Below are 114,233 nucleotides of genomic sequence, written 5' to 3'. Positions count from 1 at the left end.
GGACTGCACGCGCGATCACCTCGGCGTCGGCGGCGACGTCGAATCCCTGCACGTCGTCGAGGCGTTCGACGCGGTAGCCGTCGCGTCGCAGGGCGTCCTCGAGCGGGCCGTAGGTGGCGTCGAGCAGGGCCGGTTCGGGCAGCAGCTGCTGCCCCGGTAGGACGAATACCACCCGCTCACCGCCGGGTGTGCCATTCGGTGCGGCGCCGGCCGATGTGGCGCCGGACACCGATGCCGCCAGGGCGATGATCAGCCCTGCGATCAGCGCCACACAGTGCGCTGTCCGCATGCCGACGGGCCTGCTGGTGATGGATGATCTCCCCATGACTTCCTCCCCGATGGGCGTTCTCGCCCCTAGATGAGGGCAGGCTAACAAATCATCCTCGAGGGGCCGGACCGCGGTACGTCGGCCGGGCCGCCGGAACACGCGATACGCAGGGCGAGTCACACCGGGGTACGGGGCCCGATGCGTGGTTAGATATTGACGAACCACACCACTGTGATTCGGGCGGGCAGTGGCCGGCGGACAATCCCTGTCGGCGCGTATCCGCCGCCACATTTCGTGGTGTGAGGGCTGCAGAGGCGATCTTGAGGGAGCGTGATGGACAGCGCAGCAGCGCGAAGCCAGAAGCAGGGTGATCTGCCGGCACCGGACACCACTGCGAACGACACCACCGCGAACGCCGATCCACACGAGGTGGGGCCGGACGGACTGTCACGGCGTGAGCACGACATCCTGTCCTTCGAGCGTCAGTGGTGGAAGTACGCCGGCGCCAAGGAAGAGGCGATCAAGGAACTGTTCGGGTTGTCGGCGACCCGGTACTACCAGCTCCTGAATGCACTCGTCGACCGGCCGGAGGCGCTCGCCGCCGACCCCATGTTGGTCAAACGGCTCCGTCGTCTGCGCGCCTCGCGGCAGAAGGCGCGCGCCGCCCGCCGACTCGGGTTCGAGATCACCTAGCCCCGCCGGGGACCACCGCTGTCGAGACCGACGGGGCGCTCCCGCCCAGGAGGTCACACCGATGTGGGCTAAGGTCATCGATGATGAATGCTGATCGCGACACGAATCGACTGCCACTGCGGGCCGGCGCCATGCTGCTGTTCGCCGTGGCCATCGTGTTCATCGGACTCGGCTGGCATTCGGCGGCCACCTCGGGCAACGACCCGGAGGCCGCACTGCAGGCGGCGCAGGCCAGCGCACCGGCCACCACCAGCAGCGCGGCACCGACGACGACCACCACCGCGAGTGATGCCAAGATCTGCGTGATCAACGCCGGCCAGATCTCCGGTCTCGCCGGTGAGGTGGCCGACCAGCTGAAGGAGAAGGGTTTCACCACCCAGAAACCGTCCAACTACACCCGGGGCGGCTTCTCCGAGAACACGATCATCTACTCCGAGGCAGACCAGAAGGACGAGGCGCAGAAGCTCGCCGACGCCCTCAGCGGTGACGCCAGCGTCGAGAGTCGCGACAACCTCGGTAGTTCGTTCACCCCCTGCCAGGGCGGGATCGCCGTGGTCGTGGTGAACCGATGAACACCCCGAAGACTCCCGCGCCGGATTCCGGCCGGATGAACACCAACCCATCACCTCGAGGAGCGAGATGACCGTCAGTTCGAAATCAGGCCGGCAGACCATGCGCGCGCTGGCGGTGCTCGCCTCGGCCGGTGCCATCGGATTGGCCCTGGCCGGCTGCACCCCGGATGAGCCCACCACCACCGAGAAGGGCACCACCCCGGCGGTCATCACCGGCAACCCGGCACCCACCGCCGGGCTCGACGTGGCCGACGGCATCGGCGAGAGCGGCCACGGCGAGACGGCCGCCGCCACGCTGAAGACCACCTCCGGCAAGGAGATCGGCGAGGCCACCTTCAGCCCCACCGGCGAGAGCCTCGCGGTGGTCGTGAAGATCAACTCCGGCAGCGGCCTGGCCGAGGGCCTGCACGGCATGCACATCCACACCGGCACCACCTGCAACCCCGCCGACGACTTCGCGTCGGCCGGCGGTCACCTGCAGGTCGACGGCCACACCGGCACCCCCGAGTCCGGTGATCTGGTGTCGATGAGCATCCTCGCCGACGGCTCCGGCGCCACCACCACCTCGACCAGCTCGGTCACCCTGGCACAGGTCACCGGCCACACCCTGATCATCCACGACGCCGCCCCGGACACCGAGGCCCGCGTGGCGTGCGGTGTGATCGAGGCCGAGGACAACTGATCTGCGACACGCGGTCAGCCCCGACGACGTGAGGACGGGCCGATGCCGGTGATCACCCCCATCGAGTTCCGTGGGTCGCCAGCCCCGACCCTCGGTGTGGAGTGGGAACTCGCCCTCACCGACCGCACCACCGGGGATCTCTCGAATTCGGCGGCCGACCTCTTCGTGGAGTTCGGCCGCCGGCACCCGGCCCTCGCCGGACATGTGCACAAGGAGATGCTGCGCAACACCGTCGAGCTGGTGACCGGGATCTGCCCGGACACCCCGACGGCGATCGCCGACCTCTCCCGCACCCTCGACGCGGTCCGGTCGGTGACCGGCGACCTGGGCGTCGACCTGTTCGGTGCCGGCACCCATCCGTTCGCCGAGTACTCCACGCAGTTGCTCACCGAGGGGCACCGGTACGCCGAACTGATCGAACGCACCCAGTGGTGGGGTCGTCAGATGCTCATCTGGGGTGTTCACGTGCACGTCGGGATCGACGACCGCGCCAAGGTCTTCCCGATCCTGACGTCACTGCTCAACCACTATCCGCATCTGCTCGCGTTGTCGGCGTCGTCGCCGATGTGGACCGGCGACGACACCGGATACGCCAGCAACCGGGCGATGATGTTCCAGCAGCTGCCCACCGCGGGGCTGCCCTTCCACTTCGCCACCTGGGCCGAGTTCGAGGCCTTCGTCGCCGATCAGAAGACCACCGGGATCATCGACCACCTCAACGAGATCCGGTGGGACATCCGGCCGTCACCGCATCTGGGCACCATCGAGGTGCGGGTGTGTGACGGCATGTCGAACCTGGCCGAGCTGTCGGCGATCGTGGCGCTCATCCACTGCCTGGTCGTCGACCTCGATCGTCGGCTGTCGGCGGGGGAGGAACTCCCGCAGATGGCGCCGTGGCTGGTCCAGGAGAACAAGTGGCGGGCCGCCCGCTACGGTCTGGACGCGATCGTGATCCTCGACGCCGAGTGCAACGAGCGGCTGGTCACCGACGACCTCGCCGACCTGCTGCGCAGGCTCGAGCCGATCGCCGCCGGCCTCAACTGTCTCGACGAGCTCGCCCGCGTCGGCGACATCATCGCCCACGGCGGCAGCTACCAGCGGCAACGTGCGGTCTACCAGCGCACCCAGGACCCGCGCGCGGTGGTGGCCGCCGTGGTCGGCGAACTCACCCGGTAGGTTCTGCCGAACGCCCCGACCGGGTGATCGCAACCGCTAGTCGCGGTCGCCGCGTTCCATCTGTTCGCGGTCCATCAATCCGTCGCGGGCCCGCTGTTCCTGATAGACCAGACGGCCCAGGCGGTGTGCCACCACCGGCGCGGTGATCAGTGCGAAGATCCCGGCCAGGACCAGCATGCCGACGTCGACGTGGCCGCCACCGATGCTCAGCATGGCGCCGATCAGCGTGAGCAGCAGGCCCAGTGTCTGTGGTTTGGTGGCCGCGTGCATCCGGCTCAACGTGTCCGGGAAGCGCACGATGCCGATCGCCGCGGTGAATGCCATCAGGGCGCCCAGCAGCAGGAACACGGCGCTGAGGATCTCCGAGATACTCATGTCTGATCGTCCCTGACCCGGAATCGGGCGACCGCCACCGATCCGACGAAGCTGACCAACGAGAGCGCCACGATCCCCGGCACCACCGTGGTGTCGCCACTGTAGGCGGCCCACGCTGCCAGACCGCACATGCAGACCGCGATCAGTGCGTCGAGGGCGACGAGGCGGTCCAGGGTGGTGGGGCCGAGCAGGATTCGGGCGGTCACCAGGATCGCGGCGATCAGCAGGAGGGCACTGACGATGTACCACACGACGGTCATCGCTCACCCCGACTGCGTGCGCTGCGCTCACCGGACACCGCGCCGGTACGGCCGGCCGGCGGGACCTGGTGGTAGTCGTCGTGGATGCCGTGATACGGGCTGGGATGCCATTCGCTGTCGCGCTCGAAGGCCTTGATGAACATGCGCTCGACGAAGGCCACCTGCCGGTAGAACTGCCGCACCTTCTTGTCCGAGCGGACGTCGAAGACATGCACGTACAGCATCCGGCGACGGTGATCGATCTCCAGCACCATGGTGCCCGGCACCAGGTTGAGGTAGTCGACGGCCAGGGTGAGCACCATGTCGGACTTGATCGCCACCCGCACCCGCATCACCGCGCCCAGCGGGGGGCGGCCGGGCCGCACGGCGACCCAGGCCACCTGGGCGCTGGAGACGAAGAAGTCGAACACCAGCCGCGAGATCAGGACCAGCAACGACAGCGGGTGGATGCGGCCCTCGACGGGTACGCGTGGCAGTGGCAGCAGCACCAGGATGGCCACCGCGAGCACCACCCCGGCGATCACGTTGGCCCACGACACGGTGCCCCACAGCAGTACCCACACGAAGGCCAGCCAGGCGATCGTCCACAACCGGACGGCGGCCTCGCGGCCGTCCGAGCCGAGCCAGCTCGGGATACGGACGCGCTCGTGCACCCACACCCAGGCACTGACCGTCGTCCACGCGAAGGTGATCACGGTCAGGCGCCAGGCGTTGACGATGCCCGACTTCACCGGACCCTTGCCGACCGGACGTACCGGTTCCCGACGCGGGGGTCGTGCCTCGCTCATCGATCACCTCCCAGGACCGCGCCGATGTAGTGGTCGCGGTCGATGATCGTGGTGGCGGCCCGGTCGGTGAACCCGAAGATGGGGCCCGCCCAGATGGTCAGGACGATGCCCGCGGCGACCATCAACGCGGTCGGCAGCACCATGGTGGCGGGCATCCGGCCGACGTCCTCGCGGTCGTCGAAGGCGATGTCGTCGCTCTCGTCCATCAGGGCCGACGGCGCGCTGTCGGAGAGATCACCCTCGGGGGCGTCGGCGCGCGGACGCCAGAAGCCCTTGGTCCAGATGCGGGCGACGACGTACAGCGTGAGCAGGCTGGTGACCACCGATCCGCCGACCAGCAGCCACGCCAGGACCGAACCGTTGTCGGTGCCCGCCTGGATCAGCGCCACCTTGCCGAGGAAGCCGGAGAACGGGGGGATGCCGCCCAGGTTGAGGGCGGGGAGCAGGAACAGTGCCGCCAGCACGGGGCTGGCGATCAGGCCGCCGAGGCGGCGTAGCGACGCCGACCCGGCCTGCCGTTCGATCAGTCCCACCACCAGGAACAGGGTGGTCTGCACCAGGATGTGGTGGGCGACGTAGTAGATCGCCGCACTCATCCCGATCTCCGACGACAATGCGATGCCGAAGACCATGTAGCCGATGTGGCTGACCAGGGTGAACGACAGCAGACGTTTGATGTCGGACTGGGCGATCGCACCGAAGATGCCGACCAGCATGGTGAGCAGGCCCGCGATCATCAGGATGCGGTCCATCGACCCGCCCGGGAACAGCAGGGTGTGGGTGCGCATGATCGCGTACACACCGACCTTGGTGAGCAGGCCGGCGAACACCGCGGTGACCGGGGCGGGCGCGGTGGGGTAGGAGTCGGGCAGCCACGTCGACAGCGGGAAGACCGCGGCCTTGATGCCGAAGGCCACCAGGAGCACCGCATACAGCGCATTGCGGGTGCCGTCGGGTACGTGGTCCAGACGCAACGCCATCTCGGCGAGGTTGAGGGTTCCGGTGGTGGCGTAGGCGAAGGCGATGCCGGCCAGGAAGATCAGCGACGACAGCATCGACACCATCACGTACGACGCTCCGGCGCGTACGCGGTCGGCACTGGCGCCGAGGGTCAGCAGCACGAAGCTCGCGGCGAGCAGGACCTCGAACGACACGAACAGGTTGAACAGGTCGCCGGCGACGAAGGAGTTGCAGACTCCCGCACACAGGATCAGATAGGTCGGCAGGAAGATCGACACCGGCTGGTCGTCACTGCCGTCGCGGATACCCTGACCGATCGCGTAGATGACCACGCAGAGCAGCACGAACGACGACACCACCAGCATCAGCGCGGCGAGCGGGTCGACCACAAGGGTGATGCCGAGCGGACCGTTCGGGAAGCCTTTGTCCCCCCAGCCGCCGACGGCCAGTGAATAGGTGCCGTGCTCGTTGGTCAGGTACAGCATCAGACACGACGCGACGAAGGCGATGAGGATGGCGCTGACGGTGACGACCCGTTGCAACAGCGCACTGCGACTGCGGACCAGGGTCAGGGCCGCGCCCAGCAGCGGCGCGAGGGTCGGCAGCGTGATCAGCACCGGCAACCATGAGGTCTGCGGGGTCATGACCGCACCTCCTCGGGGTCATCGGAGCTGCCGTGGCCACCCGTCCCGTCGCCGCCTGTCCCGTCCTCGCCGGTCCCGTCGTCGCCGTCTGCGAGTTCGTCGACGACGTCGGCGTCCTCGGGCATGAGGTCGGTTTCGATCACGTCCTGGTGCAGCTTGCTGTACTCCTCCGGGGTGAGTGGGTTGCCGTCGTCGTCGAACAGGTCGCCCGCGGAGGTGTCGGCACCGGTCAGCGGGTCATCGCTGCGGTCGCGGTCGGGGGCGGTGTGCAGCGAGCCGGTGAGGATCTTGACGTCCTCGAGGTCGTCCTCGACGTCGTCGTCGTCACGGTTGAGCACGAACAGGCGGTAGACCAGCGACAACACGAAGGCCGCGACACCCATCGTGATCACGATCGCGGTGAGCACCATCGCCTGGGCGAGGGGGTCGGCGTCGGTGGCGCGGCCGGCCGAGTCCCGCCCTTTGATCGGCGGATTGCCCATCCCGCCGGAGATCACCAGGATCAGCAGGTTGATGCCGTTGCCGGCGACCAGCAGGCCGAGCAGCATCCGCACCAGGCTGCGTTCCATCAGCAGGTAGGCGCCGGCCGCGATCAGCACGGCGATCACCACGAGCAGTCCGAGGTTGATACTCATCAGCGATCACCTGCCCGTCGTGCGGCCACGGCCTCGGCGACGGTGCTGCCGGCCTCGGGGGCGTCGGGTCCCTCGACGTCCAGGCGTGCGCCGAGGCTGCGCAGGACGTCGAGCACCAGACCGATCACGATCAGGTAGATGCCCAGGTCGAAGAACAGCGCGGTGACCAGCTTGATGTGGCCCAGCACCGGCACGGTGATCTCGAAGACCGCCGACGAGAGAGCGGGGGCGCCGAGGAACATGGAGGCCACGGCGGTGGAGGCGGAGATCAGCAGGCCTGCGCCGAGGAAGGTGCCCGGTTCCACCGGCAGTGCCTCGCCGAGTTCGTAGCGGCCGCCGGCCAGATACCGCAGCACCAGCGCCAGCCCCATCGTCAGGCCGCCGGCGAAACCGCCGCCGGGCGAGTTGTGACCGGCGTAGAAGAAGTACACCGACAACACGACCATGGTCGGGAAGATCAGGCGGGTGGTGGCCTCGAGCACCATCGACCGGTGCCGTGGGTCGCGGAACTCGCTGCCCAGCAGCCAGGTGGTGCGATCCGGCGGGATCGGGTCGTCGTCATCGTCGTGGTTGGGCCCGTAGAGGCGGGTGGCGTCGGCGACCCGTGGGGCGGCGCCGAAGCGCCGGTTGCGGAACACCATGGATGCGACGCCGGTGGCGGCGACGATCAGCACCGACACCTCGCCCAGGGTGTCCCAGGCGCGGATGTCGACGAGCAGGACGTTGACGGCGTTGGCGCCGTGACCGAAGTCGTAGGCCGCGGCGGGCAGGTCGATGCTGACCGGTTGGCCGGTGCGGGCGGCCGCGGCGAACAGTCCGATGAGCACGATCGAGACACCGAAGGCGAGACCGATCAGGGCGCGCAGCGGTTTGAACGCGGTGGCGTGCCGGGGTTCGGGTTCGGCGGGCAGCTTGCGCAGCACCAGCACGAAGATCACCAGGGTCAGGGTCTCCACCAGGAACTGGGTGAGGGCGAGGTCGGGGGCGCCGTACAGCGCGAACAGGGCGCCGCAGCCGTAGCCGGTGATGCCGACGGTGAGGGTGGCGGCCAGCCGGTTGCGCAGGACCACCGTGGCCAGGGCGGCCGCCGCCATGATGCCGGCGATCACGGCCTGGGTGGCCGACTCGAAGCCGCTCGCCTCCAGGCGGTCGCGGGAGCCGAGGAACAGCATCGTCGTCGGCAGGATGATCGCCGTGCACAGGATGATGCCCTGCGTCACCGGCAGCGATCCGCGCTGGGTGTTGCGGGTCATCATCAGCGACAGGGTGTCGGCGCCGCGCAGGGTGGCGTCGTAGATCCGGTCGGCGTTGATCAGCGGCTTGAACGAGAAGATCCGCTCGCGCAGCGCCCGGACCACCAGGAACAGTACGGTGCCGCCGACGATGACGACGATCGAGAAGTAGACCGGCAGACCCCAGCCGTGCCACATGGCCAGGTGCTCGAGCTCGTGCCCGTAGTCGGGCAGGGTCTCGGCGTAGGGCTCGAACCAGTGTCCGATCCATCCGCTGATGAACCCGGACACCACACCGAGGGCGGCCAGCAGGATCGGGGAGAACAGGAACATCGGGGTGGGCGGATGCATCTTGGCGACCGCCCGGCTGGGCAGGGGTCGCAGCTTGCGTCCGAACGCACCCCACAGGAACCGGCAGGTGTAGGCGAAGGTGATGATCGAGCCGATCAGCAGCACGATGTCGACGGTGTCGCGCTGCCACGGCTGCAACGACCCGGTCTCCCACACCGACCCGAAGGCGGTCTCCTTGCCGACGAAACCGAAGGTGAACGGCAGTCCGGCCATACTCGCCCCGGCGACGGCGGCGGTGACCGCCAGCACCGGCAGACGGTGGCCCAGGCGGGCGAGTTTACGGATGTCGCGGGTACCGGTCGCGTGGTCGATGATGCCGACCACCATGAACAGCGACGCCTTGAACAGGGCGTGCGCGACCAGCATGGTCAGGCCGGCCATCGCCACGATGGCATCGCCCATCCCGACCAGCACCGTCATGAAACCGAGCTGCGAGACCGTACCGAACGCGAGGATCAGCTTGAGGTCGAGTTCTCGCAGCGAGCGCCAGCCGCCGAGCACCATGGTCACCGAACCCAGCCCGATCACCAGGACCTGCCAGCTCAGCAGGGGTGCGAACGCCGGGGCGAGGCGGGCGACGAGGTACACACCGGCCTTCACCATCGCTGCGGCGTGCAGGTAGGCGCTGACCGGGGTCGGGGCGGCCATCGCGCCCGGCAGCCAGAAGTGGAAGGGGACGATCGCCGATTTGCTCAGGGCGCCGATCAGCAGCAGCACCACCGCGATGTCGACGTAGACACCGGCCGACGGCGGATTCGCGACCAGGTCGCTGAGCAGGTAACTGCCGGTGCGTTCGCCCAGCATGATGATGCCGACGAGCATCGCCAGACCGCCGAAGGTGGTGACCAGCAGGGCCTGGGTGGCCGAGCGACGGGCGGTGGCACGAATCCGGTAGAAGCCGACGAGCATGAACGACAGGACCGTCGTCAGCTCCCAGAAGATGTAGAGGACCAGCATGTTGTCGCTGGTCACGAGGCCGAACATGGCGGCGGCGAAGGCCACCATCTCGCCGCCGAACACCTGGACGCGGGGGCGGGCGTCGTCGAAGTAGTGCGCGCAGTAGCAGAGCACCAGGGTGCCCACACCGAGGATGAGCACCGACAGGATGGCCGAGAGGGTGTCCATCCGCATGACGATGTCCATGTGCAGGGACGGAACCCAGGTGATGGTCTGCATCGCGGGTGCGCGGTCGGAACCGGGCCAATGCGACAGGACCCAGATCAACCCGCCGAGCGGGGCCAGCGCCAGGACGTAGAACCCGCGCGTCCCGAGGACCTTGATCACTCCCGGCGCGATCAGTGCACACACTGCGAGTGCAGTCAGCACAGCGATCAAGAGGGAGCACTCCGTCTCTACTCGGTTGGGCGGGGTGATGTGGACCCCGGTGTCACTCGGTCGCGTCACCTCTGTGAGATGCCCCGGTGGAGTGTCACTGGTGAGGCCCGGCGCATTTACCTTACCGTTGCTGCCATGACTCGGTTCGTCAGGCTGGGAGCACTGCTCACCGCACTCGTCGTGACGGTCCTGCTGGCAGGCTGTTCGTCCGGTGGCGACGATCGTCGGGCCGGGCTGCCCGCGGACTTTCCGGCCGAACAGGTTCCGCTGGTCGACGGGCAGATCATCGCATCGGCGGGTAGCGGCGATCAGTGGACACTCACCGTGCAGGCACCGGCGAACGCGGGTAACCCGCTCGACGGTGCTGTGCGCAAGCTCACCGACGACGGCTACCAGGAGAACGGGCGTGACACCGCGGGCGGGCAGACCGTCGTCCGGCTGTCGTCGACCAAGGATCAGCGCACCTATTGGGTGACCGTCGGGGTGTCGCCGGTGGCGGCCGGCGGCCCGACGTCGCTGTTCTATCAGGTGAGCACCGGCTGATCGCGCTCCCGGTGGCATGACCGCCGCCCGGTGGCAGGTGATGGCCGCTGCGCACGCGCCGGGCGTTCACAGGGGACTCACAGTGTTCGGGCAGACGGGGCCCAGTGCCGGTGGGCACCGTGGGCGGAGATGATTTCCTCCTCCCGAAAGCGAGAGTGACATGTCGGTGTCCGACACCACGACGCCCGATCCGTCGAACCAGCCCTCCGGGGCGGCCGACGCCGCGACCACGCCACTGCCCGGCGCGCCCGCTCCCGCCCCGATGACCGTCGGCGCAGCCGGGGTTCCCCCGACCGCCCCGATCACCCCGACCGACCCGATCACGCCGAGCGGCCCGACCGGTCAGGTGCCGGTGGCGCCGGCCGAACCGGCGCAGCCGGGCCCGGGTCTGCCGGACAAGACCAAGAACGCGATCATCGCCGGCGGCATCGGACTCGCCGTCGGGTTCGGTCTGCTCGGCTTCGGTGCCGGCTATGTGGTCGGTGACTCCGGGTCGTCGCAGACCACCCAGCAGTCCCCGTTCGGCGGGGGCGGCAACGGCCAGATGCCCGGCGGCGGGATGAACGGTCAGATGCCCGGTGGTGGCATGGGCCAGATGCCGGGGACCGGCAACGGTCAGATGCCCGGCAACGGTCAGATGCCGGGGACCGGCAACGGCCAGATGCCCGGGCAGGGCCAGAACGGGCAGGGCCAGAACGGACAGGCTCCGACCACCACCCCGTCGCAGTCCGACGGTCAGACCCAGACCAGCTGAGTCCGGCACGCTCCGGGTCCCGCGGTGGACCCGGAGCCCGCCGGAGGCAGCTACTGGTCGAGTCGTCGTTCGGCGTAGGCCCGGAGGTTCTCCACCTGGTCGGGATCCAGTGACGGCCGGACCCGGGTGCGGGCGTCGGCGATGTCGTCGGCGGTGACCGTCGCGGCGTCGATGTTGCGGCGCATCGCCGCCAGTGCCGACTCCCGCAGCAACGCCGAGCAGTCCGCGGCGGAGTAGCCGTCGAGATCGGCGGCGAGGTCGTCGAGGTCGATGTCGTCGGCGAGGGGCACCGACTTGCCCGATGTCCGCAGGATGTCGCCGCGCGCTGCCTCGTCCGGCGGCGGCACGAACACCAGACGTTCGAGCCGTCCCGGCCGCAGCAGTGCCGGGTCGATCAGGTCGGGCCGGTTGGTGGCACCGAGCACCACCACGTCCTGCAGGGGTTCCACACCGTCGAGCTCGGTCAGCAATGCCGCGACCACGCGGTCGGTGACCCCGGAGTCGGTGGACTGCCCGCGCCGCGGGGCGAGTGCGTCCACCTCGTCGAGGAAGATCAACGACGGCGCGGATTCCCTTGCGCGAGAGAACAGGTCGCGTACCGCCCGCTCGGAGGCGCCCACCCACTTGTCCATCAGTTCGGCACCCTTGACGGTGTGCACCGACAGCCGGCCCGACGCCGCGAGCGCCCGCACCACGAAGGTCTTCCCGCAGCCGGGCGGACCGAACAACAGCACCCCGCGCGGCGGGTCCACCCCGAGCCGGGCGAAGGTGTCGGGATGCTGCAACGGCCACAGCACCGCCTCGGTGAGTGCCTGCTTGGTCTCGACCATGTCGCCGACGTCGTCGAGGGTGATCGAACCCAGTGCCACCTCGGGGGATTCGGCCCGTGACGCCGGCCGGATCACCTCGAGTGCGCCCTGCAGGTCGGCGTCGGACAGGGTCGGTGCCGGCCGGTCGGGGCTGTCGGTGCGGGTGTACCGGGCCGCGGCCCGCAGCGCCGCCTCTCGGGCCAGCGCCGCGAGATCGCCGGCGACGAAGCCGGGGGTGCGGGCGGCCACCGTCGACAGGTCGAGGTCGCCGTCGGTCGGTACTCCGCGGAGGATCGCCGCGAGCAGTTTGGCGCGGACCGCAGCATCGGGCAGGCCGATCGTCAGCTCGCGGTCACACAGATCCGGATCACGAAGGCGCGCATCGATGTTCGCCGGCTCGGAGCTCGTCGCAACCAGTGCGATCGTCGGCCGCTGGGCGTCGTGCGCGGCCAGTGCGGTACGCAGTGCGTCCAGGATCAGGGTGGACACCGGTTCGGGCTCGTCGGGCAGCAGGGCGTCGATGTCGGTGATCAGCAGGACGCCGCCGCCGGACAGGGTACCGATGGCGTCGGTGACCGCACGCAACCGCGAATTCGCCTCGGTGGCACCGACTGTCGGTCCGTCGACGACGGCGAGTGGGCGACCTGCGACCACCGACCGCACCACCGTCGTCTTGCCGACCCCGGCCGGTCCGGTCAGGATCACACCGAGATGCGGTGTGGCGCCGAGGGTTCGGAGTACCTCGGGCTCGTCGAGGGTGATGGTCAGCCATTCGGTGAGCCGGGCGACCTGTGCGTCGACGCCCACCAGTTCGGCCACCGGGCGCGGTGGTTCGGACCCCTGCGGTGATCCCGGGACCGATTGGGCGGCAGGCGGTGTCGTCTGAGTGGCCGCCGAGGCCGAGGCCGAGGGTGTCGTCAGCGGTGCGCCCGCCGATGCTCCGTCGAACCCGGTGCCGACGGGGTCACCACCCACCGTTGCCCACAGCACCGCGGTGTTGGGTTGCACACTGACCGGGCCGCCCGGCTCGGTGGCCGAGACCGTGAGCAGTTCGTTGGTCCAGGTGATGCCCACCGACCGGGCCAGCGTGCGGGTGGCCTCGGCGGCGGTGAGCTCGGGGCCCAGATCCCGGGGCAGCAGCGACACCGCATCGCCCACCGACAGCACCTTGCCCAGCAGCGCGCGTCGCAGGGTGGCGGGGTCGGCGCCGTGGGTGGCCAGCGCCGAGCCGGTGACGATCACCCGGTTCGCACCGTGCACCGGCACCGGGGCGATCACCACGGTCGCGTTCTCCCGCACACCGGCATTGGAGAAGGTGATGTCGTCGAGCAGGATCGTGCCGGTCGGGGCGTCGTCGGCGGCAGCGGCGGCCACCGCCGCGGTCACCCGTGCACCGGTGATGCTGACCGCGTCCCACTCGCGCAGTCCGAGTGCGGTGAGCACCTCGCGGTGGACACGGACGATGCCGCGGCGGGCGTCGGCGGCGGACGGATTGAGTCGGGCGGTGAGCGTCAGCTGCGCGGTCACGTCGTCGGATCTCCCGGTTTGTCGGTCGGCGCACCGGACGTCGACGGGGGACGTCGGCCGGTGGGCCGGTGCAGTCCCAGCCGGCCATCGGATTTCTTCATCGTCTGCCGCCGGCCCGGGATGATCCGCCGGCCGGGCTGGCTGCGGGCGAGTGCACGCCGCTCGGCGCGGCGTTCGCGCGGCGGGGCATCCCAGTGCTCGGGACGCGAGGCCACCCAGCGGCGGTTGCGCCACGCGAACGGGATGTGCGCGGCGTACAGGCCGATCAGGATCATCATCAGCACATACGGGTAGGTCAGCAGCAGTGCCGCCCCGATCGCGACCAGGATCAGCAGCACCGGCAGCGCCCGCGGCGACACCTTGGATGCCTTGAACGAGTACGTGGGGACCCGGCTGACCGCGAGGAGCGCCACCAGCAGCAGCCACGCCCCGATCGCGGTGTTCGACGTCCACCAGCCGTCGCCGAACTGCTGGTACAGGCCGATCGGGAGCAGCGCACAGATCGCGGCGGCCGGTGCGGGCACCCCGACGAAGAAGTCCCGGGTGTAGCCGGGGGCGTCGTCGTCGTCGAGCAGGGTGTTGAACCGGGCCAGCCGCAGCACGATGGCGCAGCAGTAGATCAGCCCGATGCCCCAGCCGATGTCGGAGCCGTCGAGCAGGGCGAAGTACACGATGCCCGCCGGCACCACGCCGAAGTTGATCGCATCGGCCAGGGAGTCGATCTCGGCGCCCATCTTGGTGGTCGCACCCATCATCCGGGCCACGCGCCCGTCGATGCCGTCGAGCAGTGCGGCGGCCACGAGCAGCGCCATCGCCGCGTTCACGTTGCCGTTGACGGCGAAGCGGATCGCCGTCATCCCCGCGCAGATGGCGAGGATGGTGAGTGCCGACGGGACGAACATCCGCGACGCCGACGCCTGCCGACGGATCCGCGACTGCTGATCGGCGGTGGTACGGCGGCCGGTACGTGAGGCCACCCGGGCGGTGGGGGTACGCGCCGCTCCGGGTTTGCGGTCCGGACGAGCGTTCATGGTCAGCCCTGCGGTTCGAGGCTCGCGAGCAGGGTCTCGGCGCCGACGGTCCGCTGCCCGATCCGGACCTGCTGTGTGGTGCCCGGGGGCAGGTAGACGTCGACGCGTGAACCGAATCGGATCAGTCCGTAGGTCTCGCCGAGGGTCAGGTGGTCGCCGACGACGGGATTGCAGACGATGCGGCGGGCGAGCAGCCCGGCGATCTGGACGACGGCGATGTCCTCGCCGCCGTGATCGGGGCGGATCGTCATGGTGGTGCGTTCGTTGACGTCGCTCGCATCGGGCAGGTCGGCGGAGACGAACCGGCCCGGGGTGTGGGTCACCGAGGTGACCGTCCCGGCCACGGGAACCCGCTGCACGTGCACGTCGAACAGGGACAGGAACACCGACACGCGGGGCCGGGGGTCGGGACCGAGACCCGACTCGGCCGGCGGAACGGCCTCGTCGACCAGGCAGACCTGGCCGTCGGCGGCCGCCACCACGGCGTCGGTCTCGGTGGGCGGTACCCGGTCGGGGTGCCGGAAGAACGCCGCACATGCGCCGGCCGTGAGTGCCGCGGGAACCGAGATCCACCGATGACGACGTCCGGCGACGGCCACCGCCGACGCCGCGGCGACGAACGGAAGACCGGCCGGATGGACCGGTGGGACGGTCTCGCGAACCAGCTCGACCAGGTGTGCGGGTGACAGACCGTCTGGTGCGTCCGGTCGCGGGCGCCTCGCCACGGCTCATCCTCTCGCTGGTGTGACCGCGCCGAGACCGGCGCGGTCCGTCCAGCTTAGAGCGCCCGGTGCGGCGCGCTCCACCGGTCCGCCGGTGGGGTGCCGACAGGTCGGTCGCAGGTGCGGCGTCAGAGCACGATCACGTCGACGGACTCGCCCGCGGCCACCGCGGTGACCTCCACCGGGACGTCGATCAGTGCATTCGCCTCGGCGAGGAACCGCAGGTGGTGGCTGCCCGGCGGGCCGATCGGCACCACCTGGGCCCCGTCGGGGGTCTCGGTGATCACCCCGCGCATGAACTGGCGTTTGTCCGCCGGGGACCGCAGGTCGGCGGTGAGTCGTGCGGTGACGCGTCGTCGGCCGTCGGGCAGGGCCATCGCGGTCCGCAGGGCGGGGCGGATGAACACCTCGAACGACACCAGCGAACTGACCGGATTGCCGGGCAGGGTGATGATCGGTACCCGTCGGCCGACCGGCGTGAGGAGCACCCCGGCGCCCTGCGGCATGCCGGGCTGCATCGCGACCTTGACGAACTCGACGGCGTGACCGGTGTCGGCCGGGTCGGTGAGGGCCTCCTTGACCACCTCGAATGCGCCGGCGCTGACCCCGCCGGAGGTGATGATCAGGTCCGCGTCCCCCGCGGTGGCGTCGAGCTTCGCCAGGAACTGCGGCACGTCGTCGGGCACGAAATGCTCGTGCCGGCCGAGGGCACCGGCCTCGCGTGCGGCCGCGGCCAGCATGGCGCTGTTGGACTCGTAGATCTGCCCGTGCTGCAGCGGGGTGCCGGCCGCCACGAGCTCGGAACCGGTGGACAGCACCACCACCCGCAGCCGGCGCGCGACGTTCACCTCGGCGATCCCGAGGGCGGCGAGCAGACCGATCTGGGGGGCGCCGAGCGTGGCACCCGCGGCGAGTGCCACCTCGCCCGCGGTGATGTCGGAGCCGGCGCGGCGGATGTGTCTGCCCTCGGTGGGGGCCGCGTGGAAGCCGACCGTCCCCGATGACACGGAATCGGCGCCGGGTGCGAACGAGGCGTCGGTGTCCTCCACCGGGACCACCGCGTCGGCGCCGTCGGGCAGCGGGGCACCGGTCATGATCCGGTGGGCGGTACGGGGGGCGAGGGCCACGGCATCGGTCCGGCCGGCCGGGATGTCGGCGGCCACCGGCAGGCGCACCGGGGCGTCGGGGGTGGCACCGGCGAGGTCGGCCGCCCGCACCGCGAACCCGTCCATCGCCGAATTGTCGAAGCCCGGCAACGAGATCGGTGCGACGACGTGGTCGAGGAGTCCCGACCCGTGGGCGTCGGCCACCGCAAGGCGGACGGGGTCGGGTGCGGCGAACAATGCCGCGATGGTCTGCTGATGCTCGGCCACGGAACGCATGACGCCCAGCATGCCATTGCGGTTGGGACTAGATTCGCCCTATGAGCCTGGGACTGCTGCTGGACATCGATGGGGTGATGGTCACCTCGTGGAAGGCGCTGCCGGGTGCCCTCGAGGCGGTGGCGACACTCGCCGAGCGGGGATATCCACGGATGTTCCTCACCAACACCACATCCCGGTCACGTGGAGAGATCGCCGCCGCACTCGTCGAGTGCGGCTTCGACGTCGCACCCGACGAGATCCTCACCGCCGCCAAACTCACCGCCGAATACCTTGCCCGCCACCACGCGGGCAAACGGGTGTGGGTGCTCAACGAGGGGCCGATCGCCGAGGACATGACCGGGGTGCCGCTCACCGACGACCCGGCGCAGGCACAGGTGGTGGTGCTCGGCGGTGCCGGTCCGGTGTTCACCCACAAGGCGCTGTCGGCGGTGCTGGAACTGCAGCTGGCCGGGGTGCCGGTGATCGCCATGCACCGGTCGATGACATGGTCGACGGCGCAGGGGCTCTCGATCGACACCGGCGTCTACCTCGAGGGGCTGGAGAAGGCCACCGGACGCAAGATCCGCGCCATCGGCAAACCGTCCCCGCTGGGGTTCCGGGCCGCGGTGGACCTGATGAACCTCGACCCGACACAGGTCGTGATGGTCGGCGACGACATGCACAACGACGTGCTCGGCGCACAGGCGGCGGCGCTGATCGGCGTGCTGGTGCGGACCGGCAAGTTCCGGCAGGAAGCTCTGACGGCGTTGCAGCGTGACGAGTTCGGGCCGGTGCCCGACCACGTCATCGACTCGATCGCGGATCTGCCCGCACTGCTGGCGAAGATCGACGGCTGATCTCCCACGCGGCTGACACGGCAACGATGTTGTCGCGCAACGGCTGTTGACGAATTCGACCAGGTCACGCAGCCGGCGTCGGGTGGTGAGCGCGTCGGAGGTGGTGGCGGTGTCGAGTTCGGCCGGCGGAGATTTCGACTCGACTTGTCGCTGCGCTCCTCGTCGGCTCAATCATCGTATGTTCTCGACGGCCGATCATCGTGTGTTCACATCGGATCGAGCAGCGTGTGCTCACGTCGGATCGAACGCCGCGTGTTCTCGACGGCCCGATCATCGTGTGTTGCTTGGTGATCGGGCGTTGCCGTCGACGTCGACTCATCTGGACCAGGTCTTCGACGCCGACGGCTTCCTGCGCGCCGATCAGTTGCGCTCGGCGGCCTTCTTGATCTTGTCGAGGGTCTCGGCCATCCCGAGCTTGAGTTCGGCCTCGAAGTTCTCGGTGCCACCCATCATCTTGTCGACCAGCAGGGCCGAGATCTTCGTCGTCGACCCGCCCGGCACCTCGCGGCGTTCGGTCACGGTGACACCCGAGTCGGTGGGGGTGATGGTGTAGCTCCACACCGTGCGGTTCTCCGCGACGCGGAAACCGATCTCCTCGTTGGGGGTGAAGCGCACCACCTTGGAGGTGGTCGGCCACACCAGCGGACCACGCTGGTTGATGTTGATCGTCTTGGTGCCCAAGGTGATCGGGCCGCGGATGATCATCTTCTTGCACTGCGGGCTCCACTCGCCCATGCGCTTGAGATCGGAGATCACCGACCACACCTGTGCCGGTGTTGCGTCGATGTCGATGGATGCCTCGATGAGCGGCGCGGCCACGTCGTTCCCCCTCCGGGTAGGTGCACATACACAACAGGGCCGACTGTGTCGTCGGCCACAGGTGAACCCTAGAGGCTTATTGTCTGTCCGTCAATAAGGCTGGATCGGTCTGCGCTCAGACGAGTACGGCGGCGGCGATGATCGCGCCGATGCCGACGAACACCGTCGCGGTGATCCATCCGGCCGGGTGGGCGTCGTCGTTCTCCTCGAGCAGCAACGTGCCGAGCTTGCCGGGGGTGAGCCAGTCGATCAGCACGAACGACCACATCATCACCGCGATCGCGACGACGACGTAGACGATCGTGTAGACCAGACCCCGCCAGAGTTCCAGTCCCGCACCGTCGATCACGCCGGCCATCGTCACCAGCACCAGACCGATCACCATCGACGCGGTGAGCAGCACGGCATTGCGGTTCTGCTCGGCCCACACCGACTGCCGCAGCCGGCCCGGCGTCACCAGATCCAGTGCCACGAAACCGATCACCAGCAAGGCGATTCCCACCAGCGAGTACGACGCACCGGCCGCCAGGTTGTCGCGCACGATCTCCACTCGAGCCTCCTGTGGTCGTTCGGGCCGGTCGTCCCGTGTGGTCCGAACCGGTCGTTCGGACAAACCCTAGCGAACGAGCCCCCCGACGCGGCTCGCAAAACGCGAGGACGTCGAGGGGCTCGTCACCGATCGGTGCCGGCCGGACCGGTGGCCGGCCGGGCGGGTTCGCCGATTAGGTGAGGTTCACCAGGTCGTAGGTGTCCACATTCGCCGACAGCTTGCTCAGGTGATCGTTGCCGTCACCGAGGGTGTGGCTGATCGCGGTGAGGCGGCTGGTGTAGTGACCCACCGGGTACTCGGCGGTCATACCGATGCCGCCGTGCATCTGGATGGCCTCCTGGCCGACGATGCGACCGGAGCGGCAGATCTGCAGCTTGGCGCGCGAGGCGATGATCGGGTCGGTGATGCCGTCGGCCAGTGCGGTGGTGGCGTACTGGCTCATCGAGCGGGCCAGCTCCACCTGCACGTAGACGTCGGCGGCACGGTGGGTGAGCGCCTGGAACACCGACAGCGTCACGCCGAACTGCTTGCGCGTCTTGAGGTATTCGACGGTCAGGTCCAGGGCCCGCTCCATCGCGCCGACGGCCTCGGCACACAGGGCGGTCTGGATGCCCACCTCGGCGTCGGCGATGACGCCGGCCGCGTCACCGGAGCCCAGGCGGGTGGCCGGGGCGTCGGTGAACTCGATCTGCGCGCCGCGACGACGATCGTGGGTGCGGTAGGCGGTGCGGGTGACACCCTCGGCGTCGGCGTCCACCAGGTACAGGCCCAGCTCGCCGTTCTCGCGGGCGGAGACCACCAGCTTGTCGGCGATGTTGCCCTGCGGCACCAGCGATTTGGTGCCGGTCAGCTTGCCGTCGGCCACACTCGCCTGCACGGCGGCACCCGGCCAGCGGTCGCCGGCCTCGTGGTGGGCGAAGGCCATCAGGAGCTCGCCGGAGGCGAGGCCGCCGAGCAGCTCGGCGCGGGTGGCGTCGTCGGCGGTGGCGGCGATCAGCGAGCCGGGCACGAGCACCGCGTCGAGGTAGGGCTCGGGGGCCAGGGCGCGACCGATCTCGGTCATGACGCTGGCGAACTCCACCGGGCCGGCACCCATGCCGCCGTCTTCCTCGGCGAAGGTCAGGCCCAGGATGCCGATCTCGGCGAGCGAGCGCCACACGTCGGTGCTCCAGCCGCGCTCGGTCTCGGAGACCGCGCGCAGCTTCTCGACGTCGTAGGCCTTGCTGAGCACGTCACGCACGGTGTCGCGCAACATCGTCTGTTCTTCGGACAGTTCGAAATCCATGTTGGTTCCTCGGGTTGGGAGGTCGGAGGGCGGTGGGATCGAGGCGCGCGGCCTACAGACCCAGCACGGCCTTGTCGATGATCTGGCGCTGAACCTCCGACGAACCGCCGTAGATGGTCACCTTCCGGTAGTTCAGGTAGGTGGGTGCGGTCAGCTGCGCCCACTCCGGTGCGGCGATCTCGGCCGAACCGTTCGGGGCGGCCGGGTCGATCCCGGCGACCGGCAGCGAGTCCGGGCCGGCGATGTCGGCGAGCAGCTCCATGGCCTCCTGCTGCAGCTGGCTACCGCGCAGCTTGAGCAGCGACGACGCCGGATTCGGCTTGCCGTCGGCCGACGACGCGACCACGCGCAGCTGGGTGAGTTCGAGGGCCAGCAGCTCGTTCTCCAGCTCGGCCAGACGAGCCGACAGCAGCGGATCGGTGATCAGCGGCTTGCCGTCGGCGCCGGTGATCTCGCGGGCGAGTTCCTTGGCGCGGGCCAGCTTGGTCTTGGTGTAGCCGACGCGGGCGATGCCGTTGCGCTCGTTGCCGAGCAGGAACTTGGCCTGGGTCCAGCCCTCGTTCTCGTTGCCGACCATGTTCTCGGCGGGGACGCGCACGTCCTTGAAGAAGACCTCGTTGACCTCGTAACCGCCGTCGATCAGCTGGATCGGGCGCAGTTCCACACCGGGGGTGTCCATCGGGAACAGGAACATCGAGATGCCGGCCTGCTTCTTGACATCAGGGTTGGTCCGGGCGAGGCAGAAGATCCAGTCGGCGAACTGGCCCAGCGTGGTCCAGGTCTTCTGGCCGTTGATGACGTAGTGGTCACCGTCGCGCACCGCGCGGGTCTTCAGCGACGCCAGGTCGGAGCCGGCCTCGGGCTCGGAGAAGCCCTGGCACCACCAGATGTCGAGGTTGGCGGTCTTCGGCAGGAAGCGTTCCTTCATCTCCTGCGAGCCGAACTGCGCGATCACCGGGCCGATCATGCCGGCGTTGAACGGCAGCAGATCCGGCACGAAGTTCAGTGCCATCTCTTCGCGGTAGATGTGGTGCTGGATGGGGGTCCAGTCCTTGCCGCCCCACTCGACCGGCCAGTGCGGGACCGCATAGCCGGCCTCGTTCAGGATGCGAGTGGTGGTGACGATGTCGTCGGGGTAGTTGAGGTTGCCCGCGGCGCAGCGTTCACGCAGATCCTTGGGAACCTGGGTCGTGAAGAAAGTCCGCAGCTCGTCCCGGAAAGCTTCCTCACTTGAACTGAATTTCAGGTGCATGGTTCCCTTCCTACACTCTGGCGTCCGCCGTCGATACCTGGACCCCTGAATCGGGGCGTATCGAGGCCAATCGTCTCATGCGTGCGGTGATCAGGGCGCCCACCACGGCCAGGGCCAGCACATATGTCACGTATCCGATGACGGTCTCGCGCAGCCCGACATGACCGACGAGGAGTCCGGCGATCACCGCGGGCACGCTGAACGCCACGTAACTGACGATGAACACGGTGGAGAACACCTGACCGCGCTGCCCGGCGGGGGTGCGGTTGCTGACCGAGTCGAGGGCACCGATGTAGGTGCCGGCGAATCCGGAACCGGCGATCAGCGATCCGACGACGTAGGTGGGCAGGTTGCCGGCGAGGACCCCGACGAGCGAGATCACCGCACCGCCGGCGAGGGCGGGGTAGCCGAAGGTGAGTTTGCTCGCCGGTGCCCGGCCGGTGATCAGCAGCGAGGTGATCGCCGCGGAGCAGAAGAAGCCGAACAGCAGCAGGCCCGCCTGGGCGTGGTTGTCGACGTCGAAGACCTTGGCCACCACCGACGACCCGAGCGACAGGAACAGTCCGCCGAGCGACCATGTCGCGATGAAGGCGGGCAGCGCGATCCAGAACTCACGGCGGACCTCGGCGGGCACCGAGGCCCGCGGTGCGAGAGTGGTGGCGACATGCCTGCGTGACGAGAAGCCCACGCGCTCCGAGGTTTCCGGGACGATCAGCAGTGCGATCATCAGTACGGCGTAGAGCGCGAGGGTGATCTCGTAGATCAGGAACCGTGGGGCCGGGGCGTACTGGACGAGGATGCCGGCCACCGCGACCCCGCCGGCCAGGCCGATCGCCGGGGCCGCACCGCTGATCGCCGATCCGGTCTTCGCCGACGGCTGCATATCGACGACGGTCGCGGTGAGCGTGCCGATCGCGGCGCCGGTGGCCAGGCCCTGCAGGGCGCGCGCGGCCATCAGGATTCCCACGCCGTCGGCGGCCAGGAACAGCACCATGCTCACGATCAGCAAGGCCAGTGCGCCGGCGAGCACGGGGCGGCGTCCGATGTGATCGGACAGCGATCCCACCGACAGCAGGCTGATCAGCATCGTCACCACATAGATCGCGAACACCAGGGTCAGGGTGAACGACGAGAATCCCCAGAGCTCCTGGTAGACGGGGTAGAGCGGCGACGGCGCGGCCGAGGCGAACAACACCATCACCAGCGTCGTCGTGATCACCCAGAAGGCGCGATGGGGGTGCAGCCGTGACATCCTGTCCTCCAAAAGCAAATGTGTTTGCGTTAGTTCAGAACGCTAACACGGTGGCGATGCCTTAATGCAACGCAGTTTGCAATAATTGATTCCATGGGTGCATCGGCAGCGGCTTCGGACACCGAGGACTCCGGACCGGGCGGCGCGCGCCGCCCGGGCGGACGCAGTGCGCGGGTGCAGCAGGCGGTGTACTCGGCGGTCGGCGAACTCGTCGGTCGCGGCCACCGCGACACCATGACCATTCCGCAGGTGGCCGAGATCGCCGGGGTGAATCCCACCAGCATCTACCGTCGGTGGGGATCGATCACCGCGCTGCTGGAGGAGGTCGCGGTCGCGGTCCTCACCCGCGGCGAGGACATCCCCGACACCGGAACCCTGCGCGGCGACCTCGACGCCTGGGCGACGATCATCGGCGCCGACATCACCCGGCCCCGGCGCCGCGCCTATCTGCGAGCCCTGGTCAACTCACGCGACGAACCCGTCGAACTGTGCCCGTGCTGGGAGATCCGCCGCGCACAGGCCGAGACCATGGTCGAGCGGGCCCGCGTGCGTGGCGAGGCCGCCCCGACGGTGACCGCCATCCTGTGCCACATCATCGCGCCGCTCTATCACCACGCGGTGTTCGGACTGCCCATCGACGACGAATTCGCGGCCGGACTCGCCGAGGACACCATGCGGATGGCCCTCGACGGCTAGGCTCGGCCCGCATGAAGCATGTGCACTCGTTCACCGAGGATGTGCTGGCCGATCTCGACGCGGTGGGTGTGGCCGCGGCCATCGCCGCCGGTGACTTCTCGGCCACGGAGGCGGTCGACGCCGCCCTCGCCCGGATCGACACGGTCAACCCGCAGCTCAACGCGGTCGCCGTCGACGACCGGGAACGTGCCCGCAAACGCGCCGCCGACGAGGCCTATGCGCCCGGGGTGTTCGCCGGGGTGCCCTCGATCATCAAGAACAACACCCTGTTCGCCGGGCTCCCGACACGGCACGGATCGGCGGCGGTCCCCGAGCGTGCGGCCGCCGCCAGCGAACCGTTCACCGAGCAGTTGCTGGCCACCGGGGTCAACCTGGTCGGCGCGTCCACGCTGCCCGCGTTCGGACTGACCGCCACCACCGAGTTCGTCGACCGCGACCCCACCCGCAACCCGTGGGACACCGACTTCTCGTGCGGGGCGTCCTCGGGTGGGTCGGCGGCTCTCGTCGCGGCCGGCGCGCTGCCGATCGCGCACGCCAACGACGGTGGCGGGTCCATCCGCATCCCGGCCGCCGCCTGCGGGCTCGTCGGTCTCAAACCCACCCGCAACCGGGTGGCGCCGTCGCCTGAGGGGGAGTCGATGCCGATCGACCTGATCTCCAACGGCGTGCTGACCCGCAGCGTCCGCGACACCGCATACTTCCTCGCCGACGCCGAACGGTTCCGGCCCGCACCGGATCTGCCGCCGGTCGGGCTGGTGGAGGGGCCGTCGGAGCGTCGGCTGCGGATCGCGATGCTCACCGAACCGCTCACCGGTCAACTCCTCGACCCGGACACCCAGCGCGGTCTGACCGAGGCCGCCGAACTCCTCGAAAGTCTCGGTCACCGAACCGAATTCGTGCCCATCCCGGTGGAACGTGACTACGTCGACCAGTTCACCGCCTACTGGGCGATGCTGGCATTCGCGCTCGACCGGTTCGGAAAGCGCATGATCGACAAGGACTTCGACCGATCGCAGCTCGACCCGTTCACCCGGGGGCTGTCGCGCCGATTCCTGCGATCGTTCTGGCGGACCCCGTCGGTGCTGCGCGGACTCAAGAAGTCGACGGCGCAGCTGCGCGAGACCTTCACCCAGTTCGACGCCGTCCTGTCGCCGACCCTCGCCCACACCACCCCGGAGATCGGATACCTCGATCCCGGTGGCGATTTCGACGAGATCTTCTCCCGGTTGACCCGCTATGTCGCGTTCACCCCGGCCAACAACACCTCCGGTACCCCGGCGATCAGCCTGCCGCTGGCCCGCACGTCGACGGGACTGCCGCTGGGAATCCACTTCTCGGCCGATCTCGGGGACGAGCGCACCCTGCTCGAGCTGGCCTACGAGCTCGAGGCCGCAGCCCCCTTCGCGCGGATCCAGGACGCGGTGTAGAACCGAACCGACACGCAGACCAGATGGTGGAGGCACAACGATGGGGACGCCCGGTGAGATGAGTGAGCGGTGCCGGTGAGCAGGAATGGCCGGTAACAGCCGCACTCCCGGACAGTCCGTGGCCGGGCGGGTGCTGTCCATCCTGGGTGCCTTCGACCGCAGACACCGCGCGCTCACCCTCACCGAGATCGCCACCAGGACCGAGATACCGGTGCCGACGACCCATCGGCTGGTGGCCGAGATGGTCGAGTGGGGTGCGCTGGTCCGCGGCGACGACGGCCGCTACGTCGTCGGCAAACGCATGTGGGATCTGGGATTGCTCGCCCCGGTGGAATCGGGTCTGCGGGACGCGGCCACCCCGTTCATGCACGATCTGCACGCCACGACCCGTGCCACGGTCCATCTCGCCGTGCGCGAGGGGACCCGGGTCCTCTACCTCGACACGCTGTCGGGCAGCACCTCGGTGCCGGTGGTCAGCCGCCTCGGCAGCCGGCTCCCGATGCATGCGACGGGCGTGGGAAAGGTGTTGCTGGCCTACGCTCCCGGCGAGATCCGCCATCAGGCGCTGGCCGATCTGCCCCGGATCACCCGGCACACGATCGCGGTACCCGGTGTTCTCGACCGCCAGCTCCGGCAGGTTCGCCAGCTCGGGTATGCCACCACCACCGAGGAGATGACGCTGGGGGCGTGTTCGGTGGGTGTGCCCATCGTGGTCGACGGCGAGGTCGTCGGGGCACTCGGTGTGGTGGTGCCCACGCTCGGCCGGACCAGGGCGTCACTGGTGGCCGCACTCCGCGTCGCCGCCGCGGGAATCGCACGGACACTGGGTGATTCGGCAACCCCGGGCGTCGTCGATCGCTGATCGCTGCTCGCCGGTCGGGTGGTCGGTCCACGACACCAGGGCCGCATCACCTGAGAGGTGATGCGGCCCTGGCGCGTCGGTGCTCGGTGCCCGCTGTCCCGGTGGGGAGCGGGCGTCCGGTCAGTGGTTCACGACCTCCTTCTCGGCGCCCACACCGGTGATCGAACGGACCTCCATCTCCGCATTGCGTTCGGGGGTACCGCGATCCGACGGTGCGGTCAGGGTGCCGATGATGCCGAGCGCGAAGGCCAGCGGGATCGAGACGATGCCGGGGTTCTCCAGCGGGAACCAGGCGAAGTCGGAGCCGGGGATCATCGAGGTGGCCTTGCCGGAGACCGCGGGGGAGAAGATGATCAGGAGCAGCGTCGACCCCAGACCGCCGTAGATGCTCCACAGGGCACCGCGGGTGTTGAAGCGCTTCCAGTACAGCGAGTAGATGATGGTCGGCAGGTTGGCGGCGGCGGCGATCGCGAAGGCCAGGGCCACCAGGAAGGCCACATTCTGACCGTTGGCCAGGATGCCCAGGACGATACCGACCACACCGAGAGTGATTGCGGCGTAGCGCGAGACCCGCACCTGATCGTCCTCGGAGCACTTACCGCGCTTGATCACGCTGGCGTAGATGTCGTGGGCGAACGATGCCGATGCGGTGATCGTCAGACCGGCGACGACGGCGAGGATGGTCGCGAAGGCGACCGCGGCGATGATGCCGAGCAGTACCGTGCCACCGAGTTCGAAGGCCAGCAGCGGGGCTGCGGCGTTCTCCTTGCCGGCGGCGGCGAGGATGCGGTCGGGGCCGACGATCGCGGCGGCACCGTAGCCCAGGATCAGGGTGAACAGGTAGAACGCACCGATCAGGGCGATGGCCCAGACCACCGAGCGGCGGGCCTCCTTCGCGGTGGGGACGGTGTAGAAGCGCATCAGCACGTGGGGCAGACCCGCGGTGCCGAGCACCAGGGCGATGGCCAGCGAGATGAAGTTGATCTGCGACTCCAGCGAGCCGCCGTACTTGGCGCCGGGGGCGAGAACGTCACGGGCGGCGACGGCCTCGTTGCTGGACCCGCTGATCGCATGCTGTGCGCTGCCGAGGATCTCGGACACGTTCAGCCCGAACTTGGCGAGCACCATCAGGGTCATCGCGGCGGCACCGGCGATCAGCAGGACGGCCTTGATGATCTGCACCCAGGTAGTGCCCTTCATACCGCCGACCAGCACGTAGACGATCATCAGCGCGCCGACCACGGCGATCACGATGGACTGTCCGGTACGCGATTCCACGTCGAGCAGCAGGGCCACCAGGCCACCGGCGCCGGCCATCTGGGCGAGCAGGTAGAACACGCTCACCGCGAGGGTCGAGATCGCCGCGGCCAGGCGCACCGGGCGCTGCTTGAGGCGGAAGCTCAGCACGTCGGCCATGGTGAACTTGCCGGTGTTGCGCAGCAATTCGGCCACCAGGAGCAATGCCACCAGCCAGGCGACGAGGAAGCCGATCGAATAGAGGAAGCCGTCGTATCCGTAGACGGCGATGGCGCCGGCGATACCGAGGAAGCTGGCCGCCGAGAGGTAGTCGCCGGCGATGGCGATCCCGTTCTGAGGGCCGGAGAAGCCGCGGCCCCCGGTGAAATAGTCGGCGGCGGAGGAGTTGTTGCGGCTGGCCCGGATCACCACGAACATCGTGAACGCCACGAAGGCGACGAAGATCGCGATGTTGGTCACGGGGTTGCCGACGGCGCCGGCGGCGAGTGCGGTCATCAGACTGCCTCACTTTCCATCTCGGCGCGGATCGCGGCGGCCTTCGGGTCGAGGTCGCGATTGGCGAAGCGTACGTAGGCGAAGGTGATCGCGAAGGTCGTCACGAACTGCAACAGACCCAGGATCAGACCGAGGTTGATGTTGCCCCAGACCGGCGTCGCCATGAAGTCGTGGGCGAAGGCGCCCAGCAGGACGTAGACGGCATACCAGAGCAGGAAGAACGCGGTCATCGGGATCACGAAGCGCAGCAAGGAGCGCTTGAGATCCCGGAACTGCGGACTCGCCTGCATGGCGATGAACTGCTCGCCTGTCGGCGTCGGCGGTGGCGGCGTCACCGTCGTGTCATGTTCGGCAGTGGACACGAGTTCCTCCAAAGCTGTGATGGTTGTTGGAGACAGATTCCACTGAGTCCCAGATCACACACAATGGGGTGGCCTGCGTCACACGACGAAGCCGATGATCTGTGCGCCGGACGGTCGGTGCCGACCGACGAACGGTCGGCGGCCGGCGGTGATACAACTGGGCGATGCGCCTGCTCTGGGATCAGCACGCCTGCCTGCCGTTGCAGCCCGACGCCGACGTCGAGCCACTGTCGCGATTCGCCCGGCCCGGCCCCACCTATGTGTCGGTCAACGTCGGCTACGCCCCGCAGACCTGCGCCGACTCCACCGTGCTGCTGCATCGGTTCCGTGCCGGCGTCACCGCCCATCCCGGTCTACGGCTGATCACCGACGTGGCCGAGGTCGACGCCGGTGTCGACCAGATCGCGATCGGCTTCGATCTCGAGGACTCCAACCCGCTCGACGGCGACCTCGACAACGTCGCGGCCTTCGTCGACCTCGGCGTGCGCACCATGCTCCCGTCGTACAACCACGCCAACCGCGCCGGTTGCGGCTGCCTCGACACCGACGACACCGGCCTCACCGCGTGGGGCCGTGACCTGGTGGCGGAGATGAACCGGTCCGGGATGGTCCCCGACGGCTCCCACTGCAGCGCCCGCACCGGTCTGGACATGTGCGAGGTCTCCACCAGGCCCGTCATCTACAGCCATTCCTGCATGCGGTCGGTGTGGGAGCATCCACGCAACATCACCGACGAGCAGGCCCGCGCCTGCGCCGACACCGGCGGCGTCGTCGGGATCACCGGCGTCGGGATCTTCCTGGGGCCCAACACCCCCGACCTCGACGCGATGACCCGGCACCTGGAGTACGCGGTCGAGCTGATCGGCATCGACCACGTCGGCGTGAGCACCGACCATTCCTTCGACGCCGCCGACTTCCTCGACGAGATCCGCAACCACCCGGATTCCTTCGACGACTCCTACACCCGCTGGGGCGACATCCGGTGGATGCCACCGGAGACCTTCATCGGCCTCGACCGCCATCTGGCCGGTCGGGGATGGTCCGACGCCGACATCACCGCCGTCCTCGGCGGCAACTTCCGCAGGGTCGCCGAGCAGTCCTGGTGACGTGACCTCGGTTCCGGTTGCGGCTCAACCATCCAAAGGGGTTGCGGTAGTTGGGTCGTGAGTTGGTTACGGTGATTGAGCCGGTACCGAGCGTAGCGAGGCACCGTGTCGAAATCTTCGTGAGTCGATGTCGGATCTGGTTGCGGCTCGACCATCCAAAGGGGTTGTGGCAAAGTGTTGTTGGTCTTGCCGCGTTGATCTGGTTACGGTGATTGAGCCGGTACCGAGCGTAGCGAGGCACCGTGTCGAAATCTTCTTCGTGAGTCGATGTCGGATCCGGTTGGGGGCATTGTTGTCTCGCCGGGTTTCGACTCGGGTCCGCGCCTGGCGGCTCGGTCCCGGTTCAACCATCCAAAGGGGTTGTGGCAGAGTGTTGTTGGTCTTGCCACCTTGATCGATCCTATTCTGAGACGTCGGTTCTGGTTGTGGCTCAACCATCCAAAGAGGTTGCGGTAGTGCGGTGGTGAGTTTGTTACGGTGATTGAGCCGGTACCGAGCGTAGCGAGGCACCGTGTCGAAATCTCCGCAGCCCGACGTCGGATCCGGTTGCGGAAACCCTACTCCGGCAGTCGTTCCACGCCCATACCCACCCGCTCCGGGACGTGCATCCGGGCAAAAGTGCGGGCCAGATCGCGGGGGACTCCGCGTCGGGTCGCGAGACTCACCGCCACCATCGTCGCGAATGCCAGGGGCACCGTCACCGCGGCGGGATAGCCGATGATGACGGCGGGCCAGCCGCCGAGCGCTTCGTCGTCGATCACCCCGGCGATCGCCAGCGACGTCGCGAGCCCGGACGACACCCCGCCGACGACGAGTCCGGTGATCGCGCCGGCCGGGGTGAGGCCGCGCCACCAGATCCCCAGGATCAGCAGCGGACACAACGTCGACGCGGCGACCGCGAACACCAGACCCACCGTCCGGGACAGTTCCAAGGAGGTGGCGGCCAGCGACAGGATCACCGGGATCACACCGCCGATCACCGCGGCGACCCGGAAGTCGCGGATGCGCCCCGACAACACATCCGTCGACAACGCCCCGGCCACACTCACCAGCAGCCCCGACGACGTCGCCAGGAACGCCGCGATCGCACCGGCGGCGACGAGGGCGCCGAGGAACTGACCGGCGAAACCACTGATCGCCGCCGACGGCAACAGCAGCACCGCGGCGTCGGCGGTACCGGTGATCAGCAGTTGCGGCACATAGAGTCTCGCGAACACCCCGAGGAGCAGCGGAAACAGATAGAACAGGCCGAGCAGGGCGATCACGGTGAGTGCGGTGCGGCGTGCGGTCCGCCCGTCGGGGTTGGTGTAGAACCGCACCAGCACATGCGGCAGGCCCATCGTGCCGAGGAACGTGGCGATGATGATCGAGTACACCTGGTACAGCGGATGGGCGCCACCGAGCCCGCCACCGGTGGAGATCCACGACGACCCGGTCGTCGGGGCGCCGGCGACGACGGGCGTGGCCGCGTCGGCGTCCAGATGGATGACGGTGCCCTCACCCAGCGTGTACGTGCCGGGCCGGGGGATCGCCGCATCGGCGACGGTCTCGCCGTCGAGCACTCCGGTCACCCGCACCCCGTCGGTCTCGGTCACGGTGACCACCGTCGGGGTGGTGACGTCGACGGTGGTGGCCTGGTCGACGCGGGGTGGTGCGGCCTCACCGACCGGTTGCCGGTCACCGAGGAAGACCACCACGAGCGCCAGGGCGGGGACCCCGATCGCGGTCAGTTTGAGCCAGTACTGGAAGGCCTGCACAAAGGTGATCGACCGCATGCCGCCGCCGACCACGTTCACCACGACGATCAGTCCGACGGCCACCGCCCCCACCCAGATCGGCACGCCCAGAAGGATGTTCAGGGTGAGCCCGGCTCCCTGGAACTGCGGGATCAGATACAGCACGCAGACGCACACCACCACGCACATCGCGGTCAGCCGTGCGGGGCGGGAGGACAGCCGGAACTCGGTGAAATCCGGGACCGTGTACGCCCCGGAGCGGCGCAGCGGTGCCGCCACGAACAACAACAGACCCAGATAGCCCGCGGTGAATCCGACCGGATACCACAGCGCATCGGCACCGTACTTGGCGACGAGCCCCGCGACGCCGAGAAACGATGCCGCCGAGAGGTACTCGCCGGAGATGGCGGCGGCATTCCAGCGGGAGCCGACGGCGCGCGAGGCCACCAGGAAGTCCGAGGTGGTGCGCGCGAATCGTCCACCGTAGGCGCCGATCACCAGAGTCACGCCGGCGGCCAGCAGCAAGGCCACCCCGGTGAGCGCATCCGCCCCCGACATCAGCGCGGGCCCTCGTCGTCGACGACACCCATGAAGTCGCGTTCGGCCTGTTCGGCCAGACGCACAAACAACCGGCCCGCCCCGTAGAGCACCGGATAGAGCAGCACACCGAGGACCAGCCAGGACAATCGGATTCCGAAGACCGAGTACTCGACCAGGGTGGGGAACACCAGGCCCGCCACCGGGATCAGCGAGATCAGGACGGTCAGACTCAGCCCGAGTCGCAGGGCCAGACCCAACTGTGCGCGCATCAGCCCCCGCACCAGGGCATCACCCACCTCGGTCTGCTCCTGGACCTCCACGCGGGTGCGCACCATCCGCGCACCGCGACGCCGTGCGAGGACGACGCGTTCGCGGTGCGGCTGCTCGGGTGGTCGGGTCATCCCCGATCGTCCCCGGATCGATAGGAACGCATGGGATCTCGGATCAGCCGGTCCTTGAGTTCGCGGACCTGGCGTCGGCTCACCGGCAGTTCGGTGGCCTCCGAGGCGCCGTTGGCCCGCACACACACCACCGTGCCCGAGCCCGCCGTGCGCAGCCCGGTGACCATCGGCAACGCCACCAGATACGACCGATGCACTCGGGCGAAACCGTGATCCTGCCACCGTGATTCGAGGACCGACAGCGGGATACGTACCAGGTGGGCGCCCTGCACCGAATGCAGTCGGGCGTAGTCGCCGACGGCCTCCACCCAGGAGATGCTGTCGCGGCGCACCAGCGACGTCACGCCGCCGAGCTCGACGGGGATCACGTCGTCGTCGGGACGAGTGGTCTCGGCAGGGGTTTCCGGCGCCGGTGCCGAGCGCGCGGCGGCAACCCGCTCGACGGCCTGCGCGAGGCGTTCGGTGCGCAGCGGTTTGAGCAGATAGTCGAGCGCGCCCACCTCGAAGGCGTCCACCGCACGGTCGTCGTGGGCGGTCACGAACACCACGGCGGGCGGCGCGCTGAGTTTGCCGAGGACGGTGGCCAATTCGATCCCCGACAGCCCGGGCATGTTGATGTCGAGGAACACCGCGTCGATCGCATGGTCGTTGAGTTCGCGCAGGGCATGGGTGGCGTCGCCGGCCTGGTAGACCTGTCCGATCTCCGGGTGCCGGTCGAGCAGGTAGGCGAGCTCGTCGAGGGCAGGTCGCTCGTCGTCGACCGCCAGCACGGTGAGGGTCATCGTCGGTTCACTCCCATCCTCGTCACACCCGCACCCCAGCACGGAACTTCGGTACCCGCATGCCGACCTTGGTACCCGCCCCGATCCCGGTGTCGACCACAAGACCGTAGTCGTTGCCGAATGCCGCCCGCAGCCGATGGTCGACATTGGTCAGGCCGACGTGCGCCCCCGACGACTCGCTGCGCGAGGCCTCCGCAGGCGGGTCGAGCGCGTCGATGTCGCCGGAGCGCAACAGTTCCGGATCCATTCCCACGCCGTCGTCCTCGACGGTGATCACGCAGTCCGATCCCTCGTCGCGGGCGATGATGGTGATGGTCCCGCCGCCCTTGGCGGCCAGGCCGTGGCGCACGGCGTTCTCCACCAGCGGCTGCAATGCCAGGAACGGCAGGACGACGCCGAGTACCTCGGGTGCCACCTGTAGCCGCACCTCCAGGGACGGGCCGAACCGGGCGCGCTCGAGGGTGAGGTAACGGTCGATGTTGCGCAGTTCGTCCGACAGCAGCGTGAACTCGCCGGCCGCACGGAACGAGTAGCGGGTGAAGTCGGCGAAGTCGACGATCAGCTCGCGGGCCCGGTCCGGGTCGGTGCGGACGAACGACGCGATCGTGTTGAGCGCGTTGTAGATGAAGTGCGGGCTGATCTGCGCGCGCAGCGCGAGCACCTCGGCACGGTCGAGCCGGGCCCGGGATGCGTCGAGCTCGGCGAGCTCGATCTGGTTCGACACATACCGCGCGACCTCGGCGATGGCCCCCAGCTTGCCCGGACCGGGACGTCCGGCGGTGGCCACCACCAGCGCCCCGACGCCGGTGTCGTCGGCGATCAGCGGCTGCGCGATCAGCGCCCGCACGGGGGAGTCGGGTCCGCACGGATCGTTGACGAGCACGCGCCGGCCCCGCGTCACGGCATCGGCGGCCGCGTCACCGGCGGCATCGACGACCGGCCCGGCCCAGATCGACGACTCGTCGGGACCGTGGGCCAGCAGCATGCCGGTGGCGTCATACAGCGCCACTCCGTCGGCGGCGGTCAGCGAGCGCAGCGGTCCCAATGCGGCCCGCGCCGACTCCGCCGACAACCCGCCACGCAGCGACGTCGCGGCCTGCGACGCGGTGTGCAGTGCCTCGTGGACGGCACGTTCGGTGGGGGTGGCCACCACACGGCGGGTACGGATGAGCGCCACCAGACCGAGCACCACACCCACGGCGACCACCGCGAGTGTCACCGCCAGACCGCTAGACATCGCAACTCACATCAGTGATTGTCGCCTGCCCGACCCGTTCGATATCAACTCCGATGAGCGAGGACCAGGGCACTCCACCACCTGCCGACGAGGGGCCGCACCGATACTGGGCGCGCGGTGTGATCCATACTACAATGCGACCGTGGTCACAGCTCGAACAGGAACAGGTGCAGGCAGCGTCCTGGACTCTCTGCCTGATCGGCACGTCCGCGCGGTGATGCGGGTGCTGGAACGCTGTGCCGGGATCGACGACCCCGAGCGGTTCCGGTTCACCGTCGTCGACGCGATCAGATCGACCTTCGGGATCCGCGACGTCACCTTCTTCGCCGGGGCCTCCTACGACGCCGCGTTCGCCGACCCGAATCCCGTCCTGACCGGAGCGGCCGCCCCCTTGCTCGACGAGTACCAGGCCCGCTGGCGCGACAAGGACGTGTTCGCGACCGACCGGGCCCGCAGAATCCTCCAGCGTGACGGCTACCTCGAAGTCGCCGATCTGCAGGCGTTGCCGGCGCCGCAGCACTCCTACGTCGTCGACTACCTGGTCCCGAACGGGATGACGGTGGCCTCGGCCATCCACCTGCGGACCCGATCCGGGGATGCGCTGGTGGGGATGTTCGACTCGCGGCGCCAGTTCGACCGCGACGACGTCGTCGCCGTGAGATTCCTCGCGACCCAGCTGCGCGCACATGCCTCCGCGGTGTCGTTCGACACCGGAGATCAACTCAGGGTGCTGCTCTCACCCCGACAACTCGAGGTCGCCAAGCTGGTGGCCCGCGGCCTCAGCAATGCGGAGATCGCCCGGGAGATGACGCTCACCGAACAGTCGGTGAAGAAGTACGTCAGTCGGATCTTCACGGCGACAGGGTGCCCGAATCGGGCTGCGCTGACCGCCCGGGTCCTCACCGAATCCCCGCGCGGCGGGTGAACCGGACGCCGGGGGTCCGCCGCCCTGCGTCCGATCCTCCCGGGTCTGATCCTCCTGCGTTCAATCCTCGTACGTTAAATCCTCGTGCGTTCACCTACCCTGAGGCCGATTCGCCTGGGCGGTGAATTCCTCTGCCGCGGTGACGACATCGGTGGCGAACGTCCCCAGGGTCACCGACGTCGCCCCGCCGTCGACGGGGATGACCACACCGTTGACGTAGTCCGACATGTCCGAGGCCAGAAACGTTGCCACCGAGGCGATGTCCTCGGGATATCCCACACGGCGGCTCGGTTGGGTGGGTCCGAGACGATCGGCGAGGAACTGCAGGAACTCGCCGGATCGTGCGTCCTCCACCCCGAAGGTGCGCGACATGATCGGTGTCATGATGATCCCCGGTGCGATCCCGTTGGACCGGATGCCCAGCGGACCCAACTCGGCCGCGGCCTGCCGGATCAGCCCCACCACAGCATGTTTGGCGATGGTGTAGCCCGTCGTGCTCCAACCGCCTTGCAGGGCGGCCGCACTGCAGGTCGAGATGATCGAACCGCCGCTCTCCTGTTTCACGAACTGGCGGGCCGCATGGCTGTGGCCGAGGAGTACCGAGCGGGTCAGCAAGGCGATGGTGCGATCGAACCCGGCGGCATCCGTCTCCAGGATCGGCGACGGATCACCCTGTGCTCCGGCATTGTTCACCATCACGTCGAGTCGTCCGAAGGTGCTGACGGCGAGATCGACCGCGGCGGCGATGTCGTCCTCCGAGGTCACGTCGGTGTGCACATAGCGTGCCGCTGCACCGAGTTCGTCGGACAATGCGGTGCCGGCGTCGTCGGCGATGTCGCACAGGATCACCTGTCCGCCTTCGGCGATGAACCGTCGGGCCACGCCCTGGCCGATTCCGCTGGCCGCCCCGGTGACCACGGCGACCTTCCCGTTGAGCAGTGATGACATTCGTTCCTCCGTCGTGGTTGTCCGCAGGTGGCGGTGAGTGCAAGCTAGCAGCGGGGTCGACGGTGGTGACAGTCCTCGAAAGAGGACGTCCACATCGACTGCGGGGCAACCGATTGTCCTCTTTCGCGGACTGGTACTCGGCCCGGTGCGCGACCTACCGTGAGGTCATCGCACTGTTACTCACGTCACATCGGAGGTCCTGATGGCCAACCTGAAGTTCGGAACGTTCCTGGCACCCATCCACGAGCCGGGGCAGAATCCGACGCTGTTGATGCACCGGGACATCGAACTCGTCCGGTACCTGGAGGAACTGGGCTACGACGAGGCGTGGTTCGGCGAGCATCATTCGGCGGGTGCCGAGATCTACGCCTCGCCGGAGCTGATGATCGCCCACGCCGGCGCCAAGACCAATCGAATCAAGCTCGGTACCGGTGTCACGTCGGTGTCGTATCACAATCCGTTGTGGGCGGCCGAACGGATGGTGATGCTCGACCACCTCACCCGCGGCCGGGCCATGTTCGGTCTCGGGCCGGGATCGCTGCCCACCGACGCCGCGATGCTGGGCCTGTCGCAGATCGACACCCGAGAACTGTTGGCGGAGAACGCCGACATCATCATGCGACTGCTCCGTGGTGAGACGGTGTCGGCCAAGACCCGCACCCATGAACTCTTCGACGCCAAGATCCAGATGGCGCCCTACTCCGACCCGCTCTTCGACGTGGTGGTCGCCGCCGTCGCCTCCCCGTCGGGTGCGCGTCTGGCCGGCATGCACGGCATCGGCCTGCTGTCCATCGCGGCGACCCTCACTGCCGACGGATTCAGCGCTCTGCAGCATCATTGGGGAATCCTGGAGGAGTACGCCGCACAGTCCGGGCGTACCGCCGACATCGACCGGTCGGCCTGGCGTCTGGTGGGGCCGTTCCACATCGCCGAGACCAAGGAACAGGCTTACCGCGATGTCGCCCACGGCATCGAGTACTGGTTCAACTACCTCCAGCATGTCGCGGCATTCCCGCAGATGAACGTCCTCGGTGAGAACAAGCAGGAGATGATCGACTTCATCAACACCTCCGGGATCGGTGTCATCGGCACCGCCGAGGAAGCGCGCGAACAGGTTCAGCGGCTCATCGATCAGTCGGGTGGCTTCGGGACCCTGCTGATCCAGGGTCATGACTGGGCCAACCCGGCCGCCACCCGACGCTCCTTCGAACTGTTCGCCCAGGACGTCATCCCGTACTTCCAGGGGCAGGCGCAGCCCATGCTGGACGCGGCCGAACGTGCCGCTGCGGTTCGGGAGGGGCAGGCCGCCGATCACGCCCGGGCCCTCGAGCACATGACGAAGAAGTACGAGGCGGAGATGGGACGGGTATGAGCGGCGCGACGACGCAGGCAGGCTGACCGACCCCACTCGATCAGCTACCGGCCGTTGCGCTGACCCCTTGACTCTGCCTAGCGACGAGTCGATTCGAAACCTCTGTCGGCCGAGTTGCCAAGGTGACCACTTCTGGGGTGGTCGCCATCCGACGTCGGCTGCGGAGATTTCGACTCGGGTCCTCGCGATGCTCGGTCCCGGCTCAATCATCGTAGAAGGTGCGGCTCAATCAGCAAGGTAGGCGCGGCTCAATCATGTAAGAGGGCTCAGCTCAATCAGCCACGCCCCGTTGATGGTTGAGCCGATGAGGAGCGTAGCGACGAGGCGTGTCGAAACCTCAGACAGCCGACGTCGCCAACGCGACCACCTCTGAGGTGCTCACCACCCGAGGCGTGCTGCGGAGATTTCGACTCGGGTCCTCGCGATGCTCGGTCCCGGCTCAATCATCGTAGAAGGTGCGGCTCAATCAGCAAGGTAGGCGCGGCTCAATCATGTAAGCGGGAGCAGTTCAATTAGCCACGCCCCGTTGGTGGTTGAGCCGACGAGGAGCGTAGCGACGAGACGTGTCGAAACCTCCGCCGGCCGAACTCGCCAACGCAACCGGCGGAGGTTCCGACACCCAACCCGAATCTCTATGAAGTTCTCAAAGAACACAAGCTTCTACAAAAGGTCAGGCAGCATTCGGTAGTTCGTCGGCAAACCGCCTGTTATATGCCGGGATCGGACGACGACGCCGATCCACCACCTCAGGTGGGATCAACCACGGATGCGCATCCGGACCCATGTAGACGTCCCATCCGTTGTGATGCACGTCGGCATGACACGACGCACACAACAAACACCCGTTGGCCAGGTCGGTGGCACCGCCATCCGACCAATGCTCGATGTGATGAGCCTGAGTGCGCGATGCCGGGGCACCGCACTTGATGCAACACCGATCCCGCTCGAATAACGCTCGCCGCTGACTGGCGGTGAACAAGCGTTTCGAGCGTCCCATGTCCAGGGGCACGTGTTCGCCGTCGACGATGGTCATGACCACCACGCCGTCGCAGCTGGTTTCGAGCAGGGTGTTGTGGGTGATCGATCCGCCGAACGCCAATTCCGACTTGCCGGGTGTATCCGCGGGTACCGACAGGTTGATCAACGCCGACGGTAGAGCGGTCACCGACCGTTCCCCGGCGCCGGCGGCCATATCCAAAACCATCTCCAACGCGTCAGCGCGACGTCGAGGCGCTTCGCGTGGATCTTTCGAACCATCCGGCTGCGGGACCGGCGCCGACAGTTTCTCGATGGCCGTCGCCAACTTCTCTCCGACAACCACGTCCAGACTCCCCGAGACAGCGACCCGCCCGTCATCGGTCCGCCCGATATCGAGAGCATTCAGATTGCGGTCTTCCTTCGCTGGACGTCCACCCTCGGCATCGTCAGCATGATGGTCCCCGAGCTGGTGCGCTCGTGCCATCACCTCAGCCGGTTTCGCGCCGGACAACACCTGCGCCAACAGATCACCCTCGAACTCGGCCCAGGTTTCGGCAGTCGGCGGTTCCCCGGCGCGTAACCCGATCTGGTTCAGCCCGCGCACGATCGCGTCCACATGCTCGCCCGAGATCGCGCCGTCGGCAGCATGTTTCAGCGTGCGTTCCACCACCGCCGACGTCCCGATACGCTGCATCCGCGCCGCGACGGCGGGCGCCAGCCCCATCTCGATCAGCAACGCGATCGGTTTGTGACCATGCCGTTGCGCCACCCCCAGCCGGTCGAGATGACCAGCTCCGGCCGCGGTCAACGCGTCGACGACATTCCTGATGGTGACCAGTGTCCGCATATCCGTGAACACGTCCGGCCCGGTCGGATCGTCGTCGAAACGACAATCGATGAGTGCGTCGAGAATGGTCTCCAGTTCCCCCTTCATGCGTTCCATTATAGCGAACGTATAGGCGATGATCAGATGAATTCGCGCGCACGACAACATTTGTGGATAAGTTGTGAAAGCTGTTCACCCAGGAGGTTCAGGTTCACCCGTGGTGTGTTGAGCGGCCATCGGTCATGCCGAGGTGAAGGTCATGGCGCGGATGTGATCCTGCGTCCGGGCCCGTGGGCTCCTCGACGGACACGGAGGCGCGGTGGGGGATCTGCGGTTGATAGATTTCCGGATTGTCGCGGTTGCGGCGAATCGTGGGCCGGTGGGCCCGGAGATAGAGGGGTAATGATGAGGCGACGCCTGTGGGGCAAGGTCGGGATGGCAGTGCTCGGCGCCACCGCACTTGCAATGACGATGACCGGATGCGGGCAGTTGCCCTTCGGCAATGACGACCCGCCGGTGTCGTCGGTCGCCGCGGGTGAGGACGCCGGCGGTGACGTGGACTTCGACGCCGCGATCGGTGACTGTGTCAAGCTGACCGGCTACAGCTTCAACGCCGAGATCGAGCACGCCACCTGCGGGAAGGCGCCCGCGAACTATGTGGTGATCGCGAAGTCGCCCACCAAGGAGGCGTGTCCGTCGGACGCGGACTCCACCTACTACGTGACCAAGGGCGGGGAGCAGCAGGGAGCGCTGTGTCTGGACCTGGACTGGGTGGAGGGTGAGTGCATGGAGGTGCCGACGTCGAACCTCGGGGACGCCGAGCATGTCGAGTGCACCGAAACCGGTTCGGGGCTGACCACCGTCAGCCGCGTTCTCGCGATCATCCCGGGCACCATCGACGAGAGTCGTTGCCCGGACGACTCGACGCAGTACTACACCTACGACGAGCGCAAGAAGCTGGTCTGCGTCGGTGAGGCCTGATCCCACCGGCAGATGGGGATGTCGTCGCCGGTGACGGCGAGGACTCCACACTGTTCGGGGCGTGTCCACCTTGAACAGCGAAAGGCCCCGTATCGGAACGTCTTCCGGTACGGGGCCTTTGTTTGTGGGGGTCAGTTGGTGTTGTCGCGTAGTTCTCGGCGGAGGATTTTGCCGGTGACGGTTTTGGGGAGTTCGTCGACGATGTCGATGTGGCGGGGGTATTTGTAGGCGGCGAGTTGGGTTTTGCAGTAGGCGATGAGTTCGTCGGGGTTTGCCGATTGTCCGTCACGGAGTGAGACGTAGGCTTTGACGGTTTCGCCGCGGTATTCGTCGGGTACTCCGACGACGGCTGCTTCGCGTACGGCGGGGTGGGTGTAGAGGACGTCTTCGACTTCGCGGGGCCAGACTTTGTAGCCGGAGGCGTTGATCATGTCTTTTTTGCGGTCGACGACGTAGAACCAGCCGTCGGTGTCCATGAATCCGACGTCTCCGGTGTGCAGTGCGCCACCGGGGATGGATTTTGCGGTGGCTTCGGGTTTGTTCCAGTATCCGGGAACCACTTGGGGTCCCGATGTTAGGAACTCGCCGACTTCTCCGACGGGTACGTCGTCGCCGTTCTCGTCGACGACGCGGACGATGGTGTTGAACACGGGTACGCCGACCGAGAGTGCGCCGGAGACGGGGTCGACGGGGGCGCGCATGCCGAGGGGGACGGCGTGTGAGGGGGAGTTGGTTTCGGTGAGGCCGTAGATGTTGTGGATGTAGGCGCCGAAGATGTGTTCGAGGCGGTCTCCGACGGCGGGTGCGATGGGTGCGCCGCCGGAGTAGAGCACGCGCAGGCTGGTGAAGTCGGCGGGGGTGGCGCCGGGTGCGGCTGCGAGGGCGTTGAAGGCGGTGATGGCGCCGATGGTGAATACGGGTTTGTGTTCGCGGATGGCGTCGAGCATGACGGCGGGGTCGAAGCGGTGGGCGAGGATCAGTGGTGCGCGGGTGAGCATTGCGAACATGATGTGGCCGACGAGGCCGGTGATGTGGAACAGGGGTGCGATACCGAGGATGGGTTCGCCGGGTTGGAGTCCGGTCCAGTCTCGGTAGGTTTGGGCGTTGAATGCGAAGTTGCCGTGGGTGTTCATGGCGCCCTTGGGGTTTCCGGTGGTGCCGGAGGTGTAGGCGAGGACGGCCACGTCGTCGGCGGTGAGTGTGACCGGCGGCAGGTCGGCGCCGGTGTAGTCGTCGATGATGGTGCGCAGGTCGAGGGTGTCGTCGGGGTGGGTGCGGGTGAGTCCGGTGAACAGCCGCTCGTCGTTGCGGGTTTGGAAGTCCCGTGCTGAGCAGGTGATGACGGTGTGGACTGAGCCGGCGCCGGAATCGATGACTGGTTTGGCGATGTCGGTGTAGAGGTCGTCGAGGGTGAGCAGTGCGACGGCGCCGGAATCACCGAGTAGGTAGGTGAGTTCGCGGGTTTTGTTCATCGGGTTGATCGCGACGGCGGTGCCGCCGGCTTTCCAGGCGGCGATCATGCCGATGATGAATGCGGGGTTGTTTTGTACGTAGAGGGCGAGGCGGTCGCCGTCGCGGAATCCGTGGTTGCGCAGGGTGTGTGCGACTGCTCGTGCGGCGTGGTCGATGTCGGCGAAGGTGAGGGTGCCGTCGAAGTAGTGGAGGAATGTTTCGTTGGGGTGTGTGGTGGCGGCGGCGTCGAAGATGTCAAGGGCGGTGGCGTGTTCGACGGTGATGTCGGTGGGGGTGTCTTGTGGGTAGCGGGCCAGCCAGGGCCGATCAACATAGACGGAGGTGGCGGTGCTCACTTGATCACCACCGGGTTGACCGGGGAGCCGGTGGCGTTGTGGATCTTGAGCGGGGCGGCGACATAGAAGAATTCGTAGACGCCGTCCTCGGCGCAGTCGGCGGCCAGCTTCTCCAGATCGCAGATCTCGGTGAAGGCGATGCCCAGGTTGCGCATCAGGGCATTGTGCAGAACCAGCGCCACACCGTTGTTGGGGTCGTGGGTGACCTCGTTGGCGATCGTGTCGGTCACCAGGTTCGGGATCTCCTTGCTCTGGAACCACTTCACCAGTTCCTCGGAGTACACCAGGCCCGGCTCACAGAAGTCCCCGTAGAAGCCTTCCTCGTCACGGAAGAACAGCTCGAGATGGTTGGTGCGGATGATCAGGATGTCACGCGGACGGATCTCGATTCCCTGTGCCGCCGCGCACTTCTCGAGATCGGTGTGGTCGAAGGTCTCACGCGGACCGAGGCAGTCGACGCCGCGGTAGCGGGCCATGTCGAGCAGGATCGCGCGACCGGCGACGCCCCGTTCGGCGATCGGCTCGACGCTGGCCTTGTCCAGGCCGCCGATGGTGGTGCGGGCGTCGTAGCCGTTCCAGATCTTGCCGCCGTACCAGACATGACCCAGCGCGTCGTACTGCGTGGAACCCTGCAGGAAGGCGTTGATCTTGTCGTCGGCGTAGTGCAGGCCGCCGGGGAAGGCCGGGCCGTCGCCGCCGTCGTCCCAATGGGACTCGTCGAGGATCATCTCGCGGGTCGCAGGGCTACGGCCCGGCCACACCGGGTCGCCGTTCGGGTCGCCGATGAGGCGCTGCAGCGTGAACAGCGCGCCCTTGCGGATCAGCGATGCGCCGGCGATGACCTGCTCGGCGGTCAGGTAGTTCAGGCTGCCGACCTCGTCGTCGGGGCCCCACTTGCCCCAGTTGCTGGGGGCGCCGGCGAGCAGTTCGGTGAGCTCGGGAACGTCGTGCGAGGTGGTCATGGTGCGTATCCTCCGAGATGCGGTGAATCGGGGTCTGAACAGTCCGAGCGATCGTTCAGCTCGCGTTCAGTGAGATGAGGATCACAGACTTCTGTGGATACGTCAAGTGCCTGCACCGGGGCGGTTCGGCGCAGGTTTCGGCGAGGCGTGTTCAGTCCGGCGTGTTCAGTCTGGCCGAACTCGGTGGTGCATCATCGCGAGTGCGAGATCGGCGTACTCGGCGGCGACGTCGGCCGCGGTCTGCGGTCCGCCGGGGGAGAACCAGTGGGGAATGGCGATACACATGGTGGCCACCGCCCGCGCGGTGCTGTGCGGGGTGCGGGTGGCGAAGTCGCCGGCCGCGACGGCCGCGGACGCCGCCCGATCGAGGCGATGCTGCACCGCACGCCGGGCGTCGGCGACGCGAGAGCGGTCGGGTTCCTCGAGGCTGCGCATCTCGGTGGCCACGATGAAGGCGAGGTCGCGGCGTTGGGCCTGGCACAGTGCCAGCGCCTCCACCATGTTCGCGAAAGCGGTCACCGGATCGTCGGTTTCGGTTGCGGCAGAATCCATTCGCCAACCCAGGTCGTCGAGCATGGTGTCGAAGAGGGCGACCAGTAGATGCTGTTTGCTGCGGTGGTGGTGGTAGATCCCGGCGACGCTGATCCCGGCCGCGGTGGCCACCAGCCGCATCGTCGCGCCGTGATACCCGGTCTCGGTGAACACCTCGACGGCCGCCGCCAGGACCGGGTCCAGGTCGAGGGCGTCGAAGTGTCGCCAGTCGGCGTCGACGGTCTCTGCCCGTAGACGTGGCGAGGGCGTGGCGGCGTCGTAGGTGAGCAGTTCGGGCGCGCCGACACCGAGTGCCTCGGCGATCGCGCTGAGCCGGTCGACGGTGACGGCCACCTTGTCGTTCTCGATGGCGCTCATGGTGCCGACACTCACGCCGAGCTTCCCGGCGAGGTCGCGCAGGGTGATCCCCGCGTTCTCCCGGGATCGGCGCACGGCTGCGCCGACAGCATCGCGTTCAGCCACGCTGAACAACATACGGGACGGTCGGCGGGTCTGTCGGGTTTCCGTGACAGGGGAGCTTCGGACTTCGTACACTCACGCACGCGATGTCGAATCCACCTCATACTCCTGCGCCGCCGTCCATCGGGCACGGTCGCCGTCTGCACCTCGAGGCGGGGACCGCATTGGAGATGTTCGAGCACTCGCTTGCCCGACGGCCCGACGACGTCGCCATCGACTACTTCGATCTGACCCTCACCTGGACCCAGCTCGACCGGGCGTCGACGACCCTGGCCGGGCTGCTGATCGCCCGCGGATTCGTGGCCGGCGACCGACTGGCGTTGCTGCTGCAGAACGACCCGGCATTCGTCATCGGGCTGCTGGCCACCTGGAAGGCCGGTGGGATCGCCGCCCTGATCAGTCCCATGTCGACCACCGAGGAACTGCGGGAGCGGTTCGCCGAGTACACCCCGACCGCACTCGTCGCGCTCGACCACCTCTATCTCGATCGCGCCCGTGCCGCGCTCGCCGACGGCACCACCGGGGTGAACATCGTGCTGACCGTGTCGCCGCTGGACGGTCAGACGGTTCCCGATCGGCGGCTGTTCGCCGACACCGGGCGCCCGTCCGTCCCCGACACCATCGACCTGGTGGCGCTGGTGCGCACCGCCCTCGTCGATCCGACCGGGCTGCCCGAACTGCCCATCCGGCCACTGAGTCCCCTCGACACCGCGGTGCTGTTGTCGACGTCGGGGACCACCGGCCCACCCAAGGCCGCACAGATCACCCACGCCAACCTGGTGTTCAGTGCCCACGTCTACCGCGAGTGGACAGGTGTGTCCGGTACCGACGCCGTGCTCGGGGCGTCGCCGCTGTTCCATGTGACCGGTCTGGTCGGCGGCGTCATGCTGTCGATGCTGGTCGGTGTGCCACTCGTGCTCACCCATCGGTTCCATCCGCAGGTGATCGTGGATGCGATCCGACGACGCCGTCCGGGATTCATGATCGCGGTGATCACCGCCTTCATCGCACTCGCCGACGAGTCGGATGCCACACCCGAGGATCTGGCGTCGCTGCGGTTCCGGCTGTCCGGTGGGGCGCCGATCGACCCGGATACCGAGGAGCGCCTCAGTGAACGCCTCGGCGGATACATCCACAACGTGTACGGACTGACCGAGTCCACGTCGCCGACGCTGCTGGTGCCATTCGGCCAGACCGCGCCGATCGACCCGGAGACCGGTGTGCTGTCGGTGGGGCGGCCCGCATTCGACACCGAGATCCGCATCGTCGACGACGAGGGCATCGAGCTGCCGGTTGGCGGGATCGGCGAGCTGATCATCTCCGGCCCGCAGATCGTTCGGGGATACTGGCGCAATCCGGTCGCGACCGCCGAGGCCTTCACCGGAACCGGATTGCGTACCGGCGACATCGGATTCCGGGACGCCGACGGCTGGTTCTACGTGATCGACCGGAAGAGCGCGTTGATCAACGCCTCCGGCTTCAAGGTGTGGCCACACGAGGTCGAGCGGGTCCTGTGCACGCACCCGGCCGTCGTCGAGGCCGCGGTGGTGGGTATCCCCGACGAGTACCGCGGTGAGTCGGTCAAGGCCGTGGTGGTGATCAGCGAGCCCGGCGCGGTCAGCGAGGCCGAGCTGATGGAGTACTGCCGTCAGAACCTCGCGGCCTACAAGTATCCCCGAGAGGTGGAGCTGGTCGGGGCATTGCCCCGCACCGCAACCGGAAAGCTGTTGCGCCGTAAGTTGATGTGAGTATTCGATGAACTGTGTCGTCTCAACCAGAAATGGTGGCAACCGTATTCGGTGGTTGAGCCGGGACCGAGCGTAGCGAGGACCCGTGTCGAAACCTGGGTGAGGTGCTTCGGGTGGTGACCGCTTTGAGCGGTGGTTGCGTGCCGAGTTCGGCCGTCTGAGGTTTCGACTCGTCTCGTCGCTTCGCTCCTCGTCGGCTCAACCATCCATGGTTGCAGTGTGATCGACTGATGTGTGGGATCAACCATCAATGGTTGCAGCCAGTTTGGGTGGTTGAGCCGGGACCGAGCGTAGCGAGGACCCGTGTCGAAACCTGGGTGAGGTGCTTCGGGTGGTGACCGCTTTGAGCGGTGGTTGGGTTTCGAGTTCGGCCGTCTGAGGTTTCGACTCGTCTCGTCGCTTCGCTCCTCGTCGGCTCAACCATCCATGGTTGCAGTGTGATCGACTGATGGGTGGGATCAACCATCAATGGTTGCAGCCAGTTTGGGTGGTTGAGACATCCCTGGAAGGAACTTGTCAAGCAGCCGGCTGTGTTTGGGCCTGTGACCAGGCAATCGAGGGGTTGTAGAGCTCGTGTCGGGCGAGGCACCCATGAAGGATTCCGATGAGCTTGTTCGCGAGTTGCCGAAGCGCAGCATTGTGCTTGACGTCCCGCTTTCTTTGCTTGTTGTAAAAGGCCCGCGCATGAGAGTCGTATCGGATCGCTTCCCCTGCCTGTTGTATCGCCGCATCCAACAACCACGTATTGGTGAAATGTCGGGCATGGACCACTCTCGATTTCCCCGACTGCTTAGTGATCGGACTGGTCCCAGCGGCATTCCTACGAGCCTTGGCACTGCGATACCGATCGGGCAGATCACCGAACTCGCCGAGGAGCCGAGGACCGATCGTCACGCCCACACCCGGCTGGCTGAGGTAGATCTCGGCCAGCGGGTGCTGGGAAAAATGGCCGGCGAGTTCCTTCTCCAGGACCGTCACCTGACCTGCGATCGCGCGCAGGATCGCGACTTCGGCCAGCACCGTGGTGGCATACGCCTGGAGCATCACCTCGGACTGAGGTAAAGGCTCTTCCCGCAACAACTCCCGAATCCGAGCAGTCTTCAGATCTTGCTCACGCCGCCGATACAACAACGATTTGACCTGTGGCCCAGTGAGTTTACGGGCCTTGACCGGTCGGGCGGCACACTTGTCGAGCAAACCAAGGATCACCGAACTCGAGAACGCCACATCGAGTTCCGAAGCAATCGTCAACACCACCGGAAAATACAGGCGCAACACTGCCCGCATCCGGTTGCTGTGCCGGGCCAGATCCCACACCGCCCGCTGATGGGCACGAGCAACCACCTTGATCGATTCGGCCAGTTCCGAATCCCCACCGGACTCACGCAACTGCAGACGACGGGTACGCACCATATCGGCCAATGCCCGAGCATCGGACTTGTCACTCTTGGCACCCGAGCTCGACACGCTCTCCCGATGACGCTTGGCCTGTTTCGGGTCCACCCCGAACACGCGGTACCCCGCGGCCTGCAGTGCCTGCACCCATGGACCATGGTCGATCTCGATACACACCAACACCTCGGATGGGTCACCGTCGTCGTCGGGCATACACCCGGCAACGGTCTCGGTGAACGCGGTGATCCCGTCGACTCCTTCGGGGACCCGTACCTGCTTGAGGACACGTCCCTCGGGGTCGAGGACCGCCAGGTCGTGGTGATCTTCGGCCCAGTCATCTCCGACGAACAGCATTCGCGATTCCTCCTTTCCCGGTTGTTTCCCCAACACGGCGTGTCAGGGTGGCAGCCGGGCCGGTGGAGGAAATCGCGGGCTAATGGAGGAGAACTCATGCCCCTTTTCACTGCGGCGAAAAAGGGCCGGCGCGACATCCCATCAGCGATCACACTCCGTTGGCGCTACCAATCGGGGGCATGTTCTCAACCAAGGGCTCATCAAAGGCCCGGCCGGGACGAATGCTCACCCGATCAGCGGCTACCAAACACTGAGTGTGCCAACTTTCGTCGTCAACCTCAGCAATTCCCATTAGCCGGGACCGAGCGTAGCGAGGACCCGTGTCGAAACCTGGGTGAGGTGCTTCGGGTGGTGACCGCGTTGAACGGTGGTTGGGTTTCGAGTTCGGCCGTCTGAGGTTTCGACTCGTCTCGTCGCTTCGCTCCTCGTCGGCTCAACCATCCATGGTTGCAGTGTGATCGACCGATGTGTGGGCTCAACCATCCATGGTGGCAAGCCAATTGGGTGGTTGAGCCGGGACCGAGCATCGCGAGGACCCGTGTCGAAACCTGGTGACCTGACGATGTTGGTGACCATCTCGAACGGTGGTTGCGTTCCGAGTTCGGCCGTCTGAGGTTTCGACACGCCTCGTCGCTACGCTCCTCGTCGGCTCAACCATCCATGGTTGCAGTGTTATTCGATGGTTCCTTGGTGTCGAAACCTTGGTGGGTTGCCTTGGGTGGTGACCACTTCGAATGTGGGTTGCGTCGACTCGACCATCAACTCCCGCAATCGACGACGCCGACCGGCTAGCTCACCACTTGTCCGTCGGCGACGGTGATGGAGCCGACGAGTTCGGCGGTTCCGTGTACGCGGGCACGTTCTTCGACCCGCACTCGACCGCTCACCGACGCGGAACCGGAGACGCGGGCATGTCCGGAGATGTGTGCGTCGTCGGAGATCTGTGCGCGCTCGGACACGATGGCGTAGTCGGTGATGTGTGCGCGCCCGGTCACCCGGGACTCGCCGCAGACGCGGGCGTTGTCGGTGGCGGACGCCGCATCGGCGAGGACGGCCTCCTCGTACACCCAGGCGTTTCCGGAAACAGTGGCAGAGTCCTTGATCTCGGATGTTCCGGAGATCCTGGTGTTGCCGGAGACGCGGGCGTCGCCGAACACCGACGAGTCGCCGTCGACGCGGGCGGTTCCGGCCACCTCGGCACGGTCGCCGATGAAGGCGTTCTCGCGGACGGCCGCGTTCTCCCGGACCCGCGCATCCCCGACAACCCATGCCTCTTCGCCCACCCAAGCCTGATCGGCAAGGTTGGCCTGCGATTCGAGCCACCCGCCGATGTCGCCGGCCGCCACCCGGTGCTGCGGCAGATCGCGCCGCGCACGGATACGTCGCAAGCGGACGGTGTGCGACCGGCCGTCCACGCTGTAGGTGAATTCCTGTGCCTCCCCGACGAAGTCGTAGTGATCGGGTGTCGGCGTCGGCGGTTGCAGGGTGGCGGGCGCACGGTGGGCCACCACGGTGTCGGCGTTCTGCGCCGAGATCTCGTGTTGCGCGGTCGGTTCGATGAGGGTCCCGGTGGCCGGACCCAGCACCGCCGACAGCTCGGCTACGAACTCGGTACACGTCGGGTACCTGTCGTCGCGGCGTTTGGCCATCCCGCGGGCGATCACCGCATCGACGCCGACGGGAAGTCCGGGACGCATCGCGGAGATGGACGGCGGGGGATCGGCGAGGTGTTGCTTCATCACGGTGGCGGCGGTGGGGCCGCGGAACGGTTTGCACCCGGTCAGCAGGTGCGCGGCCATGCACGCGAGACTGTACTGGTCGGCGCGACCGTCGAGGTCGTCGTCGGAGAGCTGTTCGGGGGAGCAGTAGTCGAAGGTCCCGATGAAGGTCCCGGCGGCGGTGAGCTCGTCGTCGGCGCCGATCTGGCGGGCGATCCCGAAGTCGCCGAGCAGGATCTGGTCGACCTCGGTGTCGATCAGGATGTTTGCCGGTTTCACATCACGATGGACGACACCGCGGCGGTGACCGAAGTCGAGGGCGCGGGCGATGTCGGTGAGGATCTCCATCGCGACGGGGATGTCCATACCCTGCGGTGCGCGGGCGATGAGCGCCCCGGCCGTGGTGCCACGCACCAGTCGCATGCTCAGCCAGAGGTGGCCGTTGTCCTCACCGCAGTCGTAGATGGGGACGATGTGCGGATGTTCCAGCCCGGCCGCGAGCTGGCCTTCACGTTGGAACCGCAGTCGGAACGTCGGGTCGGCAGAGACCGGTGCGTTGAGCACCTTGAGTGCCACCATGCGCGGCAGGCGGGGATGATGCGCCGCGTAGACGGTGCCCATGCCGCCTTGCCCGAGGATGTCGGCGAGCCGGTGCCCGGCGATCTGTCCTCCGCCGGACGATTGCATGTGGCGAACCTAGCACCTCGGCGCCGCGTCGGCCTCGCTGCTCCATCGCTGGAATGACACACCGGGACTCCGGATCTCAGCGCGGTCCGTCCGGCCCGTACGAGCGGGTCACCGTCGCCACCCGCACCTGGTAGTCGGCGTACCACGTGCTCCGCCCGCGTTGCTGGGCGATCTCGTGCTCGGTGACGTGCTTCCACGCCTGCGCGGCGGCCTCGTCGGCCCAGTACGAGACGGTGATCCCGAGCTCCTCGTGGGCCGACTCGATCCCGAGATAGCCTGGCTGGATGCGTGCCAACTCGTCCATCCGGGACGCCATCACCGCATAGCCGTTGTCGCCGGGTGTGCGAACGGACGTGAAGATCACCGCGACGTAGGGCGGTGTCGGGGTGTGCGCGAACGCGCCGTCGACCATGGGCAAAGCGTAGCGACCATGGGCAAGGCGTAGCGACCATGGGGAACCGAAGAATCCGGCCCCGATACGACGGTCCGGCCCCGATACGACGGTCCGGCCCCGATACGACGATGCCGCCCGCGCACGACTGCGGGGCGGCATCGAAGGAGTGGGGTCGAAGGAGTGGGGGATGGGTCGGGCCGATCAGCTCTCGGTCGCGCCGTCGGCGGGGGTCTCGGTCTCGGTGGTGTTGGCTGTGGCGGCGGTCTCCGTCGAGATCGTGATCTGACGTGCCTGGGCCGGGCCGGCCTTCGGCAGGCCGAGCTTGAGCACACCGTCGGTGAGGGTGGCCTCGACCTTGTCGGCGTCCACCTCACCCGGGAGCGCGAGGCGGTAGTCGAACTTGCCGGTGCGGCGCGTCTGGTGTCGTACCTCGCCGGTGCGCTCGACCGCGGTGGTCTCACCGTGGACGTGCAGGACGTTGTCGTCGAGTTCGACGCTGATGTCCTCGCGCTTGATGCCGGGCAGTTCGGCTTCGACGATGTAGGCCTGCTCGGTCTCCTCGACGGTGACCGCCGGGGTCCAGGCCGCGGTCGCGATGCGGGCCGGCTCGAGCCCGGCGAACGCGGCGTCGAAGAGGTCGATCAGATTGCGGTTGTCGTCGAACACCCGGAACGGTGCGAAGAAGGGTGCGCCGACGCGGCGGGCGGGAACGAGGCGTCCGGTGGTTGCCATGGTGCGTGTCCTTTCTCTGCGAACGCTTGCTCTGGTGAAGCATTCTTATGCCAAGTTGAGCGCAGGACAGTCAACTTTTATTCCGGGGTGATGCGGATCACTTCTGCTCCGACGCCAGATCCTCGTGGGTGGCCGCCCGACTCGCGAGCGATGCCATCCGTCGCCGGAGAACCGGACCATGGAAATATATGCAAAAGGTATATAACTGTGGTATGTTATTTGAGTGTCCTCGTACAGCGATCTCCTCTGCAGCCTCGTCCTCGCAGGCCAACGCCTGACGCGGGTGGCTGTCCGGGAGACCGCCGAGAAGGTCTCGCCGAACGTCTACCTGACGTTGGCGACGCTGACCGATCACGGTCCGCTGCGCACCGGTGAGCTCGCCGTCCACGTTCGGCTCACCCAGCCGGCGATGACGCGGCTACTCGCCACCATGGCCGACGACGGCTGGGTGCGGCGCGTGGCCGATTCGGACGCCCGGGCCGCGCGCTTCGCCATCACCGACGAAGGGGCCGCGCTCCAGGCCGACTGGCATCGCCGCATCGGTGAGGCACTGGAACCGTACTTCCGTGATCTGCCCGACGACGATGTCGCGGCGATCGCACGCACGGTGAAACTCCTCGACGCCGCACCGCTCGACGGTCCGCCGCCGCGCTGACCCGAGGATCTCACTCACACACCAACCACCGCCACGGTTGACGACGGCGGTCGCGGGCTGTTGCCTGCGCCGACGCCACCGCGGGGCCGCCTCGTGCTGCCCGGCGCCGGCCGGTAGTACCCGCACGGAAAGGAATTCATCCGCTCATGACCCGTACCCGAGACGCACAGTCCGCGTCGGCCGGCGTCGTCGATCCCGGTGATCACGTCAGCCAGAAGCCGTCTCTGCTGAGGCAGCCCCCTGCCGTCTGGGCCGTCGCCTTCGCGTCGATGGTCGCCTTCATGGGCATCGGACTCGTCGGTCCGATCCTCCCCACGATCTCCGAGGACCTCGGCGCCACACCGACGCAGACCTCACTGCTGTTCACCAGCTACCTCATACGCCGATCTCCGCCCCGTTCAAGGCACTTCGGATCCGTCCGGTCCTGATCCTGAGCATCGTGGCCTTCTTCTACAACGCCTCGTTCTTCGTCACACTCGCCTACGCGCCCTACCCGTTGGGTCTGTCGGCCATCGGGATCGGCATGGTCATGACCGGCTTCGGCATCGGCATCGCCTTCATGAGTGTGGTCGTGGCTCCCCGTCTGACGCACCGGTTCTCACCGCTGCGCACCCTGTGGGTCGCACTGATCGTGTTCGCGCTGACCATGGTGGTCACCGCCCTGTCGACGAGCAGCCTTCCCGTCCTGATCGTCTGCACCATCCTGCTCGGCTTCGAGATCGGTTTGCTCAACACCGTTCTGACCGAGGCGGTCATGGAATCCGGTGATCTGCCGCGGCCGGTGGCCTCCTCGGCCTACTCCGGTGTGCGGTTCCTCGGTGGCGCCATCGGTGTCCCGGTCGGCACCTCGCTGGCCGACTACACCGACGGTTCCCCCTTCCTGTTCGCAGGAGCAACAGCCTTGGTGGGCGCACTGATCGTGATCGTCTGCCAACGCGTGATCGCCCGCGCCGACCAGCCGGTCCACGAGACCATGGTCGACGAGGCAGAAACGATCACGGTCGCCGACGACTGACGTCCGGCGCGCACAAGGCCCCGGCTCGACGTGAGCGAGCCGGGGCCTTTGTCGTGCTTCGGGGATGGACGGTTCGAGAGCGTGATCAGACGAGCCGACTCATCCCACCCCGACCGGTGTCGCCGTCTCCCGGTCGTGTGCATCGGTCAGCGACTTCACCTCGCCGATCAACGCCCGCAACAGGTCTCGATGCTCCGCGTCGACCAGTTCCGGCTCGCCCGTGTGCGGCTGCAGCTCACCGGCCCCGCCGATGGTGAGGACCCCGATACCCAACTTGTAGTACTCGAGGTAGGCGCGGGCCACCGATTCCGGTGAACCCACCAGCGACGGACCATGATTGGTCAGCGCCCCCAACCTGCCGTAGAACGCGTCCTCCGGAGAGTCGGTGCGGCTGCGCAGATCCAGTTCGCGATCGGCGTCGTCGGCGAGGCCGGTCATCCTGGTCTGGTCGGGCCGGTACCCGGTGCGTTCCTGGTAGTCGAGCACCTCGCGGGTGATGCCCTCGGCCTTCGCCCATGCCTGCTCGACGGTCGGCGCCAGGATCACGTTGAACCCGCCCAGCCAGAAACCGATCTCACGTCCCTTCGCCGCGGCGGCGTCGGCGACGCGGCCGATCAGCGCCGGCGTGTCCGACAGCGGGACAGTGGGCAGGGCGTAGATGTCGGAATGTGTTGCCGCGAGCTCGATCCCGGCATCCGACGCCCCGGCCGACGAGATCAGCGGACGCGGCTTGCGGATCGGCAACGTGGCCGAGCGGGCGCCGGCGATCCGGTAGAACTCACCCGAGTAGTCGAACGGCTCGGTGGCGGTGAGTTCCTGTTTGAAGACGTCGAGGTATTCATGCGACCGGCGGTAGCGTTCCTCCTTCGGCAGCCAGTCGCCCTCGCGTTGCATGTCCTGATCACTGGAACCCTGGATGATGTGGATGGTCGTGCGCCCGCCGGACAACCGGTCGAGGGTGGCGAGCGTACGCGCGGCGACGGTCGGCGACTGCAGTCCCACACGATGTGCCGCGGCGACGGTGATCGTGTCGGTGTGCGCCAGAATCCAGCCGGCCGTGGCCCACACATCCGGCCGGTCGGAGAACTGGTTCACCAGGATGCTGGTGAAACCGTCCTGCTCGGCCTCGCGACCGCCGCGTTCGACGATGGACGCGTCGGTCTCGGGCGGCGACGACTCCGCGACGAAGAACGATGCGGGGCCACCGTACGGGGAGTCGGAGGTCTTGCGTTTCCCGTGGAACGAATTGCGGGTTCGGAGGTCGACAGGCATGGACTTCTCCTTCTGGTCGGCAGGAACGTGCGGGGGCGTCAGGACTTGGGCGGGCCGAAGATGGCCTGCCAGCGGGCGGCGTCCTGGTTCAGCAGTGGAGCGAACTCGGCCGCGGGAACGGTCCGCAGGGTGTAGTCGGCGATACTCGGGAATCCCTCGGGTGCAGGTGATCCCGGAACGGTCCCGTAGTTGTAGGCGTAGGCGGCGATGGCCTGCTGGCCGGGTGCGGTGAACAGCCAGGCCTCGAGCAGTTTGGTGGCGTCGAGTGCGTCGGTGTTCTTGACGATCCCGAAGCCGGGACCGTTGAGCACCCGCGCGTCGGTCAGATTGCCCACCGCGATCGGTGCGCCCTTCTCCCGCTGGACCGCGGCCACCTGGCTCGGTCCCCAGATGGCGATCGAATAGCGGCCTTGCGCAACGTTGTTGACGGCGTCCACCACGCTCGCGTTGCGATCCGACAGCGGGATCTGGGAGTTGATGCGCTGCAGGGTCACATCCGAGATCGCGTCGTTGTAGGCGAGGGTGCTCAACGCGAAGCTCGTCGGCGACGTCCCGACCGGCTGGCCGAAGGTCACCTGACCCTTGTACTTGTCCGACAGCACCTCGTCGAGGGTGGTCGGCGCCTCACCCTCCTTGATCTTGGTCGTGTTGTACACCAGGCCGAACAGACTCTGGAACGGCACGACGTACCGGTTGTCGGGGTCGCGGAGATCTGCCGGGACCTGGGCGGCTGTCGGCGGAGCGTAGGGTTCGAGGGCATTCTTCTCGATGAAGTGGCCGACGTCGCTCGGGCCGCTCAGCACGGCGTCGACATCCTGTTTGCCGCTGGCGATCTCACCGTCGACGCGGGTGAACAGCTGGGCTCCCGAGTAGAGCGACTCCTTCACGGTGATGCCCGGGTAGGCCGCCTCGAACTCGCGCAGGACCTTGCCGAACCCTTCGGTGGGGCTCGATGACGCGTACGCGGTGTAGAGCGTGACGGTGGTGCCGCCGGACTTCTTGGCGGCCTGGTACAACTCGTCGAGACTCGCCTTGGCGGCCGGATCGAGTGCGGCCGACGACGCCGGCGCGGCGTCGCTGCTGTCGGTGTCCGAGCTGCATCCGGTGGCGGCGGCCAGGACGGCGGCGCCGAGCAATGCCATGCCCAGGGGGCGCCACTTGCTGATCTTCACTTCTGCTCCTGTTCAGGGTGTGGTTGCGACGAGCACAGCTGCGTCGGGGTCGACTTCGAGCCAGATGTTCTGGCCGACTTGGGGAACGGTTCGGTCGCGGGTGGCCGCGACATCGGCGCGCAGGGTGCGTCCGTTGACCGACACGAGACACTCGAGCCGATCGGCGAGGCGGACCGCGTCGAGTACGATGCCGGGCAGTGTCGGGCCGTGGGCGAGATCGGGACGATCGTGCAAGGTGACGCTGCTGCTGCGGAAGGCGACGGCCGTCGGATCGCCTCCTGCGACACCGGACGTGCCGGCGAGCGTCCGGAGTTCGAGCGATTCGGCGGTGGCCTCGTCCAGGCGGACGGTGGCGTGGCCGTCGTGTACACGGGACACCGACGCGTGGACGATGTTGTCGTAGCCGACGAACCCGGCGATCTGTTCGTCCTTGGGCGATCCGAACACCTCGGTGGGAGAACCGGATTGGATCACCGCACCGTCGACCATCACCACCACCCGGTCGGCGAGGGTCTGGGCCTCGATCCGGTCGTGGGTGACGTAGACGGTGGTCCGGGGCACCTCTCGTTGGATGCGGCGGAACTCGCTGCGCAGCGTGGTGCGCAGTTCGGCGTCGAGGTTGGACAGCGGCTCGTCGAGCAGTAGCGCCGTCGGATTGCTCACCAGGGCCCGGGCCAGCGCGACCCGCTGTTGCTGCCCACCGGACAGCGACCCCACCGATCGGCTCTCGAAGCCGCCCAGCCCGACCAGTTCCAGTGCGTCGGCGACCGATCCGCGGATCGTGCGGCGCGGGACCCGTTGCGATCGCAGGGGGAACCCGACGTTGCCGCCCACGTTCATGTGTGGCCACAGCGCATAGCTCTGGAACACCATGCCGATGTCGCGTCGGTGCGCGGGGATGTGGAGACCGCGGGCGGGGTCGTCGACCAGGCGGCCGTTGACCAGAACCGTTCCGCTGTCGGGGTTCTCCAGCCCGGCGATCGTCCGCAGCGTGGTGGTCTTGCCGCATCCGGACGGTCCGAGCAGTGCCACGAACTCGCCCTCGGCGATGGAGATCGCGACCTCGTCGAGCACGGTCTTGCCGTTGAACGCCTTGCTGACGTCGATAATGTCGATGCCACTCATTCGATGCCGACACTTTCTGCGGGTGGTGAGGCGGGTGTGGAGGGGGACGCGGCACCGGTGTCGCCGGCCGGTCGTCGCAACCTCCGGACGGTGATCCGGTGCAGCACACCGACGATCAGTCCGGCGATCAGCAGTCCGACGATCAGGAGGGTGAGCAGGGCGGCCGCCTGTCCCTGGTTCTGGTTGCTGAACATCTGGTAGGTGAGGGTCGAGAGGGTCTGGGTGTCCTGGTCGGACAGGATCAGCGGGGCGTCGAGGTTGCCCGAGATCAGGACCGCCGAGATCAACCACGAGCCGATGAGGCTGGGCAGGATGAGCGGGAGGGTGATGGTGACCAGGGTCCGAAGGGGTCCTGCACCCGACATCCGGGCCGCCTCCTCGAGGTCACCGCCGAGCTGGGCGGTCGCTCCGGCGGCGATCTGCACGGTGACCGGTAGTACCGCCACCGTGACGGCGATGATCATCAGCCAGATGGTCCCGTAGAGGGCGCGCAGTCCGGGGACGGCGGCGTATGCCCAGCTCACGGCGATGGCGGCGACGATGCCGGGCATGGCGAGCGGGATGATGGTGACCGCACGGAATCCGCCTGCCGCCCACCGGGATATCCGGGGCACGAGCGTTGCGATGGTGACGGCCAGGACGGTCGCGATCGCACCGCCGACCGCGGAGATGATGACCGTGTTGGTCACCGCGGGCCCCACATTCGGGTTCTCGCCGAGCAGTTCGTAGTTGCGCAGCGAGAGTCCCTGCCAGACGCCGGGAAAGGGTTGGAAGGAGGTCAGGATGAGCGCGAGGAAGGGGAGCGCGACCGCGAAGACGGCGTAGACGCCGATCGCGATGCCGCCGACACCGCGGGCCCCGCGCAGATCCCAGCGCGCACCCTGGAAGTTCTTGCCGGTCACCGAGACAAAGGTCCGGTGCCGCAGGATTCGTGACTGCACCGCGGTGAGGGCCAGCAGGGCGACGAGTACGACGACGGCGATCGCCCCGGCCTGCGCGTAGAGCGGTGGATTGTGGTCGTTGATCAACGACCACATGCGGGTGCCGAGGAAGCTGAGGTCGGCGGGCCCGCCCAGGATCAGCGGTCCGTCGAACGACTGCAGACCCGAGACCAGGCCGACGAGTGTGGCCGACAACAGGATCGGGGTGAGCAGGGGAGCGGTGATGGTACGCAGGGTGCGCCACTGTCCGGCACCGCTCATCGCGGCCGCCTCCTCGTAGGTGGCGTTGAGTTTGCTGACCGGGCCGACCAGGAACAGGTAGACGAATGCCGATGCGTGCAGTGAGTCGACCAGGATGAGCCCGTACCAGGATTCGATGTCGATCACCGGGCCGTGTCCGGTGAGGTCCCGGATCCACACGTTGAGCAGGCCGGTGTAGCCGTTGGCGAGCTGGGAGTAGCCCATCGCGTAGAACATCGCCGAGGTGCTCACGGAGATGAGGACCAGGGGCCGGATCAGGAAGCGTCCCCGCGCATTGGTGCGTTCGAGAAGCGCCAGACCCAGTGCGAGCCCGACGCCGAGGATCGTCGTCGCGACCGCCAGCACGATCGAGTTCAGCAGGGCGTCACCGCGGGTGAGGTTCTCGCTGAGGGCGGCGAATCCGCTGAGGGTCCAGGTCGCGGCCTCGAGCGGGGTACCCGACCGGAATGCGCTGACGAGGAGCATGACCAGCGGCCAGAGGATACCCAGGAACAGTACGACCCCGAGGACGGCTGCCAGCAGAGGGGTTCCGGTCCGGGGTCGGCGGAACCGCCGGGTGGTGGCCGCCGGTGGTGGCGGGGTGGGTGTGCCGGCGAGCTCGCGCCGGGTGTCGTCGGTGATCAGGGTGGTCATGTCACTGCTCGCTGCGGCTTTCGCGTTCGGGGCTCTCGAGCTTCTTCTCGATGTCGTCGAGACGGGCACTGATCCGGGCCAGTTCACGGCTCACCGTGGCAGGGTTCTGCCGGGTGTGGCGACCGTAGGAGTAGCCGATCTCGATCAGGCCGAGCACCCGGTGATCGACGGCGGCGTCGAGCCCCACCGCCGCCAGCACCTCGCGGCTGTCACCCTGTTCGGTGGTCATCAACGCCCACAGGAGGTTTCCGCCGTTGACGATGCCGGTGCGCATGGCCTCGGCGTCGGCGCGGGCGATGGCCAGGACGTCGAGCGCCGACGGTCCCAGTGCCGCGGTGTCGGACCCGAGCGGGGTACCGGCCACCACGATCTTGTCGAGCTGTTCCTGGATGAGTTCGCGGGAGAACCCGAGATGCTCGATTCCCTTGAGTACCAGGCTTTCCTCCTCGTCGAGAAGGCCCTGCAGGAGATCCTCGGAGGCAACCGCGTCCGAGCCGCGCCGGGTGGCGGCGGCATAGGACAGGCTCAGCGTCGACGCCACATGCGGGCTCAGCGGGATCTCGTCGGCGGTGCGGTCGGTCGGTGCGGCGTTGACCTCGTCGAGCGCGGCACGCAGCGCCCGCTGGCACAGCGCCGAGACGGGCAGCGATGCCTGCTTGATCTCGAGGGCGAGATCATCGGGCAGGTACACGTTGATCTTGGGCATTCAGGCCACCACCGTACGGTGGGCGGTGTCGACGGCGTCTCGGACGACGTCGGCGAGCCGCGGGATGAAATACTCTCGTGCCGAGGCCTTTCCGCTGAGCAGACCGGCATCGGCGAACAGTCCGGTGTGCCGGTCCTGCTGACAGATGAAGGCATCGTCGATCGGTGCGACGGCCCACGGCATGCGGCGGAAGATCTGCAGCCACGTGCGGGCGTCACCTCCCCAGGTCGCCGCGTCGTACCGGGTCTCGGCGGCGCGACGACCCGCGGCCTCCTCGGGGTGGTCCAGAACCCAGCGGCACGCCAGTTCCATCGACGTGAGGATCTCGCGCAGTACGGCCCGCTGCTCGGTGGCGAAGACGCGGGTGGTGGTGAACAGATGGCGGTTGCAGACGGCGCTGTCGGTGGGGACCAGCCGGCGGACCAGGCCGGTCTCCTCGGCCTGGATCAGACGCGGGCCGATGATCGTGGCCGCAGAGATGTTCCCGGACAGCAGATCTGCGAGATCCTGATCGCCCCCGGGTTCGACGGCGGTGATGTCGTCGAGCCTCAGACCGTCCTGTGCCAGGGCGCCGGCGACCAGCTGCGCCGTCCACGCCGAGGCGTGGTAGACCACCTTGTGGCCGGCGAGATCGGCCGGGGTGTGGATCGGCCCGTCGGCGCGAACGAGCAACGCGCCCTGGCGAGGACGGTTCGGCGACGACGCGACGTACACCGCATCCACCCCGTCGTCGTGGGCGAACAGCATCGGGGTCTGGCCACACCCGACGAAGTCGAGGGATTCGCCCAGCAGCCACGGTGCCCGCGGACCCGGAGAGTAGGCGACCCAGTCGACCTCCTCGCCGATCGCGGCGAGACGATCCTCGAGGATGCCCAGTGTCGAGAGCAGGTAGAGCACCGGATCGTGGCCGTTGAGCCCGACGCGGATGGCCATGGAGTGTCCCCTTCGGAGTCCGTGAATCCAGACGCCACCGCGGTGCACTCGAGCGGTGCACGGTGAAGCGGTGATCGGATAACCCCATGTAACCCCACGGCCCGGCGGGGATCGAGACGTCGGCCGCGTGCCGACGGCAACGCTGCTGGTCACGGGTTTAACCCGCGTGCGCCAGAAAGATGCGACGGGTTCGGCGGTACGGGGCGCCCAGATCGGCGGCAACCGCGCGCCGCCGCCGCCGACCTGGTAGGTCTGGAACCGATCGCAACCGAGCGAAGGAGCCCACCATGAAACTGTCCATCCGCAATCAGCTCGCCGGCGAGGTCGTCTCGGTGACCCTCGGCGCGGTGAACGCGACGGTGAAGATCCGCATCGACGGCGGTGAGCAGATCATCACCTCGTCGATCACCAAAGAGGCCGCCGAGGAACTCGGTCTCGCCGAGGGCAAGCGCGTCGTCGCACTGGTCAAGGCGTCGGAAGTGAGTGTCGGCGTGCCGGACTGATGGACGGCCGGCACGCTCAGATCACCGGCGACAACCCGCCGTCCACATTCACCGGGACTTCCGACGACGTTCCCGACCGCCCCGTCGGGCTCGGTCCCGGCTCGATCAGCGACGATGGGCAAACTCGATCAGCAACTTGCAGTTGGTGGTTGAGCCGACGAGGAGCGTAGCGACGAGGCGTGTCGAAACCTCTGACGGCCGGGCTCAGGAACGCAACTACCTCAGAGGTGGTCACCACCCAACACGCGCTGCGGAGATTTCGACTCGGGTCCTCGCGATGCTCGGTCCCGGCTCAATCAGCAATGGATGGTTGGGTTGACGGGGGTGTGTCGAAACCTCGTCGGAGGTCGTCGCCGTCCAACGTCGGCTGCGGAGATTTCGACTCGGGTCCTCGCGATGCTCGGTCCCGGCTCAATCAGCGACGATGGGCCAACTCGATCAGCAACTTGCAGTTGGTGGTTGAGCCGACGAGGAGCGTAGCGACGAGGCGTGTCGAAACCTCAGACGGCCGGGCTCAGGAACGCAACTACCTCAGAGGTGGTCACCACCCAACACACGCTGCGGAGATTTCGACACGGGTCCTCGCGATGCTCGGTCCCGGCTCAATCATCAACGGATGTCGAGTTGACGGGCGTCCGAACCTTCCGGCCCGATCACCGACGTCCGGTGAACCCCTGCCGGATTCGGGCCTGCTGATCGTGGGCGAGATGCTCACGCATCAGCTTGTGTGCGAGGTCGGGGTTGCGGTCGGCGATCGCGGCGACCACGGCCTCGTGCTCGTCGAGCCGTTCGGTGACCGGCCGGGACTCCACCGATCCGTCGGGTTTCCATGGTGCTCCGAGCTTCACGTGCGCATCCAGACGGTGCAGCAGGGTGCTGATCGTCGTGTTGTGCGCGGCGGAGCGGACGGCGTCGTGCCAGTCGTTGAGCAGCCGACGCAGCTCGGTGACGTCGGTGATCTCCCGACATCGTGTCGAGACATCCTGCAGCCGAAGGAGGTCGGCCTCGGTACGCCGCTCTGCGGCAGCCGCTGCCGCCGACGAGTCGAGGATCGCGCGGACCTCGAAGATCTCGAGCACCTCCTCCTCCGAACGCACCCACGGCACGAACCCGCGGGAGGTGCTGCGCAGCAAGCCGTCGCGCTCCAGCAGCCCCAACGCCTCCCGGACCGGTGTGCGTGACACCTCGAACTCGGTACTCAGCGTGCCCGGGATGAGCGTGACATCGGCGTCGTAGAACCCGGTGGTCAAACGGGTGCGGATGATTTCGTAGACGTCGTCGCGTGCGCTCATGAGACCGTCTGTGCCAATGGCCGTTCCGGGTTCGACCGCCACTCCGACAGCGACCCGTCGTAGATCCGGACATCGGTGATCCCGATCTCGTGCAGTGCCAGGGCCACCCCGGCCGCGTTCACCGCGCCGCCGCAGTACAGGATGGGTGCCGGTCCGCCGACACCGATGCCTGCCTCAGCGGCCAGCTCGCGGGTGCCGGCCGCGTCGTGGCGACCGGCCGCGTCGAGGGTCTGCGCATACGGCAGGCTCACCGATCCCGGAATATGTCCCGACAGTGGATCGGCGGGATCGCCGTCGAACTCCTCACGCCGCAACCCACACACCAGCAGACCGGTCGCCGCGGCCACCTCGTCGAGACGCGCGACCAGATCCGAATGATCCTGCACCGCAGGTGCGGTCACCGGGGAAACCGGCCGGGACGGTCCCGACTCGGTGGGCAGACCGGCGGAGGTCCACGCGGTCAGTCCACCGTCGAGCACCCGCGCACCGATACCGAACGACCGCAACACCCACCACAGCCGCGCCGCCCATGCGCCGTTCAACCGGTCGTAGACCACCACCTCGGTACCGCCGGTGATGCCATGGCGCGCAAGTGCATCGGCGACCTGCCGGGCCGACGGCCGCATGAACGGCAGCCGATCGTCGGGGTCGGAGAACTCGGTGAACAGATCGGCGAATCGGGCACCCGGGATGTGGTCTGCCTCGAAATCGGTTCGGCCCGAGGAGAACGCGGGCTCCTCCTCGCCGTCACCGCGGCGGATCGATGCATCCAGGATCACCACCGGCGCCGCGTTCTCGGCCAGCCACGCGACGTCGACCAGTGCTGTTGGTGCACTCACGAGCCCACCACCACCACCGGAGCGGTCGACGCGGCGCGGTTGCGCCACTCACCGCGTTCCGGTCGGTGCAGCCCCAGGCGCTCACGCAAGGTGGGACCCGCGGGCTGCTCGGGCAGCAGACCACGGCTGCGCAGTTCCGGGACCACCGCGGAGGCGAAGTCCTCGAACGCTTCCGGGACATGGGTGGCCTGCACCATGAAGCCGTCGGCCGCGCCGGCATCGAGCCAGGTCTCCATGGTGTCGGCGATCTGCGACGCCGAACCCACCATGTCGCCCTCGGTGCGCGCGCCGTACCAGCGGCCGATCTCCCGGATGGTCAGCTTCTCGCGTTCGGCGAATTCCACGATCTCACGATAGTGGCCCTCCACCCCGACCTCCTCCAGCGACGGCAGCGGACCGTCGAGGTCGTAGCGGGTCAGGTCGACGTTGACGTGGTAGGCCATGCGCGACAGTCCGGCCTCCGGGGTGACCAGCTCGACGAAGGCCTCGTGCGTGGCGCGCGCCTCCGCGGCGTCGGCGCCGACCACCGTCGTGGCCGCCGGAAGCACCTTGACGTGCTGCGGATCCCGGCCGCGTGCGGCGACGCGCTGCTTGATGTCGCGGTAGAAGTCGACGGCCGAATCCAGTGATTCGTGGCTGCAGAAGATCACGTCGGCCCAGCGTGCGGCGAAGTCGCGACCGGCCGGGGAGGCGCCGGCCTGGATGATCACCGGATATCCCTGTGGCGGCCGGGGCACACCGAGCGGTCCCTGGACCGCGAGATGACGGCCGCGGAAATCCACCGCCTCCACCTCTTCTGGTCGACCGAAGACGCCGGTCGCCTTGTCCGGGGCGAGGGCGTCGTCGGACCAGCTGTCCCACAGGCGGGTGGTGGCCTCGAGGAACTCCTCGGCGCGCTCGTACCGGGTGGCCCGGTCGGGGAGCTTCTCCTGTCCGTAGTTCTGTGCTTCGGCGTCCTGGAAGCTGGTGACCACGTTCCAGCCGGCGCGGCCGTCGGTGAGGTGATCGAGGGTGCCGAAGGTCCGCGCGACGTTGTAGGGCTCGAGGTAGCCGGTCGACGCGGTGGCCGCGATACCGAGACGGGTGGTGGCCGCGGCCATGATGGTGGCCACCGGGATCGGGTCGAGACGCGGTGTGCCGGTGCCCCAGCGCACCGCCGGGTCGAAGGAGTTGCCCAGGCTGCGGGGCACGGCCAGGGAGTCGGGGATGAAGGCGAGGTCGAACCCGGCGTCCTCCAGGACGCGGGCGATCTTCACATAGTGGGCCGCGGAGAGGAAGCCGTCACCGGCGTGCGGATGACGCCAGCCGACGGTGCCCTGCGGTCCGGCGTTCAGGAAAGCTGCGAGATGCATTGTGGGATAACTCAGTTCGCCAGTGCGTACAGTCCGTCGACCAGGGCCACGGCGAATGAGCCGCTGCCACCGGTGGGCCCGACCTGGGCGGCGGCGAGCTCGGCGGCCCGGGCGTAGGCGGCGTGCGCGGTGACCGCGGCGACGAAGGCGTCGTCGATCACGGCGGCGGCACCGGCGGTCAGGGCGCCCAGGCTGCACCCGGCGCCGGTGACCTTGGTCAGGCGGGCGTCGCCGCCCGGGACGGCAACGGTGCGGGTGCCGTCGGTGATGTAGTCGGTGGCACCGCTGACCGCCACCACGGCACCGGACTGCCGGGCGAGGCGCTCGATGTGCTCGACCGCGTCGTCGGAACCGGCGGTGGTCTCCACACCCTTGCCGGTGGTGGCCCCGCCGGCCAGGGAGATCAGCTCGCTGGCGTTGCCGCGGATCACCGCCGGACGCAGCTCCACCAGGGACTTGACCACGCCGTCGTACTCGGCGGCGCCGGCACCGTGGGCGACCGGGTCGAGCACCCACGGGGTTCCGGCCTCACCCGCCACGGCGGCCACGGTGCGCAGCACCTCGGCCGGGTTGCTCATCACCGCGGCGGTGTTGATCCACACGCCCGCAGCCCCGGCCGGGAACACCGCCGGCCAGTCCGCGCCCGCGCCGATCGCCGGGCCGGCACCGGCGGCGAGCAGGACGTTGGCGCTCAGGTTGGCGGCGATGTAGTTGGTCAGTCCATAGACGAACGGCGCCTTCTCGCCGATGGCCCGGTATGTCTGCTGGATCTGCGGGTCGTCAAAGGTGATCTCGGACAAGGCGTTTCCTTCGCATTGATGTCGTCCCCCGATGTGTCCATTTCTGTATACAGCTGTATGCAGTCGAGGGGAGGGGTTGTTCTCACGCCGATTTCAACCCTGCGCGATTCGCGTCGGTGTGGTCTCGAGACGTCATGACGGGATGAGAGGATTGCCGGTATGCCGATCGCACCGGAGCCACTCGCCGAGCTGCCACCCGCCCAGTGGTCCGGTCGGCCCACCCTCGCCGACGTGCTCCCGTGGACCGCCCGCAGCCTCGGTGAGACCTGGGGTGGGGGAGCCGGGCTGCCCGAGGTGGACGCACGTGACGTGGTGGTGTTCCTGGTCGACGGCCTGGGGGACCGGCTGCTCGAGCGGCATGCCGCCGACGCACCCACGCTGACCACGCTGCGCGCGACCACACTGCGTGCCGGCTTCCCGTCGACGACGGCCGCCAGCATCACCAGCCTGGCCGGTGGCGTGCCGTGCGGCATCCACGGGATCATCGGCTACAGCTTCCGGCCCGACGACGCCTCCCGTGTCGAGGGGCCGCCGCGGCTGCTCAACGCGCTGCGCTGGACCCTGGACCGCTCCGACGGCGAGCCGGCCACGGCGGTCTATCCGCCCGATCGCGTCGCGCCGCTGGCCGGGGCGCTCGGTGATCTCGCCGACGCGGGCGTGGCCGTCACCTATGTGATGCCCGGCGAGTTCGCCGGCACCGGCCTGACACGGTCGGCGTTCCGGGCCGCCGGCACCCACATCCCCGCGGCCGGCAAGGACGAGGTCCGCGCCGGCATCGCCGCAGCCCTGGCCGATCGGTCGGCGGGCCGCCGCTTCGTCTACGCCTACTATCCGAAGCTCGACGGCGCCGGACACCTCGACGGTCCGGGGTCGGCGTCGTGGCGCAAGATGCTGCGCAGCGTCGACGCCCTGGTCGCCGACATCGCCTCGGATCTGCCCGCGGGTGCGATGCTCGCGGTGACCGGCGATCACGGCATGATCGCCGCGGGCCGTCGGATCGACCTCGACACCGAGGGTGAGCTGACCGCCGGGGTTGCCACGATCGGCGGTGAACCCCGCGTCCGTCACCTCTATCTCGCCGACCCGGCCTCGGCGGCCGACGTCGTCGCGACCTGGCAGGCGCGTGTGGGAGGCGACGTGCGCGTGGCCACCCGCGCCCAGACCCTCGACGAACGGTGGTTCGGGCCGGAGGTGGCCCCGGCCGTCGTGCCCCGGATCGGGGACGTGGTGGCCGTCGCCAAGGACCGGACCGTGCTGGTGCGCAGTGTCGGCGAACCGTTCGAGGCGACGATGATCGGACACCACGGCTCGTGGACCGCCGACGAACAACTGGTGCCGTTGGTGCTCGCGCAGGGGTGAGCCTGCCTGCAGGCGTGCCGGTCGTGGGGACGGACGCCACATCCCGACCTTGCACTCGGCATGTCCGAGTGCTAAAACGGAGCTTGGCACTCACGCACTGCGAGTGCCAGGTCGGGACGGTGAGATCGGTACCCACATGACACACCGGTCGTCCGTCGCGGGCACCGAGTCCGGCCGTACACCTGGTGTCACCCCCTACCGGAGGATCACTTACCCATGGCCAAGCAAATCGCGTTCGACGAAGAGGCCCGCCGCGGTCTCGAGCGGGGCCTCAACAGCCTCGCCGACGCCGTCAAGGTGACCTTGGGGCCGAAGGGCCGCAACGTCGTCCTGGAGAAGAAGTGGGGCGCCCCCACCATCACCAATGACGGTGTCTCCATCGCCAAGGAAATCGAGCTCGAGGATCCGTACGAGAAGATCGGCGCCGAGCTCGTCAAGGAAGTTGCCAAGAAGACCGACGACGTTGCTGGCGACGGCACCACCACCGCCACCGTCCTCGCTCAGGCGCTCGTCCGTGAGGGCCTGCGTAACGTTGCTGCCGGCGCCAACCCGCTGGGTCTGAAGCGCGGCATCGAGAAGGCCGTCGAGGCCGTCACCTCCTCCCTGCTGAAGAGCGCCAAGGAGGTCGAGACCAAGGAGCAGATCGCTGCCACCGCTGGTATCTCGGCCGGCGACGCATCGATCGGCGAGCTGATCGCCGAGGCGATGGACAAGGTCGGCAAGGAAGGTGTCATCACCGTCGAGGAGTCCAACACCTTCGGGCTGCAGCTGGAGCTCACCGAGGGCATGCGCTTCGACAAGGGCTACATCTCGGGCTACTTCGTGACCGACGCCGATCGTCAGGAAGCCGTCCTCGAGGACCCCTACATCCTGCTGGTCTCGGGCAAGGTCTCGACCGTCAAGGACCTGCTGCCGCTGCTGGAGAAGGTCATCCAGGCCGGCAAGCCGTTGCTGATCATCGCCGAGGACGTCGAGGGCGAGGCCCTGTCGACCCTGGTCGTCAACAAGATCCGCGGCACCTTCAAGTCCGTCGCCGTCAAGGCCCCGGGCTTCGGTGACCGTCGCAAGGCCATGCTGGCCGACATCGCCATCCTCACCGGTGGCGAGGTCATCAGCGAAGAGGTCGGCCTGTCCCTCGAGGGCGCCGGCGTCGAGCTGCTCGGTACCGCTCGCAAGGTCGTCGTGACCAAGGACGAGACCACCATCGTCGACGGTGCCGGCGATGCCGACGCGATCGCCGGCCGTGTGGCCCAGATCCGTGGCGAGATCGAGAACAGCGACTCCGACTACGACCGCGAGAAGCTGCAGGAGCGCCTGGCCAAGCTGGCCGGCGGCGTCGCCGTCATCAAGGCCGGTGCTGCCACCGAGGTCGAGCTCAAGGAGCGCAAGCACCGCATCGAGGACGCCGTCCGCAACGCGAAGGCTGCCGTCGAAGAGGGCATCGTCGCCGGCGGTGGCGTGGCCCTGCTGCAGTCCGAGCCCGCCATCGACGACCTGTCGCTCGAGGGTGACGAGGCCACCGGCGCCAACATCGTCAAGGTTGCGCTGTCGGCTCCGGCCAAGCAGATCGCCGTCAACGCCGGTCTCGAGCCGGGCGTCGTCGCCGACAAGGTCCTGAACTCGCCGAAGGGCACCGGCCTCAACGCCGCCACCGGCGTGTACGAGGACCTGCTGGCCGCCGGCATCAACGACCCGGTGAAGGTCACCCGCTCGGCGCTGCAGAACGCTGCGTCGATCGCGGCCCTGTTCCTCACCACCGAGGCCGTCGTCGCCGACAAGCCCGAGAAGAACGCTGCTCCGGCCATGCCGGGTGGCGACGAGATGGGCGGCATGGGCTTCTGATCTGATCAGAACCCGACGCGCACTTCGCGTTTCGACCGAAAGCCGGTCACCCTACGGGGTGGCCGGCTTTCGGCGTACCGGGACCAGGGTTGGCGGGTGGGTCAGGCGAAGCGCAGCACGTGCGGATTGAGGATCGAGTCCGGGTCGAAGGCGGCGCGGACCGCGGCCATGATCTGACGGTCCACGGCGTCGCGGCCGAGTCCGATCCACGCCAGCTTGGCGCGTCCGATGCCGTGCTCGGCGCTGATGCTGCCGCCGTGACGGGCCACCGTCTGCAGTACCGCGTCGGTCACCTCGTCGCGTCGGGCGGCCGGCACGTCGAGCAGATTCACGTGCACGTTGCCATCCACGAAGTGCCCGAAGCAGATCGGCCGGACCGTGGGAAAGTCGTCGTGCAGCAGGGCGGAGAGTTCGTCGAGGAAGTTCTGCATCGTCGGCAGTGGCACCGCGACATCGAGTTTGACCACCGGTGTCGACGACGCTGCCGCAGCGGATTCGGTATGGCCCTCCCGGTAGTGCCAGAGCCGGGGCGCGTGACCGTCTTCCAGCACCGCGTCGACGACGATGCCGCCGGAGTCGGCGTCGGACAGCACCTCGACGAGCGCTGTTGCCGGATCGGCCGGGCCGGAGACCTCGAACAGTGCGGTGTAGGCGGTGCGTGTGCCGAGCGGACGGCGCACACCCTGCTGCGCACACACCAGGTCGAGTCCGTCGGCGGTCATCAGTTCGCCGGCCTCGAGGGTCAGTCCCGCGGCCGAGATGGCATCGCGCAGCGTGAGTGCGGCCGAGATGGTGTCGACGCCGGCGAGGACGGTCGCGGTGGTGCGCGCGGGCAGCACCAGCCGGAGCAGGACCCGGGTGATCACCGCGAGGGTGCCCTCGGCTCCGGCGAGCAGGCCGGGCAGGTCGTAGCCGATGTTGTCCTTGGTCAGCGGGGTCCAGCGGGTCACCACCCGGCCGTCGGCGAGAACGGCCTCCACCCCGAGGAGTCGGGAACGGGTGCTGCCGTTCTTGACCATCGCGACACCGCCGGCATTGGTGGACACGATCCCGCCCAGGGTGGCCGACTCCCGAGAGGCCAGGTCGGTGCCGAGTGCGAGACCGTGTTCGGCGGCGGCGCGCTGGGCCGCGGCCACGCGCACGCCGGCACCGGCGGCGAGGGTGCGGCCGACCGGGTCGACCTCCTCGATGCGGTCCAGCCGGGTCGTGGACAAGACCACCTCGCCGTTCATCGGGATCGAACCGCCGACCAGCCCGGTGTTGCCGCCCTGCGGGACCACGGCGATCCCGGCGCGGTGGCAGAGGGCGAGTACCGCCGACACCTCGCCGGTGTCGGCGGGGCGGACCACCGCAGTGGTACGACCGTGCCAGTGGCCGGTCCAATCGGTGACGAATCCGGCGACCATGTCGGCGTCGGTGAGGACGTGGGCTCTCCCGACGATCGCGGCCAGCCCGTCGTGGATCGCCGACCACTCGCCGTCGGCTGCCGGGACCGGTGCGGAGCCGTCGTCGGTGTCGTGGTGAAGGGGCATGGTGGCGGTCTCCTGGATTCGTCGTCGGTGCCATGCTGACCCGTCCAGCGTCGGACGATCTCGGTGTCCCCGTCCAACACAGAGTTCCGATCTGTCGATCGGTTTTGCTTATGATCGCAGGGTGAACCTCCAACGGGCGGCCTATCTCGTGGCCGTCGCCGACCATCTCAGCTTCACCCGCGCCGCCGCCGAGCTCTTCGTCGCGCAGTCGGCACTCAGCCAGCAGATCAAGGTTCTCGAGCGTGAGTTGGGTGTCGAGCTGTTCGATCGGAAGGGGCCCCGGATCGCGCTGACCGCCGCGGGCGAGGTGGCGGTTCGCGAGGCGCGCTACCTGCTGGCCGCCGCGGATCGGGCGACCGAGCGGATTCGGGCGGCCGCCCAGGGCGGGGGCGGGACGCTGACGCTGGCGCTGACGCGTTCGTGGGCCGGCGGGCGGGTGGGCGAGGCGATCGCCGAGTTCCGGCGGCGCCGGCCCGACGTGACGGTGATCGAGCACCGCGGGTTCTCGGCGCTGAATCTGCGGCAGGTCACCGACGGGGCCGCAGACGCCGGGGTGGTGCGGTTGCCGGTGGACGTGGACGCGGGTGTGACGGTCCGCCGGGTGGATACCGAGGGGGTACGGCTCGCCGTGCCCGCCGGGCATCGGTTGGCGGACATGGAGTGGATCGATCCGGATGACCTCGCCGGTCAGCCGATGGTGCTGTGGCCGCGGGAGAACGCGCCGGGCTTCTACGACCGGCTGGCGTCGATCTGGCCCGGCGGAACACCCCCAACGGTGCGCCACGAGGCCGACGACGAGCTGGTCCTGCGGGCCGTCGCCGAGGGGGCCGGCCTGGCACCGGTGCCGGCCGGCCGTGCCGCCACCATCCATGTGCCGGGTGTGGTGCTCCGGCAGATCGGCGGGCCACCGGTGCACCTGGCCGTCGGGATCGCGAGCCTCGACGAGAACCCGAACCCGGTGGCCGCGGCGTTCCTCGGAGTCGTCGACGGGTTGTCGGCCGGGTGATCCGGCCGCCGGAATCCGCGGCGGCCCGCAGGCGTTGAATCCGTCCATGAGCCCGATCTCCGTCGACATCTGGTCCGACATCGCCTGCCCCTGGTGCTACATCGGCAAACGGAAGTTCGAGGCGGGTCTGGCCGAATCCGGCCTCGCCGACGACGTCACCGTGACCTATCACAGCTACGAGCTGGCACCGGATACGCCGATCGACTTCGAGGGATCCGAGGTGGACTTCCTCGCCGCACACAAGGGGATGCCGCCCGCGCAGGTCCACCAGATGCTCGACCAGATGACCGGGATCGCCGCCGAGGTGGGCCTCGACTACGACTTCGACGCGCTGCGTCACACCAAGACCCTCAAAGCCCATGAGTTACTGCACTACGCCAAGGGGCAGGGGCGGCAGATCGAGATGGCCGAACGACTGTTCAAGGCGTACTTCACCGAGGGGCGCCACGTCGGACGGATCGACGAGCTGGCGGAACTGGCCGGCGAGATCGGCCTCGACGCCGGCCGGGTGCGGGCGAGCCTGCAGTCGGGGGAGTACGCCGAGGCCGTGGACGCCGACCTCGACCAGGCCCGCGCCTATGGGATCACCGGCGTGCCGTTCTTCGTCCTCGACGGCCGGTACGGGGTGTCCGGTGCGCAGTCGCCGGAGGTCTTCGCCGGTGCCCTGCGCAAGGTCGCCGAGGAGCGCGCCGATGCCTGAACCCGATACCGCACAGCCTGATCCGGACACCGCACAGCCTGATCCGGACACCGCACAGACGGCGCCGGCGTTCCAGATGCTGGGTGAGCCGGGCGCCGTCTGCGTCGACGGTGTGTGTGCGCAACCCGCGCCCGCCGCGGACCATCCAGAAGTCGAGCTCGAGGTCGTCGTCGGAGTCGGCGGTCCGGTACTGGGCGAAGTCGGTGACACCTTCGGCGGCGAGCACCTCGTCGTCGATGAAGGTCTGACCGGTGACGGCGGCCGGGTCCTTGGACAGGACGGCGAAGGCGGCGTCGGCCATGATCTGCGGACTCCGGCTGCGCGACACCAACTCTGAGCCGAGTACATTGCGCACCGCGGCGGTGCTGATCATGGTGCGCGGCCACAGCGCATTGGATGCGACGCGGTCGGCGGCGAGTTCGCGGGCCAGGCCGAGGGCGACGAGGGTCATCGAGAACTTCGACACCGTGTAGGCGGTACCGATCGAGTCGAACCAGTGCGGCTCCAGGCTGATCGGCGGCGAGAGGGTCAGCACGTGCGCGTGATCGGACTTGCGCAGGTGCGGGATGGCGGCGCGGGCGAGGGAGAATGCGCCGCGCGCGTTGATGTCCTGCATGAGGTCGTACTTCTTCATGCTGAGCTGCTCGGTCGGCGAGATGTCCAGGGCGCTGGCGTTGTTGATGACCAGGTCCACGCCACCGAAGCGCTCGACGGTCTGCGCGACCGCGTCGGCCACGTGGTCGTCGTCGCGCACGTCGCCGACGACCGGCAGTGCCTGACCGCCGGCGGCCTCGATGGCCTCGGCGGCGGTGTAGATCGTGCCCGGCAACTTCGGATGCGGCTCGGTGGTCTTGGCGAGCAGGGTGATGTTCGCACCGGCCTGCGCCAGGCGTACCGCGATGGCCTCGCCGATGCCGCGACTTCCGCCGGAGATGATTGCGGTGCGTCCGCGCAACGAATCGGGGGCTGAACTCATGGACACTCCTCAAACTGAACGATCGATCGGTTCTGGTCAGGGTGCCTGGCCGATCCTGTCGTGTCAATGCCTGTGACCGGCAGTCGGGATGGCCGAAGGGCCAGATGGCGGCTCGGTGAACTGTTCGGGATATCCGAACACTCGGTGGTGGTTCAGGGGCGGAGCGGGTGGCATCCGACCAGGCCGAGCGCGTAGTCGGTGTAGAGCGCGGCCACCTCGTGGGGGGTGTCCGGACCGGCCGGGTCGAACCATTCGGAGACGCTCATGCACAGGCCGACCACGGCGCGCGCGGCCTCGCGGGGGCGGGGTATGGCGAATCGCCGACTCGTGCAGCCGTGCTCGACCACCGCGTCGAACTGACGCTGTAGTGCCACGCGGCGATCGGCGACCCGACGATGATCCGGCTCGGCGAGACCACGCATCTCCGCATGTCCGCAGAACGCCAGACCGGGTCGGCAACAGTGGTACAGCGCAAGGCTTTCCACCATCAGCGCCAGCTCCTGTGCCGGATCGTCGGAGCCGTCTGCCCGGGCTGCGGTCACCCGGTCGAGCAGTTCGTCCATCGTGTGGTCGAACAGGGTCACCAGCATCGCCTGCTTGCTCGGATAGTGGTGATACAACGCGCTCACCGACATCCCCGCCGCCGCGGCGATATCCCGGATCGTGCAGCCGTGGTAGCCGCGTTCGACGATGCACCGCAGGGCTGCGGCGAGGACGGGATCGGTCACCTCGGGGCCCTCGTAGACGCGCCAGCGGCCGCCGGTGGATGCCGTCGGCGGGAGCGCGGGAGCGGGGTCGGGCCGTGTCGGGGCGGTGGCGTGGGTGCCGTCGAACAGCGCCGACGGCTCGATGCCGAGCTCGCCGGCGATGGTCTCGAAGCGGTCGACGGTGATGCCGGTCTGGCCGTTCTCCATCGCGCTCAGGGTGGCCGGGCTGAGGCCGAGGCGGCGGGCGAACTCCCGCAACGAGATCCCGGTGGACAGGCGCGCCGCCCGAATCCGGTCGCCGGCGGTGGGGCGGGTCGTCGGCGATGTGGGGAGCTCGGCCATGTGTTCAGGATATCCGAACAGTCGGTGGTGTTTTGTGCCGCTTGATCGTCCGAATCGTGACACGCAGGCCCCGTGCCCAGGCGTCGTCCGGCTGTCCTCTCGATTCCTGGTGAGAATGGGAGACATGACCTCCACTCCAGGTGCTCCCAGTCCGATCGCGACCCTGCCCAACCTGCGTGACCTCGGTGGCTGGCAGGCCGGCGGCGGCAAGGCGGTCCGTCCGGGCGTGCTGTTCCGCTCGACCGACTTCTCGTCGCTCGCCGACGCCGACGTCGCCCCGTTCGAATCACTCGGCGTCCGCACCATCTACGACCTGCGCTCGACCGCCGAGCGGGATGCGCTGCCCGATCCGACGCTGCCCGACGTCACCGACATCCATCTCGACGTGCTCGCCGACGCCGCGATGGCGGTCCCGGCCAACCTCGGCAAGATCCTGGCCGACCCGAAGACGGTCGCGATGGCCAGCAAGGAACTGTCCGGCGGCAAGGCCAAGGAACTGATCGCCCAGACCTATCAGGGCATCGTCTCGCTGCCCAGCGCACTGCGCTCCTACCAGTCCTTCTACCGCGGTCTGCTCGGCGACCACCCGCACCCGTCGCTGTTCCACTGCACCACCGGCAAGGACCGGACCGGCTGGGCCGCCGCGTCGTTCCTGACCCTGATGGGCGTCTCCGCCGACGACGTCTTCCACGACTACCTGCTGACCAATGACCGTCTGATCCCGGCACTCAAGCCGATCTTCGACGAATTCGCCGAGGCCGGTGGCGATCCCGACATCCTGCTGCCGGTGCTCGGTGTGGACCGCGCCTACCTCGAGACCGCGCTCACCGAGGTCGACACCCGTTACGGCGGTATCGAGGGCTACTTCACCCAGGGGCTGGGTATCGACGAGGCCGCGCAGAACAAGCTGCGTGATCTGTACCTGGTGGCTCGCTAGAATCCTGAATCGCCGCGGTTGCATCATGATTCGATGAGAAATCGGATCATGATGCAACCGCTTTTTGGTGACTCGGGCCGGCTATGACAGGCGAATCCGGCCCGTCTTTTGCCGTGCATGAACGTAAACGTTGTTGGCGGAATCTCTCAATGGGACACTGTTCAGGCCGATGCGTGGTGGTCGGCTGCAGTCGGTCCAGCAACGAACGGAGAGATCTCGATGTCGGCACATGGGCGTCCAATTCACTTGGGCGGGTTTTTGATTGCAGGGAATGTAACCCACAGTCATCCTTCGTGGCGTCATCCACGCAGTGATCCCGGGTTTCTCACACCGGAGTACTACCAGCACCTCGGTAGGGTTTTCGAACGCGCGAAATTGGACTTCGTCTTCTTTGCCGACAATTCTGCGACTCCTGCCAGCTACCGCAACGATATTCGTGACCCGCTCGCTCGCGGTACTCAGAGTGCAGCCGGGTTGGATCCCCGCTTCGTCGTTCCTGTCGTCGCGGGTGTCACGCGCAACCTGGGGATCGTATCGACCACGTCGGCGACGTTCTACTCGCCATACGACCTCGCCCGGAGCTTTGCCACTCTGGATCATCTGACCCACGGCCGCGTCGGTTGGAATGTTGTGACTTCCAATACGACCGTCGAGGCGCAGAACTTCGGGCTTGCCCGACACCTCGACCATGACGTGCGATACGACCGTGCCGAGGAATTGCTTGAGGTCGCGTTCAGGCTGTGGGCCAGTTGGGACGATGGAGCTCTGATCCAGGATAAAGAGGCGGGTGTCTTCGCCGACCCGGACCTGATTCACAGGCTCGATCATCACGGGGAGAACTTCGATGTTCGGGGCCCGCTGTCGGTTCCCCGCTCACCGCAGGGACGGCCGGTCATCTTTCAAGCGGGATCATCCACCCGCGGTCGGGATTTTGCTGCGCGCTGGGCAGAAGCGATTTTCGAGATCGACCCGACGTCTGTGGGGCGTAAGGCCTACTACGACGACATCAAGTCGCGAGCCTCCGACTTCGGTCGTGATCCCGACGGCGTCAAGATACTCCCGTCGTTCATTCCGTTTGTGGGTGAGACCGAGTCGATCGCACGGGAAAAGCAGGCGTTCCACAACGAACTGGCCGATCCGACCGATGGATTGATCACGCTGTCGGTGCACACCGACCATGATTTCTCCGGCTATGACCTCGACGCTGTGATCGCCGACATCGATGTTCCAGGGACGAAGGGGCTTTTCGAAGTCGCTCGGAGTCTGAGTGTGAACGAGAACCTGACGCTGCGCGATATCGGAAAGCTGTACGCCCAGGGCGTGTTATTGCCGCAGTTCGTGGGTACCGCGGCTCAGGTGGCCGACCAGATCGAGGCTGCCGTCGACGGTGGAGAGGCTGATGGGTTCCTCTTTTCGGCCGGGTATACGCCTGGCGGATTCGAGGAGTTCGCCGATCTCGTCATCCCGGAACTGCAGCGGCGAGGGCGGTTTCGTACGGAGTACACGGGTTCGACGCTGCGTGAACATCTGGGTCTACCCGCTGATGCGAATCTTGTGCCCGTTCCGCGCAAGGCAGTGGGGGCGGCGTGATCGTCCTCGATCAACTGACCAAGACATTTACCCATCATGGACAATCGGCGACGGTGCTGAACAGTATCGATCTTGAGGTCGATACCGGCACGGTCTTCGCTGTCGTAGGTCCCAGCGGTGCCGGAAAAACCACGCTCGCACGGTGTATCAATCTGTTGGAGCAGCCGACTTCGGGCCGCGTCGTAGTCGGGGGTCAGGAGTTGACGGGCCTGAAGGAATCCCAGTTGAGGTCTGCTCGGCGCAGGATTGGAACGGTCTTTCAGGCGTCGAGCGTACTGTCTCGGAGAACTGCGGCCGGCAACGTGGCACTCCCTCTGGAGTGCCTGGGCGTGACTCCGGCGGAGACCAAGGCACGGGTATCCGAACTGCTTGATCGCGTGGGTCTTTCGCATCGGTCTGACCACTATCCACATCAGCTGAGCGGGGGCCAGCGTCAACGAGTGGGTATTGCCCGGGCGCTGGCATTGCGTCCGTCCGTGCTGCTCGCCGACGAGGCGACATCGGGTTTGGACCCGGAGACGACCGCATCGATCGTCGATCTGCTCGACGAGTTGCGTCGCGACCTCGATCTGACCATCCTCGCCATCACTCACGACATGAGCTTCGTTCGGAATCTCGCCGACAGCGTCGCGCGGCTCGATCATGGCAAGATCGTCGAACAAGGCGACATCGTTGATCTTCTGACCGATCCGGTATCCGAGCTGGGCAGAGGTCTGCTCCCGAGCGTCGATGTCCCAGCGGGCCAACCCGATAGGCAGTTGTGGCGGGTTCTCTATCGGGACGCGCATGCCGCACGGGACTGGATCGAGCGGTTGAGCCGCGCGATTCGCGTTCCGGTGGAGCTGCAGTCGGCGGCAGTCGAAGTGGTCAATGGAGTGCAGATCGGGCAGGCGGTCGTGTCGGTTGCTGCGCGCAACGGTCTCGACATCGCCGGACTTCTGTCGGAGTGGGGCCTGGAAGCCATCGAGGTCTCGGATGCTAACTCGGAGAAGAAGGTCGAGGTAGCAGCGTGAGTGTGCTGGCCGCCACGACACAGAACCTCGCATCCACCTCGACACCGCTCTCGGAGTTACCGTCTCTGATCATTCCGGCCTACAAGGAAACGCTGGTGATGGTCGGCGTGGTGATGCTGATCGTCTTCGCTCTCGGTCTGCCCCTGGGCGTACTGGTGCACAACACCGGACCGCGCGGACTCTTTCCGAATCCGACCGCGCACAAGATCCTGGGCGTAATTGTCAGCATCGGACGGTCGCTGCCGTTCCTGGTGCTGATGGCGGCGATCATCCCGTTCACCCACTTCGTGGTGGGTACCACGATCGGGATCCGGGCAGCGATCGTGCCGATGGCGGTCGCAGGAGTGCCGTTCTTCGCGCGGCTGGTCGAGAATTCGCTGCGAGATGTTCCTGATGCAGTGACCGATCTCGCACTCGCCTCCGGTGCCTCCCATCTACAGGTCATCACGAAAGCCCAACTTTCCGAGGCAGTGCCGGCTCTGATCGGCAACATGACGATCAACACCATCGGCATGATCGAGTACTCGGCTATCGCCGGGACCATCGGTGCTGGCGGAATTGGCTATGTCGCAGTGACATACGGATACCTCAGGTTCGACAACAACGTCATGATCGCAACGGTTGTCGTACTTGTCGTCACGGTTGCGATCGTTCAGTTCACCGGCGATTTCTTCGCCCGCCGCGCCAAGCGTGGCTGACCCCTCCTCTTGCATGTCAGACAGGAACACATCAGGTCATGAGTACCCAGACATCCCCTGAAAACGATCAGTCCGAGCAGGGGTTCACGATTGTCAAGCGAAAGCGTTGGCCATTCATCGTCGGTGCGGTGGTTGTCATCGGCGCGATCGTGGCCGCCTTCGTCTACAGTCGCGTGGGCGGCTCGGATTCGGCGGTGACCGAGTCCGGGGCAACTCTGAAAGTTGCTTATCTCGAGTCGAATCCGGCTGAGAAGGCGGTGATCGACTTCATCAGGGACAACGTCGCGGCCGACTACGATATCAAGGTCGAGGGAACTGGTATCGCTGACAGTACACAGATCAATCGTGCGATCAGCGAAGGTGAGCTGGCCGGAACGATCTTTCAACACGAACACTGGCTGGGCCAGGTCCTCGATGCCAATCCCGACTTCAAAGAACAGGCGGGAACGGGTCCGTTCTTCCACTGGATCTTCGGTATCTGGTCGGACAAATACTCCTCACCGCAAGATATTCCGGAAAATGCGCGGGTCTCGCTCTTGGCTGACCCCGCAAACCAGGCGCAAGGTCTGTGGTACCTCGAACAGGCCGGGCTCATCAAGCTTCGCGCGGGCGCTGACGTTGCCACGTTGACACCCAAGGACATCGTCGAGAACCCCAAGAATCTGCAGTTCACGCTACTCGACTTCGGTGCGCAGCCACGAGCGCTCAGCGAACTCGATGCCGTCGTCGGTTACGCCGAGTCATTTGTGGCCGCCGGTATCTCGGAGGACAAGCTGATCTTCTCGCCACCGTCACCGAACCAGTTCGCATCTGTGTTGACCGTCGGCAGCAATTACGTGGAGTCGGACAACATCCAGAACCTGATCAAGGCGTTCAAGGATCCGCGTGTACAGAAATTCATCGCCACCGATCCGGAGACGAAGAAGTTGATCCTGCCGGCCGATCCGACAGCGGCGAACAATGGCTGATCGAGAGCTCCATCTGGGCGTCAATGTCCTCTCGGACGGTATGCACCCAGCCGCGTGGCAGTATCCGAGTTCCGATCCGTCGTGGTTCACGGATCCGGCGTACTGGATTCGTGTTGCGCAGATCGCGGAGCGAGGAACCCTCGACGCGGTCTTCCTCGCCGACAGTCCGTCGTTGTTCCAGCCGCCCGACCAGCCGCTGAGTGCGCCACCGTTGGCCCTGGACCCGATCGTGTTGTTGTCGACACTGGCATCGGTGACCACACACATCGGACTCATCGGTACGGTGTCGACCTCGTTCGAGGAGCCGTACAACGTCGCCCGCCGATTCTCGACGCTGGACCACCTCAGCCGGGGTCGTGTGGCATGGAACGTCGTGACGAGTAGTGATCGGTATGCCTGGAACAATTTCGGTGGTGGTGAACAACCCGACCGCGCTACTCGATACGAGCGGGCCGGCGAGTTCATCGAAGTCGTCCGGGCATTGTGGGATTCGTGGGACGACGACGCAGTTGTCGCCGACAAGTCCACGGGTGCGTTCAGTAAGGTCGGTGCGATACGACCGATCCGGCATCGCGGTGGGCACTTCTCGGTGGACGGGCCGTTGACTCTACCCAGATCCCCACAGGGGCATCCGGTGTTGTTTCAGGCAGGCGGTTCCACCGGCGGGTTGGATCTGGCGGCGAAGTACGCCGACGGGGTCTTTGCGGCACAGGCCTCGCTCGAGGATGCGCTGTCCAACGCGCAGGAGCTGCGGAGTCGGTTGATCGCGCATGGCCGTCCCGCCGAGGCGATCCGAATCATGCCTGGCTTGTCGTTCGTGCTCGGCAGTACGGAGGCAGAGGCCAGGTCGCGAAACGACGAATTGAACGAGCTCGCCGGGGATCGACGCCTGGCACATCTGGCTGGTCAACTCAGCGTCGATGTGGCGGAGCTGAAGTGGGACAAGCCGCTTCCCGGTTGGCTCCTCGAGGGCGCGGCGCCGATCAGCGGTTCCCAGGGAGCTCGCGACATCGTCGTCAACATCGCTCGGCGGGAGAACCTGACCGTGCGTCAGCTGCTCGATCGGGTGATCACGTGGCACCGCTTCGTGGTCGGATCGCCTGAACAGATCGCCGATGCCATCGAGGACTGGTTCGTTGCGGGCGCTGTCGACGGCTTCAACCTGATGCCGGATGTCTTCCCGTCGGGTCTCGAGTTGTTCGTCGACCACGTCGTACCGATCCTCCGGGACCGAGGGTTGTTCCGGCGGGAGTACACATCGACGACATTGCGTGGGCATCTGGGCCTCGAGCGCACCCCAGACCGGCCGTCGTCGGGTTCGATCCGCCGGACCGGTTAGGTCGCTCGTCCGGACGCGTCTGTCTCCGGGCCCGGCTCGGACTACCGGAACACGATGCACGTGGTGGTGCCGTGCGCGACCAGTTTGCCGTCGGCGGAGAACACCTTGCCCTCGGCGGTCGCGGTACGGCCACCCACGTGGATCACGGTGCCGACACCGGTGAGTTCGCCGGCGTCGAGCGCCACCGACCGGATGTAGTTCACCTTGAGTTCCAGGGTCGTGTAGCCGACGCCGGCGGGCAACGTCGTGTGTACCGCGCAGCCCATCACCGAGTCGAGCAAGGTCGCACAGATCCCGCCGTGCACAGTCCCGAGCGGATTGGAGAAGTCGGGCTTCGGGGTCACCACGAAGCGCACCTCGCCCTCCTCGATACTCGCCGGGCGCATCCCCAGCAGCCGGCCGATGCCGGGCTGATCGTGATGGGGGGCGGCCTGCCATGCCCGTAGCAGCTCCAGGCCGGACATCTGGGTGGGATCACCGATGGGTTCGGTCGAGGTCGTCATGGTTATGTATGGTTGCATAGAACCGCCTGATTATGAAGGTCTACATAGGAGGTGGCGGTGATGTCCGACGACGACTCCGGCGACATCGGCACGTCGCGTGTGGGGGACGACGGTCCGCGCGAACGGATGATCGTGCACGCTGCCGACCTGATCGGCCGTGACGGTGTGGCGGCCACCTCGATCGGGGACGTCATCTCCGCGAGCGGGGCGCCCCGCGGGTCCATCTACCACCATTTCCCCGGCGGGAAGACGCAGCTGGTCACCGAGGCCGTCCGCTACGCCGGTGACTTCATCACCCGACGCATCGGAGGTCAGCATCCCGGCTCGCCGTCGGAGGCGGTCTTCGGCATCGGCGACGTCTGGCGTCGCATGCTGGTCAACACCGACTATCAGTTCGGGTGCCCCGTCCTGGCCGGTGGACTGTCCCGGCGCGCCGAACCCGAGGTAGCCGACGAGTCGCAGCGCATCTTCGGCGACTGGTTGCGGCTGATCGCGACCCGCCTGATCGCCGAGGGGGTCGACCCCGACCGCGCCGACTCGCTGGCCAACCTCACGGTCTCGGCGATCGAGGGTGCGGTGGGGATGTGTCAGACCCGGCGCAGCGTCGAACCGCTCGATCGTGTCATCGCCGAGCTCGCGCGTCTGTGTGACGAGGCCGCCGGCGTCTGAACGTCACCTGTCTGGGTGTCACCTGCCGAGTGGTGCCTGGCGGAGTGGTGCCCGTCGGGGCACGTCACCTCGGTTCCGTTCCATCGGGTATGTCCCTGTGAGCCGGAACATAGTAGGTTCTTGCGGAACAGTGACGAGTGAGGTGATCAATGACGCCGGTATACCGACAGGTACTCGGGTCGGACTTCGATCGGCTCCACCCCAACGTGGCCTGGCGGTACAGCATCGACTCGACGTCGAATGTCGCCCAGATGGGTACCGGCATGCTCGAGTCGGTCTACATCAGTTCGGCGCTGCCGCCGCCGTTCTTCTGGTACTACGGCAAACGCAACGCCCTGCCCTCCAAGACCAGCCGGATGGTCCCGTTCACCCAGGGCCACTACTGCTACCGCGACGAGATCGGCCGTGAATGTCTGGCGGTGCTGCGCTCGTTCGACTACACCACCGGTCCGCGGAAGCTGAACTCCGTCCTGGTCTCCGGGCAGACCGGGCTGGTCGACTACTTCGGTGACGGTCCGGAACTGCTCTACCCGATCGAGCCGTCGGTGACCCCGGCCGGCGAGCTGCTGCTGGAGAGCGGCCCGCTGCGGTGGCTCGGCCGCGGACCGAAGATCGGGATGAAGGGCCCGTTCGCCACCCAGATGAAGTACATCGAGGGGTGGGACGAGGAGCACGACCGGTTCCGCTGCGATGCGACGGTGCGCAATCCGATGGTCGGCGAGATCCTGCATTTCCGAGGCTGGTTCACCGTCTCCGACGTCGCCTGCGAACTGCGCGACATCCCCGACGAGGCGTGGCCGCTGAACCTCGTCGACCGGGAGGCCTGAGACGCATCACGCACTCGCGTGGTTCGCCGCCTGTCGCCGATCGGCAAAGGGTAGGTTTCTCGCATGGCAGTCAATGCGAGAACCGAGTTCGATGTCGCCGCGCCCCCGTCGGTCGTGATGGAGGTGCTGATGGATGTGGAGGCCCTGCCGGACTGGTCGTCGGCGCACAAGGCCGCGAAGATCGTCTCCGCGCACGAGGACGGTACGCCCGACCAGGTTTCGATGACCGTCTCGGCGGTCGGCGTCAACGACGACCAGACCGTCTCCTATGTCTGGACCGACAACACGTGCACCTGGGATCTGGTGGAGTCCAAGATGCTCGCCTCGCAGCACGGTGTCTACACCGTGACCCCCAACGGGGACGGGTCCCATGTGGACTTCGAGCTGGAGATCGACCTGAAGGTCAAACTCCCCGGCATGCTGATCAAGCGTGGTCAGAAGACGGCCGTCGAGACCGCGAAGAAGGGACTCACCGCGGAGTGCGAGCGTCGCGCCAAGCTGTGACTACCGATCGCTGAATTCCCAACGGGGACTGCCGGTTTCACCACCGGCGGTCCCCGCTGCCGTTTTCGGCGGAAGAACGTTGTCGATCCGTGACCTCGCCTGCGTCTCGAGGACGGATTCGTCCGATTCCGCAGGAGTACGCTGTGCCGGGTATCCCTCGATACCCATTCTCTCTCTTCCGCCCGTCAAGGAGGCCGACGACATTGCGAAACCACAGGTTTGCGGTACGAGCACTGGTGCTCGCGATCGGCGGCGCCGGTGCAGCATGGGGTCTGGGGCTCGGCGCCGCCGATGCCCAGGCGAACACCTGTTCCGCCTCGAACGGTCATGAGGTGCAACGGATTCAGGGACTGAGTGGTTGTGGGGCACGCGCCGGTGCGGGGAGTACGGCGAGGGCGGAGGAGACCGGCGGCGGGACCGCCGTGGCGGTCTCGGACAAGGGTGGCCACGCGAATGCGATCAACCAGCAGCCAGGTTCGTCGGCGCTCTCGGGTGCCACGACCGGCGGTACCTCGTACGCCATCACCACCGGCCCCAAGTCGCTCGCGGTCGCGCAGGCGCGGGCCGGCGGGTACTCGGTGTCGGTGGGCGGCTGGGGCGGCCAGGCCTACTCCGGTGGTCCCGGCGTCCGGTGTGCGGGCGGGTTCGCCGCGGCGGCCGACACCACCACCGGCAAGGCATGCCTGAAGTACGGATCGATCAACCTGGGGAACTGATCTTCGGGTTCCGTCGCCTCGCCGTCGCCGTGAGAACCGGCGAAGATCACCCAACGGTCACACTCCGGTTCACCGAGGGGCCACGCGGCGTTCGCGCGCACGGCATATCGTGGGAGCGTGACCGAGTTACATGATCTCGAAACCCTGGGGCCCGACTTCAGCAAGCTGAACGGTCGTGAGGCCCTGCAACACCTCGTCGATCTGCACGACACCACCCAGTTCGAGGTGAATGACGACGATGACGACGATCCCGTCCTGCTGACGCTGCCCGAGCGCAACGTCGTCGACACCTGGCGAGAGGACTACCCGTACGACGAGCGGATGAGTCGCCGCGAGTACGAGGTGACCAAGCGTCGTCTGCAGATCGAGCTGCTCAAGCTGCAGAAGTGGTCCAAGCAGACCGGTCAGCGGCACTTGCTGGTGTTCGAGGGACGCGATGCGGCCGGCAAGGGTGGCACGATCAAGCGCTTCAACGAGCACCTCAATCCCCGCGGTGCCCGCGTCGTCGCCCTGGAGAAGCCGTCCGAGCGCGAGGCCACCGAGTGGTACTTCCAGCGCTACGTGCAGCATCTCCCGGCAGCAGGCGAGATGGTCTTCTTCGACCGCTCCTGGTACAACCGTGCCGGTGTCGAGCGGGTGATGGGATTCTGCACCCCCGAGCAGTACGACCAGTTCATGGTGCAGGTGCCCGCCTTCGAGAAGATGCTCGTCGACGACGGCATCAACCTGGTGAAGTTCTGGTTCTCGGTGAGCCCGCTCGAGCAGCGCACCCGTTTCGCGATCCGGCAGATCGACCCGGTGCGGCAGTGGAAGCTCTCCCCGATGGACCTCGCCTCGCTGGACAAGTGGGACTCCTACGGTGCGGCCAAGGAGGCGATGTTCGCCAACACCGACACCGACATCGCGCCGTGGACCGTGGTGAAGTCCAACGACAAGAAGCGTGCCCGGATCAACGCCATGCGCCACGTGCTGTCCCTGTTCGACTACAAGGGCAAGAACGAGGAGTTCGTCGACACCCCCGACCCGCTGATCCTGGGGCGCGCCCGCGACGTCGTCGGTGAGTGATCGCCGGTAGCCTCGTCGCGTGCGGACGTTTCTGAGTGCCATCCTGACCCTGGTCGCGATCGGGGCGATCATCGTTGCCCTCCCGTCGATGTGGGTGACCCAACGGGTCACCGACACCGAGGGCTTCGTCTCGGTGATCGCCCCGCTCGCCCACGACGCGCAGGTCCAGGACTTCATCGCCGACGAGATCACCGAGGAGGTCGCGGCGCGGACCGAGTTCCCCGGCGCGAGTGCCGTCGTCCGGCCGCTGGCGGTGAGCTATGTCCAGGGCGATTCGTTCCCCGCCGACTTCAGCGACCTCGTCGGCCAGCAGCACGCATGGCTGTTCGACGAGGCCCCGGCCGGCAGTTCCGCCCAGACGATGGAGCTCGACATCACCCCGATGATCAACCGGGCGTTGGCGAATCAGAACCTGCCGTTCGTGCTCACCGTCAGCGGTCCGGTCCTGGTCCCGATGTCCGAGCACGGGAATCTCGAGGCCGGCCGGTACCACAAGGTGAGCGGGCAGATCGAGACCATCGCCTACAGCGCATCGGTGATCGCGGCGGCCACCGCGATCCTCGCGCTGCTGTTCGCGCACCGGCGTGGCACCGTGCTCGCCTGGATCGGGATCGGTGGCCTGCTCGCGGCCGGACTGTGCTGGGTGGTGGCACTCAACGCCACCACGATCATCGATCGGCAGGTCTCCACCGAGGGCTCCGGTCACACCGTGACGAACCTGGCGATCGACGCGATGGCCGACGACCTCACCCGGTGGGCGATGATCGCCGCGGCCATCGGCGCTGCCGTCACCGTGGTCGGGATCGTGACGCGGTTGATCGGCGGCCGGACGCGGTACTGACCGCCGGCGGGGCGACAACTCGGGCAGTTCGAACGGTTCGGGCCTGAATTCGACCACGAAACCCCAACTCCGGGCACACTTTCGGTGTGACACAAATGTCCCGGTTCGCGTGGCTGAGCGCGATGGGCGCTGCACTGTGGCGATATGTCCGCAGTGCACCGTTCACCTTCGCATGGCTGGCGGTCCTGTTCGTCACCACCGCGATCCAGCGGTCGCTGACGCCGGTCGAACTCGACGAGGTGCTCGGCCAACGATCCACCAACATCGCCAACCTCACCCATGACCCGTTCCGGGTGCTGGTCACCAGCCTGTTCTGGATCGACGGCGAGGTGTGGCTGCCGTACCTGGTGCTGTTCTGTCTCTTCCACGTCCCGGCCGAGCGCTGGCTGGGCCCGGTGCGATGGTTCGTCGTCGGGTTCAGCGCGCACGTCATCGCGACATACCTGAGTCAGGGCGCCCTCGAGTACGCGATCCGGCAGGGCGCGACCAGCCCCTCGATGGTCGACGTCCGCGACATCGGGGTCAGCTACTTCCTCGCCGCGATCGGCGGCGTGCTGACCTACCACATCGCCCGCCCGTGGCGCTGTCCCTATCTGGCCGGGGTGGTCGTCGTCTTCGGGGTGCCGCTGCTGACCCATGTCACCTTCACCGGGATCGGCCATGCGCTGTCGGCGCTGATCGGCCTGGCGTGGTATCCGATCACCCGCGGTTGTCCTGCACCGCAATGGAATCCGTCAGAGATCCCCGGACGCCTACGGGCCCGGCTGCGACGGGTGGGGCGGTCGTGACCCGCCGGGCTCCTCAGACCTGTTCGAGGAGCCAGGCCAGATCGGGTGCGTCGACGTCGGTGACCGACCCCAGGCAGGAGACGACCCGGGTGCTCACGTCGGCGCCCGCAGCCCGATAGGCGGATGCGGCACCGGCGATGTCGCCGACCGGGGTCACCGACACCGGCGACAGATTCGAGTCGCAGCGGGTGATCCGCAGCGTGGCCGTCGGCGTCGGCGAGGTGGGTGTGGCCAGCGCCTGGGTGGCGAAGGCGGTGCGATAGTCGGCCTCGGCGTACGGCGAGTGCCCCGGCTCGAACAGCGCCTCCAGCGGGAGATGGGACAGCGCGGTGTAGGCGGGGAAGGTGCAACTGGACCGGAACACCTCGGCCACCTTGCGGCCCAACGGGTTCAGCTTCTCGTCGATCCGCATCTCCGGATGCCCCACCTGCAATCCGAGCAGATCGGCGAAGGCGAATCCGGCGCCCACCGACCCGCTGTTGGCCTTGATGAAGTTGTGGTGGTCGGGGACGATCTGCCCCAGCACCGCCGCGGGGATGTGCAGGTCGGGAGCGTACGTCGGCGCGAGTTCGGCACCGAAGGCGGCAGCACCGGCACCGCCGCCGGACGGACCGTACAGTGCCACCGTCGACGACGCGTCGAGTCCGGTCCCGGGGAGATGGAGCGCGGCGCGCGCCCCGTCGAGCAGGGCATGTCCGGAGGTGCGCGGCAGCAACGATGCCGCCGGGGCGGGTTCCCCGTCGTTGACCAGGTCGGCCACCAGGACGGTGTGTCCGGCGCGCAGGGACGGCATCGCCGAGTCGAACGGGCCGGAGTTGCGGAACCTCGACACCCGGGAGGTGTTGTCCAGCGACGACGTCGGACGGCAGTACGCGCCGAGACTCTCGTCGGCGATACCCGAGGCGATCAGCGCCCGACTCTTGTCGCTCGGCTGCTGCGGCGGGACCAGCACCACCGCACTCGCGGCTTCGCGGCCGCCGCGCGCGCCGGTGGTCACGTACAGGATGCGCGATGCCCGGACGCCGGGCACCTGCGCGGTGACCAGCGGTACCTGCGCGGGCTCGGACCGCAGGACCGTCCCGAGTGGGGTGCCGGCGGCGATCGGCGCATGCGAGTAGAACGGGTCCGGTGTCGGCGCGACCGCCCGCGCGACGTCGTCGAGCTGCGTCGACAGGGATGCGAGCGGCCCGGGCTGCGGTGCGGCGGTGGGTGAGGCGGCGGCGGTGCCCGCCCCGACTGAACCGGCGAGCGCGGCGGCGAGCGCGAACGGAACGATCCCGCGTATGCGGGCACGACGAATGAAGGTCACAGCACAATCCCCCGACTGGTGCGTAGTTGTCGTCGTCGACACTGCTCGATCTCCGTCGCCGTTCGTCCCGGAATCCGGGACGAACGGCGTTCCGGCAGGCGAGGTGCCCCCGGCGGCCTGCGACGGCTCGGCATGTCGAAGACAGCCCTCACACGTTTCGCCCAGGCGTGCGTCGCGGTGGAGGCCGACGAGGTGGTGGCTACTTACGTCCGGCGCGCCAGTTCAGACCCCAGCCGTAGGCCTCGTCGACCTTCGACTGCGAACCGTGGATGTAGCGGACCTCGCGGTTGACGACGAGTTCGCCGCCCCGGTTCTCGATCGTGGCGATGGCACAGGAGATGGCGCCCTGGTCGTGCTCGTCGAGGCGGACCTCGATCTCCGGGCCGTTCGCCGGGAACAGCGTGACCACGCCGTTGGCGCTCGCCCAGTTGGGGGTGCCCTCGTAGATGTAGGCGAAGATCAGGATGCGCCGGATCATGGCCGACGCCGACAGGTCGATGTACATGTTCTCGCCGCCGGTGTTGGAGCCGGAGCGGTCGTCGCCGTCGAGGTGGATGATCGGACGGCCCTCGTACGGTGCCTGGAACGAGTTGCCGAGGGCCTGCACGATCCCCTTGTCGCCGTTGCTGAACTCCCACAGGCAGGCGAGGTCGAGGTCGACCCCCGACGAGCGGCGGAACAGGCCGCCCTTGGCGCCGGAGGTCCAGTTGAGGTTCACCCGGATCTGCCCGGTGGCCGAACCCTGCTTGGTCAGCGACACACTCGGTGCCGACTTGGTCAGCGTGACCTTCGACAACGACACCGGCGCGGCCGGCGGCTGCTGCTGGGGCTGGGCGGGGTAACCCTGGGCCGGCTGGGCGGGGTATCCCTGGGCCGGCGGCGGTGTGGGCTGTGCCTTCGGACGCTTGGTGTAGTCGATTCCCATGATGTCGCGTTCTCTGCCTTCGTCGTCGGGGGTCAGGGTTCTGGAGGATCTGGGTTCGGGTCTGGTTTGTCTGGATTGCGAATTTCTTCGCATGGGTCACGACCAGCCTAGCGATGGTGGCGGCGTGGGCGGGCCGGCCGCATCAGAGGGGTGCGTGCGCCTGTGGGCCGAAGCTGCCGGCCACCTCGAGCCGGCCCCGGATGTCGCGTCGGCACGATGCCACCGCGACATGCCCCTGACGTGCTGCGGAGTGGGGGAGAACGACACCGCCGTCGATCTCGTAGCGCGTGTTGGTCACCTTGGTGGAGGTGGCCCGCGGGTCGGCGGGATACTCCGGCGGGGCATCCGAACGAATGACGACGACCGCCTCGGTGACCCCGGCCGGCCAGGTGAACAGCAACCGGTCGCCGCTGACCGTGACCCCGGTGATCGGTGGTAGGTCGGGTCCGGCCGGCGGTGGCGTCGTGGCGGTGGGGGTCGTGGGTGTCGGGGGTGCGGTGGTCACCTGTCGGGCTGGTGCTGGAGTCTGCGTCGGTGTCGCGGGCTGCGCGGGTGTCGGTGCGGCGCTGCGACGTTCGGCCTCGTCGGCGACGGCGTCGATCTGACGTCGTGCGACGGGGTCGTCACCCGCCGCCGCGCGGGCGCGGGCGCAATGATCACGGGCGGCGTCGAGACGATCGGAGCGCAGTGCCTTGCGCGCCGATCGCAACGCCGCCTGCCACTCGCCGGGCGAACCGGCGGCGGCCGGCGGTGTCTGTGTCGCTCGTGTCTGTGCTGGTGGAGGTGGCGGGTTCTCCACTGTCGCGCCGTACCCCGCGGCGATCCGGGTGATCAGTGCCCGTGCGTCGCGGGTGCTGAGGTCGAGGTCGCGGGCCTGCTCGAGCAGATACTGATGGTCGGATGGATGCAGGCGGTCCTCGACGAGCACCGCGGCCCGGATCTGTGGTCGCAGGGCGGCGTCGACGCCGTCGAGGATCGATCGGAGATAGGCGTCGGCGGTCGCGGGGGCTTCGAGCAGGATGCTCTCCACGTGGATCAGCAACTCGTCCACCAGGGCTCGCATCCGGCCCGCAGGCAGGGCCCGCGCCTGCTCGCGCAGGATTGCCGCCGACCGCGAGATGGTGTCGCGGTCGGTGATCGCGTCGGTGTCCAGTCGAAGGAATCCGAGCAGCGTGTGCACCGGCGGGGCGTCGCGTCGCCGGCTGAACTCGGCGAGCAACTCGGTGATCTGGATCAGCCGCTGATCACTCAGAGATGTTGTCGGGGAGGCCATCTCCGGCTCCGGAGCGGCGACGGCGTCGTCGATGATCCGGTACCGGCGCAATCGCACCGTCACCTCGTCGGCGGTCAGCCCGCCCATCGCCCCGATCTCGTCGAGGCCCGCACGTTTGCTTGTCGGGATACCGCCGTAGCGGTCCATCAGTCGCTCGATCGCATTGTCGAGCAACTCGTATCGTCCCTGGTCGCGTTGCTGTCGGGCGTCACTGACCGCCCTGGCCTCCGCGGACCGTGAATCCCGCTGCCGCAGTGGGGCACTGCGATGCGGATGTTCGGCGACGAGCCGCTCCACCAGCACCCGGTACTTCGGATGATCCCGGTGGCGTTGCCAGAACCCCCACACCTCGTCGATGCGGGTGTTCACCTCGTCGTCGGTGAGGCTGTCGGACTCCTCGAGCGGGATGTCGTAGAGCTCGAAGGAATCCGACGAGTCGGCACCGCCGCGCCGTTCGACGGCGGCCAGCACGCGCTTGCGGTAGTCGTTGGGCGTGAACGGCTGCATGCCTCACCCGTCCCGGCGACGGTTGCGCTGCACCTGGTCGAGCTCGCGGGCCACCTCCGACTGGGACAGCGTGGCACCGGTCTTCGCGGTCAGTGTCAGGGGGAGACCGGCGGACACGTGGAATGCGGTGACGTGCAGGACGCCGTCGAAGCCCATCTCGAAACTGATCTGGACCTCGCTGTTCTCCTCGAATCCGGGTGGGATGTCGTCGATCGCGCCCTCGATCAGCACCTTGGTGTCCTCCGGACGTGGCGAGAGATCCTGCCCGGCCTGTTCGACGACGGTCAGCTCGATTCGGTCCTGGTCGGCGCGCATGGTGCCGAAGGATCGGCGCACCTTGATCGGCAACGGCTGATTGCGTTCCACCAGCCAACTCACCTGCAGTCCACCGGTGTGGGTGCTGACCGCGAGAACGCCGAAGCCCCGTGACACGACGGTGTCGACGCGGATCTCGAGCATGCGACGTACGCCGGAGACGGGCAGCCCGAAGGCCTCGGCGACGCGTCCACAGGCGGAGTGGAGGTCGGCCGGATCGGTGTCGAGCAGCCCGCCGACGCCCGGCAGGCGACCGCGGGACTGCAGGTCGGCGCGGACGAGTCGTTCGATCTCCAGCTTGTCGCCGTAGATCGCCGCACCACGGGCCACGGCGAGGTCGGGATCGCTGAGTTCGGGGATCAGCCCGAACCGTGCGGTGAGTTCCCGTGTGACGGCGGGCATGCGAGAGGAACCGCCGACCAGGAGTATCCGATCCACCTGGTGGACACCGCGTTCGGCGGCCCCGGCCAGACACGATGCGGTGAGATCGAGGGTGCGAGTGAGCAATCCGGCGGTGAGGTCCTCGAGTTCGGTGCGGGTCACCGTGATCACCGACCGTTGCTCGTCGTGCGTCACGATCACCGACGTGGACTCGGTCTCGGTCAGTTCGTGTTTGACGCGTTCGGCGGCCAGGATCAACGCCTGCGCCCCGGCGGAGTCGTCGAGCGGGTCCTCGGCGTCGGGATGCTCGGTGCAGAACCTGCGCGACAGGTGCAGGGCGAGTCGTTCGTCCCAGTCGGCGCCGCCGAGCTGATGGTCGCCGTCGACGGCGAGGACGGAGATGCGGCGATCGGCGAGTTCGATGACCGTCGCGTCGAAGGTGCCGCCGCCGAGGTCGTAGACCAGCACGGTCTCGTCCGGGGTGGCGGTGGCGAGGGGATCGGTGAGCCGGCTGAAGCCGTACGACAGGGCCGCCGCGATCGGTTCGGAGAGCACCCCGGCGACGTCGAGACCGGCGTAGGTGCCGGCCTGGATGGTGGCCCGGCGTTCCTCGTCGCCGAAGTAGGCGGGCACGGTGATCACCGCACGCTCGACCTTCTCTCCGGCGAACTCGGCGTCGGACATCAGCGACTTGAGGATGAGCGCCGAGACCGCCGGTGCCGACCAGCTGCGCCCGTGGGCGACGTAGCGCCAGTCGACCTCGCCCATCCGGCGTTTGACCAGCGTGCACACGTGGTCGGGGTCGAGCCGTGCCTGGCGTCGGGCGCCCTCGCCGACGACGTGATCGTGCGCCGAGGGGAAGAGCACCACCGACGGCGTGGTCGGCGCACCACTCCAGTCCTTGATCACCTCGGGCCTGCCGTCGCGGTCGATCGCGGCGATGGCCGAGTTGGTCGTGCCCAGGTCGATCCCGTAAACACCCACGGTTCGCGAGGATAACGTGAAATCGCCGACGATCGGGTGTCGCCCGGGTTGTCGGCCGGTCGGTTTACGCTACCGGGATGACCGAGACCGGGAAGTCCGCCGACGCCGATCCGATCGACCGACTCGAGGAGCGGATCGGCGATCTCGGCCGGATCCTGGCCCGGCAGACGCAGTCACTGGACCGGCTGGTCGACGCCGATCGCAAACGCGAGGCCGCTGCGCGCGCCGGTGCCGACCTTCCGCTGCTGGTCGAGTTGCTGGAGCTCTATGCCGATGCATCCGCCTGCACGTCGACGGCAGCGACCGAGGCCGACCGCGTGGCCTTCGCCGCACTCCGCGACGGGCTGGACCGGCTGATCGTCGGGCGCGGTGGGTCGGTGATCGCCCCACATCCCGGAACGGCATTCGACGTCGCCACGATGGATGCCGTCGACGTCATCCCTTTGACCGACGACGATGACCCAGATGCGGTGGATCGAACCGTGGTCCGTGTGGTCCACCCCGGCCTGCGGGTCGGCGATCGCGCCGTCCGCGCGGCGTTGGTGGTCGTGTACTCGTGAGCTGAGGTGTCGACTCGACTTGTCGACGGCGGGTTGGTGATTGAGCCGGGACCGAGCGTAGCGAGGACCCGTGTCGAAATCTCTGTAGCTGGTGTTGGGTGGTGACCATGTCGGAGGTGGTTGGGTTGGCGAGTTCGGCTGTCTGAGGTTTCGACACGTCTTGTCGACGGCGGGTTGGTGATTGAGCCGGGACCGAGCGTAGCGAGGACCCGTGTCGAAATCTCTGTTGCTTGGGTTGGGTGGTGACCATCTCGGGGGTGGTTGGGTTGGTGAGTTCGGCTGTCTGAGGTTTCGACTCGACTTGTCGCTGCGCTCCTCGTCGGCTCAACCATCCACGGTGAGTTGCTGATTGAGTGAGAAGCTCCTGTTGGTGATTGAGCCGGGACCGAGCGTAGCGAGGACCCGTGTCGAAATCTCCGCAGCTGGTGTGGGTGGTGACCGCCTCGGAGGTGGTTGGGCTGCCGAGCTCGGCTGTCTGAGGTTTCGACTCGTCTCGTCGCTTCGCTCCTCGTCGGCTCAACCATCCACGGTGAGTTGCTGATTGAGTGAGAAGCTCCTGTTGATGATTGAGCCGGGACCGAGCGTAGCGAGGACCCGTGTCGAAATCTCCGCAGCGTGGGTTGGGTGGTGACCGCCTCGGGGGTGGTTGGGCTGCCGAGCTCGGCCGGCGGGGGTTTCGACTCGTCTCGTCGCTTCGCTCCTCGTCGGCTCAACCATCCACTGGGCGTTGCTGATTGAGCCGGGACCGAGCGTAGCGAGGACCCGTGTCGAAATCTCTGTTGCTTGGGTTGGGTGGTGACCATCTCGGGGGTGGTTGGGTTGGTGAGTTCGGCTGTCTGAGGTTTCGACTCGTCTTGTCGCTTCGCTCCTCGTCGGCTCAACCATCAATGGCGAGTTGCTGATTGGGCCGGGACCGAGCGTAGCGAGGACCCGTGTCGAAATCTCTGTTGCGTGGGTTGGGTGGTGACCATGCGGGGGTGGTTGGGCTGCCGAGCTCGGCCGGCGGGGGTTTCGACACGTCTCGTCGCTGCGCTCCTCGCCGGCCGCCGGTGGCTCAGTCGGCGTCCACGCTGCCGATCGTCCGCCACAGGAATTCGAATGCGAGTGCCGACTTGAATGCCGACTGCTTGTTGTCGGCTGCGCCGCCGTGTCCGCCTTCGATGTTCTCGTAGTAGCTGACGTCGTGGCCGTACTCCTCCAGCCGTGCAACGAGTTTGCGGGCATGGCCGGGATGCACACGATCGTCGCGGGTGGAGGTGGTCACCAGGACCGGCGGGTAGGTGCGCTCACCCGCCGGGACCAGGTTCTGGTACGGCGAGTACTTGCCGAGGAACGCCCACTCCTCCGGGTCGTCGGGGTTGCCGTACTCGGCCATCCACGACGCCCCGGCCAGCAGCAGGTGATACCGGCGCATGTCGATCAGTGGGACCTGGCACACCAACGCGCCGAACAACTCCGGATACCGGGTCAGCATGACACCCATCAGCAGGCCGCCGTTGGAGCCGCCCTGCGCACCGAGCTGTGCATGTGTGGTGACACCACGTGCGACGAGGTCCTTTGCCACACTGGAGAAGTCCTCGTAGACCAGATGTCGTCCGGCCTTCAATGCCTGGGTGTGCCAGGTGGGGCCGTACTCGCCGCCACCGCGGATGTTGGCGATCACATAGATCCCGCCCCGCTCGATCCAGGTGCGGCCGGAGGTGGCGAGGTAGCTGGGCGTCAACGAGTTCTCGAAGCCCCCGTACCCGTAGAGCAGGGTGGGGCCGGAGGTGACATCGGAGCGGCGGACGACGAAGTAGGGGATCGCGGTCCCGTCGTCGGAGGTGGCGAAGAACTGCTCGGCGACAACCGAATCGGCATCGAAGAAGGCCGGGGCCTGCTTGATCACGGTGAGCGGACCGCCGCTGGTGCCGTGCAGCAGACTCGGAGGCGTGGTGAACGATGTCGCCGACCAGAACACCTCGTCGGAGTTGTCGGGATCGGTGTCGATCACCGACACCGTCGACAGTTCCGGCAGATCCGGCTGCGGCACCTCGGTCCACTCGCCCAGTATCCGGACGGTGACCTCGGTGTGGACGTCGTGCAGCGTCGACAGGATCAGATGCGACCGGGTGACACTGAATCCCTGCAACGACGTGTGCGCATCCGGGGTGAACAGCACCTGATGGTCCCGACCTCCGGCCATGTAGTCGGGGTAGTCGAACACCAGCAGCGATCCCGCGGGCCGCAACCGACCGCCCACCTCCCAGTCGCTGCGCGGACGCACGAACATCCAATCGTGGTGCAGCGAGAAGTAGGAGTCGGTGGGAACCTCGACGAGAACCGGCTCGCCCTCGATCACTTCGAAGGAGAGCTCGTTGAAGAAATCGGTGGCGCGACTGACGAAATGCCGTTCGAAACCCGGTGTGTGGTCGTAGCCCGCGCTCACCGCGACGTCGTCGACGATCCCGGCGAACACCGTGGTGGCGGCATCGAGGGACTGTCCGCGCGACCATCGCTTGATGACGCGCGGATACCCCGACGACGTCAGCGATCCCTCACCGTCGGGCTGTGGGCCGAAATCGGTTCCGACGTAGACGGTGTCGCGGTCGATCCAGGACATCGACGACTTGGCCTCGGGCAGGACGAAACCGTCGCTCACCCAGGTTCGGGTGGTGACGTCGAACTCGCGGACCACCGCCGCATCCGCACCGCCCCGTGACATCGCGATCAGGGCCCGGTCGTAGTCGGGGTAGTTCATCGTCGCCGACTTCCACACCCAGTTCTCGTCCTCGGCGGTGGCCAATGCGTCGACGTCGACCAGGACATCCCACTCGGGGTCGTCGGTGAGGTAGGACTCGAGGGTGGTGCGCCGCCACAGACCACGCGGATGCGCGGCGTCACGCCAGAAGTTGTAGAGGAACTCGTTGCGGCGCCGGACATACGGGATGCGGTCATCGGTGTCGAGGACTTCGAGCGCCTGCGACTGCAGCGCGCGGAAACGGTCCGAGCCGGTCAGGTCTGCGACGGTCGGGTCGTTGTGCTCACCCACCCAGGTCAACGCGTCGTCGCCGGTGACATCCTCCAACCACAGATACGGGTCGTCGGCGGCATTCGTGGAAGTGGTGGTGCCTACGGGAATGCTGTTGTCGCTCACTGGTTTCCGTTCGCCTCGTTCAGGTGCTCGAGAATGTTCATCAGATGGTCGTCAGGGGTGATGTCGATGCTGCGGTTCTCGGCATCGGCCGAGGACACGCGGGTGATGCGGTCGCGGTACCAGTGATAGATGTTGGGGGACACCGGTGAGATCGCATCGTGATACAACCCGGCGGCCGCCTGTGCCAGCTGACCGATCGCCTCCATCACGGCGCTCGACTCGATCAGATGCATCAGCACACAGGTCCGGTCGGGAACGGCGAACACCACGCCGTAGGGGGCGTCGCGACCGAACACCTGCGTGGCCAGCCCGGCCATGTTCAACACCTTGGACGCGGTGAACACCGACTGCCCGAACACGAATGTGATGTGGCTGTCGGTATGGCGCACCTCGTCGATCGGCTCGGCGTCGGTGTGCTGCTGCCCGGACCGGAATGCCGCGTCGAGGTCGAGTCGCTCCGCACGCCCCCCGTCGATGTAGCCGACGGTCTCGGGGAAATCGACACACAACACGGCCGCGAGGTCGTCGGCGACAGTTCTCGCATAGCCCCGCATGTCCACACCGCCCATCACCAGCGCATCGCGGGCGATCAGCCGGGTGCGGACCTGTGCGCTGAACTGCTCGGGGGTGAGATCGTCGATGGTCGGACCGTCCTGCATCCGCGCCATCGCACCGAAGTGGTGCCCGAGGATCGCCGTCCACTCCGATCGCGGCGCGGTCCGGCACTTGGTGACCGCGTTGTCGAGGGCGAACCGCATACCGTCGGCCGCCACGAGATCGGCGCCGCTGGGCGTCACCTCGATGCCGTGTCCGGCGAGAATGCCCTGCGCCGTCGACCGGATCCAGGCGACATCGTCCACCGACAGGTCCGGAAACAGCTCGTCGGCGGGCGCGTCCGGTCGCTGTGGGCCGGGCCCGGGTGATTCCGGGCGGCCGCGTCGTCGAAAGATTCCCACCCGAACCAACCTACTGGCCGACGCAGGCGGCCGCGGTTCGCGGCGTGGGTTCGCGGCGGGGCGGGCGGCCACCGGTGGCGATCAGCGTGACCGCAACCCTCGCCGGCGTGGCGGTCGGGGTCGTAGCGTTCGCCACGCCGTCGGTGGCTCCGGGCACCGGCACCGACTTCGAGGAGAGCTCCGTGTCCCAGACCGCCGTGTCCCAGACCCCGACCCTGACCGAACCGACCGAACCGACCGAACCGACCGCCCAGGACGAGGCCGAGACCTCGGCGTTCCGGCTCGGATTCTTCACCCAGGTACACGGTCGGGAGGGGCAGTCGGCCCGCGAGACCTACGCGGAGCTGATCGACACGGTGGTGGCCGCCGAAGAACTCGGCTACCAGAGCGTGTGGGTGGGCCAGCACCACTTCGGCAAGGACCGGCTGGCGTCACCGCTCGTCCTGTTCGCCGCACTGGCCGAGCGCACCTCGACCATCGAACTGGGTACCGCGGTCACCGTCCTCCCGCTGGAGGACCCGGTGCGGCTGGCCGAGGATGCCGCCACCCTGCACGCCCTCGCCGGCGACCGGATCAACCTGGGCATCGGAGCCGGGGGCGGCGACGGCGACTCCTTCATCGCATTCGGCCACGACCTCGAGGACCGCCGTCGGTTGTTCGACGAGAAGCTCGCGGTGCTGCACGCGCTGTTCGACGGTGAGTCGCTCACCGGCGACGACGAGCCACGCCGGCTGTACCCGCCGGCCCCGGGCCTGCGTGACCGGCTGTGGCATTCGGTCGGTACCCCGGAGCGCGCGGCGGCCGCGGCTCGCTCCGGCGACGGACTGCTGATCGGCACCTTCGCCGACCATGCGCTGCACGACCAGCGGGCCAAGATCGATGCCTACCGGGCCGAATGGGAACGCACCCGGTCGCAGACCGGCCGGCAGGCGCGGATAGGTGCCCTGCGATTCACCTATGTCGGTGAATCCCGGGAGACCATCGAACAGCAAGTGGCCGACGAGCTCGCCGCCTTCCGCGAGTTCGCCGACAGCTACAAACCCGACCTCGCACCGCTGGACACCCACCAGTACCTGCGTCGGGTCACCCGCTACGGCACCGTCACCGACGTCCTCGGTGACCTGCGCGACGACCCGGCACTGCTCGGGCAGGTGACCCACTTCCTGCCGACGGTCGGGCTGTATCCGGCCGCCGGCGACGGCACCCCGGGCGCCGACCTCGACATCCGGCGTCTGGAACAGTTCGCGGTCGAGATCGCACCGGCACTGGGCTGGGTGCGGCAGCAGTAGCCGCAGGACCGCCGAGGCCCGCGCAGGTCAGGGCGGTCACGATCACCGAGAGGGAAACTCTTGGCAGCCCCCACCGGTGTGGGGTGCAATCGTGGGGTTGTTCCGGAGCACCCGGCGACGCCGAACGTCGGCGCCGGATATCGATCGATCGAGAAATGGGCGAGTAGGCGTGAAGTTTCATTGGTTCCTTCCCACCAACGGCGGCGACAGCCGCCATGTCGTCGGTGGCGGCCACGGTCAGCCGGCGGAGGCCTCCACCCGACCCGCGTCGGTGCCGTACCTCGGGCAGATCGCCCGCAGCGCCGAACAGCTGGGCTTCGAGGCGGCGCTGACGCCGACCGGCGCCTGGTGTGAGGACTCGTGGGTCACCACCGCGATGATCAACAGCCTGTCGGAGCGGCTGAAGTTCCTGGTCGCCTTCCGTCCCGGCATGACCGCGCCGTTCGTCGCCGCGCAGATGGCCGGCACCTTCCAGAACCTGTCCGGCGGGCGGCTGCTGCTCAACGTCGTCACCGGCGGCGAGGACACCGAGCAGGCCATGTACGGCGACTTCACCACCAAGGACGAGCGGTACGCCCGTGCCGACGAGTTCCTCGAGATCGTGCGCCGGCTGTGGACCGGTGAGACCGTGACCTTCGACGGGCAGTACCTGTCGGTGCGCGATGCGGTGCTGCACCAGATCCCGGACCCGTTGCCCGAGATCTACTTCGGTGGGTCGTCGCCGGCCGGTATCGCGGTGGCCGCCAAGCATGCCGACGTCTACCTGACCTGGGGTGAGCCGCCTGCCGCCGTCGCCGAGAAGATCGAGCGGGTGCGTCGCGCCGCCGCCGAACACGGCCGCGAACTGACCTACGGTATCCGCCTGCACACCATCGCCCGCGACACCTCCGAGGCGGCCTGGGCCGAGGCCGACCGTCTGCTCGCCGGGATCGACGAGGCCGACATCGCCCGCATCCAGGCCGGACTCAAGCAGTCGGCGTCGGAGGGGCAGAAGCGGATGCTCGCGCTCAACAAGGGCACCAAGGACGGCCTGGAGATCTACCCCAACCTGTGGGCCGGGGTCGGCCTGGTCCGTGGTGGTGCGGGTACCGCGATGGTCGGTTCGTACTCGGAGATCGCCGATCTCGTCGAGGCCTATCACGAGGTCGGGATCGACGAGTTCGTGTTGTCGGGGTATCCGCACCTGGAGGAGGCCTACTGGTTCGGCGAGGGGGTGCTGCCCGAGCTGACCCGCCGCGGTCTGTGGCAGCATCCGGCACCGCCTGCGGCCGGGCGTGCGGCCGTCCCGTTCGGTGCTCCCGCACCGGCCCCGCTGAAGGTGTCGGCGTCGTGACCACCACTGCGGTCGTCGTCGGAAATCCCAAGCCGGGAAGTCGAACACTTTCTGCGGCAACATTTCTCGCCGAGCAGCTGACCGGCGCGGCACCCGACCTGGTGGTCGACCTGGCCACTCTGGGTCCCGCCGTCCTGGACTGGGCGGATGCGGACGTCGCCGCACTGGTGGAGCAGGTCGGCAAGGCCGATCTGGTGATCGTCGCCAGCCCGACCTACAAGGCCACCTACACCGGGCTGCTCAAGCTGTTCCTCGACCGCTTCGCCGGCGGCACCGGACTGTCGGGTGTGGCCGTCCCGTTGATGCTGGGCGGCAGCCCGGCTCACTCATTGGCTCCCGAGGTGGGGTTGCGCCCGGTGCTCACCGAGATCGGTGGCACCGTCCCCGGTCGGGGCCTGTACGTGGTGGATTCCCGCCACGACGATCCCGAGGCCTACGCCGAGTGGCTCACCGCCACCAAGCCGGTGGTCTCGGCACTGTTGGAGGCCCGGTCATGACCGATCTACGGACCAATCAGGATCTCGACGCCGCGCGCCTGCGCAAGGCGTTCGGTATCTTCCCGACCGGTGTGGTCGCGGTGGCCGCGGAGGTCGACGGCGAGCTGATCGGGCTGGCCGCAAGCTCTTTCACCAGTGTCAGCCTGGACCCGCCGCTGGTGTCGGTGTCGATCGCCAACGGTTCCAAGACCTGGCCCGACCTGCGTCGCGCCGGCCATCTGGGGGTCACCGTCCTCGCCGACCATCAGGGCACGGTGTGCCGCCAGCTGGCCGGTCCGGTGGAACAGCGCTTCGACGGTGTGCCGATCAAGGCCTCCGACGAGGGCGCGGTGACCCTGGACGAGGGGCTCGCGCACTTCGACTGCACCGTCTACCGCGAGGTGGAGGCCGGCGACCACATCATCGTGCTCCTCGAACTGCACGGCGTCGACCACCCGGAGACCGGTAGCCCGCTGATCTTCCACCGCAGCGGATTCGGCAAGCTCGTCGCGGTCTGAGTCGAGACGGTCTGAGTCGGGATGGTCTGGGCCGTCGCGGGTCAGGGTGCGCGACGCAGTTCCAGGATGGTGACCTCCGGGGGCGCCCCGACGCGCACCGGAGGTCCCCACGCCCCGGCCCCACGTGTCGTGTACAGCGTCGTGGTGCCGATCCGGTCCAGTCCGGTCACCGAGGGTTGTTGCAGCGGAACCAGATAGCGGATGGGCCAGAGTTGTCCGCCGTGGGTGTGTCCGGACAGCTGCAGATCCACGCCGTGGTCGGATGCCTCGATCGCCTGTTTCGGCTGATGGGCGAGCAGCAGGGTGAACCGGCCGGGTTCCTGGCCCGCGAGGGCCTTGCCCAGGTCCGGCTCGTACGGTTCGGGTGCGGTGGCGTCGTAGATCCCGGCGACGTCGATTCGCCCGTCACCCCTGGCGATCTCGACCCGCTGGTTACGCAGGGTGTGGATGCCGAGAGCGTCCCACTCGTCGAGCCACCGGCCGCCGTCGTCGGAGTAGTACTCGTGGTTGCCGCTCACCCCGAACACGCCCAGCGGTGCCCGCAGTCCTGCGAGCGGGGCGATCTCGTCGCCGACCTTCGCGACGGTGCCGTCGGTGAGGTCGCCGCCCACCGCGATCAGATCGGGCTGCTCGGCGTCGACGAGTTCGACGATGCGCGAGGCGAAGTCGCGGTCACGGGCCGGGCCGATGTGCAGATCGGAGATCAGTGCGACGCGCATACCGTCGAATTCCTCGGGCAGATCGGCCAACTCGACACGCGTATGTGTGACCTTCGGTGAATTCGCCTCGACGACACCGTAGATCGTCACCGACACCGCACCCGCCACCACGACCACGGTTGCGATGCGCAGCCCGAGGAGCCGCCCGGCGGCCCCGCGTTCGGCGGCACCGGTCAGGCGCAGTACACCACGGGTGATCAGCGATCCGATGCCGACCACGGCGAGACCGAGGACCAGATAGAACACCGTCGCCAGCCAGGTCAGGCCCACCGAGGCCGCGGGCCGGAAGGTCGCCGGGTCGAGGACTCGGCCGGTGGCGATCCCGAGCACCGCGAGCGCCCACAACACCACCAGGGCGACGTCGATCACCACCGACGCCGGACGGGGTGGTCGCGGGGCGCGCACGAGGCGACGGTGCAGCCAGAACGTGATGAGGGCGAGGGCGACGGCGAAGAAGGCAATCATGGGAATCGCCGCGAACCTTACCCCACCGTCGGGTCGTGGCGTCCTCGTGCGCCCGCGCATGATGGATGACATGAGTTTCGATGTCACGACCGCAGGGGAGTGGACCTACCCCGAACTCGCCGACGCCGCCAAGCACCTGCTGGCCGGGGAGACCGATCGGATCGCGAATGCCGCGAACCTGTCGGCGCTGGTGTATCAGTCGCTGGCAGAGGTGAACTGGGTGGGCTTCTACTTCTTCGACGGCACCGAACTGGTGGTCGGCCCGTTCCAGGGCAAGCCGGCCTGCGTGCGTATCCCGCTCGATCGCGGGGTGTGTGGCGCGGCCGCGCGGACCCGCACCACCCAGCGGGTCCGTGACGTGCACGCGGTCGCCGACCACATCGCCTGCGACGCCGACTCCCGGTCCGAACTGGTGGTGCCGCTGGTGCGCGGCGACGAGCTGATCGGGGTGTTCGACCTCGACAGCCCGGTGCCCGCCCGCTTCGGCGCCGACGACCAGCACGGACTCGAGACCATCGCGACGATCTTCGTCGAGTCCCTCGGCTGACGCCCCCGACCCCCGCGACCCCCGCGTACCTACAGGTACATGCCGCGTCCGGGGAGGTCGTGACGGACACCGAATCGAGGTCGCCGACGCCGGGGCACCCGAATCGGACCGCTGGTCCGCCTCGTCGCCGATCCACACCGGGATGCCGGCGGCGTCCCGGTGCGGATCGGCGGATGGCGCTCAGTCGGCGAAGGTCGCCGCGTCGATCACGAAGCGGTACCGCACGTCGCTGGCCACCACACGGTCGTAGGCCTCGTTGATCTGCGAGGCGTCGATCGTCTCGATCGTCGCCCCGATGTTGTGCTCGGCACAGAAGTCGAGCATCTCCTGGGTGATCGCGATACCGCCGATCAGCGACCCGGCCAGCGAGCGACGGTTGCGCAGCAAGGAGAATCCCTTGACCGACAACGGATTCTCGGGCAGCCCGAGTTCGACGAACGACCCGTCGACGGCGAGCATCGAGAGGTAGCGGTCGAGGTCGAGGTTCACCGACACCGTGTTCAGGATCAGGTCGAACTCGTTGCGCAGCGTCCGGAAGGTCTCGGGATCGCTGGTCGCGTAGTAGTGGTCGGCACCGAAACGCTTGCCGTCGGCCTCTTTTCGCAGCGACTGGCTCAGCACGGTGACCTCGGCGCCGAGCGCGTGGGCGAGTTGCACGCCGACGTGGCCGAGTCCGCCGAGACCGATGATCGCGACCTTCTTGCCGGGGCCGGCGCCCCAGTGCTTGAGCGGCGAGTACAGGGTGACACCCGCGCACAGCAGCGGGGCGGCGACGTCGAGTGCCAGACCGTCGGGGATGCGGACGACGAAACGCTCGGTCACCACGATCTGCTCGGAGTAGCCGCCGTGGGTGAACTCGCCGGAGTACGACGTCGAATTGTAGGTGTCGATCGAGCCTTTCGTGCAGAACTGCTCGTCGCCGTCCTTACACGGTCCGCACTCGCCGCAGGAGTCCACCATGCAGCCCACGCCGACCCGGTCGCCGACCTTGTGGCGGGTGACCTCGGGGCCGACGGCGGCGACGATGCCGGCGATCTCATGGCCGGGTACCACCGGATAGGTGGTGCCCCGCCATTCGTTGCGTGCGGTGTGGATGTCGGAGTGGCAGATGCCGGCGTAGGCGATGTCGATCAGGACGTCCTTCGGTCCCAGATCCCGGCGCTCGATGGTGCCCTTCGACAGCGGTGCGTCCGGTGCGGTGGCCAGATAGGCATTGACGGTGGTCGTCACGATGAAACAAACCCTTCCTGAACGGAGAACCCTCGACCTCCAGTCTGCCGACACATTGCCGGATCTGCATATCCCGGGAATCCTGGACCTCGGCCGGGCGTTCGGATCTCCCGAGGCGTTCGGTTCTGCCGAGTGCACCCCGACGAGGAGGATTCATGTCGACCCCACCGCTGCCGCCCGAGGTCCGCGAGATGCTCGCCAAGCCGAATCCGGCGGTGATGGCCACCGTCCGCGCCGATGGTGCGCCGGTCACCGCGGCCACCTGGTATCTGCTCGACGGCGACGAGATCCTGCTGAACCTCGACGACGCGCGGGTGCGTCTGAAGCATCTGCGCAACGATCCGCGGGTCACGCTCACCGTGCTCGACGAGAACAGCTGGTACACCCACATCACGCTGGTCGGCCGGATCACCACGTTCCGCGCCGACGACGGCCTCGTCGACATCGACCGGCTCTCGCAGCACTACGGCGGTGAGCCGTATCCGGTGCGTGACCGGCCGCGGACCAGCGCGATCATGGCGGTCGAGCGGTTCTACGGGTGGGGTGCCCTCCAGGACACCGATCAGTCGTCCTCACGCTGAGGTCCCGTCGCCGGGGCTCCCGTCGGTCGCCGATCTCCGGGCGGCCAGTTGTTCGGCGCGGACGGCGATCTGCCGCAACATCTTCTGCTCCATCACCAGGGACGCGGGTTCCATCGGCGCCATCCCGATCCGGTCGATGGTGCGTGGCAGGCGGTACCGGTTGCGACTGATCAGTCGGGTGCGGCCGGGGCCGTCGTCGCGGATCGTGAACGACCACAGCCAGTTCCCGTCGGCCGAGCGCCATGCGAGGGCGTGTGGCGGGTCGACGTGCTGCAGGATCAGGCGGTTGCCGCCGAACTCGATGGACTCGCCGAGCCGGGGATGCTGGAACTCCTCGAGTACGTGGTCGGCGCTGTGCATGTGCAGGCCGAGCAGGTTCTCGATCCAGTCGTAGGTGTATGCGCCGCCGCGCGGGTCCGGGCCCATCTGGGCCAGCCACGGGAAGACGCAGTCGGCGGGTGCGTCGACGCTCACCGCGCGGGTCGACTCCCCGTCCGGCAGACGGTGCGGCAGGCGATCGCAGCGCCCAGTGCGAGCGCTGCGATCGCCACGACGGTGGTGCGGATGACTCGCATACGTCGATCGTCGTCCATCGACGGTCCCGGCGCACCCTGTCGGGGCGCACGATGCCGGTGCAGCGCCGGGACGGGGCGGTGTCACCGGCCTGCGAGTTCTCCGTCCACGAACTGCTCGTCCACGAACTGCTCGTCCACGATCTCCTCGGCGGTGTGCTCCTCCCGGATCACGGTCAGCACCAGCACGGCGACGACCGCCGTCAGTACCGCCGCGACCACGAGTCCGATGTGCAGTCCGCTGACGAAGGCGTCGTTGATCTGCGGGAGGCCGGTGATCGGGACGCCTGCCGCTGCAGGCTCCTGCAGGTCGGCGGGGGCGCCGGAATCGGTGATCGACGTGGCGACCTTCGCCGCCACGATGGACGAGAGCACGGCGGTGCCGATGGCCCCACCGACCTGGATGCAGGTGGTCTGGAAACCGCTGGCCACACCGGCGAGACGGACCGGGGCGCTGCCGACGATGAGCTCGGCACCCGATGGGATCGCGAAGCCCGAACCGAAGGCCAGGATCACGAACGGCACGGCCATGTACCAGTACGAGGTGTCGGGGCCGGCCAGGGTCAGCAGGGCGAGTGCGATCGTCATCAGCCCGAGGCCGAGTGCGGCGACGCGTCGTGCACCCGACTTGGCGGTCAGCGCGGCGCCGATGGGTGCGGCCGGGACGGCGAACGCGCTCATCGGCAGCATCCGCAGGCCGGCCTCGACGGTGCTGTACCCCATGGTGTTCAGCAGGAACAGGGTGATCAGGAAGGTGACGCCGAGGATGGCGAAGAAGTTCACGAAGAACACCAGTCCGCCGATCCCCACGTCGCGGGATCGGAACAAGCCCAAGGGCAGCAACGGATTCCGGATTCGGTTCTCGGTGACGAGGAACGCGCCGAACACGATGAACGAACCGATCAGGGTGCCGAGGGTCTTCGCCGAGCCCCAGCCCCACGACTGTGCCTGGACCACTCCGAAGACGATGCCGAACAGGAACACGCCCAGCAGGACGACGCCGAGCAGGTCGAACGGGCCGTCGTCGGCGGATTCGGTCTCGCGCAGGACGATCATGCCGAAGATCACCGCGATCACCGCGATCGGTGCGTTGATGTAGAACACCCACTGCCAGCCGGCCTGCTCCACCAGGATGCCGCTGACGAGTGGTCCGGCGGCGATGGCGACCGACGACACTCCACCCCAGATACCCACGGCCATACCGAATTTCTCACGCGGGAAGGTGGCGCGGAGCAAGGCGATCGTCTGCGGCATCAGCATCGCGGCACTGATGCCCTGTACCACGCGGAAGACGATGACTCCCTCGATGCTTCCGATCAGACCGATTACGACGCTGGCGATTCCGAAGACGGCAACGCCGGAGAGGTACATGCGTTTGCGGCCCCAGCGGTCGCCGAGTTTGCCGCCGAGGATCAGCAGCACGGCCAGTCCGAGCAGATAGGAGTTGATCACCCATTGCAGCTCGGCGAAGCTCGCGCCGAGATCGGCCTGGATGGCGGGGTTGGCGATGTGGACGACGGTGGAGTCGAGTCCCACCATGAACAGTCCGAAGCAGACCGCGATGAGGGTCAGCGCCGGGGATGCCGGGCGTGTGTCGCGGGGTGTTCGGCGAGTGGGTGTGGCGCTGGACGTCACGAAGCCTCCTTCACAGGACGGGGAGAGATTATGATTATGAATCTATAACAGATGACTCTGGCGGTATGACAATCCGTAGGATGGTGCCGTGACCGACGACCCCGAGGTGCTGGCCGATCTCGCCGACGCGGTGATGGAACTGTCACGCAAACTCGATCCGCGTAGCCCCGAGATCCGTGACGTCATCGCGCTGACCGGCACCGAGGTGGCGGTGATCCGGCAGGTCCACCGGCACCCGCGGATCACGCCCAGTCATCTGGCCGAGCTGACCGGCCTGCAGCGCAGCAACATCTCCACCGCGCTGCGGTCGCTGGAGGCGCGGGGCATGGTGGTGCGCGAACATCCGGACGGCAACGCGCGGTCGGTGGAGCTCGTGGCCACCGACCTGGCACGGGAGAACCTGCACCGGCTGCGCGCCCACTGGGTCACGTTGTTGTCGAGGGTCGATCCCGAGGTGCGGACGCGTGCGGATGAGGTGGCGACGGCACTCTGGCGGTTCGACGATGCGATCGGGAATCCCGACGGACGCGGGTGAATCCGCAATGGCGGCCGTGACGACTACCGGCGACGTCGAAATCCGTCGAGTGGGCGCCCGAATCCGTTGGCCGGGCGCTCGAATTCGTTGACCGGGCGCTCGAATTCGTTGACTGGGCGCTCGATCTTGTTGACTGGGCGCTCGATCTCGTTGACCGGGCGCTCGAATTCGTTGACTGGGCGCTGTTATCCGTTCATCGTGCGCGGGTCACGTGCCTGACGGGAAGCGCGGGGCGCTGTCCTCCGGCGGGATGGCCAGCACTCGGCACATGGCCGAGATGCCCAGGTACTGGGCCGAGACGGCGACGATCTCCGTGCGGGTCGCGATACCGAGCACCTCGTCGACCCCGGCGAGCTCGGCGGTGGTGAGTTCCCGTTGATCGACCATGGCGTCGGCGATGGTCAGGACCGCAAGATGTCGGGGTGACCATGCATGCGACGGCGTCACCTCGGTGACGGTCGCTGCGACCTGCCCGCTGCTCAGTCCCGACGTCTTGCCGAAGTAGGCCACGTGGACACCCCATTCGTGCTCGGCGCCGCAGCGCGCGGTGACCCGAAGGATGGTCAGTTCACGCTCATCCGGCGCGAGTTGGCCGGTGTGCAAAAGCCCGTGCAGGCCGAGGATGGGGCGCTCGATATAGCCGCGCAGGACTTCGGGGTTGTGTGCCATCGCCAGGTACAGCCGCGGCGGACGGTTCGGCGGTGGTACCACCGAGTCGAGCAGGCGGCGGGATTCCTCGGGAACGGGCGGGGTCGTCATGGTCGGCGAGGGTATCCGTCGACGACCATGACGACCCGGGGTTTCGGTGGATTCCCAGCGGTCAGAACCCGTCCTTGACGCGGACGACGGTCCGCCCGGTGACCTTGCCCGCCTTGATGGCGGTGAGTGAGGCATCGAGATCGCCGATGCCGATCTCGGTGATGACCGAGTCGAGATGCTGTGGGCGCAAGTCGGTCTCGATACGACCCCAGATCGAGCGTCGCAGTTCTGCACCGATGAGCACCGAGTCGATGCCCAGCAGGGCGACCCCGCGGAGGATGAACGGCATGACCGTCGTCGGCAGCGCGGCGCCCCCGGTCAGACCGCTCGCCGCGACCGCACCGCTGTGCTGCATGGTGCTCAGCACATACGCCAGCGTGGTGCCGCCGACGCAGTCGACCGCACCGGCCCATTGTGACCTGCCGAGCGGGCGGATCTTGGTCTCGTCGTCGACGAGGCGACCCACCACCTCGGTGGCGCCCAGATCTGTCAGAAGCTTTGCGGCGTCGGGCTTCCCGCTCGATGCGGTGACCGTGAAGCCGAGTGCGGACAGTAGATCGACGCTGACCGCACCGACACCGCCGCTGGCCCCGGTCACGAGGATCGGTCCGTTGTCGGGGGTGAGGCCGTGGTCGAGCAGGGCTGCCACGCTCATCGCCGCGGTGAACCCGGCGGTACCGATGGCGGCGGCCTCTCGCGTGGTCAGCGACGCGAGCTCGACCACCTGGTCGGACGGGGCGACGGCGAACTCGGCGTAGCCGCCGTGCTGGTCGGTGCCGATCGGACCACCGTGTGCCACCACCTGGTCGCCCGGCGCGAAGGCCGGATCGGTGGAGGCCACCACCTCGCCGGCCACGTCGATACCCGGCACGATCGGGTAGTTGCGTACCACTCCGCCGCGCGGCGTGATGGCCAGGGCGTCTTTGTAGTTCACCCCCGAGTAGTGCACGGCGATGGTCACCTGGCCGTCGGGCAGGTCCGCACCGGTGAGGGTCTCACGGCCCAGGATCACCGCCCCGTCGTTCTCTCGGGCGACGAGCGCGGCGAAACTGTCGGGAATGCTGGTGGTCATCATCGTCCTCATGGTCCGGCGGTAGAGCTCGGTCGTTGGTGATGGTAGTCGGGGTCGTGACGTGGGTTACGTCGCGAGGGGCGGTGAACCCCATTGGTGAACCCGAGTCTCCTGGGTGAACAGCTGTCACAATCTGTCCACAGATAGTGTTCTGCTTGCCATTTCGCTGATAGTTCGCCTATGTGTTCGCTACAATGGAACACATGCAGGGGGAGCTGGAGACCATTCTCGACGCACTCATCGATTGTCGTTTCGACGACGATCCGACCGGGCCGGACGTGTTCATAGACATGCGGACACTGGTCACCATCAGGAATGTCGTGGATGCATTGACCGCGGCCGGGGCCGGGCACTTGGATCGGCTGGGGGTGGCGCAACGGCACGGGCACAAACCGATCGCCTTGTTGATCGAGATGGGGTACGCGCCAGCTGTGGCTGCGCGGATGCAGCGAATCGGGACGTCGGCGGTGGTGGAACGCACGCTGAAACACGCTGCCGACGGCGCGATCTCGGGTGAGCATGTCGATGCGATCGTGCGCGGGCTGAACCAGATCGGGCTACGTGCCGGGGAACCGCCGGACGCTGAGACCTGGGCGACCTTTGAGGGCGATCTGTTGGCGCAGGTGTTGTCGGGGGCCAAGCCCTCCGAGGTGATGGCCCGGGCACACCAGCTCGGGGACCATCATGCTGGCGATGCCGAGGGTGGACGTCCGGCGAAAGAAGACCGCAACCTGAATGCCCTGGATATCGGGCGGACCGACGACGGGCGGGTCGCGGTCTCCGGGAGTCTGGATGTTGTTGTCGGCGAGAAGTTGGCGACGGCGATCGAGAAGCTGTCGGCGCCGGTCCCGCAGCCGGATGGGTCAAAAGATCCGCGTGAAGCGCCTCGACGTCGCGCTGACGCGTTGGAGATGGTGTTGGATATGGCCGCCGGCGCCGGGGATCGGTCGGTGACCGCGCTACCTGCGGCGTTGATCAACCTGTCGGTACCCGCGGATACACCGGGCAAGGCCGAGTTGGCGTTCGGTGGGTCGATCACCCACAGCACCCTGCTCGAAACCAGCTGTGACGGTGTGGTTGTCATGACGATCGTCGACGGCGAACGCGTCCCGTTGGATATGGGCCGGTCGAAACGCTTGTTCACAGCTTCGCAGCGGCGGGCGTTGTTCGAGCGGGATCGGTGTTGCATCAAGTGCGGTGCCCCGGCATCTCGGACTCAGGCTCATCACATTGCGCATTGGTCGGATGGTGGTGCGACTGATCTGGCGAATGGGTGTTTGTTGTGTTCGTCGTGTCATGCCGATGTGCATCACAACGGGTGGGACGTCTACATGGGTCCGGATGCGCATCCGTGGCTGATCCCACCTGAGGTGGTGGATCGGCGTCGTCGTCCGATTCCGGCGTATAACAGGCGGTTTGCCGACGAGCTACCGAATGCTGCCTGACCTTTTGTAGAAGCTTGTGTTCTTTGAGAAATTCATAGAGATAGTGGGGTGTCGGGACCTCCGTTGGTTGGGTTGGCGAGTTCGGCCGGTGGAGGTTTCGACACGACTTGTCGCTTCGCTCCTCGTCGGCTCAACCATCAACGGAGCGTGGCTGATTGAGCAGTGAATCCCCCGGGGTTTCGTGCCGCTTCCTTTTGAGTCAGGAAGGATGAGCACATGCCGAAGAACATTGATCCCGAGGTCAAGGCTCGTGCGTTACGGATGTTGGCCGAGCATGGCGGGGAGTACTCGTCGACGACGGCAGCAGCTGCAGCGATCGCGAAGAAACTCGGAGTGAGTAAAGAGACGGTGCGCCGGTGGGCGGTGCAGGCCGAGGTCGATGGGGGCCGGAGGCCCGGGGCCAGCAGTACCGAGCTCGCCGAGCTGAAGCGTTTGAAGGCCGAGAACAAGCGGTTGCGTGAGGACGTCGAGGTGTTGAAAGCGGCGACGTCTTTCTTCGTGGGGGAACTCGACCCCCGCAATCGATGATCATCAGCTTCATTGATGAGATGCGTACCAAAGGTGTTGCGGTCGAGTCGATCTGCCGAGTCCTGTCTGAGCAGGGCTGTCAGATCGCCGCACGCACCTATCGGGCCTGGCGGTCGCGTCGGCCTGCCGGACGCACCCATTCCGATGCGGTGACGGTGGACAGGATTCGTGATATCGCTTGGCGGACCGATGATCGTGGGCGGCGTCGGCTGACGCCCGAAGGGCTGTACGGGCGTGAGAAGATGCGTGCTCTGCTGCACCGGACGTGCCTGCCGGGGGTGTCTGTCGGATCGGTTGATCGGGCGATGAAGGTGTTGGAACTCAACGGTATTCGTCGTTGTACGAAGATTCGGACGACGATCCCTGCAGCGGGTGGGAAACGGGCTGGTGACTTGTTGAACCGGGAGTTCACCGCGCCGGCCCCGAACCGGGTGTGGGTCACCGATTTCACCTATGTGCGGACCTGGCGGGGTTGGGTGTATGTCGCGTTGATCCTCGATGTGTATTCCCGCAAGATCGTGGCGTGGCATGCGTCTACGTCGAAAACGGTTGAGCTGGTGATGATTCCGCTTCGGATGGCGCTCTCGGAGCGGGAGCGGGAAGGTCGGCCGGTGGTGGCGGGCGAGTTGATCCATCACAGTGATGCGGGTTCGCAATATACGTCGTCGGCCCTGACGGGCACGCTTGATCTGGAATCGATCACCGCGTCGATCGGATCGGTGGGCGACGCCTACGACAATGCGCTGATCGAGTCGACGAACGGCCTGTACAAGACCGAGTGCATCCAGACCACGGTGTTCCACGCTGGGCCCTACAAGGACCTCTCGGACGTCGAATACGCGACCCTGGGTTACGTCGACTGGTTCAACTCGACTCGGCTGCACGGGTCGATCGGCTTGGTCCCGCCCAACGAGTACGAGGCTGCCTACTATGCTGGGGTCACTACCAGCAGGTAGCCCACCAACGAGGTGGCACGAAACCTGGGGTGCTTCACAGCGCCTTCTACGATGATTGAGCCGGGACCGAGCGTAGCGAGGACCCGTGTCGGAATCTCCGTAGCGTGGGTTGGGTGGTGACCACGTCGGTGGTGGTCGGGTTGGTGACGTCGGCTGTCGGAGGTTTCGACACGTCTCGTCGCTTCGCTCCTCGTCGGCTCAACCATCAATGGGGCGTTGCTGATTGAGATGAGCACTCTTCCATGATTGAGCCGTGCCTTCCACGATGATTGAGCCGGGACCGAGCGTAGCGAGGACCCGTGTCGAAATCTCCGCAGCGTGGGTTGGGTGGTGACCACGTCGGTGGTGGTCGCGTTGGCGACGTCGGCTGTCTGAGGTTTCGACACGTCTCGTCGCTTCGCTCCTCGTCGGCTCAACTACCAACGGGGCGTGGCTGATTGAGCAGCGCCTTCTACGATGATTGAGCCGGGACCGAGCGTAGCGAGGACCCGTGTCGGAATCTCCGTAGCGTGGGTTGGGTGGTGACCACGTCGGTGGTGGTCGGGTTGGTGACGTCGGCTGTCGGAGGTTTCGACACGTCTCGTCGCTTCGCTCCTCGTCGGCTCAACCATCAATGGGGCGTTGCTGATTGAGATGAGCACTCTTCCATGATTGAGCCGTGCCTTCCACGATGATTGAGCCGGGACCGAGCGTAGCGAGGACCCGTGTCGAAATCTCCGCAGCGTGGGTTGGGTGGTGACCACGTCGGTGGTGGTCGCGTTGGCGACGTCGGCCGTCTGAGGTTTCGACACGACTTGTCGCTTCGCTCCTCATCGGCTCAACCTGAATCCACCGATCGGGTTTCAACGGTCGGATGAATGATGTTGGAGCCCTTGACCCCGATACCAACCCGATAAAGACGTGTGTGTACCGCCGATCTCCAACGTCGGCCTGTTTCACCAGGTTTCAGATCAGGGCCACACACGGCCGAATGGTCAGGTCAAACACCAGGATTTCAATGAACAGTACTGGCATACAACCGATTCCACTCCACTTCCCAGGGCCACCCAGCCGGTAGATGTAACGACAAACGACGTGCCGACGACGAAGTCCGCGCCGGTACCCCGATCAACGCACGCCGGATCGTGGTCGTGGTCGCACGCATCAATGATCCACCGGCCACGGTGGCCGCTGCCCGGGTGAGGTTGAACGCCATCACCGCACACGCCAACCACGCGGCGTTGGCAGAGAACTTCCCCGAGGGCATGTGGGCCATCGCCGAGGCCTTCAGATCGGCATGGACCTGCTCGATGATCGCGTGATGACGGTGCACACGATCAGCGACGACTTTGTCGGTGGTCATGTCGGTGGTGAAGAACGCATGGTGACGATACACATCGAACAACGAGTCACCATCAGGATTGAGGGCCAGGACCCGCCGCACGATCAACCGACCCGGAATCGGGGCCCGGGTACGCCCGGGTTTGACCGGTGTGGACGGTTTACCGACGAACCCGTCGAAGGGAACCTCGGCCACCTCGGCGGTACGCACCAGCTGCCCGTCTGTACCAACCTGGGTGGGGTTGGCCAGGGTGATCGTGGTCCATGCCGAGTCATCGATCGTGGAGATCGCGGTGGTCACGTTGCTGTACAACCGCACCGTCAACGACACCTGTGCCCCGGCCCGGTGGGCTGCGGCGACCAGGTCGTGGGAGTAGAACGCGGAATCACCCCGAACCAACACCGGCACCTCTCGTCCGGCCGGCCACGCCCGACGCAGGGTGTTCAACGATCGGGTCAACAGGTCGGCGGCTCCGCGCACCGAGTTACACGACCCGCCCCGCAGGCGGTGACCGAGGATGATCGGGGCCCGATCGGCGGTGGTGGCCGTCACCATGAGGGCGTTGATCCCACGGACCCCGCTGTAGCCGTATTTCGCGCCTTGTTTCTGGTGGCCGTAACACTGGTTGATGGTGTCGTCGAGATCGACCAGTACCCGTTCACCTGCAGGGTTGAGGAGGTGGGTGTGTTCGATCAGGCCGGCCAACAGGCGGGTGGCGATCGCCTCGTACTGGGCGACCGTGCCGCGGGTGGAAGCCCGCAGAAACGTGCCCAGGGTGGACGGGGCGTGGGTGTGGCCGTAGATCGTGCCCATCCCGCCGTGGCCGATGATCGACAATCCGTCGATGGTGTCGGCGCCCATCACCATGCCCATCACGATTGCTGAGAGTTTCCGGCCGGCGTTGGCGCCGGTATCGGTGGGGATGGTCAACCATTGATCGCCGAGTTCTTGCAGGCCACACGTTTGGGCCAGACGCATCACCGGTACCACCCCGGCCGGCCCGATCAGGTTGTGGTCATCGAATGATGCTGACTTTACCGGCAAGGTGTGGCAGGATCGCATCTGCGAGATGCCCTTTCTTTGTGTGTGGGTCGAACCTTCGACAAGTCTGATTCTCACACTCGGACAGGGCATTTCGTGTTTCCCACGCCGTTTCGGGCCCAGGTTTTTCCATCTGGATCGGTGGATTCAGGCTCAACCGCCCACGGCCAGCGGTCGATTGAGTCGGGGCCGGGGTACTGTCGGCTCAACCATCAACAGCCCGTTGATGATCGAGCGAGGAGTCGTTGTGGGCCGATTCTAGTCGTAGCGCTCGATGCTGGATTCGGCCAAGCGGGACAGTCCCTCGCGGATATGGCGGGCCCAGATGCTGCCGATGCCCTCGACGGCCTGCAGGTCGGCGGACGAACTGGCGAGCAGTGACTGGAGGGTGCCGAAGCTGCGGACCAGGCGGTCGACGTGGGCGAACTGCAGCCGCGAGATGCGGGCGAGCATCCGGTAACCACGCGGGCTCATCGCCGTGTCCTGCGCCTCGATGGTCGTCGGATACCCGAAAGCGCCGGCCAGCAGGGTGAGGTCGAGCAGATCGGCGTCGCTGAGCTGCTCGATGGTCTCGAGGGTGTGATGGACCTCTTCGGTGGTCGCCGGCTCGGGGCTGGCGTAGTAGTCGCGGACGAGAAGCTCACGGACCGCGTCGTTCTCGGAGATCAGCTCCTCGAGCTGCAGGCTCACCTGGCGGCCGTTGACCCCAAGTTCGAGGACGTACTCCTCGATCTCGACGCCGACGCGGCGCACCATCTCCATCCGCTGGGCCGCCGACATCGCGTCGCGGAGCAGCACATAGTCCTCGATCTCGGCGCGACCGAGCGCACCGATCACCTCGTCGAGACGGGCCTTGTACCGCTCCAGGGTCGACAAGGCGACGTTGGCGCGGGACAGGATGGGGTCCGGACTCTCCACCACTCGGCGGACACCGTCGACGTAGACGCTGACGATCGACATCGACGCGCTCACCGAGATCACCGGATGCTGGGTCTGGATGGCGGTGCGCTCGGCCGCACGGTGCCGGGTGCCGGACTCCTCGGTGGGGATCGACGGGTCGGGCACCAGTTGCACGTTCGCTCGAACGATGCGCTTGCCGTCGGTGGACAGCACCACCGCGCCGTCCATCTTCGCCAGCTCACGCAGCCGGGTGGGGGCGAACTCGACGTCGAGGTGGAAACCGCCGTCGCAGATCTTCTCGACGTCGGAGTCGTGTCCGAGCACGATCAGCGCACCGGTGCCGCCACGCAGGATGCGTTCGAGTCCGTCGCGCAATCCGGTGCCGGGCGCGACGCGGGCGAGGGTCTCCTTGAGCAGATCCGAACGGCTCTCGGTCCACCCGTACTGGTCGGATCTGGCTCCGTCGACCATGGGGACTCCTCTCCGGCGGTGGCCGCCGACCTGCGCTGCTTCCCGATCGATGACCGGCGACCATCCGTGGGGTTCCCGGATGGCCCGGAGACGATGGTTCGGGGACTAGGGTATCGGTGCGTGAAGACCAGCTTCGTCGTGCCCGACGATCTCGACCCGCTGCAGCGCCATCCCAAGGCCGCCGGACCGGGGCAACCCATCCGGATGCACAGCCCCGCCTGCCTGGGCTGCGGCGAGGCCGCACCCCGCGGACTTCACCTGGTGGTGCGGGCCGCGACCGACGACGAGTTCGCCGTCGAGACCGTGATGCCCGTCGAACAATGGATGGAGGGCGGTCCCGGTGTGATCCACGGCGGCGTGCTGTCCACCGCATTCGACGAGGTGATGAGCGTCGCCCCGCTGCTGGTCGGCCCGTCCGCGGTCACCGTGCACCTCGAGACCGACTTCATCGCACCCATCACGGTCGGAACGACGCTGCATCTGCGGGCCAGACTCCTCGGACGGCAGCGACGCAAACTGTACGTCGAGGCATCGGCACATCTGGGTGACCCGGACGCACTCGTCGCGGTGGGGCATTCCATCTTCGTCACCGTCGAC

105 protein-coding genes, 1 pseudogene and 1 other annotated feature (2 of these 107 only partly in view) are annotated in these 114,233 nt (G+C 67.4%); of the genes and pseudogenes, 47 read left to right on the top strand and 59 right to left on the bottom strand.

Annotation, left to right across the window (positions count from 1 at the left end; translation table 11 throughout):
• Window positions 1-325, bottom strand: the 5' portion of a protein-coding gene (locus Q9K23_RS09115) for a hypothetical protein (protein ID WP_020794067.1). Its footprint begins 500 nt before the window's first position; the window shows 325 of its 825 coding nt (coding positions 1-325); it begins with the start codon at window positions 323-325; its stop codon lies beyond the left edge, outside the window.
• A gap of 276 nt (window positions 326-601) precedes the next feature.
• Between Q9K23_RS09115 and Q9K23_RS09110 the strand changes: the two genes are divergently transcribed.
• From Q9K23_RS09110 to Q9K23_RS09095, 4 genes are all read left to right on the top strand, one after another.
• Window positions 602-961 carry a DUF3263 domain-containing protein gene (locus Q9K23_RS09110; protein ID WP_053777143.1) on the top strand — a complete coding sequence of 120 codons (360 nt, stop codon included), beginning with the start codon at window positions 602-604 and terminating at the stop codon, window positions 959-961.
• An 83-nt stretch (window positions 962-1,044) separates the two neighbouring features.
• The gene (locus Q9K23_RS09105; protein WP_053777142.1) at window positions 1,045-1,533 is read left to right on the top strand and encodes a LytR C-terminal domain-containing protein; all 489 of its coding nucleotides are present in this window, start codon (window positions 1,045-1,047) and stop codon (window positions 1,531-1,533) included.
• 67 nt (window positions 1,534-1,600) lie between these two features.
• Complete coding sequence (locus tag Q9K23_RS09100; protein ID WP_020794021.1) at window positions 1,601-2,215, top strand: superoxide dismutase family protein; 615 nt, start codon at window positions 1,601-1,603, stop codon at window positions 2,213-2,215.
• A gap of 42 nt (window positions 2,216-2,257) precedes the next feature.
• Window positions 2,258-3,391, top strand: coding sequence for a glutamate--cysteine ligase (locus tag Q9K23_RS09095; RefSeq protein ID WP_305950477.1), 1,134 nt, complete (start codon window positions 2,258-2,260; stop codon window positions 3,389-3,391).
• 36 nt (window positions 3,392-3,427) lie between these two features.
• On the opposite strand, the gene mnhG is transcribed toward Q9K23_RS09095, so the two are convergent.
• The 6 genes from mnhG to Q9K23_RS09065 are packed head-to-tail and all read right to left on the bottom strand — an operon-like array spanning window position 3,428 to window position 9,971.
• Window positions 3,428-3,766, bottom strand: a complete 339-nt coding sequence (mnhG, locus tag Q9K23_RS09090; protein WP_053777140.1) for a monovalent cation/H(+) antiporter subunit G — start codon at window positions 3,764-3,766, stop codon at window positions 3,428-3,430.
• Entirely contained in the window at window positions 3,763-4,026 is a 264-nt protein-coding gene (locus Q9K23_RS09085) for a monovalent cation/H+ antiporter complex subunit F (RefSeq protein ID WP_020793731.1), read from the bottom strand. Before Q9K23_RS09085 ends, mnhG begins: the two co-directional genes overlap by 4 nt.
• On the bottom strand, window positions 4,023-4,814 hold the full coding sequence (locus Q9K23_RS09080; protein ID WP_020793733.1) for a Na+/H+ antiporter subunit E: 792 nt from the start codon (window positions 4,812-4,814) through the stop codon (window positions 4,023-4,025). The genes Q9K23_RS09085 and Q9K23_RS09080 overlap by 4 nt, the downstream gene beginning before the upstream one ends.
• Complete coding sequence (locus tag Q9K23_RS09075) at window positions 4,811-6,418, bottom strand: Na+/H+ antiporter subunit D (protein WP_053777139.1); 1,608 nt, start codon at window positions 6,416-6,418, stop codon at window positions 4,811-4,813. Before Q9K23_RS09075 ends, Q9K23_RS09080 begins: the two co-directional genes overlap by 4 nt.
• Complete coding sequence (locus Q9K23_RS09070) at window positions 6,415-7,053, bottom strand: Na(+)/H(+) antiporter subunit C (RefSeq protein WP_020792174.1); 639 nt, start codon at window positions 7,051-7,053, stop codon at window positions 6,415-6,417. The genes Q9K23_RS09075 and Q9K23_RS09070 overlap by 4 nt, the downstream gene beginning before the upstream one ends.
• On the bottom strand, window positions 7,053-9,971 hold the full coding sequence (locus Q9K23_RS09065; protein ID WP_305950476.1) for a Na+/H+ antiporter subunit A: 2,919 nt from the start codon (window positions 9,969-9,971) through the stop codon (window positions 7,053-7,055). Before Q9K23_RS09065 ends, Q9K23_RS09070 begins: the two co-directional genes overlap by 1 nt.
• Before the next feature lie 135 nt (window positions 9,972-10,106).
• On the opposite strand from Q9K23_RS09065, the gene Q9K23_RS09060 reads away from it, so the two are divergent.
• Together Q9K23_RS09060 and Q9K23_RS09055 are read left to right on the top strand one after the other, a co-directional pair.
• Window positions 10,107-10,514 (top strand): hypothetical protein, encoded by a 408-nt coding sequence (locus Q9K23_RS09060; protein ID WP_020794374.1) that lies wholly within the window; start codon window positions 10,107-10,109, stop codon window positions 10,512-10,514.
• Between the two features lie 160 nt (window positions 10,515-10,674).
• Window positions 10,675-11,268 (top strand): hypothetical protein, encoded by a 594-nt coding sequence (locus Q9K23_RS09055; protein WP_152972715.1) that lies wholly within the window; start codon window positions 10,675-10,677, stop codon window positions 11,266-11,268.
• Between the two features lie 50 nt (window positions 11,269-11,318).
• Here Q9K23_RS09055 and Q9K23_RS09050 read toward each other — a convergent pair whose 3' ends face one another.
• The 4 genes from Q9K23_RS09050 to glp all read right to left on the bottom strand — a co-directional run bounded on the left by Q9K23_RS09050 (window position 11,319) and on the right by glp (window position 16,739).
• On the bottom strand, window positions 11,319-13,604 hold the full coding sequence (locus Q9K23_RS09050) for an AAA family ATPase (protein WP_053777137.1): 2,286 nt from the start codon (window positions 13,602-13,604) through the stop codon (window positions 11,319-11,321).
• On the bottom strand, window positions 13,601-14,635 hold the full coding sequence (locus tag Q9K23_RS09045) for a phosphatidylcholine/phosphatidylserine synthase (protein WP_053777136.1): 1,035 nt from the start codon (window positions 14,633-14,635) through the stop codon (window positions 13,601-13,603). The genes Q9K23_RS09050 and Q9K23_RS09045 overlap by 4 nt, the downstream gene beginning before the upstream one ends.
• A gap of 2 nt (window positions 14,636-14,637) precedes the next feature.
• Window positions 14,638-15,360, bottom strand: coding sequence for a phosphatidylserine decarboxylase (locus tag Q9K23_RS09040; RefSeq protein WP_020793708.1), 723 nt, complete (start codon window positions 15,358-15,360; stop codon window positions 14,638-14,640).
• A 125-nt stretch (window positions 15,361-15,485) separates the two neighbouring features.
• On the bottom strand, window positions 15,486-16,739 hold the full coding sequence (glp, locus tag Q9K23_RS09035) for a gephyrin-like molybdotransferase Glp (protein ID WP_053777155.1): 1,254 nt from the start codon (window positions 16,737-16,739) through the stop codon (window positions 15,486-15,488).
• A 41-nt stretch (window positions 16,740-16,780) separates the two neighbouring features.
• Here glp and Q9K23_RS09030 point away from each other — a divergent pair, with 41 nt between their 5' ends.
• Window positions 16,781-17,578 carry an HAD-IIA family hydrolase gene (locus Q9K23_RS09030; RefSeq protein ID WP_053777135.1) on the top strand — a complete coding sequence of 266 codons (798 nt, stop codon included), beginning with the start codon at window positions 16,781-16,783 and terminating at the stop codon, window positions 17,576-17,578.
• Between the two features lie 360 nt (window positions 17,579-17,938).
• On the opposite strand, the gene Q9K23_RS09025 is transcribed toward Q9K23_RS09030, so the two are convergent.
• The 5 genes from Q9K23_RS09025 to Q9K23_RS09005 all read right to left on the bottom strand — a co-directional run bounded on the left by Q9K23_RS09025 (window position 17,939) and on the right by Q9K23_RS09005 (window position 22,736).
• Complete coding sequence (locus tag Q9K23_RS09025; RefSeq protein ID WP_020794844.1) at window positions 17,939-18,397, bottom strand: SRPBCC family protein; 459 nt, start codon at window positions 18,395-18,397, stop codon at window positions 17,939-17,941.
• A 115-nt stretch (window positions 18,398-18,512) separates the two neighbouring features.
• On the bottom strand, window positions 18,513-18,947 hold the full coding sequence (locus Q9K23_RS09020; protein ID WP_053777134.1) for a DUF350 domain-containing protein: 435 nt from the start codon (window positions 18,945-18,947) through the stop codon (window positions 18,513-18,515).
• A 172-nt stretch (window positions 18,948-19,119) separates the two neighbouring features.
• Window positions 19,120-20,232, bottom strand: a complete 1,113-nt coding sequence (locus tag Q9K23_RS09015; RefSeq protein ID WP_053777133.1) for an acyl-CoA dehydrogenase family protein — start codon at window positions 20,230-20,232, stop codon at window positions 19,120-19,122.
• Window positions 20,233-20,284: 52 nt separating this feature from the next.
• Entirely contained in the window at window positions 20,285-21,484 is a 1,200-nt protein-coding gene (locus Q9K23_RS09010; protein WP_053777132.1) for an acyl-CoA dehydrogenase family protein, read from the bottom strand.
• Window positions 21,485-21,494: 10 nt separating this feature from the next.
• Entirely contained in the window at window positions 21,495-22,736 is a 1,242-nt protein-coding gene (locus Q9K23_RS09005; protein WP_053777131.1) for an MFS transporter, read from the bottom strand.
• Between the two features lie 93 nt (window positions 22,737-22,829).
• Between Q9K23_RS09005 and Q9K23_RS09000 the strand changes: the two genes are divergently transcribed.
• From Q9K23_RS09000 to Q9K23_RS08990, 3 genes are all read left to right on the top strand, one after another.
• Window positions 22,830-23,432 (top strand): TetR/AcrR family transcriptional regulator, encoded by a 603-nt coding sequence (locus tag Q9K23_RS09000; protein ID WP_053777130.1) that lies wholly within the window; start codon window positions 22,830-22,832, stop codon window positions 23,430-23,432.
• Window positions 23,433-23,443: 11 nt separating this feature from the next.
• A complete protein-coding gene (locus Q9K23_RS08995; RefSeq protein ID WP_053777129.1) occupies window positions 23,444-24,859 on the top strand; it encodes an amidase in 1,416 nt (471 codons plus the stop codon).
• An 85-nt stretch (window positions 24,860-24,944) separates the two neighbouring features.
• Window positions 24,945-25,721, top strand: a complete 777-nt coding sequence (locus tag Q9K23_RS08990; protein WP_053777128.1) for an IclR family transcriptional regulator — start codon at window positions 24,945-24,947, stop codon at window positions 25,719-25,721.
• Between the two features lie 120 nt (window positions 25,722-25,841).
• Here Q9K23_RS08990 and Q9K23_RS08985 read toward each other — a convergent pair whose 3' ends face one another.
• On the bottom strand, window positions 25,842-27,473 hold the full coding sequence (locus Q9K23_RS08985; protein WP_053777127.1) for a cation acetate symporter: 1,632 nt from the start codon (window positions 27,471-27,473) through the stop codon (window positions 25,842-25,844).
• Window positions 27,473-27,763 (bottom strand): DUF485 domain-containing protein, encoded by a 291-nt coding sequence (locus tag Q9K23_RS08980; protein ID WP_174519064.1) that lies wholly within the window; start codon window positions 27,761-27,763, stop codon window positions 27,473-27,475. Before Q9K23_RS08980 ends, Q9K23_RS08985 begins: the two co-directional genes overlap by 1 nt.
• Window positions 27,764-27,999: 236 nt before the next feature.
• Here Q9K23_RS08980 and Q9K23_RS08975 point away from each other — a divergent pair, with 236 nt between their 5' ends.
• On the top strand, window positions 28,000-28,941 hold the full coding sequence (locus Q9K23_RS08975) for a membrane dipeptidase (protein WP_053777126.1): 942 nt from the start codon (window positions 28,000-28,002) through the stop codon (window positions 28,939-28,941).
• 557 nt (window positions 28,942-29,498) lie between these two features.
• Here Q9K23_RS08975 and Q9K23_RS08970 read toward each other — a convergent pair.
• From Q9K23_RS08970 to Q9K23_RS08955, 4 genes are read right to left on the bottom strand one after another with little or no spacing between them, the layout of a single operon-like run.
• Window positions 29,499-31,235, bottom strand: coding sequence for a cation acetate symporter (locus tag Q9K23_RS08970; RefSeq protein WP_053777125.1), 1,737 nt, complete (start codon window positions 31,233-31,235; stop codon window positions 29,499-29,501).
• Window positions 31,235-31,618: a hypothetical protein gene (locus tag Q9K23_RS08965; protein ID WP_020793931.1), complete on the bottom strand. Its 384-nt coding sequence runs from the start codon at window positions 31,616-31,618 to the stop codon at window positions 31,235-31,237. Before Q9K23_RS08965 ends, Q9K23_RS08970 begins: the two co-directional genes overlap by 1 nt.
• Window positions 31,615-32,400, bottom strand: a complete 786-nt coding sequence (locus Q9K23_RS08960; protein WP_020793930.1) for a LytTR family DNA-binding domain-containing protein — start codon at window positions 32,398-32,400, stop codon at window positions 31,615-31,617. Before Q9K23_RS08960 ends, Q9K23_RS08965 begins: the two co-directional genes overlap by 4 nt.
• 22 nt (window positions 32,401-32,422) lie before the next feature.
• Window positions 32,423-33,637: a histidine kinase gene (locus Q9K23_RS08955; RefSeq protein ID WP_053777124.1), complete on the bottom strand. Its 1,215-nt coding sequence runs from the start codon at window positions 33,635-33,637 to the stop codon at window positions 32,423-32,425.
• A gap of 142 nt (window positions 33,638-33,779) precedes the next feature.
• Between Q9K23_RS08955 and Q9K23_RS08950 the strand changes: the two genes are divergently transcribed.
• Window positions 33,780-34,562: a helix-turn-helix transcriptional regulator gene (locus Q9K23_RS08950; RefSeq protein WP_261977867.1), complete on the top strand. Its 783-nt coding sequence runs from the start codon at window positions 33,780-33,782 to the stop codon at window positions 34,560-34,562.
• A gap of 90 nt (window positions 34,563-34,652) precedes the next feature.
• Here the strand turns inward: Q9K23_RS08950 and Q9K23_RS08945 are convergent, their stop codons facing one another.
• Entirely contained in the window at window positions 34,653-35,510 is an 858-nt protein-coding gene (locus tag Q9K23_RS08945; protein ID WP_020794829.1) for a glucose 1-dehydrogenase, read from the bottom strand.
• A gap of 202 nt (window positions 35,511-35,712) precedes the next feature.
• Here Q9K23_RS08945 and Q9K23_RS08940 point away from each other — a divergent pair, with 202 nt between their 5' ends.
• Entirely contained in the window at window positions 35,713-36,882 is a 1,170-nt protein-coding gene (locus tag Q9K23_RS08940) for an LLM class flavin-dependent oxidoreductase (RefSeq protein ID WP_053777123.1), read from the top strand.
• A 670-nt stretch (window positions 36,883-37,552) separates the two neighbouring features.
• Here the strand turns inward: Q9K23_RS08940 and Q9K23_RS08935 are convergent.
• On the bottom strand, window positions 37,553-38,794 hold the full coding sequence (locus Q9K23_RS08935; protein WP_261977866.1) for an HNH endonuclease signature motif containing protein: 1,242 nt from the start codon (window positions 38,792-38,794) through the stop codon (window positions 37,553-37,555).
• Between the two features lie 297 nt (window positions 38,795-39,091).
• On the opposite strand from Q9K23_RS08935, the gene Q9K23_RS08930 reads away from it, so the two are divergent.
• Window positions 39,092-39,667 (top strand): hypothetical protein, encoded by a 576-nt coding sequence (locus Q9K23_RS08930; protein WP_238403958.1) that lies wholly within the window; start codon window positions 39,092-39,094, stop codon window positions 39,665-39,667.
• Between the two features lie 131 nt (window positions 39,668-39,798).
• Here Q9K23_RS08930 and Q9K23_RS08925 read toward each other — a convergent pair whose 3' ends face one another.
• The 3 genes from Q9K23_RS08925 to Q9K23_RS08915 form a co-directional block, all read right to left on the bottom strand.
• Entirely contained in the window at window positions 39,799-41,475 is a 1,677-nt protein-coding gene (locus Q9K23_RS08925) for an AMP-binding protein (RefSeq protein ID WP_053777122.1), read from the bottom strand.
• Window positions 41,472-42,437 (bottom strand): cyclase family protein, encoded by a 966-nt coding sequence (locus tag Q9K23_RS08920; RefSeq protein WP_053777121.1) that lies wholly within the window; start codon window positions 42,435-42,437, stop codon window positions 41,472-41,474. Before Q9K23_RS08920 ends, Q9K23_RS08925 begins: the two co-directional genes overlap by 4 nt.
• Before the next feature lie 165 nt (window positions 42,438-42,602).
• Window positions 42,603-43,451, bottom strand: a complete 849-nt coding sequence (locus Q9K23_RS08915; RefSeq protein WP_261977865.1) for a TetR family transcriptional regulator — start codon at window positions 43,449-43,451, stop codon at window positions 42,603-42,605.
• Window positions 43,452-43,534: 83 nt separating this feature from the next.
• Between Q9K23_RS08915 and Q9K23_RS08910 the strand changes: the two genes are divergently transcribed.
• On the top strand, window positions 43,535-45,196 hold the full coding sequence (locus Q9K23_RS08910; RefSeq protein WP_053777120.1) for an AMP-binding protein: 1,662 nt from the start codon (window positions 43,535-43,537) through the stop codon (window positions 45,194-45,196).
• A 516-nt stretch (window positions 45,197-45,712) separates the two neighbouring features.
• On the opposite strand, the gene Q9K23_RS08905 is transcribed toward Q9K23_RS08910, so the two are convergent.
• The 4 genes from Q9K23_RS08905 to Q9K23_RS08890 form a co-directional block, all read right to left on the bottom strand.
• Entirely contained in the window at window positions 45,713-46,945 is a 1,233-nt protein-coding gene (locus Q9K23_RS08905; RefSeq protein ID WP_020794809.1) for an IS110 family transposase, read from the bottom strand.
• Window positions 46,946-47,733: 788 nt separating this feature from the next.
• Window positions 47,734-49,350 (bottom strand): protein kinase, encoded by a 1,617-nt coding sequence (locus Q9K23_RS08900; protein WP_053777119.1) that lies wholly within the window; start codon window positions 49,348-49,350, stop codon window positions 47,734-47,736.
• 76 nt (window positions 49,351-49,426) lie between these two features.
• Window positions 49,427-49,762, bottom strand: coding sequence for an antibiotic biosynthesis monooxygenase (locus Q9K23_RS08895; RefSeq protein WP_053777118.1), 336 nt, complete (start codon window positions 49,760-49,762; stop codon window positions 49,427-49,429).
• Between the two features lie 183 nt (window positions 49,763-49,945).
• Window positions 49,946-50,476, bottom strand: a complete 531-nt coding sequence (locus Q9K23_RS08890) for an Hsp20/alpha crystallin family protein (protein ID WP_020794500.1) — start codon at window positions 50,474-50,476, stop codon at window positions 49,946-49,948.
• A gap of 223 nt (window positions 50,477-50,699) precedes the next feature.
• On the opposite strand from Q9K23_RS08890, the gene Q9K23_RS08885 reads away from it, so the two are divergent.
• The 3 genes from Q9K23_RS08885 to Q9K23_RS08875 all read left to right on the top strand — a co-directional run bounded on the left by Q9K23_RS08885 (window position 50,700) and on the right by Q9K23_RS08875 (window position 52,146).
• Entirely contained in the window at window positions 50,700-51,131 is a 432-nt protein-coding gene (locus tag Q9K23_RS08885; RefSeq protein WP_082365857.1) for a MarR family transcriptional regulator, read from the top strand.
• Window positions 51,132-51,277: 146 nt separating this feature from the next.
• Entirely contained in the window at window positions 51,278-51,559 is a 282-nt protein-coding gene (locus Q9K23_RS08880; protein ID WP_020794315.1) for an MFS transporter, read from the top strand.
• Window positions 51,560-51,570: 11 nt separating this feature from the next.
• Window positions 51,571-52,146 (top strand): MFS transporter, encoded by a 576-nt coding sequence (locus Q9K23_RS08875; RefSeq protein ID WP_020794848.1) that lies wholly within the window; start codon window positions 51,571-51,573, stop codon window positions 52,144-52,146.
• A 99-nt stretch (window positions 52,147-52,245) separates the two neighbouring features.
• On the opposite strand, the gene Q9K23_RS08870 is transcribed toward Q9K23_RS08875, so the two are convergent.
• The 6 genes from Q9K23_RS08870 to Q9K23_RS08845 are packed head-to-tail and all read right to left on the bottom strand — an operon-like array spanning window position 52,246 to window position 59,189.
• Window positions 52,246-53,418, bottom strand: a complete 1,173-nt coding sequence (locus tag Q9K23_RS08870) for an LLM class flavin-dependent oxidoreductase (RefSeq protein ID WP_053777117.1) — start codon at window positions 53,416-53,418, stop codon at window positions 52,246-52,248.
• 38 nt (window positions 53,419-53,456) lie between these two features.
• Window positions 53,457-54,590: an extracellular solute-binding protein gene (locus Q9K23_RS08865; protein ID WP_053777116.1), complete on the bottom strand. Its 1,134-nt coding sequence runs from the start codon at window positions 54,588-54,590 to the stop codon at window positions 53,457-53,459.
• A gap of 12 nt (window positions 54,591-54,602) precedes the next feature.
• Complete coding sequence (locus tag Q9K23_RS08860; protein ID WP_020794529.1) at window positions 54,603-55,715, bottom strand: ABC transporter ATP-binding protein; 1,113 nt, start codon at window positions 55,713-55,715, stop codon at window positions 54,603-54,605.
• Window positions 55,712-57,550, bottom strand: coding sequence for an iron ABC transporter permease (locus Q9K23_RS08855; RefSeq protein ID WP_053777115.1), 1,839 nt, complete (start codon window positions 57,548-57,550; stop codon window positions 55,712-55,714). Before Q9K23_RS08855 ends, Q9K23_RS08860 begins: the two co-directional genes overlap by 4 nt.
• Window position 57,551: 1 nt before the next feature.
• Window positions 57,552-58,256 carry a Clp protease N-terminal domain-containing protein gene (locus tag Q9K23_RS08850; RefSeq protein WP_020793504.1) on the bottom strand — a complete coding sequence of 235 codons (705 nt, stop codon included), beginning with the start codon at window positions 58,254-58,256 and terminating at the stop codon, window positions 57,552-57,554.
• The gene (locus Q9K23_RS08845; RefSeq protein WP_053777114.1) at window positions 58,257-59,189 is read right to left on the bottom strand and encodes an ABC transporter substrate-binding protein; all 933 of its coding nucleotides are present in this window, start codon (window positions 59,187-59,189) and stop codon (window positions 58,257-58,259) included.
• A gap of 287 nt (window positions 59,190-59,476) precedes the next feature.
• Here Q9K23_RS08845 and Q9K23_RS08840 point away from each other — a divergent pair, with 287 nt between their 5' ends.
• Window positions 59,477-59,692 (top strand): TOBE domain-containing protein, encoded by a 216-nt coding sequence (locus Q9K23_RS08840; RefSeq protein ID WP_053777113.1) that lies wholly within the window; start codon window positions 59,477-59,479, stop codon window positions 59,690-59,692.
• A 653-nt stretch (window positions 59,693-60,345) separates the two neighbouring features.
• Here the strand turns inward: Q9K23_RS08840 and Q9K23_RS08835 are convergent.
• From Q9K23_RS08835 to Q9K23_RS08820, 4 genes are read right to left on the bottom strand one after another with little or no spacing between them, the layout of a single operon-like run.
• A complete protein-coding gene (locus tag Q9K23_RS08835) occupies window positions 60,346-60,984 on the bottom strand; it encodes a GntR family transcriptional regulator (protein WP_053777112.1) in 639 nt (212 codons plus the stop codon).
• Complete coding sequence (locus Q9K23_RS08830) at window positions 60,981-61,823, bottom strand: rhodanese-like domain-containing protein (protein WP_020793849.1); 843 nt, start codon at window positions 61,821-61,823, stop codon at window positions 60,981-60,983. The genes Q9K23_RS08835 and Q9K23_RS08830 overlap by 4 nt, the downstream gene beginning before the upstream one ends.
• Window positions 61,820-63,175, bottom strand: a complete 1,356-nt coding sequence (locus tag Q9K23_RS08825; RefSeq protein WP_020793848.1) for an LLM class flavin-dependent oxidoreductase — start codon at window positions 63,173-63,175, stop codon at window positions 61,820-61,822. The genes Q9K23_RS08830 and Q9K23_RS08825 overlap by 4 nt, the downstream gene beginning before the upstream one ends.
• A gap of 11 nt (window positions 63,176-63,186) precedes the next feature.
• Window positions 63,187-63,975 (bottom strand): hydroxyethylthiazole kinase, encoded by a 789-nt coding sequence (locus Q9K23_RS08820; RefSeq protein WP_053777111.1) that lies wholly within the window; start codon window positions 63,973-63,975, stop codon window positions 63,187-63,189.
• A gap of 159 nt (window positions 63,976-64,134) precedes the next feature.
• Here Q9K23_RS08820 and Q9K23_RS08815 point away from each other — a divergent pair, with 159 nt between their 5' ends.
• The gene (locus tag Q9K23_RS08815) at window positions 64,135-65,334 is read left to right on the top strand and encodes an alkaline phosphatase family protein (RefSeq protein WP_305950475.1); all 1,200 of its coding nucleotides are present in this window, start codon (window positions 64,135-64,137) and stop codon (window positions 65,332-65,334) included.
• Window positions 65,335-65,550: 216 nt separating this feature from the next.
• Window positions 65,551-67,176: a chaperonin GroEL gene (groL, locus tag Q9K23_RS08810; protein ID WP_053777110.1), complete on the top strand. Its 1,626-nt coding sequence runs from the start codon at window positions 65,551-65,553 to the stop codon at window positions 67,174-67,176.
• A 101-nt stretch (window positions 67,177-67,277) separates the two neighbouring features.
• Here the strand turns inward: groL and Q9K23_RS08805 are convergent, their stop codons facing one another.
• Window positions 67,278-68,708, bottom strand: coding sequence for an FAD-binding oxidoreductase (locus Q9K23_RS08805; protein WP_082365856.1), 1,431 nt, complete (start codon window positions 68,706-68,708; stop codon window positions 67,278-67,280).
• 121 nt (window positions 68,709-68,829) lie between these two features.
• On the opposite strand from Q9K23_RS08805, the gene Q9K23_RS08800 reads away from it, so the two are divergent.
• Both Q9K23_RS08800 and Q9K23_RS08795 read left to right on the top strand, forming a co-directional pair.
• On the top strand, window positions 68,830-69,714 hold the full coding sequence (locus Q9K23_RS08800; RefSeq protein ID WP_053777109.1) for a LysR family transcriptional regulator: 885 nt from the start codon (window positions 68,830-68,832) through the stop codon (window positions 69,712-69,714).
• Between the two features lie 46 nt (window positions 69,715-69,760).
• Window positions 69,761-70,414 carry a DsbA family oxidoreductase gene (locus tag Q9K23_RS08795; RefSeq protein WP_053777108.1) on the top strand — a complete coding sequence of 218 codons (654 nt, stop codon included), beginning with the start codon at window positions 69,761-69,763 and terminating at the stop codon, window positions 70,412-70,414.
• A gap of 142 nt (window positions 70,415-70,556) precedes the next feature.
• On the opposite strand, the pseudogene Q9K23_RS08790 reads toward Q9K23_RS08795, so the two are convergent.
• Together Q9K23_RS08790 and Q9K23_RS08785 are read right to left on the bottom strand one after the other, a co-directional pair.
• Window positions 70,557-71,390 (bottom strand): annotated as a pseudogene (locus Q9K23_RS08790) (NAD(P)-dependent oxidoreductase); the annotation flags it as partial.
• A gap of 152 nt (window positions 71,391-71,542) precedes the next feature.
• On the bottom strand, window positions 71,543-72,439 hold the full coding sequence (locus tag Q9K23_RS08785) for a TetR family transcriptional regulator (protein WP_053777107.1): 897 nt from the start codon (window positions 72,437-72,439) through the stop codon (window positions 71,543-71,545).
• A 124-nt stretch (window positions 72,440-72,563) separates the two neighbouring features.
• Here Q9K23_RS08785 and Q9K23_RS08780 point away from each other — a divergent pair, with 124 nt between their 5' ends.
• The 6 genes from Q9K23_RS08780 to Q9K23_RS08755 all read left to right on the top strand — a co-directional run bounded on the left by Q9K23_RS08780 (window position 72,564) and on the right by Q9K23_RS08755 (window position 78,984).
• Window positions 72,564-73,376, top strand: a complete 813-nt coding sequence (locus Q9K23_RS08780; RefSeq protein ID WP_053777106.1) for a tyrosine-protein phosphatase — start codon at window positions 72,564-72,566, stop codon at window positions 73,374-73,376.
• A 219-nt stretch (window positions 73,377-73,595) separates the two neighbouring features.
• Window positions 73,596-74,966 carry an LLM class flavin-dependent oxidoreductase gene (locus tag Q9K23_RS08775; protein WP_053777105.1) on the top strand — a complete coding sequence of 457 codons (1,371 nt, stop codon included), beginning with the start codon at window positions 73,596-73,598 and terminating at the stop codon, window positions 74,964-74,966.
• Window positions 74,963-75,979, top strand: a complete 1,017-nt coding sequence (locus Q9K23_RS08770; RefSeq protein ID WP_053777104.1) for an ATP-binding cassette domain-containing protein — start codon at window positions 74,963-74,965, stop codon at window positions 75,977-75,979. Before Q9K23_RS08775 ends, Q9K23_RS08770 begins: the two co-directional genes overlap by 4 nt.
• 2 nt (window positions 75,980-75,981) lie before the next feature.
• Window positions 75,982-76,677: a methionine ABC transporter permease gene (locus Q9K23_RS08765; protein WP_053777103.1), complete on the top strand. Its 696-nt coding sequence runs from the start codon at window positions 75,982-75,984 to the stop codon at window positions 76,675-76,677.
• A gap of 38 nt (window positions 76,678-76,715) precedes the next feature.
• Window positions 76,716-77,645: a MetQ/NlpA family ABC transporter substrate-binding protein gene (locus Q9K23_RS08760; protein ID WP_053777102.1), complete on the top strand. Its 930-nt coding sequence runs from the start codon at window positions 76,716-76,718 to the stop codon at window positions 77,643-77,645.
• Window positions 77,638-78,984 (top strand): LLM class flavin-dependent oxidoreductase, encoded by a 1,347-nt coding sequence (locus tag Q9K23_RS08755; protein ID WP_020794796.1) that lies wholly within the window; start codon window positions 77,638-77,640, stop codon window positions 78,982-78,984. The genes Q9K23_RS08760 and Q9K23_RS08755 overlap by 8 nt, the downstream gene beginning before the upstream one ends.
• A gap of 41 nt (window positions 78,985-79,025) precedes the next feature.
• Here the strand turns inward: Q9K23_RS08755 and Q9K23_RS08750 are convergent, their stop codons facing one another.
• On the bottom strand, window positions 79,026-79,505 hold the full coding sequence (locus Q9K23_RS08750) for a PaaI family thioesterase (protein ID WP_053777101.1): 480 nt from the start codon (window positions 79,503-79,505) through the stop codon (window positions 79,026-79,028).
• Window positions 79,506-79,547: 42 nt separating this feature from the next.
• On the opposite strand from Q9K23_RS08750, the gene Q9K23_RS08745 reads away from it, so the two are divergent.
• The 7 genes from Q9K23_RS08745 (at window position 79,548) to Q9K23_RS08715 (ending at window position 84,897) form a co-directional block, all read left to right on the top strand.
• Window positions 79,548-80,156, top strand: coding sequence for a TetR/AcrR family transcriptional regulator (locus Q9K23_RS08745; RefSeq protein WP_053777150.1), 609 nt, complete (start codon window positions 79,548-79,550; stop codon window positions 80,154-80,156).
• Window positions 80,157-80,305: 149 nt separating this feature from the next.
• Entirely contained in the window at window positions 80,306-80,983 is a 678-nt protein-coding gene (locus Q9K23_RS08740) for a DUF4166 domain-containing protein (protein WP_020794679.1), read from the top strand.
• A 63-nt stretch (window positions 80,984-81,046) separates the two neighbouring features.
• Window positions 81,047-81,487: an SRPBCC family protein gene (locus Q9K23_RS08735; protein ID WP_053777100.1), complete on the top strand. Its 441-nt coding sequence runs from the start codon at window positions 81,047-81,049 to the stop codon at window positions 81,485-81,487.
• Between the two features lie 203 nt (window positions 81,488-81,690).
• Entirely contained in the window at window positions 81,691-82,203 is a 513-nt protein-coding gene (locus Q9K23_RS08730; protein ID WP_053777099.1) for a DUF6764 family protein, read from the top strand.
• 117 nt (window positions 82,204-82,320) lie between these two features.
• Entirely contained in the window at window positions 82,321-83,268 is a 948-nt protein-coding gene (ppk2, locus tag Q9K23_RS08725) for a polyphosphate kinase 2 (protein ID WP_053777098.1), read from the top strand.
• A 19-nt stretch (window positions 83,269-83,287) separates the two neighbouring features.
• On the top strand, window positions 83,288-84,109 hold the full coding sequence (locus Q9K23_RS08720; protein WP_020794353.1) for a hypothetical protein: 822 nt from the start codon (window positions 83,288-83,290) through the stop codon (window positions 84,107-84,109).
• Window positions 84,110-84,204: 95 nt separating this feature from the next.
• Window positions 84,205-84,897: a rhomboid-like protein gene (locus Q9K23_RS08715; RefSeq protein WP_053777097.1), complete on the top strand. Its 693-nt coding sequence runs from the start codon at window positions 84,205-84,207 to the stop codon at window positions 84,895-84,897.
• Window positions 84,898-84,910: 13 nt separating this feature from the next.
• On the opposite strand, the gene Q9K23_RS08710 is transcribed toward Q9K23_RS08715, so the two are convergent.
• The 4 genes from Q9K23_RS08710 to Q9K23_RS08695 form a co-directional block, all read right to left on the bottom strand.
• Window positions 84,911-86,206 (bottom strand): lipase family protein, encoded by a 1,296-nt coding sequence (locus Q9K23_RS08710; protein WP_053777096.1) that lies wholly within the window; start codon window positions 86,204-86,206, stop codon window positions 84,911-84,913.
• A gap of 199 nt (window positions 86,207-86,405) precedes the next feature.
• Window positions 86,406-87,131 carry a tellurium resistance protein gene (locus tag Q9K23_RS08705; protein WP_082365854.1) on the bottom strand — a complete coding sequence of 242 codons (726 nt, stop codon included), beginning with the start codon at window positions 87,129-87,131 and terminating at the stop codon, window positions 86,406-86,408.
• Between the two features lie 142 nt (window positions 87,132-87,273).
• The gene (locus Q9K23_RS08700; RefSeq protein ID WP_053777095.1) at window positions 87,274-88,911 is read right to left on the bottom strand and encodes a hypothetical protein; all 1,638 of its coding nucleotides are present in this window, start codon (window positions 88,909-88,911) and stop codon (window positions 87,274-87,276) included.
• A 3-nt stretch (window positions 88,912-88,914) separates the two neighbouring features.
• Window positions 88,915-90,591: an Hsp70 family protein gene (locus Q9K23_RS08695; protein WP_053777094.1), complete on the bottom strand. Its 1,677-nt coding sequence runs from the start codon at window positions 90,589-90,591 to the stop codon at window positions 88,915-88,917.
• A gap of 77 nt (window positions 90,592-90,668) precedes the next feature.
• Here Q9K23_RS08695 and grpE point away from each other — a divergent pair, with 77 nt between their 5' ends.
• Complete coding sequence (gene grpE / locus Q9K23_RS08690) at window positions 90,669-91,151, top strand: nucleotide exchange factor GrpE (RefSeq protein ID WP_020793059.1); 483 nt, start codon at window positions 90,669-90,671, stop codon at window positions 91,149-91,151.
• Between the two features lie 1,054 nt (window positions 91,152-92,205).
• Here grpE and Q9K23_RS08685 read toward each other — a convergent pair.
• Window positions 92,206-94,287: a prolyl oligopeptidase family serine peptidase gene (locus Q9K23_RS08685; RefSeq protein WP_020794913.1), complete on the bottom strand. Its 2,082-nt coding sequence runs from the start codon at window positions 94,285-94,287 to the stop codon at window positions 92,206-92,208.
• Complete coding sequence (locus Q9K23_RS08680; protein ID WP_020794504.1) at window positions 94,284-95,243, bottom strand: hypothetical protein; 960 nt, start codon at window positions 95,241-95,243, stop codon at window positions 94,284-94,286. The genes Q9K23_RS08685 and Q9K23_RS08680 overlap by 4 nt, the downstream gene beginning before the upstream one ends.
• Window positions 95,244-95,329: 86 nt before the next feature.
• Between Q9K23_RS08680 and Q9K23_RS08675 the strand changes: the two genes are divergently transcribed.
• From Q9K23_RS08675 to Q9K23_RS08660, 4 genes are all read left to right on the top strand, one after another.
• Window positions 95,330-96,532, top strand: coding sequence for an LLM class flavin-dependent oxidoreductase (locus tag Q9K23_RS08675; RefSeq protein ID WP_160319572.1), 1,203 nt, complete (start codon window positions 95,330-95,332; stop codon window positions 96,530-96,532).
• Window positions 96,533-96,701: 169 nt separating this feature from the next.
• The gene (locus Q9K23_RS08670; RefSeq protein WP_053776271.1) at window positions 96,702-97,865 is read left to right on the top strand and encodes an LLM class flavin-dependent oxidoreductase; all 1,164 of its coding nucleotides are present in this window, start codon (window positions 96,702-96,704) and stop codon (window positions 97,863-97,865) included.
• Window positions 97,862-98,362, top strand: a complete 501-nt coding sequence (locus tag Q9K23_RS08665; protein WP_053776270.1) for an NAD(P)H-dependent oxidoreductase — start codon at window positions 97,862-97,864, stop codon at window positions 98,360-98,362. The genes Q9K23_RS08670 and Q9K23_RS08665 overlap by 4 nt, the downstream gene beginning before the upstream one ends.
• Window positions 98,359-98,859, top strand: coding sequence for a flavin reductase family protein (locus Q9K23_RS08660; protein ID WP_020794112.1), 501 nt, complete (start codon window positions 98,359-98,361; stop codon window positions 98,857-98,859). The genes Q9K23_RS08665 and Q9K23_RS08660 overlap by 4 nt, the downstream gene beginning before the upstream one ends.
• Before the next feature lie 41 nt (window positions 98,860-98,900).
• Here the strand turns inward: Q9K23_RS08660 and Q9K23_RS08655 are convergent, their stop codons facing one another.
• Window positions 98,901-100,043, bottom strand: a complete 1,143-nt coding sequence (locus Q9K23_RS08655) for a metallophosphoesterase (protein ID WP_020794113.1) — start codon at window positions 100,041-100,043, stop codon at window positions 98,901-98,903.
• 70 nt (window positions 100,044-100,113) lie between these two features.
• Between Q9K23_RS08655 and Q9K23_RS08650 the strand changes: the two genes are divergently transcribed.
• A complete protein-coding gene (locus tag Q9K23_RS08650) occupies window positions 100,114-100,590 on the top strand; it encodes a GAF domain-containing protein (protein WP_152972597.1) in 477 nt (158 codons plus the stop codon).
• A 180-nt stretch (window positions 100,591-100,770) separates the two neighbouring features.
• Here the strand turns inward: Q9K23_RS08650 and Q9K23_RS08645 are convergent, their stop codons facing one another.
• Complete coding sequence (locus Q9K23_RS08645) at window positions 100,771-101,820, bottom strand: NAD(P)-dependent alcohol dehydrogenase (RefSeq protein ID WP_053776268.1); 1,050 nt, start codon at window positions 101,818-101,820, stop codon at window positions 100,771-100,773.
• A 155-nt stretch (window positions 101,821-101,975) separates the two neighbouring features.
• Between Q9K23_RS08645 and Q9K23_RS08640 the strand changes: the two genes are divergently transcribed.
• Window positions 101,976-102,401, top strand: coding sequence for a PPOX class F420-dependent oxidoreductase (locus Q9K23_RS08640; protein ID WP_053776267.1), 426 nt, complete (start codon window positions 101,976-101,978; stop codon window positions 102,399-102,401).
• Here the strand turns inward: Q9K23_RS08640 and Q9K23_RS08635 are convergent.
• On the bottom strand, window positions 102,393-102,875 hold the full coding sequence (locus Q9K23_RS08635; protein WP_020794579.1) for a hypothetical protein: 483 nt from the start codon (window positions 102,873-102,875) through the stop codon (window positions 102,393-102,395). The genes Q9K23_RS08640 and Q9K23_RS08635 overlap by 9 nt on opposite strands.
• A gap of 182 nt (window positions 102,876-103,057) precedes the next feature.
• Entirely contained in the window at window positions 103,058-104,608 is a 1,551-nt protein-coding gene (locus Q9K23_RS08630; RefSeq protein ID WP_053776266.1) for an MFS transporter, read from the bottom strand.
• An 88-nt stretch (window positions 104,609-104,696) separates the two neighbouring features.
• On the opposite strand from Q9K23_RS08630, the gene Q9K23_RS08625 reads away from it, so the two are divergent.
• Window positions 104,697-105,143 (top strand): MarR family transcriptional regulator, encoded by a 447-nt coding sequence (locus Q9K23_RS08625; protein ID WP_020794671.1) that lies wholly within the window; start codon window positions 104,697-104,699, stop codon window positions 105,141-105,143.
• A 207-nt stretch (window positions 105,144-105,350) separates the two neighbouring features.
• On the opposite strand, the gene Q9K23_RS08620 is transcribed toward Q9K23_RS08625, so the two are convergent.
• Window positions 105,351-105,902, bottom strand: a complete 552-nt coding sequence (locus tag Q9K23_RS08620) for a carboxymuconolactone decarboxylase family protein (RefSeq protein WP_053776265.1) — start codon at window positions 105,900-105,902, stop codon at window positions 105,351-105,353.
• Window positions 105,903-105,963: 61 nt separating this feature from the next.
• A complete protein-coding gene (locus tag Q9K23_RS08615; RefSeq protein ID WP_053776274.1) occupies window positions 105,964-106,974 on the bottom strand; it encodes an acryloyl-CoA reductase in 1,011 nt (336 codons plus the stop codon).
• Window positions 106,975-107,177: 203 nt separating this feature from the next.
• Between Q9K23_RS08615 and Q9K23_RS08610 the strand changes: the two genes are divergently transcribed.
• On the top strand, window positions 107,178-108,419 hold the full coding sequence (locus Q9K23_RS08610; protein WP_305950474.1) for an HNH endonuclease signature motif containing protein: 1,242 nt from the start codon (window positions 107,178-107,180) through the stop codon (window positions 108,417-108,419).
• A 216-nt stretch (window positions 108,420-108,635) separates the two neighbouring features.
• Window positions 108,636-109,903, top strand: a protein-coding gene (locus Q9K23_RS08605) for an IS3 family transposase (protein ID WP_152972908.1) whose coding sequence is annotated in 2 segments (ribosomal slippage) — window positions 108,636-108,909 and window positions 108,909-109,903 — 1,269 coding nt in all. Because the reading frame shifts where the segments join, the coding sequence is not laid out codon by codon here.
• Window positions 108,905-109,039: a sequence feature (AL1L pseudoknot), on the top strand. It overlaps the preceding gene by 135 nt.
• 994 nt (window positions 109,904-110,897) lie before the next feature.
• Here Q9K23_RS08605 and Q9K23_RS08600 read toward each other — a convergent pair.
• Together Q9K23_RS08600 and disA are read right to left on the bottom strand one after the other, a co-directional pair.
• Window positions 110,898-112,286, bottom strand: coding sequence for an IS1380 family transposase (locus Q9K23_RS08600; protein WP_305950473.1), 1,389 nt, complete (start codon window positions 112,284-112,286; stop codon window positions 110,898-110,900).
• Window positions 112,287-112,523: 237 nt separating this feature from the next.
• Window positions 112,524-113,636, bottom strand: a complete 1,113-nt coding sequence (disA, locus tag Q9K23_RS08595; RefSeq protein WP_059035642.1) for a DNA integrity scanning diadenylate cyclase DisA — start codon at window positions 113,634-113,636, stop codon at window positions 112,524-112,526.
• A 93-nt stretch (window positions 113,637-113,729) separates the two neighbouring features.
• Here disA and Q9K23_RS08590 point away from each other — a divergent pair, with 93 nt between their 5' ends.
• Window positions 113,730-114,233, top strand: the 5' portion of a protein-coding gene (locus Q9K23_RS08590; protein WP_053777008.1) for a PaaI family thioesterase. 78 nt of this gene lie beyond the right edge of the window; only the first 504 of its 582 coding nucleotides appear in the window; it begins with the start codon at window positions 113,730-113,732; its stop codon lies beyond the right edge, outside the window.

Origin of the sequence: Gordonia sp. NB41Y (assembly GCF_030718915.1) — a bacterium.
GTDB classification, from domain to species: domain Bacteria; phylum Actinomycetota; class Actinomycetes; order Mycobacteriales; family Mycobacteriaceae; genus Gordonia; species Gordonia desulfuricans.
This window is presented reverse-complemented; position numbering and strand designations above follow the sequence as displayed.

Bases quoted from the DNA above. Each gene is read 5' to 3' on its own strand.
- grpE (WP_020793059.1), top strand. From the start codon at position 90,669: ATGACCGAGACCGGGAAGTCCGCCGACGCCGATCCGATCGACCGACTC.
- Q9K23_RS08935 (WP_261977866.1), bottom strand. From the start codon at position 38,794: ATGAAGGGGGAACTGGAGACCATTCTCGACGCACTCATCGATTGTCGT.
- Q9K23_RS08745 (WP_053777150.1), top strand. From the start codon at position 79,548: ATGTCCGACGACGACTCCGGCGACATCGGCACGTCGCGTGTGGGGGAC.
- Q9K23_RS08785 (WP_053777107.1), bottom strand. From the start codon at position 72,439: ATGGCCGAGCTCCCCACATCGCCGACGACCCGCCCCACCGCCGGCGAC.
- Q9K23_RS08905 (WP_020794809.1), bottom strand. From the start codon at position 46,945: ATGCTGTTCGTCGGAGATGACTGGGCCGAAGATCACCACGACCTGGCG.
- disA (WP_059035642.1), bottom strand. From the start codon at position 113,636: ATGGTCGACGGAGCCAGATCCGACCAGTACGGGTGGACCGAGAGCCGT.
- Q9K23_RS08960 (WP_020793930.1), bottom strand. From the start codon at position 32,400: ATGACCCTCACCGTGCTGGCGGTCGACGACGAGCGACCTGCCCTCGAC.
- Q9K23_RS09070 (WP_020792174.1), bottom strand. From the start codon at position 7,053: ATGAGTATCAACCTCGGACTGCTCGTGGTGATCGCCGTGCTGATCGCG.
- Q9K23_RS08860 (WP_020794529.1), bottom strand. From the start codon at position 55,715: ATGAGTGGCATCGACATTATCGACGTCAGCAAGGCGTTCAACGGCAAG.
- Q9K23_RS08775 (WP_053777105.1), top strand. From the start codon at position 73,596: ATGTCGGCACATGGGCGTCCAATTCACTTGGGCGGGTTTTTGATTGCA.
- Q9K23_RS09110 (WP_053777143.1), top strand. From the start codon at position 602: ATGGACAGCGCAGCAGCGCGAAGCCAGAAGCAGGGTGATCTGCCGGCA.
- Q9K23_RS08835 (WP_053777112.1), bottom strand. From the start codon at position 60,984: ATGAGCGCACGCGACGACGTCTACGAAATCATCCGCACCCGTTTGACC.
- Q9K23_RS09010 (WP_053777132.1), bottom strand. From the start codon at position 21,484: ATGCACCTGAAATTCAGTTCAAGTGAGGAAGCTTTCCGGGACGAGCTG.
- Q9K23_RS08750 (WP_053777101.1), bottom strand. From the start codon at position 79,505: ATGCAACCATACATAACCATGACGACCTCGACCGAACCCATCGGTGAT.
- Q9K23_RS09105 (WP_053777142.1), top strand. From the start codon at position 1,045: ATGAATGCTGATCGCGACACGAATCGACTGCCACTGCGGGCCGGCGCC.
- Q9K23_RS08660 (WP_020794112.1), top strand. From the start codon at position 98,359: ATGACCGATCTACGGACCAATCAGGATCTCGACGCCGCGCGCCTGCGC.
- Q9K23_RS08940 (WP_053777123.1), top strand. From the start codon at position 35,713: ATGGCCAACCTGAAGTTCGGAACGTTCCTGGCACCCATCCACGAGCCG.
- Q9K23_RS08755 (WP_020794796.1), top strand. From the start codon at position 77,638: ATGGCTGATCGAGAGCTCCATCTGGGCGTCAATGTCCTCTCGGACGGT.
- Q9K23_RS08855 (WP_053777115.1), bottom strand. From the start codon at position 57,550: ATGACCACCCTGATCACCGACGACACCCGGCGCGAGCTCGCCGGCACA.
- Q9K23_RS09005 (WP_053777131.1), bottom strand. From the start codon at position 22,736: ATGTCACGGCTGCACCCCCATCGCGCCTTCTGGGTGATCACGACGACG.
- Q9K23_RS08780 (WP_053777106.1), top strand. From the start codon at position 72,564: ATGACCTCCACTCCAGGTGCTCCCAGTCCGATCGCGACCCTGCCCAAC.
- Q9K23_RS08845 (WP_053777114.1), bottom strand. From the start codon at position 59,189: ATGGCCATCCGCGTCGGGCTCAACGGCCACGATCCGGTGCTCTACCTG.
- Q9K23_RS08615 (WP_053776274.1), bottom strand. From the start codon at position 106,974: ATGACCACCAGCATTCCCGACAGTTTCGCCGCGCTCGTCGCCCGAGAG.
- Q9K23_RS08760 (WP_053777102.1), top strand. From the start codon at position 76,716: ATGAGTACCCAGACATCCCCTGAAAACGATCAGTCCGAGCAGGGGTTC.
- Q9K23_RS09080 (WP_020793733.1), bottom strand. From the start codon at position 4,814: ATGAGCGAGGCACGACCCCCGCGTCGGGAACCGGTACGTCCGGTCGGC.
- Q9K23_RS09045 (WP_053777136.1), bottom strand. From the start codon at position 14,635: ATGAACGCTCGTCCGGACCGCAAACCCGGAGCGGCGCGTACCCCCACC.
- Q9K23_RS08840 (WP_053777113.1), top strand. From the start codon at position 59,477: ATGAAACTGTCCATCCGCAATCAGCTCGCCGGCGAGGTCGTCTCGGTG.
- Q9K23_RS08870 (WP_053777117.1), bottom strand. From the start codon at position 53,418: ATGCCTGTCGACCTCCGAACCCGCAATTCGTTCCACGGGAAACGCAAG.
- Q9K23_RS08995 (WP_053777129.1), top strand. From the start codon at position 23,444: ATGAAGCATGTGCACTCGTTCACCGAGGATGTGCTGGCCGATCTCGAC.
- Q9K23_RS08985 (WP_053777127.1), bottom strand. From the start codon at position 27,473: ATGACCGCACTCGCCGCCGGCGCCGTCGGCAACCCCGTGACCAACATC.
- glp (WP_053777155.1), bottom strand. From the start codon at position 16,739: ATGCGTTCCGTGGCCGAGCATCAGCAGACCATCGCGGCATTGTTCGCC.
- Q9K23_RS08890 (WP_020794500.1), bottom strand. From the start codon at position 50,476: ATGGCAACCACCGGACGCCTCGTTCCCGCCCGCCGCGTCGGCGCACCC.
- Q9K23_RS08600 (WP_305950473.1), bottom strand. From the start codon at position 112,286: ATGCGATCCTGCCACACCTTGCCGGTAAAGTCAGCATCATTCGATGAC.
- Q9K23_RS09055 (WP_152972715.1), top strand. From the start codon at position 10,675: ATGTCGGTGTCCGACACCACGACGCCCGATCCGTCGAACCAGCCCTCC.
- Q9K23_RS08735 (WP_053777100.1), top strand. From the start codon at position 81,047: ATGGCAGTCAATGCGAGAACCGAGTTCGATGTCGCCGCGCCCCCGTCG.
- mnhG (WP_053777140.1), bottom strand. From the start codon at position 3,766: ATGAGTATCTCGGAGATCCTCAGCGCCGTGTTCCTGCTGCTGGGCGCC.
- Q9K23_RS08650 (WP_152972597.1), top strand. From the start codon at position 100,114: ATGAGTTTCGATGTCACGACCGCAGGGGAGTGGACCTACCCCGAACTC.
- Q9K23_RS09015 (WP_053777133.1), bottom strand. From the start codon at position 20,232: ATGGATTTCGAACTGTCCGAAGAACAGACGATGTTGCGCGACACCGTG.
- Q9K23_RS08815 (WP_305950475.1), top strand. From the start codon at position 64,135: ATGCCGATCGCACCGGAGCCACTCGCCGAGCTGCCACCCGCCCAGTGG.
- Q9K23_RS09075 (WP_053777139.1), bottom strand. From the start codon at position 6,418: ATGACCCCGCAGACCTCATGGTTGCCGGTGCTGATCACGCTGCCGACC.
- Q9K23_RS08980 (WP_174519064.1), bottom strand. From the start codon at position 27,763: ATGCAGGCGAGTCCGCAGTTCCGGGATCTCAAGCGCTCCTTGCTGCGC.
- Q9K23_RS08975 (WP_053777126.1), top strand. From the start codon at position 28,000: ATGCGCCTGCTCTGGGATCAGCACGCCTGCCTGCCGTTGCAGCCCGAC.
- Q9K23_RS08850 (WP_020793504.1), bottom strand. From the start codon at position 58,256: ATGCCCAAGATCAACGTGTACCTGCCCGATGATCTCGCCCTCGAGATC.
- Q9K23_RS08805 (WP_082365856.1), bottom strand. From the start codon at position 68,708: ATGCCCCTTCACCACGACACCGACGACGGCTCCGCACCGGTCCCGGCA.
- Q9K23_RS09060 (WP_020794374.1), top strand. From the start codon at position 10,107: ATGACTCGGTTCGTCAGGCTGGGAGCACTGCTCACCGCACTCGTCGTG.
- Q9K23_RS09000 (WP_053777130.1), top strand. From the start codon at position 22,830: ATGGGTGCATCGGCAGCGGCTTCGGACACCGAGGACTCCGGACCGGGC.
- Q9K23_RS08620 (WP_053776265.1), bottom strand. From the start codon at position 105,902: ATGACGACCCCGCCCGTTCCCGAGGAATCCCGCCGCCTGCTCGACTCG.
- Q9K23_RS08715 (WP_053777097.1), top strand. From the start codon at position 84,205: ATGTCCCGGTTCGCGTGGCTGAGCGCGATGGGCGCTGCACTGTGGCGA.
- Q9K23_RS09030 (WP_053777135.1), top strand. From the start codon at position 16,781: ATGAGCCTGGGACTGCTGCTGGACATCGATGGGGTGATGGTCACCTCG.
- Q9K23_RS08880 (WP_020794315.1), top strand. From the start codon at position 51,278: ATGACCCGTACCCGAGACGCACAGTCCGCGTCGGCCGGCGTCGTCGAT.
- Q9K23_RS08655 (WP_020794113.1), bottom strand. From the start codon at position 100,043: ATGATTGCCTTCTTCGCCGTCGCCCTCGCCCTCATCACGTTCTGGCTG.
- Q9K23_RS08640 (WP_053776267.1), top strand. From the start codon at position 101,976: ATGTCGACCCCACCGCTGCCGCCCGAGGTCCGCGAGATGCTCGCCAAG.
- Q9K23_RS08955 (WP_053777124.1), bottom strand. From the start codon at position 33,637: ATGTCTAGCGGTCTGGCGGTGACACTCGCGGTGGTCGCCGTGGGTGTG.
- Q9K23_RS09085 (WP_020793731.1), bottom strand. From the start codon at position 4,026: ATGACCGTCGTGTGGTACATCGTCAGTGCCCTCCTGCTGATCGCCGCG.
- Q9K23_RS08740 (WP_020794679.1), top strand. From the start codon at position 80,306: ATGACGCCGGTATACCGACAGGTACTCGGGTCGGACTTCGATCGGCTC.
- Q9K23_RS08930 (WP_238403958.1), top strand. From the start codon at position 39,092: ATGAGGCGACGCCTGTGGGGCAAGGTCGGGATGGCAGTGCTCGGCGCC.
- Q9K23_RS08895 (WP_053777118.1), bottom strand. From the start codon at position 49,762: ATGGTCGACGGCGCGTTCGCGCACACCCCGACACCGCCCTACGTCGCG.
- Q9K23_RS08700 (WP_053777095.1), bottom strand. From the start codon at position 88,911: ATGCAGCCGTTCACGCCCAACGACTACCGCAAGCGCGTGCTGGCCGCC.
- Q9K23_RS08920 (WP_053777121.1), bottom strand. From the start codon at position 42,437: ATGACCACCTCGCACGACGTTCCCGAGCTCACCGAACTGCTCGCCGGC.
- Q9K23_RS08825 (WP_020793848.1), bottom strand. From the start codon at position 63,175: ATGCATCTCGCAGCTTTCCTGAACGCCGGACCGCAGGGCACCGTCGGC.
- Q9K23_RS08705 (WP_082365854.1), bottom strand. From the start codon at position 87,131: ATGGGAATCGACTACACCAAGCGTCCGAAGGCACAGCCCACACCGCCG.
- Q9K23_RS08610 (WP_305950474.1), top strand. From the start codon at position 107,178: ATGCAGGGGGAGCTGGAGACCATTCTCGACGCACTCATCGATTGTCGT.
- Q9K23_RS08965 (WP_020793931.1), bottom strand. From the start codon at position 31,618: ATGACCCGACCACCCGAGCAGCCGCACCGCGAACGCGTCGTCCTCGCA.
- Q9K23_RS08910 (WP_053777120.1), top strand. From the start codon at position 43,535: ATGTCGAATCCACCTCATACTCCTGCGCCGCCGTCCATCGGGCACGGT.
- groL (WP_053777110.1), top strand. From the start codon at position 65,551: ATGGCCAAGCAAATCGCGTTCGACGAAGAGGCCCGCCGCGGTCTCGAG.
- Q9K23_RS09095 (WP_305950477.1), top strand. From the start codon at position 2,258: ATGCCGGTGATCACCCCCATCGAGTTCCGTGGGTCGCCAGCCCCGACC.
- Q9K23_RS08900 (WP_053777119.1), bottom strand. From the start codon at position 49,350: ATGCAATCGTCCGGCGGAGGACAGATCGCCGGGCACCGGCTCGCCGAC.
- Q9K23_RS08970 (WP_053777125.1), bottom strand. From the start codon at position 31,235: ATGTCGGGGGCGGATGCGCTCACCGGGGTGGCCTTGCTGCTGGCCGCC.
- Q9K23_RS08795 (WP_053777108.1), top strand. From the start codon at position 69,761: ATGAGCCCGATCTCCGTCGACATCTGGTCCGACATCGCCTGCCCCTGG.
- Q9K23_RS08945 (WP_020794829.1), bottom strand. From the start codon at position 35,510: ATGTCATCACTGCTCAACGGGAAGGTCGCCGTGGTCACCGGGGCGGCC.
- Q9K23_RS08990 (WP_053777128.1), top strand. From the start codon at position 24,945: ATGGCCGGTAACAGCCGCACTCCCGGACAGTCCGTGGCCGGGCGGGTG.
- Q9K23_RS09100 (WP_020794021.1), top strand. From the start codon at position 1,601: ATGACCGTCAGTTCGAAATCAGGCCGGCAGACCATGCGCGCGCTGGCG.